The organism is Streptomyces sp. NPDC006643 (genome assembly GCF_042870175.1).
In the GTDB taxonomy this organism is placed as follows: domain Bacteria; phylum Actinomycetota; class Actinomycetes; order Streptomycetales; family Streptomycetaceae; genus Streptomyces.
Genome location: NZ_JBIAHA010000010.1, coordinates 168,683 through 253,400, shown reverse-complemented (window position 1 = coordinate 253,400; position 84,718 = coordinate 168,683). Strand labels below are relative to the sequence as shown.

Below are 84,718 nucleotides of genomic sequence, written 5' to 3'. Positions count from 1 at the left end.
CCGATCCACGAAACCGTGAACCAGGCCGGGGTATCAACATATCTGGCGTTGACTTTTGGCACGCTGTTGAGTTCTCAAGGAACGGACGCTTCCTTCGGTCCCGTTTCCGGGTCCCTCCGGGCTTCCCTTCGGCCTTACGTTTCAAACAGTATCAGGCCTTTTCGCTTTCCCTGACCATCCCTTCCGCAGGCATGCGGAAGCTGTTGTCCGAGAGAGTTTATGACTTGATAGGTGCTGCCGACCGCCGACTGGAAGTCGGGTAAGGGCCAGGCAGGAGTACGACAGTACATGCCGCCCCGGCGGGCAGGCAAATCGTTTTCCGTGCGTCGCGGGGCCGCCAACTGGCAGCTCTCGGGCGGAACCGTCACTTCATATGACTTACGCTTCTGAACGGTACGTCGTTCATGACAGGTAGTGACGACGGCAGACGAATCTCCGCCCCCTGGGAGGCTCCCCATGACCAGCGTGACGTCCCCACTCGCCGGCCGCGTCATCGGACTCGCGGCTGTGCCGGATCCGGTGTTCTCCGGTGCGATGGTGGGTCCCGGTACCGCGATCGACCCCGTCCGTGAGCCGTCCGTGGCCGTTTCGCCGGTCGACGGTGTCGTCGTCTCCCTCCATCCCCACGCCTTTGTCGTCCTCGACTCCGAGGACCACGGTGTGCTGACGCACCTCGGCATCGACACCGTCCAGCTGAACGGCGCCGGGTTCGAGCTGCTTGTCGCCAAGGGCGACACCGTGACGCGCGGTCAGGGCGTCGTGCGCTGGAACCCTGTCGATGTCGAGGCCGCCGGGAAGTCGCCCGTGTGCCCGGTGGTGGCGCTGGACGCGAGTGCCGACGCGCTGTCGGGGCTCGTCCAGGACGGCGAAGTGAAGTCCGGCGACGCGCTCTTCGGCTGGGCGTGACCCCGCGACACAGTCGCCACGGCCGTCGGCCCTCAGCTCCGGCGGTCGGTTCATCAACCGCGGCGATCCGGTCGGTCGCCGCACAACCGGAGACGGGTGCAATGCAGACAACGCTGCGAGGCGTCGGCGTCAGCCACGGGGTGGCTATCGGCGAGGTTCGGCACATGGGTACAGCGGTTCTCGAACCGCCGGCCAAGCAGATCGCGGCCGAGGAGGCCGAGCGCGAACAGGGGCGTGCCCGGCAGGCCGTCGAGGCTGTGGCCGCCGATCTGATCGCTCGGGGCAATCTGGCCGGCGGTGAGGCGCAGGGGGTGCTCGAAGCGCAGGCCATGATGGCGCAGGACCCGGAGTTGATCTCGGACGTGGACCGGCGGATCGCCGTCGGGAGCACGGCAGAGCGGGCCGTGTACGACGCTTTCGCGTCCTACCGGGCGCTGCTCGCCGGTGCCGGTGAGTATCTGGCGGGGCGGGTCGCCGACCTGGACGACGTGCGGAACCGGATCGTGGCGCGGCTGCTCGGGGTGCCGATGCCCGGTGTACCGGACAGCGACGAGCCGTACGTACTGATCGCGCGTGACCTGGCTCCGGCGGACACTGCGCTGCTGGATCCGACGCTGGTGCTCGGCTTCGTGACCGAGGAGGGCGGTCCGACCAGTCACAGCGCGATCCTGGCCCGTCAGCTGGGGGTGCCCGCCGTGGTGGCGCTGCCCGGTGCCGGTGAGCTGGCCGAGGGCACGATGGTCGCTGTCGACGGCAGTACCGGTGAGGTCTTCGTCGAGCCGAGCGCCGAGAAGCGCTCCGCCCTGGAGCAGGCCGCCGCGGAGCGGCGCGCGGCGCTGGCCGCGTCGTCCGGGCCCGGTGCGACGTCCGACGGGCACAAGGTGCCGCTGCTGGCTAATGTCGGTGGTCCCGCCGATGTGCCGGCGGCCGTGGAGGCGGGCGCCGAGGGGGTTGGGCTGTTCCGTACCGAGTTCCTGTTCCTCGACGACAGCAAGCAGGCGCCGTCGGAGGAGAAGCAGGTCGAGGTCTATCGCCAGGTGCTGGAGGCGTTCCCCGAAGGCCGGGTGGTCGTACGGGTGTTGGACGCCGGCGCCGACAAGCCGCTGGACTTCCTGACGCCCGCCGACGAGCCGAATCCGGCGCTCGGTGTGCGGGGGCTGCGGAGTCTGCTGGACCACCCGGAGGTGCTGCGGACGCAGCTCACCGCGCTGTCGAAGGCCGCCGAGGGTCTGCCGGTGTATCTGGAGGTCATGGCGCCGATGGTGGCCGACCGCACCGACGCCAAGGCGTTCGCCGACGCGTGCCGTGAGGCGGGGCTGAACGCCAAGTTCGGCGCGATGGTGGAGATTCCGTCGGCCGCTCTGCGAGCGCGTTCGGTTCTTCAGGAGGTGGAGTTCCTTTCGCTGGGGACCAACGATCTCGCGCAGTACACCTTCGCCGCCGACCGGCAGGTGGGTGCGGTGTCGCGGTGGCAGGATCCTTGGCAGCCCGCGCTGCTCGATCTGGTGGCGATGGCGGCGGACGCGGCCGGTGCCGAGGGCAAGAGCTGTGGTGTGTGTGGTGAGGCGGCCTCCGATCCGCTGCTGGCGTGTGTGCTCACCGGGCTCGGTGTGACGTCGCTGTCGATGGGTGCCGCGTCGATTCCGTACGTACGGGCGACGCTGGCGAAGTACTCCCTGGCGCAGTGCGAGCGTGCCGCTGCCGCCGCGCGCGCGGCGGACACCGCCGAGGGGGCGAGGTCGGCCGCCCAGGCGGTGCTGTCCGGCGAGTGACTCGTCATCGCCACTTGCTGTAGAAGACCTGGCGTAGGAGCTTCCCGTCGTGGCGCGGCGGGAAGCTCCTCGCGTTCAGCGGTGGATGTCCGCGTCCTCGATGCCGAGGTCGAATCCCGCTCGGTACTCCACCCCCGGCTCCGGTGAGAGCGGTTCGCCGGTGTCGGCGTCCGTGCAGTAGGCGCTGAAGACCTGTGCCTCGCTGAGCGGTGCGAGGCCGCTGTCCCTGAGCCGCCAGCCGTGGAGCCGGTCCGGGGCGTCGGGCCCTGTCGTACGCAGGACGACTCCTCCGCGGCTGTCGAGTGCGATGCCTGCCGCGAGGACGGTCACGAACTCCGCGCTCTCGGAGGCGTCGAGCCGGGCGGGGCCGGTCGGGGGCCGTTCCACATGGAGGGCCGCGAGGAGTTGTTCGTCCGGGGTCGGGACGCTGCACACGATGTGGTGCGTGCCCGGTCCGGCGCGCTCGATCAGATGGGTCAGGAGTCGTGAGGCGCGGTCGAACGAGGCGCGTCCGATGTCGACGCCGCAGTCGGCGCAGTCGCCGAGATCGGCCAGGACCATGGTCGCGTACTCCCAAGTGGCCCTGCGGACCGCGGTGTTGATGAGCTGTGGGACGAGGTGGGCGAGGGGCTGGCCGGTGTAGGGCACGACGGCTCCGCCGGTCGACGCGACGCGTGCGGTGAAGCGGGCCCGGCTGCCGGCGGTGTCGGGGGCGAGCCCGGCCTCCGTGCAGTACTCCGCGAATTCCTCCGGGTCGAAGAGGGCGACGGCGGTGTGTGCTCCCTCGGTGGCGAGGGAGCGGAGCAGTCCGTCGATCTGCCGGAGATACTTCGGGTGGTCGTCGAAGGTGAAGCTGCGGTAGCGCCGCATGGCGGCGAAGTCCTGCTCGTCGGCGAGCAGCCCGACGGTGCACGGCACTTCGCGGCGCAGCGTGCGCCGCTCGCTCCGTACGCGCCCCGAAGCCGCCGCCGGGCCGGTCCGTCCGGTGTTCCCGCGGTTGTTCTTGCGATTGTTGTTCTTGCGGTTGGTGTGCGCCATGTCTCCCCCTGAGCACTGTCGATCACTGCTCACTCAGAGTAATCAGGGGGTCTGACAACGGCCCTCGGACACCCTCTAGGCTCCGGCGCGGGCCTCGCGGCGTTCCCGGGCCAGGGACTCGTAGAAGTGGAGCAGTTCGAGGTTGTCGACCGAGCCGGGGTTGACCGCCTTGGCCAGTTCGGTGCCTTGGAGCAGGCGCTTCACGGGGACCTCGATGCGCTTGCCGGTGAGGGTGTGGGGGACGGCGGGGACTTCGATGATCGTGTCCGGGACATGGCGCGGGGAGAGTTCCCGGCGGATGGTTGTCTTGATCCGGGCGCGCAGGGTGTCGTCGAGTACGGCGCCTTCGGCGAGGTGGACGAAGAGGGGCATCCAGTAGCCCCCGTCGGGCTCTTCGAGGCCGATGACGAGGGATTCGCGGATCTCGGGGAGGCGTTCCACGGCTTCGTAGATGTCGGCCGAACCCATGCGTACGCCTTGGCGGTTGAGGGTCGAGTCGGACCGGCCGTGGATGACGACGGAGCCCCGGTCGGTGAGGGTGATCCAGTCGCCGTGCCGCCAGACGCCGGGGTACATGTCGAAGTAGCTGTCGTGGTAGCGGCTGCCGTCGGGGTCGTTCCAGAACCGGACGGGCATCGACGGCATGGGGTTGGTGACGACGAGTTCGCCGACCTCGTCGATGACCGGCCGGCCCTGTGGGTCCCAGGCCTGGAGGTCGGTGCCGAGGCAGGCGGCCTGGAGTTCGCCGATGTGGACGGGGAGCGTGGGGACCGCTCCGGCGAAGCAGGTGCAGACGTCGGTGCCGCCGCTGACGGAGGCGATCCACAGGTCGTCGGCCACCTCGTGGTGGAGCCAGCGGAATCCGTCGGGCGGCAGGGGTGAGCCGGTGGTGGCGACGCAGGCGATCTTGGAGAGGTCGTGGTCGCGGGCGGGGTGCACGTCCGCCTTGCGGCAGGCCATGACGTACGCGGCGGAGGTGCCGAAGAGGGTGGCTCCGGTGCGTTCGGCGATGCCCCACTGCGCTCCGGTGTCGGGGTAGCCGGGGCTGCCGTCGTACAGGACGATCGTCGTTCCCGTGAGCAGGCCGGAGACGAGGAAGTTCCACATCATCCAGCCGGTGGAGGTGTACCAGAAGAAGCGGTCGCCTGGGCCGAGGTCGCAGTGGAGGCCGATCTGCTTGAAGTGTTCGAGCAGGATGCCGCCCTGGGACTGGACGATGGCCTTGGGGAGGCCGGTGGTGCCGGAGGAGTACAGGACCCAGAGGGGGTGGGCGAACGGGACCTGTTCGAAGACCGGTTCGGTGTCGGCGGAGGTGAGGGCGGACCAGTCGAGGGCGCCTTCGGGGGCCGGGGTGCCGAGGAGCGGGATGTGGACGACGGCGCGCAGGGTGGGCAGTTCGGCGCGGAGTTCGGCGACGGTGGCGGTGCGGTCGTGTTCCTTGCCGCCGTAGCGGTAGCCGTCGACGGCGAACAGGACGACGGGCTCGATCTGCTGGAAGCGGTCGAGGACGCTGCGGGCGCCGAAGTCCGGTGCGCAGGACGTCCAGACGGCTCCGACGGCGGCGCTGGCGAGGAAGGCGACGACGGCCTGTGGGACGTTCGGGACGTAGCCGCTGACGCGGTCGCCGGGGCGTACGCCGAGGGCGCGCAGCTCGGCGGCGAGCGAGCCCACCTGGCGGCGCAGTTCCGCCCAGCTGACGGGCGTGGGGCCCTGGGTCTCGTCCACGTGCAGCAGTGCGGGTTCGTCGGCGCGGGCCGGGTCCTCGGCGGTGCGCAGCGCGTGCTCGGCGTAGCTGAGGGTGGCGCCGGGGAACCACTCGGCGCCGGGCATGGCGCGTGAGCCGAGTACGCGTTCGTACGGGGTGGAGAACCGGACGTCGAACCAGTCGGTGACGGCCGTCCAGAACGTTTCCAGCTCGGTGACCGACCAGCGGTGCAGCGCCGCGTAGCCGCCGTCGGCGGGGGCCCCGTACCGTTCGGCCGCCCAGGTCTGGAACCTGGTCACGTGCGCCGCCGCGATCCGGTCGGCGTCCGGCTGCCACAGGGGCGCCGGGCTGGCTGCTGAGGTCATGCGGTGGCTCCCGAGTGGCTCGACGCGTGGCGTGCGTGGGGCGCGCGTACGCGTACGGAGGTGCGCCCCGGCTCCCAGGGACGATGCCATGTGATCGTCTTTCGCACCAGACAGGCCCCGCTGACGGCTTCTGAGGTGCCCGGACGGGGGGTGGGCGACATATGGCCGGACCACGGGTGAACGGGAGTTGAACGCGACCGGTTCGGTCTCCGCCGGATGGCAGGCTGAGCAGCATGGACGGTCGTGAACTGCTGCGCTCGATGAAAGATGCCGGTTCGGTACGGGGGATGCGGACGGTGCGGTCGGCCTGGCGCCGCCGCCGTACGGACGAGCGGGATCTGCCGGCGCGCGGCGCGGAGCGGGCCAGGGTGCCCGGACCGGTCAGGGGCGCGGAGCCGTTGGCGGGTGGCGGGATCGTCCGGTTCGCGCGGGCCGAGCTGCGGGTGTGGGTGGCGGTGGGCGGCGGGGTGTTCTGGGGGTGGGACGGGGCCGACCCCGTGCCGTCGTACGCGCTGGCGGGCGATCCGCCGGAGCCCGATCCGCGGGCGCTGCTGGAGCCCGACAAGGACGGCGGCTGGCGGGTGGTGTCCGAGCGCGTGACGGTGGCGGTCTCCCGGCACGGTGGTGTGGAGGTCGCGACACCGGGGGGTGTCGTGCTGCGGCGTGAGCTGCCGCCGCGTTGGTGGGAGCCGGTGGACGGCGGCGGTCCCGCGCGCTGGGCGCAGCGGGCCGAGGTGGCCGCCGACGCGCGCTTCTTCGGGCTCGGCGGGCGGGCGTCGGGGCCGCGGCTGCGCGACGGCGTGTACCGGCTGTGGAACACCGACCCGGGGGGCGGTTTCGGACCCGGCGACGATCCGCTCTCGATCACGATGCCGGTGCAGCTGGTGGTGGCGGACGCGGGGACACATCTCGCCTTCTACGACAACTCGTGGGTCGGGCGCGTCACTCTTAAAGAGGGCGAGGAGGGCGCGGGCTCCGGTCACGACCGGCCGGGTACGTCCGAGGTACGGATGGACGGCGGGCCGCTGCGCTGCTGGGTGCTGCTCGGCACGCCCGCGCGGGTACTGCACGGATGGACAGCTCTGACCGGTCCCCCGGCGCTGCCTCCTTCGTGGGCGCTGGGGCCGCAGCACGCGCGGTGGGGTTTCGGCGGCGCCGAGGGTGTACGGCGGATCGTGACCGGCTACCGCGAGCGCGGGATGCCGTTGTCGGCGCTGCATCTGGACATCGATCACCACGACGGCCACCGGGTGTTCACCGTGGACCGGGGGCGTTTCCCCGATCTGCCCGCTCTGGCCAAGGAGTTGCGGGCGGAGGGGGTACGGCTGGTCTCGATCGTCGATCCGGCGGTGAAGGCGGAGCCGGGGAACGAGACCTACGACAGCGGTTCGGCGGCGGGCGCGTTCGTCCGGGACGCGCGCGGCGACGACGTACGGGGCGAGGTCTGGCCCGGTGAGTGCGTCTACCCGGACTTCACCGATCCGGCGGTGCGTGAGTGGTGGGGCTCTCTTTACGAGGAGCGGCTCGCGCAGGGCTTCTCGGGTGTCTGGCACGACATGAACGAGCCGGTGTCGTTCGCCCCCTTCGGGGACATGACGCTGCCTCTGTCGGCCAGGCACGCCCTCGACGGGCGCGGTGGCGATCACCGGGAGGCCCACAACGTGTACGGGCTGACGATGGGAATGGCCGGGTACGAGGGGCTGCGGCGGCTGCGGCCCGACGAGCGGCCGTTTCTCTTCTCCCGCTCCGGGTGGGCGGGGATGCAGCGGTACGGCGGGACCTGGTCGGGGGATGTGGCGACCGGCTGGCCGGGGCTGCGCGCCTCGCTGTCCCTGGTGCTGGGGCTGGGGCTGTGCGGGGTGCCGTACTCGGGGCCGGACGTGGGCGGCTTCACCGGGAGTCCGTCGCCGGAGCTGTTTCTGCGCTGGTACCAACTGGGCGCGTATATGCCGCTGTTCCGTACCCACTCGGCGATCGACGCGGGGCGCAGGGAGCCGTGGGAGTTCGGCGACGAGGTGCTCGGCCACGCGCGTACGGCGCTCCTGGAGCGGGAGCGGCTGGCGCCGTACTTCATGACGCTGGCCCAGCTGGCACGGCTGACGGGCGCGCCGTACGCCCGTCCCGTGTGGTGGGGCGCGCCGGAGGACCGGGCGCTGCGCGACTGCGAGGACGCGTTCCTGCTCGGGGACTCGCTGCTGGTGGCGCCGGTGCTGGAGGCGGGGACGGAGCGGCGCGCGGTACGGCTGCCGCGCGGGCGCTGGTACGACACGGCGACCGGGGCCGCGTACGAGGGGCCGGGGCAGGTCCTGCTGGACGCGCCGAAGTCCCGGATTCCGGTGCTGGCGCGGGCGGGTTCGGTGATTCCGGTCCGGGGCGCGGACGGCCCCGACGGCGCGGCCGGGGGCGTGGAGTTGGAGGTGTGGCCGCCGGCGCCGGGGCGTACGGGGGGCGGACTGGTGGTGCGGGACGCCGGGGACGGGTGGGCGTATCCGGAAGTGGAGCGGTACACGTCGCGGCTGGTCGGCGACGAAGTGGTGGTGGAGCGTGTGACGGACGACGGGGTGGTGCCGCCGGAACTGCCGGTGCGCGTGCGGCGGTAGCACCTGTCGACGGATCAGGCGGGGTGCACGGGAGCGGGCGGAGCGGTGCCGTCGTACCGGCCCGCGAACCAGGCGCGTACCGCCGCCGTGTGCAGCGGGAACCCCAGCTCGGCCGGGGCCCGCAGCAGCTGCCAGCCCTCGGTCTCGTCCGTGGCCATGGACGGGGGCAGCTCGGCGACGGGGCGTTTCGGCAGCAGCGCGAAGAGCAGCAGATGGGCGCCGTCGGGCGTGCTCATCGCGTCGGCCGGTCGGACGTCGCGTGCGTCGGCCTCGATGCCCGTCTCCTCGCGCAACTCCCGTACGGCGGCGTGCCGCCAGTCCTCGGCGTGGTCGACGAAGCCGCCGGGGAGCGCCAGGTGGCCGAGCCGGGGTTCGATCGTGCGGGTGATGACGACGAGCGAGGTGCCCCGGTCGTCGGTCACGGGCAGCAGGGTCACCGCGACCGGCAGCGGATTGCGGTAGGCGGTGTCGCCGCAGACGCGGCAGGTGCGTGGCCAGCCGACGCCGGCGGGGTAGGGCGAGCCGCAGCTGCCGCAGTGGGAGTTCCTCACATAGTGGTACTCGGAGGCGTTGTCGGAGATCCGCTCGGGGGTCTTCTCGGAGATCTGCTCGGAGGTCTGCTCGGGGGTCTTCTCGGCGTCGGGCACGCGCGGACTGTAGCCGATCACTCTTTCCCGCGGGCCGAGGAACTGATAGATGGTGTGCCCATGACACGACTCGCTTCCGCGCTCCGCGCGCTGGCCGCCACCGCGGCCACTCTGCTCGCCGTGACCGCCGCGGCCCCGGGGGCCTCCGGGGCGACCGGGACACCCGGTCCGCGTACCGGCTCCCCGGCGTCCGAACCCTCGGCACCCGACGAGTTCGTGGCACTGCGCACCGTGGCTCCGACGATCATCCAGGAGATCCGCTACGTCACCCCGCACAACTTCGTGGGTGAGCCGGTCGCCGGCTACGAGCAGCCGCTCTGCATCCTCACGCGCCCCGCCGCCCGGGCGCTTCAGCGGGCGCAGGGGAAGCTGCTGCGGCAGGGTTACTCGCTCAAGGTGTACGACTGCTACCGGCCTCAGCGGGCGGTCGACCACTTCGTCCGCTGGGCGAAGGACCTGGAGGACGAGCGGATGAAGCCGGAGTTCTATCCACAGGTCGACAAGTCGAGACTGTTCGCCGACGGTTATATCGCCGAGCAGTCCGGGCACAGCCGGGGCAGCACGGTGGACCTGACGATCGTGAAGCTGCCGGCCGCACCGACCCGGCCGTATGTGCCCGGCGAGAAGCTGGTTCCCTGTTACGCGCCGCAGGGTGAGCGGTTCCGGGACAACTCCGTGGACATGGGGACCGGTTACGACTGCTTCGACACGCTGTCGCACACCGACGACCCCCGGATCCAGGGTGAGCAACGCGCGAACCGGCAGCTCCTGAAGAGCACGCTGGCCGACGTCGGATTCACCAACCTCCCCGAGGAGTGGTGGCACTTCACCCACAAGCCGGAGCTGTTCCCCGACACCTACTTCGACTTCCCGGTCTCCTGGCGCTCGGTCATCGGTCGTCGCTGACGACGCGCGCACGCCCAACGGGCCTCAGGACCGGCGGGAACAGCAGGTGAGCGGTCGGCCGGGACCACCCCCGTGGGCTCCGGCCGGCCGCTCACTACTGTCGGACGCACGCCGCCCGTTTTCGGTTCTCCTCCTGCCCGTTTCCCCTTCCGGGCGGAGCCGTTACGGTGCCCGTATGGCATCGGAGACAACGGCGACATACGAGTCGTACGAGGAATTCTGGCCCTACTACGTGGCGATGCACTCCCGCGCGGCCACCCGCTGGGTCCATCTGACGGGGACGCTCACCGGCCTCGCCGTCAGCGTCTACGGCCTGGCGCGTGGCCGGAAGCGGTACGCGGCGGCGCTGCCGTTGATCGGCTACGGAACGGCCTGGCCCGCGCACTTCTTCATCGAGAAGAACAATCCCGCGAGTTTCGGCCACCCCGCGTGGTCGCTGCGCGGCGATGTACAGATGATCCGGATGATGCTGGCGGGGCGGGACGCCGAGCTGGCCGAGATCGCCGCGAAGTGGCTCGCCGAGAACCGCTGAACACCGGAGCGTCTGGGCAACTGGGCAACTCGGCAACTGACCGAACCAGTGGGGCGCCGGGGCGCCGAGAGCCGCCGCGCTGTGGAGGCCACGGATGCCGGACGGGACCGGCGGTACTCGGAGCCGTACGCCTGGATCCGTCGTACGAGCACGGCGGCGCGCGAGACGCGCGGCCCGTACCCCTGTCGGTGGGGGTACGGGCCGTGTGACGGGCGGTCGGTCAGCCGGTGGTGACCGCGGAGGCGTGCTCGCGCTGCCGCCGCGCGCGGTTCATCGCGTGCTCCACGACCGCCACCAGGACGTCCTTGACGGACTCGCGGCGGCGCGCGTCGCACATCAGCAACGGCACCTCGGAGTCGAGGTCGAGCGCCGTCCGGACCGTCTCGGCGGGGAAACGGGCCGCGTCCTCGAAGCAGTTGACGGCGACGGCGAAGGGGATCTCCCGGCGCTCGAAGTAGTCGACCGCCGCGAAGGAGTCCTCCAGCCGCCGGGTGTCGGCCAGGACGACCGCGCCGAGCGCGCCCTGGGCCAACTCGTCCCAGAGGAACCAGAAGCGGTCCTGGCCCGGCGTGCCGAAGAGATACAGCACCAGGTCGTCGCGGAGCGTGATGCGCCCGAAGTCCATCGCGACCGTGGTCGTGGTCTTGCCCTCGATGCCCGCGATGTCGTCCACCGGACGGCCCGCCTCGGTGAGCAGTTCCTCGGTACGCAGCGGCTTGATCTCGCTCACCGCGCCCACGAGGGTGGTTTTGCCCACCCCGAAGCCGCCTGCCACCAGGATCTTCAGAGTCACCGGCTCGATCGGCCGCTGTCCACGGCTAGAGCGCCCGAAGACCATTGATCACCTCGCGGAGAATGTTCACGTCCGGCAGCTCGGCCGGCGGAACGGGACGGGTTACGTGCACCAGTTCGTTCTCGACCAGGTCTCCGACGAAGACCCGGACCACCCCTACGGGGAGGTCCAGGCCCGCGGCGAGTTCCGCGATCGACTGAGGACTTGCTCTGCACAGTTCGACTATCTCCACATGCTCGGGAGACAGTGTCCGGTCACCGGACGGGTCGTCGGCGGCGGGTGCCGGGATGACGATGGCGATCAGGTCGAGCCGGTGCCGGGTCGCGCTGCTGGTCCGGCCGCGTGTCATGGCGTACGGGCGCACCACCGGTCCGGCGTCTCCGTCGAACCACTGCTTCGGATCCTCGCCTGCTCCACTCATGACATTCAACTCACCCGGTGGCGGGCTGTCCGGCGCGAGGCGCGGCACCGAGGTGGACGCCGACGCGCTTGACCATGAGCGTCATCTCGTAGGCCACCTGGCCGACGTCGGAGTCGGAGTCGGAGAGTACGGCGAGGCAGCTGCCGTCACCCGCCGCCGTCACGAAGAGGAAGGCGTCGTCGAGTTCGACGACGGTCTGCCGGACCTTGCCCGCCTCGAAGTGCCTGCCGACGCCCTTGGCGAGGCTGTGGAAGCCGGAGGCGACGGCGGCGAGATGTTCGCCGTCCTCGCGGGTCAGGTCCTTGGACGTGCCGGTGGCGAGGCCGTCCCCGGAGAGGACGATCGCCTTACGTATGCTGCCGACCCGTTCCACCAGCTCGTCCAGGAGCCAGTTGAGATCGCCCGGAACGGAGCTCCGGCGTGTGGAATCGGATGCTGCGGCTTTCGGTGCGGTCATCGACCGTCCCCCTCCGGTGTCGTTCGTGCTGTGTCGCCGGGGCCGTTGATGCCTTCGGGGCCAACTGTGCCATCGGTGTCTTCGGCGCTGTTCTGCTGGCGGCCACGCTGCCAGCCCCGTTGAAGGGACGCCATACGGTTGCGTACTTGGTCCGCGTCCCGCTCGTAGTCGCGTTCCGCCGCGTCGGGGGGCGGGGCTTCGGCCTCTTCCCGTACCGCGTCCTTCAGTTGAGGCGCGAGGCTGGCCTGCCGGACGCGGCGGGGAAGGCCGCCGAGCGGGGTGGGAGACCCGTTCTCGTCGGGAGTCACGGCGGCTCCGTCCGTCGGTGAAGGCGTGTTCGGCACGGACGCGTTCGGCAAGGACGTTCTCGGTACTGAGGCGCTCGGTACGGAGGTGCTCGGTACGGAGGCCCTCGGATCGGTTGTGCCCGGCGCGGGCGCGTTCGGCGTGGACGGCGCGGGGGTGCCCGGCGACGGGTCCGACGCCGGGTGGGCGCCGCCCCGCTCGTCCAGACGCCTTCCGTGGTCGGCGACCAGCTTCGGGGTCTTACGGCTGCGGCGGGGCAGCTGCGCCGGGAATCCGAGCGGATCGGCGTCGTCGCGTCCGCCAAGGCCATGCGGACCCTGGGGCCCGAGCCCGTGGGAGCCGTCCTGGTCCGCGGCCTGGCGGTGCTGCCCTGCCTCGCGTCCGCGCGTGTCCCGCAGGTGTTCACGGGCGCGGAAGATTCCGCCGCGCTCGCTCTCGGTGTCCTCCAGGTCGCCGCTGCCGAGATCGCCCGCGTCCACGGAGTCTCCGCGGGCGGGCAGGTCGTCGAACTCCCGCCCGGTGAGCGGCGGTTCGAGTTCGATGGGCCCGTCGAGCACGGAGCGGCTGCCGCTGAGCCCGGTGGGAACCTGCGAGAGCGACGCCAGTCGGCCGTCGGCGCGGCCACGTCCGTTGTCGGTCGAGAGGTTCTGCCGGTCGAGCCGGAATCCGGTGCCCTGCGTCTCGGGCGCCTCGGTAAGGAGGGCCGCCGGCAGGAACACGACCGCGGTGGTGCCTCCGTACGGAGACGGCTGGAGGGAGACGCGTACGTTCTGTCGCTGGGCGAGCCGGCTGACGACGAAGAGGCCGAGGCGGTCGGTGTCGGAGAGCTCGAACTCCGGTGTCTCCGCGAGCCGTAGATTCGCGTCCAGCAGCGCGTCGGAACTCATACCGAGGCCGCGGTCGTGGATCTCCAGGGTGAACCCGTTGGCGACGCGTTCTCCGTGCACCTGGACCGCCGTGTGCGGGGGCGAGAACACCGTGGCGTTCTCCAGGAGTTCGGCGACGAGGTGCGTGAGGTCGGCGACGGCGGGGCCGCCCACCCCGATCCTCGGCAGTCTGCGGACCTCGACGCGCTCGTAGTCCTCCACCTCGGCGACCGCGGCCCGTACGACGTCCATCAGCTGCACCGGCTTGCGCCACTGGCGGGACGGCGCGGCTCCGGAGAGGATCACCAGGCCCTCGGCGTGGCGCCGCATACGGGTGGTCAGATGGTCGAGGCGGAACAGGTCGGCGAGTTCGTCGGTGTCCTCGGTTCGGCGCTCCATGGTGTCCAGGAGCGTCAGCTGGCGGTGCAGCAGAACCTGGTTACGACGGGCGAGGTTGACGAACACCTCGGAGACCCCGTGCCTCAACTCGGCCTGCTTCACGGCCGCTTCGACAGCCGCGCGCTGGAGGGTGTTCAGCGCCTGGCCGACCTGGCCCAACTCGTCGCGCTCGTAGTCCAGTCGGGGCGCCTCCGTCTCGACGTCGACCTGCTCGCCCGCCGCGAGGCGTCGCATGACGCTCGGCAGCCGGACACCGGACACCTCATGGGCCTCCTTACGGAGGCCGGACAGGTCGCGGACGAGGCTGCGGCCGACACGTACGGAGACGATCAGGGAGACGAGCAGCGCGAGGAAGCCGAGCACACCGGCCACGCCGGCCAGTATGAGGACGTTGAACCCGGCCGGCTCCACCCGGTCCTGGTAGCGCTCGTCGGCCGCCTCGCCCTCGCGCTCCAGGTTTTCGAGGACCGGGTTGGACGTCTCCTGCCAGCGTGCGGCGTCCACCGAGCCCGGGTCCTTGCCCGGACCCGCGGTGATGAGCTGTTCCTCCGCCTCACGGAGCGGCTGGGTGCCGGGGCCGCCCCAGTACTGCTCGAAGATCTCGCGCTCGGAGGCGGGCAGGACGTCGAGGTTGGTCTCGTAGAGCAGGGTGCGGTTGGCGACGAGATCGGATATCAGCCGGATCTCGTCCGAGGTGGTGCGGCGGGTGATCAGCGCGGAGACGACCAGCGCGTCCTCACGGGAGAGCATCTCCTGGGCGCGGTCGATGCCGACCAGGGCGCGCGCCTGCTTGTCCAGCTCCACGTCCTCCAGGGCGTGCAGCGCCGACAGGAAGCTGTGGCAGGGATCGACGAGCCTGTTGTAGAAGTCGAGCGCCTGGCCCCGGGTGACGGTGCTCTTCTCGACGGAGCGGCGCAGCGCGCCGAGGCCGTCGAGGGCGTCGGTGAGGGAGGTCAGGCGTGCGGAGGTGGCACCGCTCATCTGGTCGCGCACCGAGGGGTTCTCGGCGTTCGCCTTGATCTTCGTGACGGCCCGGTCGGTGGCCGCGCGCTGGCGGCGCAGCTCGGCGAGGGAGTCGGAGTTACGGGGGTCGGCCAGGTAGATCAAGGTCTGGCGGCGTTCCCGCTGGACCACTCGCACCGTGTCCTCGACGGGGTCGGCGACCTTGTCGATGATGTAGGCGACATCCAGGAGTTGGTTGGCCTCGCGGCCGGTGAGTGTGGTGGCGAATGCCCACAGGGCCGTGAGGGAGACGAGCGGCACAAGGAGCAACGCCACGATCTTCCGGCGGATGGACTTCCCGCGAAAGCGCATGGCCTCCCCCAGCTCGACCTTCCACCCGACGTGGAAGGCGTCTTCATCAGAATGGACATCCTCGTCAACAAACGGCGTGAGCCTACTACTGCCACACCTCCAACTCGAAGACACGTCCGGGCGATTTTCGGCCCCGCCCAGGCGGGTTGATCACGAGTTGTCCAGGTATTCACGGAGATGACTTTCGCCGCTGTGGCGCACAGTACCTGGCGGCGCGTCACTTTTCGCAATCGATCGGATGGCCTGAACTGTAGGTGCGCGGGAATCTTCCTGATCTGTCGCTCGTCTATATGTATGGGTACTGACGTACGGAAGTACCGACTCGGGGTGGGGAATTCGGGGCGAGGGACGGGGCGGGTGGGCGGCGCGGGTGCGCGGCCCACCGCACATTCGGTGCCATGGTTCGCGTGAAGCGGCCTGGGCCGGGCAATCACCCTGATGTCGGACGGTGGTGGGGAGTTGCGGTCCATGAATACGAAGTCGGACACGAGAACAGCTTCGAAGGCGGCCGGGAGGGCGCCTTCGGAAGCCGAGCGCGAGGCCGGGACGAAAGGCAGGGCGGAGGGCAGGGCCAAGGACAGGGCGGGGGGCAAGGCCGAGGTCGAGGTCGAGCTGCCCGCTCCGCGCGGTACGGGCCTCTCGCGGCGGCTCTGGGTCGAGGAGCCCGCGATACGGCGCCGGATGCCGGACCCGGTGCGGACGGCGGCGGTACGGGCGGTGATCATCGCGTCGGTGACGCTGATGCAGGCGATGGTGGCGTTCTTCTGCACTCTCGCGGGGTCGTGGCTGGCCTTCCCCATGGTGCTGAGCAGCGTGGGCAGCACGGTGGTGGCGACGTGGGGCGTGCTGGACGTCTGGGTGACGCGCCAGGTGTGGAATCAGCGCAACGGTGTGGTGTCGGTGCCGAGCAGCACGGCGCGGCAGCTGCGCCGGGAGCGCCGCCGGGCCAGGCGTACGGCGCGCGCGGCGGAGCGCGACGGCTCGGCCGGGATACGACGCCGGGGCGCCGGCAGGCTCTCCGAAGCCTGAACGCCCGCGCCCCGGCGGCTCGTCGGTCGTTCTATCGCGCGTCTGCCGGTGCCGGGTCGGCCGGCACCACGGGGGTCTCGTCGGCCGGGCCGGTGACGTCGGACGGGTCGGTCGCGGTCGTCTCGCCGGCCGTGTCAGTCTCCTCGGCCGCGTTCGGCTCGTCGGCCGTCGTGGCGGCGGGCTGGGAGCGTTTGAACATACGCGTGGCCGTGATCTCGCCGTGCACCGTCTCGGCGTCCGGGTCCTGCTGGGGAAGGCCGGGGCGCAGATGCTCCTCGACGCTGATGTATTTGAGGCCCGCCCGCAGGTCCGCGTCGTTGCGCAGCCGGATCACCAAGGGGAATTCGGCCAGTGCGGTCGTGTCGAAGAGGCCGGTCGTGTAGAGGAGTTGGACGCCGAGGGCGTCCGAGACGGCGCGCTGGAGCTCCAGCAGGTACGTCGCGTTGGCGCGGCCGATCGGGTTGTCGAGGAAGAGGGTGCCGGCGTGCCGGTGCTTGTCGCGTCCCCGGTCGTTGCTGCGCAGCGCTGCCATCGTGCAGTACAGGGCGATGGCGGCGGTGAGCAGTTGGCCGCCGGAGAAGACGTCGCCCATCTGACCGACCGGCACCCGCTCGGCGCGCAGCACGGCGTCGGGCTTGAGGATCTCCACGGCGATGCCCTTGGGCTGGAGAGCCGCCTGGACACCGCGCAGCAGCAGGGACATGCCGTCCCTGCGGAGGTCGGAGTTCTTCTTGAGGGCGGCGCGGGTCGCCTCGTCGATGACCTCGCCGAGCCGTTCGGTGAGGGTCGCCTGATCCGGTTCCTCGAAGCGGATGCGGAGGAATTCCTGGCCGGACCACTCCCCCAGTCCTTCGGGCAGCCGGGAGAGCCGTTGCGCCGAGCGCAGGGTCGTGAGCGCGGATTCCACCAGCCCACGCAGCCGGTCGACGATCGAGTCGCGGTTGCGTTCGAGTTGCTCCAACTCGTCGGTGAGCACCCGAAGCCGGGGGGCGAAGGCGCTTGCCCACTTCGCGGCGTGGTCGGGCAGCGCCGCCGCCGGCAGTTCGCGGATCTGCTGGCGGGCGGGTGTGCGTACCTGCTCGTAGCGGGTGGCGTTGGCGTGCCGTACGAGAATGTCGCTCGCTTCCCGGACGGCGGCGTCGGCGGCCGACAGATCCGTGGCACAGGCGCGCAGCGAGCGGCGCGTCTCGGCAGCCGCCGTCCGGGCCTCTTCGATGCTCCCGGGGTAGGGCTCCGGCGCTTCCGCCGCCTCGTCGGCGTCCTCGTAGGCCGAGCCCCGCAGCAGATCGGCGAGGAGGGCCGCCGTCTCCTCGAAGCCGCCGGTGGCGTCCTCGGCGGTGCGATGTGCGTGCAGCAGTTCGCCGTGTGCGGAGCGGGCGGTGTCCAACGCGTCCGTGCGGGTGGCGAGTTCGTTCGTGGCGGTACGGAGCAGGGCCTGGGCCTCGGCCACATCGGCGGGAACCTGGCTCTCGGGCAGGTCCGTGTGGGCGTCGCCCTCGGCGGGCGCGAGCCGTTCGGCCTCGCCGCGCAGGCGGCCCAGTTGCTCACTGGCGGCCGAGGCGCGTGACTCCAGCATCTGGACGAGCGATTCGGCGCGGGCGGCGGCGGCCTGCCGGGACGGGCCGTCGGCGCCGTCCGTGCTCTCCAGGAGTTGGGCGGCGCGGGTGCGGACCTTGTTGCTGAGCCGGTCGAGTTCGGCGAGGGCCGCGCCTTCGTCGCTCTCGGCGTGGGCCTGTTCGGCGCGGAGATCGGCGCCGACGCCGACCTTCTCGTACAGCTGCGAGGCCGCCCGGTAGGCCTCGCGCAGCGCGGGCAGCGCGGTGCGGGGCGCGTCGCCGTCGGGCTCGGGCACGTTCTCGGGGGCGCCGGCGATCTCGGCCCGCTCGGCCCGCAGGGCGCGGGCCGTGCGGCGGGCGTCGTCGGCGGCGCGCTGGGCGGCGCGGCGGTCCTCGTCGGCGGCGCGGGCTCGTTCCAGACAGGCGGTGGCGCGGGCCTCGGACTCGGCGGCGTCGTCGGCCAGTTCGCGGAGCTTGACCTGCCAGCCCGCCCGTTCGCGCAGCCGGTAGGCGAGGCCCGAGAGGGCGTCGGCGACACGCCGGGCCCGCTGGGCGGCCTCCTGCCGTTCGTCGCGGACGCGGGCGGTGTCGGCGGCGGCCTCGTCCGCCTCGGTCCGGGCCGAACGGGCTTCGGCGAGTTCGGCCCCGGCGGCGCGTGCCAGCTCGTCCGCGGCGCGCGCGGTCTCCGCGAGTTCCGTGAGCCGTCCGGGGGCGCAGGTGGCCCGCCAGGAGCCGAGGCGCGCGGCGATGGCCCGGTCGGCGGAGAGCCGGGCGGACAGGGTGCGGATCTCCTCGTCGCGGGCGGTCGACTTGGCACGCAGGGACTGCCGTTCGGCGTCGGCGGCGTGCTCGTCGTGCATGGCCGGATTGGGCGGGACGAGGAAGACGCCGGTGTCCTCGCCGCCTGACGCGTCACCGTGCGGGCCGGGGCCGGGCACCGGGGCGAGCAGGGCCGCGGCCGTACCGACGGCGACGGTGGAGCGCGGCAGGAGCGCGGCGCCGGAGAGGACTTCGCGGGCCCTGGCGTGCGAGGCGGGTTCGGTGACGACGACGCCGTCGACCAGCTCGGGGCGGGCGGCGAGGACGGCGGCGTGGTCGGCGGGGTCGACGGCCTGGGCGAGATAGCGCCAGCCGGGGAGGGCCGGGATGCCGTGTTCGCCGAGGTATTCGACGGTGGCCAGTACGTCGGGGCCCGGTGGCAGCAGTCCGCCGTCGCCGAGTGCCCCGAGGATGCGGGAGTCGTCGGCGGCGGCCGTACGGAGGTCGAACAGCTGGCGCTCGGCGGCGGCGACGCCCTGGTCGAGGAGTCCGCGCAGGTCGTCGGCGTACCGGTCGAGTTCTTCGGCGGTGAGCGGGCCCTGACCGGTGCGGGTCGCCGTGGCGTCGGCCTCCCTGGACGGCCGGCCGGCCGCGGAGCCGGCGGCGTCGCGGCGCTTCGTACCGCCGGGGCCCGCCATGGGATCGGCAGGCTTTTCGGGGCCGCCCGGGGCGGCACTGCGTGGTGCGGGGACGCCTGCGCGGGGCGGGGCGCCGGGCAGGCCGAGGAGCTCGGTGAGGCGTTCCTCCTCGGCGATGGACTCGGCGGTACGGCGCTCCGCGTCGTACTCGTGCTCGGCGGCGCGGGCTGCGTCGACGGCGCGGGCCTCGGCCAGCTCGGCGCGGGATTCGGTGGCGGCGGCCTCCCTGGCCCGGTCCGCCGCCGCGCGCGCCGCCTCCCTGGCCGTGTCCCAGACGGCGACCGCGGACTTCTCCGCGTCGCTGGCGGCGAGCGCGGCCCGTGCCGGGTCGGCGTCGGGGGCCGCGTCGTCGAGCCAGCCGGCCCGGACCGCCTCGGCGGTCTCCTGCTCGACCTCGGACAGCCGCTGGCGCAGATGGCCGGTCTCGCTGCGGGCGCGCTGCGCCTCGGTGGCCGCCGCTGTCGCGTCGCGGTGCGCGGCCTCGCCGACTTCCTGGAGCGCTGCGGAACGCTCCTCCTCCTCGTTGGCCAGGCTCTCGCCGTCGGCCGCCGCCGCGTGCAGCGCGCGGACGAGGTCGGCGGCGGCGGTCGCGCGGGCGGCCAGGGCGGGTGCCGCGTCGCGCTCGGCCTCGCGGATCGCGACGGCCACGCGCGCGGAGCGGTCGGCGGCGGCACGGTGGCGCAGCACGTTCTCGGCGGCCTGCCAGGCGGAGTGGAGTGTGCGGGCGTCGCTCAGCTCGCGCCGCTGGGCCGCCGCGGCCTTCTCGGCGACGGTGAGGGCCAGAGAGGCGTGCCGGTAGGCCAGTTCGGCGGCGATGAGCGCGCTGCGGCCACGGGCCCGGTCGGCCTCGGTGACGGTGTGGGCCGCGGCGGTGACCTGCTGGGCGAGATCGCCCACCCGCCCCCGTTCCTCGGTGGCGCGGGCGCTGAGCCTGCGTGCGAGGGTGCGGGTGCGGCGCTCGGCCCCGGCGTGGATCTCGCGGGCGCGGGCGCGGGAGTCGGCGGCGTCGACGATCCGGCCGAGCAGATCGACGGAGCCCGCTGTGAAGTCGCGCTCGGCGGTCAGCTCGTCGCGGCGGCCGAGCTTGTTGCCGAAGCCCCCGACGAGGTCGGCGAGCCCGTCCGTGTCGCGGGTGTCGGTGACGGCACGCAGCAGCAGATCGGTGAAGTCGGAGTCCTTCTTGACGGCGAAGAGGCCGGCGGCCTCGCCCTCGTCGGCGTTCATCTCCCGCTGGTAGCGGAACAGTTCGGGGTCGAGGCCGAGATCGCCGAGATGCTCGATCCAGCGGTCGTGGATCTCCTCCCAGTGCACGTCGAGATGGGGGTACGCCTTGCCCGCCTCGGTGAGGGCGTCCCGGAATCCCTTCATCGTGCGGCGCCGGCCGCGCGCGCCGGAGACGCCCTCCACGGGGCGCCGGACTGCGGTGGACTCGGCGACCGGCAGCGAGTCGAGGCTCAGCCCGGGGCCCGGCCGGAAGGAGTACCAGGCCTCGGCGAACTTGCGCGGGTCGTTGGAGACCTGACGGCCGCGCCATTCACTGGCCTTGCCGACCACGACCAGCTCGCCGGTGAGGGTGTGCTGCCATTCGAGGGCGACGTGCCCGCAGTCGTCGGCGAGCAGGAACTTGCGCAGCACGCCGGAGCTGGCGCCGCCGAGGGTGTTGCGGTGGCCGGGCAGCATCACCGAGAAGATCAGTTTGAGCAGGACGGACTTGCCGCCGCCGTTCTCCAGGAAGAGCACACCGGCCGGGGCCGGGCGGCGTGGCGGGCCGACCGGCTCGTCCTCGAAGAACTCCGCCTGGGTGGGGGCGGGGTGGGGCACCGGCTCGCCGACTCCGCGCAGGTCGAGCACGGTGTCGGCGTAGCGCGCACCGGCAGGCCCGATGGAGTAGAGGCGGACCCGGGACAGCTCGTACATGGCGGCGGACTCTCGTCGTGATCAGGACCGGGGCCGGCTGGGGACCGGTGCGGTGGGGGGCGGGGGGCTGGGCCGGTGGACCGCCCGGCTCAGGAGTGGAACGGCAGTCCGGCGTCGGCGACCAGATCGAGGTCGTCCGGGTCGGGTGGGGGGAGCAGCGTCGCCGATCCGTCGCTGACCGGTACGACGCCCAGCGCGAGCAGTTCGGCCAGGGCGGCGCTGCCGGCCATGTCACGGACCTGGAGCTGGTAGCGGGCGGTGGTGCGGTACGCGCCTCCGGCGTCGTCGCCGGTGCGGTGCAGGAAGCCGGAGTCGGTGAGGAAGGCCATGGCCTTGCCGATGATGCCGGTGGTGGAGCCGGCGAGGCGGCGCGCGTCCTTGGTGGCGCCGGTCGCGCTGCGGCGCGCGTAGATGCGCCAGGCCGATTCGAGGCCGGGCGCGTCGGTCTCCGGGTCGGTGTTCTCGCCCTGCTCCTCGGCCTGTTCCTCCAGCCTGCGGCAGGCCTGTCGTACGAAGGCGTCGACGCCGTTGACGGTGATCCGGCCGATGTACCCGTCGTCGGCGAGGTCCTCGGGGCGGGGGAACGCCATGGCGGCGACGGCGAGATGGGCCAGCCCGTGCAGGAAGCGGTCCGCCGAGTCGGTCGAGGCGCGCCGGGCGTAGTCGCCCATGCGGACGGCGAACACGGAGTCCTCACCGGCCGTCACGGCCATGCCCGTGCGGGCGGAGACTTCCAGGACGACGAGGCCGAGGCCGGTGGCCACCGCGTCGGCGAGGCGCGCGAAGGCCGTGTCCTCGCGGTAGCGGCGCAGCAGGTCGGCGTATTCGGCGTCGCGCGCGGGCAGCGCTTTGGGCTGGAGTCCGAAGGAGACGAGGCGGGCGGCGTCGGCCGCGTCGGCGGGGGTGACGGCAGGGGTGAGGGCTGGGGTGAGGGCGCCGCCGGGCGGCGCGGGGGTGGAGGCGCGGGCCGTCTCGGCGCCGCCCGGCTCGCCCCACGCGGCGGCGTGCTCTGCCTGGTGGTCGCTCACGGGCGTGGCTCCTTGCTGGGGGTGGTCGTGTCGCGGGTGCGCGGGAGGGCGCCGGTACGGGCCGCCGACCGGGCGAGGGGCGTCATGCGGCGTCCGTACGGTCGGCGGTCATCCCCGCGGCGTCCAGCAGAGCGGTGCCCACTATGAGGTCCGCGCCGCCGAACTCCTCGTCGTCGAGGGGCGTTCCGTCGTCCACGGCGAACAACAGCCGCTCCTCGCCCTGCCGGTAGGCCGTACCGACCGGCGGGCTCGCGGCATGGATCGCCAGCAGCGCGACCAGGTAGGGCAGGTCCGGATCGCGGCGGCGGGCCTCGGCGAGCAGCCCGGAGAGTCTGCGTGGCGCGTCGTGCTCCAGGTCGAGCAGTTCGCGCGCGTTCGCCAGTTGTTCCTCGCTGAAGCGGCTGTCGTCGGGGGTGGCGATCAGATCGGGCTCGGGCATCTCCGCGCCGAGGTGCTGCCGCTCCACGGGAGGCGTGAGCAGCAGGTCCACGAGGTCGCCGACCCGGACGGAGGCGGGCGTGCGCAGCCCGGTGCCTCGGGCGAAGAAGGCGTCGGTGACGCGGCTCGCCCGATCGACCGACAACGGCAGCAGCGGGGCGAGGAGTTGGCCGTACAGGTCGAGCCCGGTCCGGGTCGTGGGCTCGGCGAACGCCTGCCGGTCCTGCTCGGCGCGGAACAGCGGTCCCGCTTCCAGCAGCCGGGACTGGAGCTGGGTGTGCCGACGGATGCAGTCCTTGACGATGTCGACCAGTTCGGCGGCGCGCCGTTTGTGCTCGGCCGTCTTGGGGTCGGCGCCGGTCTCCGCCTCGTCACGGGATTTGCGGATGTTGTTGAGGATCGCGTTCTCGTGGCGGTAGCGGTCGGCGACATGGTCGAGCGCTTCGGCGATCATGTCCGGCACCGCGTTGAGCCAGTCGACCGCGCGGACATTGCGCCGGGTCGCCTCCAGGGTCCTGCGGAGCGTTTCCGCGTACTGCACGGTGCGGTACCGGGCCTGTTCGGCGGCGAGTTGGGCGTCGGCGAGCCGGCCCCGGTTGATCAGCACCTCCAGCTTGACCTCGGCGGCGATCTGCGCGCTGGTGACATCCGTGTCCAACGCGCCCACCAGCACGTTGACCGCCTCGTCGGTGGTGCGCAGATAGACGCTGCCGCCGTGGCCGGGGACTTCCTCGATCAGTTTGAAGTCGTAGTCGCGGCGGGTGTAGACGCCGTCGGCGCCGAATGTGCCGTACACGGCGCGGAAACCGCGGTCGACGCTGCCGACGTTGATCAGATTCTCCAGCACCCAGCGGGCCACCCGCTCGTGCTCGGTGGCGGGGCGGTGCGGCGCCTGGGCCGCGACGCGCGGCAGGAGTCTGGCCACTATCTGCTCGTGGTCCGCGCCGGTGTCGAAGTCCATGTTGAGCGTCACGAGGTCGATCGCGGCGAGCGCGACCTCCGCCATCGCGTAGACCGAGTACTCCCCCGCCAGATTGGCCTTGCGGGTGTCCAGGTCGTGCAGCGGCGCGGTGCACGCGAGCGCGCGCAGCCGCCGCGCCAGCCCTTCGTCGGCGGCCGGGCCCTGGGCGAGCCGCGGCCCCGCGCTGAGCTGGGGCGGAACAGGGTCCGTCGAGGCAGGCGAAGTCACGCTGAACAGATTAGGTCCTCGGACTGACAACGGTCGAAACGACGCAGAAGCCCCAGCGACTTCCACGGTCCGGCCGCGGGGCGACAAGTCGGCGCGGCGGCGCGCGGGACGGAGCGGCGGGCCGGCCACCGGCCCGCCGTCCCACGCGAGTTCACTCCGGTGTGCCGTATCCCCCGCCGCCGGGGGTGCGCAGCACGAGGACGTCGTCCTCGGCCACGTCCACCGAGTCGACCCCCTTCAGCGGGGTACGGGTCCCGTCGGCCCGGTCCACCTCGTTGGCGCCGAGTTCGCCCGGCTCGCCGCCCGCCATGCCGTACGGGGCCACCGTGCGGTGCCCGCTGAGCAGGGTGATCGTCATGGGCTCCAGGAAGCGGATGCGCCGTACGACTCCGTTCCCGCCGGTCCAGCGGCCACGGCCGCCGCTGCCGTCCCGGACGGCGAATCCGTCGACCCGCACCGGGTAGCGCCATTCGAGCACTTCGGGGTCGGTGAGACGGGAGTTGGTCATATGGGTCTGGACGGCGTCGGCGCCGTCGAAGCCGTCCCCGGCGCCCGATCCGCTGGCCACCGTCTCGTAGTACTGGACCCGTTCGTTGCCGAAGGTGAGGTTGTTCATGGTGCCCGAGCCCTCGGCCTGGACGCCGAGCGCCGCGTACAGGGCTCCCGTCACGGCCTGCGAGGTCTCGACGTTGCCCGCCACCGTCGCCGCCGGGTAGGTCGGCGACAGCATCGATCCTTCCGGCACCCGTACGTCGAGCGGCGCCAGACAGCCGCTGTTGAGCGGGATGTCGTCGGCGACCAGCGTCCGGAAGACGTACAGGACGGCGGCCATCACCACGGACCTGGGCGCGTTGAAGTTGCCCTCCTGTTGCGGTGAGGTCCCGGTGAAGTCGATGACGGCGGCGCGCGCCTCGCGGTCGACGCGTACGGAGACCTCGATGACGGCGCCGTTGTCGGTCTCGTAGCGGTAGGCGCCGTCGCTGAGCCCGGCGATGATGCGGCGTACGGACTCCTCCGCGTTGCGCCGTACGTGGCCCATGTAGGCGGCCACGACGTCGTAACCGAACTGCTCGGTCATACGGCGCAGTTCGGCGATGCCCTTCTCGTTGGCGGCGATCTGGGCGCGCAGGTCGGCGAGGTTGGTGTCCGGATCGCGTGAGGGGTGCGGCGCGTCGGCGAGCAGGGCGCGGGTCTCGGTCTCGCGGAGCCTGCCGTCCCGTACGAGGAGCCAGTTGTCGAAGAGCACGCCCTCCTCGTGGATGGTCCTGCTGAAGGCGGGCATCGAGCCGGGGGTGATGCCGCCGATCTCGGCGTGGTGGCCGCGCGAGGCGACCAGGAAGCGGAGCTGCTCGCCCTGTTCGTCGAAGACGGGCGTCACGACCGTCACATCGGGCAGATGGGTGCCTCCGTGGTAGGGGTCGTTGACGGCGTACACATCGCCCGGTCGCAGCGAGCCCTCGTCGCGCTTCAGCACCTCCTTGATGGATTCGCCCATGGATCCGAGGTGGACGGGGATGTGCGGCGCGTTGGCGATGAGATTGCCGTCGGCGTCGAAGAGGGCGCAGGAGAAGTCCAGCCGTTCCTTGATGTTGACGGAGTGGGCGGTGTTCTCCAGGCGTACGCCCATCTGCTCGGCGATGGCCATGAAGAGGTTGTTGAAGACTTCGAGCAGCACCGGGTCCACGTCCGTGCCCGCCGCGACGCGGGTGGGACGGGGCGTCACGCGGGTGAGGAGCAGATGCCCGAGGTCGCCGACCGCCGCCTGCCAGCCCGCGTCCACGACCGTCGTCGCGTCGGCCTCGGCGATCATCGCGGGGCCTTCGACGGTGTCGGAGGGCCGCAGATCGGCGCGCCGGTGGAGCGGGCAGTCGCGCGCGGTGCCGTCGACGAACATCCGTACCGTCGCGGGCGGTACGGTCCCGCCGTCGCCCTCCAAAGAGGGCTCGCCCGCCGAATACGCGCCGTGCGACGCGGCCTTCCCGACGGCTTCGACGGAGACGGCCTCGACCACCAGGGGTTTGTCCATGGTGAAGGCGTAGCGCGAGCGGTGTTCCCGCTCGAAGGCCGCCGTCATGTCGGCGACGTCGCCGAGCGGCACCGCCAGACTCGAGTCCGTTCCGGCGTACCGGAGCAGCACGCGCGCGTGGGTGGTGATCGCGGCGTCCGGGACGGCGTCGGCGCGCAGTTCGGCGCGGGTGCGTCCGGCGAGGTCGGCGCAGAGTTCACGGACCCGGCCCAGTGTGTCCCCGGCGCCGTCCCCCGCGCCGTCCCCGGCTCCGAGTTCGGCTCCGAGTTCGGCCTCCACCGACTGCTCCCGCATGGCGGTGGCGTCGGCGAGCCCGATGCCGTACGCGGAGAGGACCCCGGCGAGCGGCGGCACGATCACCGTGTCGACGCCGAGCGCGTCCGCGACGGCGCACGCGTGCTGGCCGCCCGCGCCGCCGAAGCTGGTGAGGGCGTAGCGGGTGATGTCGTGTCCGCGCTGCACGGAGATCTTCTTGACGGCGTTCGCCATGTTGAGCACGGCGATCTCCAGGAAACCGGCGGCGACTTCGGCCGGCGCGCGCCGTACGCCGGTGGCCGCCTCGATCTCGTCGGCGAGCGCGGTGAAGCGCGTCCGCACCACGTCGGCGTCCAGCGGCTGGTCGCCGTCCGGCCCGAACACGGCGGGGAAGTGGTCGGGTTGGACCCGGCCGAGCATCACGTTGGCATCGGTGACGGTGAGCGGGCCGCCCCGGCGATAGCAGGCGGGGCCGGGCACGGCACCCGCCGAGTCGGGGCCGACACGGTAGCGCTGGCCGTCGAAGTGGAGCACGGAGCCACCGCCGGCGGCGACGGTGTGGATGTTCATCATCGGCGCCCGCATCCGGACCCCGGCGACCTGGGTGCCCAGCTCGCGCTCGAACTCCCCGGCGTAGTGCGAGACATCGGTCGACGTGCCGCCCATGTCGAAGCCGACGACCCGGTCGAAGCTCGCCTGTCCGGCGGTACGGGCCATGCCGACGACACCGCCCGCCGGCCCGGACAGCACGGCGTCCTTCCCACGGAAGTGGGCGGCCTCCCGCAGCCCTCCGTTGGACTGCATGAACATCAGCCGGATGCCCCGGAGTTCGGCGGCGATCTCGTCCACGTAACGCCGCAGGATCGGGGAGAGGTAGGCGTCCACGACGGTGGTGTCGCCGCGTGGCACCAGTTTGATCAGCGGGCTGACCTCGTGGGAGCTGCTGACCTGGGTGAAGCCGGCGGCGCGGGCCGCTTCGGCGACGGCGCGCTCGTGGTCGGGGTGGCGGTAGCCGTGCATGAGGACGACGGCGGCGCTGCGGAAGCCGTCGTCGTACGCCTCACGGAGCCGCGCGGCGACGGTCTCCGTGTCCAGCGGCCGGACGGTGACGCCGTGCGCGTCGACACGCTCGGGGACCTCGATGACGCGCTCGTGGACGGCCTCCGGCAGCACGATGTGCCGGTCGAAGAGGCGGGGGCGGTTCTGGTACGCGATCCTCAGCGCGTCGCCGAAGCCCTCGGTGACGAGCAGGACGGTCGGCTCGCCACGGCGCTCCAGCAGCGCGTTGGTGGCGACGGTGGTGCCCATCTTGACGACGTCGATCCGGTCGGCGGGCACCGGGTCGTCCGGTGCCACGCCGAGCAGCAGCCGGATGCCCGCCACCGCCGCGTCCTTGTACTGCTCCGGGTTGTGAGAGAGCAGCTTTCTGGTGACAAGGCGCCCGTCGGGCCGCCGTCCCACCACATCGGTGAAGGTACCGCCACGGTCGATCCAGAATTCCCAGCGCCCAGTCATTCCCCCATTCTGGCAAGCGGAGCGGCCGGCGGCAGTGCTGTCAGCGCGTGCGTGAGGGCGAGATCGGCGCGCAGATCGAGGCGGGCGGCGGTGCCGCGCACCAGATGACGGACCTCGGCGCCCGCCAGCCAGAGCAGTTCGGGGAGCAGATCGGTGCTCCTGCGCACCATCCAGCCGGCGCCGGCCGTGGCCAGCCAGAGCAGTGCCTCCGTCCGGCCGGGCGGCGGCCGTTCGGGCTCCCGGGGCGGTGGCGGGCCCAGTGTCAGACCGCGCGCGGTGAGCATCGCGTGGAACCGCGCGGCGATCATCCGGTGGCCGCGTTCGCCGGGGTGCAGCCGGTCGGCGCTCCACAGGGAGCGGTCGGCGACCCACGCCGGGTCTGCGGCGTGCAGATGGACGGCGCCGTACCGCGCGGAGAGCGTGTGCACGAGGGTGTTGACCGCGCGCTGTCTGCGCGCGAGCGGTCTCGCGAGCGGCGCGGGCAGGCCCAGCATGATGCCGGGGTCGGGCAGACAGGCGGTGAGCAGGACCGTGCCGCGGGCCGTGAGGGCGGCGCAGACCTCGTCGAGGGCGCGGGCGATGGAGGCGATGTCGAAGGAGCGGCGCAGGGTGTCGTTGACGCCGACGACGACGGAGGCGATATCGGGCGCGAAGGCGAGGGCGGCGGGGGTCTGTACGGCACGGACGTCGCGGGTCAGGGCGCCGCTGGTGGCGAAGTTGCGGAAGGCCGGGGCGGATTCGGCCGGGTCGGATTCGACGGGGGCGGCGGGGGCGGCCCGGCCGGGCGGATGAGGTCTCGACGTGGCCGGAGGGCCGGAGGCGTGGCCGGCACCGGGCACGGCCCCCGGGCATCGGGCGGGGAGCGCCGCACGGTCGCCCCGTCCGTCAGACGCCGACCCGCCGAGCACCGCCGTTCCGTCGCCCACCCGACCGGCCGTCTCGTGGCGCGCCCGGTCGCCGTCCCCCTCGGCCGGGGTGAGCGCTTCGGCCAGCAGTACCGCCCAACCGCGCCAGCCACCGTCCACCCGGTCCCCCACGCCCGCCGTGAGCGAGTCGCCGAGCGCGGCGAACCGCAGCGGCCTCGGCCTCGGTACGGAGGGCGTCACAGGAGCCGTGGCCTCCTGTGGCGCCTCGGAGTTCATGTACACGGTCATCGCGCACCTCCGTCATGAGCCCGCGCCACCGCCGGGGCGGGGGACACCTCTGGCACTCCGGGCGGCACCCCGCGGTTCGCGTACACGGTCACGGAGCGCCTCCGTTCCGGCGCCGTACCGATGCCGCCACGACAGACGGCGCGGCGGGCACGGACGGCGTCGACGGCGCCCCGACGGACGCCCCCGGCGCCGTGGGCGGCAGGACGGCGCCCCGGGCCGGCTCTCCGCCGCCTGCGGGCCGGACGACCGCCCGTACCCCCGTCAGGGGGGCCTGAGCCGTACTCACCGGCGCTTCGTGCGCCGTCAGGAAGGCCGCCACCGCGCGGTCCCACGAGAACAGCTCGGCCCGCGCCCGCGCCGCCGCGCGCCGCACGGCCTCCGGCCGGTCGAGGAGCCCCTGTACGGCGTCGGCGAACGTCTCGGGCGTGTCCGCCGCCGTACCGCCCGCCGCGCCCAGGATCTCGGGGAGGGCCGACGAGGCGCTCGCGACGACCGGTGTGCCGCAGGCGAGTGCTTCGAGCGCGGACAGGCCGAACGTCTCGGCCGGTCCCGGTGCCAGGCAGATGTCGGCGGCGGCCTGGAGGTCGGCCAACTCCTCCCGGTCGCCCACGTGCCCGAGGAACACCACGGGCAGTCGGCGCTCACGCGCCCGGCGGGCCAGTGCACCCGCCAGCGGGCCGTCCCCGGCGATCACCAGCGTCGCCCGCACGCCCCGGTCACGGAGCGCGGCGAGGGCGTCCAGCGCGGCGCCCGGCCGCTTCTCGACGGACAGCCGCGAGCACATCAGTAGAAGGACGTCCGCCCCCCGCGCGTACCGGGCACGCAGCTCGGCGCGCCGCCGCTCCGGCCGGCAGCGCACCAGATCGACACCCAGCGGCGCGCGCACCACGTTGCGCGCGCCGATCCTGACGAACTCGCGCTCGGCCCACTCGGTGGTGCAGACGATGCGCGAATAGGACCACGCGCTGCGCCGGTTGAGCCGGTCGGCGGCCCGTCCGGCCGCCACGGCCGGTACGCCCCAGGTGCGCAGCACCCCGTCCGCGGTCTCGTGGGACACCATGACGGACGGGATCCGGCGGCGGCGCGCCCACTCCCCCGTCCACCGCAGGGTGGTGCGGTCGGAGACCTCAAGCCGGTCGGGGGCGACGGAGTCGAGCAGGGCGCTCAGCCGTCGGCGGTCGGTCAGCACCCGGTAGCCGCCCGTGCCGGGCAGTACGACTCCGGGCAGGGTGATCACCCGCCCCTGTGCCGTGCGTTCGTCGCTCGCTCGCTCGCCGGGCACGATCAGGACGGGTTCGTGCCCGGCGGCCAGATAGCCCGCCCCGAGCTGCTGGAGGGCGGTGCGCAGGCCGCCCGACGCCGGGGTCACGAAGTTGGCCAGCCGGACGATCCGTATGCCGCCCGGGGCGGCACCCACGTCGCTCATGCGACCACGGCCGTGCGCTCGCCGAGGACCTCGGCGTAGTGGTCGAGCAGTTGGTCGCCGACCGCGGCCCACGTCCGGCCCTCGACCGTGGCGCGTGCCGTGCGTCCGTAGGAGGCGCGCAGTTCCGGGGCCGCCTGGAGGTCCCGTACGGCGCCGGTGACGGCCCGCGCGTCGTGGGGCGGCACCAGCAGCCCGGTGCGGCCGTGGTCGACGAGGTCGATCGGTCCGCCGGCGGCCGGGGCGACCACCGGGACGCCGCTGGCCATGGCCTCCTGGACGGTCTGGCAGAACGTCTCGTAGGGCCCGGTGTGCGCGAAGACGTCGAACGAGGCGAAGATCCGCGCCAGTTCGTCGCCGGTCCGGCGCCCGAGGAACACGGCGCCGGGGAGGGTGGTGCGCAGGGACGGCTCGCTGGGCCCGTCACCGACGATCACGACGCGGACGCCGGGCAGTCCGCAGACGCCCGACAGGAGTTCGACGTGCTTCTCGGCCGCGAGCCTGCCGACGTATCCGACGATCAACTCGCCGTTGGGGGCGAGCCGGCGGCGCAGCGCGTCGTCGCGCAGCGCGGGCCGGAACCTGACGGTGTCGACCCCGCGCGGCCAGAGCCGCACGCGCGGTACGCGGTGCTCCTCCAGGTCCCTGACGGCGGCGCTGGACGGGGCGAGCGTGCGGTCCGCCGCGCTGTGCACGGCGCGCAGCCGCCGCCAGGCAGCCGCCTCGCCCGCGCCCATGTAGGTACGCGCGTAGCCGGCGAGATCGGTCTGGTAGACGGCGACGGCGGGGATCCCCAGCCGTGCGGCGGCTGCCATGCCGCGTACGCCGAGGACGAACGGCCCGGCCAGGTGTACGAGGTCGGCCCGGTGCGCGGCGAGGGTCGCGGCGACGCGGCGGCTGGGGAGGGCGACGCGCACCTGGGGGTAGCCGGGCAGGGGCAGGGAGGGGACGCGCACCACGGGGCATGGTGCGTCGGAGTCGGCTGTGCGGGGAGAGGCCGTGCGGGGGGACGGGGAGAAGGTGGCGGAGGAGGACGGGGAGGCGGCGGAGGATGGGGAGGGGGACGGGGTCTCGGCGCCCGCGAATGCCGCGGACGACGAGGCCGGTGCGATGACGAGCGGGTCATGGCCGCGTGCGACGAGGTGCCGGGCGGTCTGGAGGGCGCAGTGCGCCACGCCGTTCACATCGGGCGGGAAGGATTCTGTGACGATGACGACACGCATACCCGTGTTCTCGCCGTACCGAGGGTGGTCCCGACAACGTGGATCTTTCCGCGTGGGAAACGTCCCGTGAGCATTGGTGTTTCGGCCGTCCCGGCGGAACTTCGGCCACCGCGAAACCGTTCAGGCCCCTGATCGAAACCGGCGTGCGCCGGGCGGTTCATCTGTTGGAGTCCGTACGGCCACACCTGCCCGGTAGAACCCGCCGGCCGCCGGCGAAGCGCCGCCGTTCCCCACCCGCCGACGAAGCCCGGCCGTTCCCCCGCCCGGCACCACCGGGCGGGGGCCAGGGTCAGACGGCGGGCGCGTCCGGCCCGATCCGGCTCCGTACGGCGGTCTGTACCTCGGCCTCCTCGGCCGGATCCGCCGCGAGCCGCCGCAGCCGGTCGGCCACCCGCACATCACCGGTCTCGGCGTGCAGCGCGGCGACCTCTCTGGTGGTCTCCTCGCAGTCCCACAGACACTCGACGGCGAATCCTGTCGCGTACGAGGGGTCGGTGGCCGCCAGCGCCCTGGCCGTACGGCCGCGCAGTTGTGAGGAGGCGGTCTCCCGGTACACGTGCCGCAGCACGGGTGCGGCGCAGCCGATGCCGAGCCGGCCGGTGCCGTCGACGAGGGTCCACAGGCGGGGCGCGTCGGGTCCGTCGGACCGTACGGCCTCACGGAGGGCGCCGAGCACCAGCTGGGTGTCCTGCCGGCCGCCGCGTGAGGCGAGTACGCCCGCCGCCGAGGCGCCGAGGGCGTCGGGCCGGTGCACCCAGCCGCGTGCCCGGTCCACCGCGGCGTCGCCGCACATGCGCTCGAAGGCGGCGACGGCGGCTTCGGCGAGGCTCTCCGACGGGTCGGTGGCCGCTGACTCGATCAGGTCGAGCACGGCGGGATCGCGGGCCTCGGCGAGGTAGTGCAGCGCGGCCGAGCGTGCCCCGTCCGGACCGCTGCGGCCGGCTTCGACGATGGCGGCGCGGTCGTCGGGTCCGGCGACCGCGGTCAGACATCGGGCGGCGGGCACATGCAGGGTGGTGCCGCGTTCGAGACCGTCCTGGGCCCATGCGAAGACGGCCGCCACGCTCCAGCCGGGCCGGGGTCCGCTGGGCCGCAGTTGCTGCTGCCATCGGTCGAAGGAGCCCTGTTCCCGTGCCGCCCTGACGCGGGTAGCGACCGTCTCGCGCGGGTCGTCGGCCCAGAGCCGCCAGGGCCGGGGTTCGAAGGCGCCCTGGAGGGCGGTGGCCAGCTCGGCGTCGCCCTCGGCGGTGGTGGGGAATCTGGCGAGGATCGTCGGCGCGAGAGCCCGCAGTCCGGCGTCGTCGTCGCGCAGCGCCAGTTCGTCGAGCGCCCATGTCCAGTTGGAGCCGGACGCGGCGTACCGGCGCAGCAGCGCCAGCGCGTCGTCCCGTCCGTAGGAGGCGAGGTGGCCCAGTACGGCGAGGGCGAGTCCGGTGCGCGACTCGTCGGTGTCGAAGTGGTCCTCGGCACGGAAGAGGTGGTGTTCGAGCGGTTCGAGATCGCCGTGGAGGTCCAGATACAGACGCGCGTAGTAGAGGGAGCGGTTCTCGACCTGCCAGTCGTGGCGCGGGTCGTTGGTCACGCAGTGGTTGAGGGCGTTGAGCGCCTCGGCGCGGGGTGCGGCCAGCGCGTGCAGAGTGCCGTCGCCGCGCCCCCTTTGCAGCAGGCCGAGCAGTGTGCCGCTCGGCGCTATGACTGGATCGAACATGGGGAGAGCCTCACATCAAGCTGTCGACGCAACCGGGGGGTGGGGATGCCTAGGCTGCCTAGGCCGCGCGCCAACATCGCTCGACCGTCGTCTCCTGCTTGGTGTAGACCATCTTTCGCTGCCTCTCGTCGGTGGCCCCTTCCGGGCCCGACGTCATGATGACCCACCCATTTCGCCACCGCGACCACATTTACGACGCCTCCCTTCACCGTGCTCCGAAGAGCTCCAAGAGGTCCGCCTTCCCGAACATCCGCGCCGTATCCACGGCGGAGGGTGTTCCGGCCGTCGGGTCGGCCCCGCCGGTGAGCAGCGCGCGGATCACGGCGTCCTCGCCCTTGAAGACCGCACCGGCCAGTGGTGTCTGTCCGCGGTCGTTGGCCCGGTCCGCCTCGGCGCCACGCGCGAGCAGCGTCTCGACCGCGGGCGCGTGCCCGTGGTAGGCGGCGAGCATGACCAGGGAGTCGCCGCGGTCGTTGGTGAGATTCACGGGGACGCCGGCGTCGACGTAGGCGGCGAGCAGTTCGCTCTCGCCGCGGCGTGCGAGGTCGAAGACCTTGGTGGCCAGTTCGACGACGTCACTGTCGGGACCATCGCCGTCCGGGGCCGGGCCCTCGGGGACCTCGCTCATCGGTGAACCGCCTCTCGCGCCGCTGACCTGGGGCGTACGGCTGCGCAGCCGTACGGGTGAATCGACAGATTACTGCCCTGCGGGCCGCTCCGGGGGACAGAGGCCGTAGCAAGCGGTACACGAGGTTCCGCTGTCCGCCGGTCCAGTGAGATTCCGGGAATTTCACCCACTTGCACCTTTTATCACATAGATACTTACTGTGAGCATGGAACAACTCATGGTGACTGTCCCCCTCAACCAGGAGATCCCCTCATGATCCTGTCCATGTCAGGCGTCGTGCTGCTCGGAATCATCGTCTTCCTCTTCTTCAGGAAGGACGGACTCAAGGCGTCCCACGCGCTCGTCTGCGCGCTCTTCGGCTTCTATCTCGCGGGCACGGCCATCGCCCCGAGCATCACGGCCGGAGGCGCCAGCCTCGCCAGTCTGCTCGGCGGGATCAAGTTCTGACCGCCTGCCGTCCCTTCAGCACATCCCGCATCTTCCGCACCTTCAGGAGACAGACGTGGCCCGGCGACCACTCCCCCGCATTCTGAGCAGCGGCAGCGCTCACATCGCTCGCAGCCGAGTGATGGCCCGCTCGGCCGCCGACAGTGCCACCGACGTCCTCCATCCGCTGATCACGATCACCCGTGGTCTGCGTCTGCTGGCCGGCACGGGACGCCAGAAATGGGCGGCCACCCCCAAGGACCGGCGTGGTCCCGCGCTGTTCCTGGTCGCGGCCGTCGTCCTGGTGGTCGCGCTCGTCCCGTACGGACCGCTCCTCGCCCTCATCTCGGTGATGGCGGTGGCCGGCTGGAAGGGCCGTGACCGCACGCCGGTGCGGACCGGGCCCGACGACGCGGAGTTGCAGCGCCTGCGGTCCCTCTACGAGGCGCTGGTGCCGTACTTCTCCCTGCCGGAGGACCCGAACCCGCTCTTCGCCCACGGCGGGGAGTGGGACAAGGCGTTCGACGAGTACGAGTTCGACGCCGACGGGCGTCTCACCCGGCTGCGGGTGTCGTACCCGCCGTACTTCACCGACGGTGAGTACTCCTCGCGCGTCCGGATCGAGCAGCTGATGCACGCGAAGTCCGGGCGCGGCCGGGAGTATCTGTTCGACTGGGACGAGGAGGGCAACGTGCTCGTCATGAGTGTGCTGCCCCCGCTTCCCACCGGTATCGCCGCCCAGCGGTTCGTCACCGCCCCCGGCGAGACGGTGCTCGGCTTCACCGACGCCGACGCGGTCCGGCGCACCGTGCCGGTCCTGGAGGGCGACGCGACCCGTGACGCCCCTCCGGTCGTCTGGCGTACGGGCGCCCGCTCGACCGAGCCTCATCTGCTCGCCGTCGGGCACCCCGGAAGCGGCACCACGAGTCTGCTGCGCTCGATCGCCCTCCAGGCGCTCGCGCACGGCGACGTGGTGATCGTGGACGGCAACGGGACCGGTGAGTACGCCAGCCTCGACGGGCGTACGGGCGTCCTCGCCGTGGAATCCGGGCTCTCGGGCGCGCTGTCCGGTCTCGAATGGGCTTCCAACGAGACCGAACGGCGGCTGATCGCCGCCAACCGCGCCCGGCAGTCCGGTCACGCGGTGCCCGAGGACACCAGGCGCCCGCTCTGGCTGCTGCTGGACCGGCCGAGCGCCTTCGCCCATCTCGCGACCGCCGACGGGCGGCCCGATCCGCAGGACATGCTCAACGTGCCGTTGCGGCACGGCAGGGCGGCGAACGTGACGGTCGTCGTGGCGGAGCAGTTCGAGACCCTGGACGCGCTCGGCGAGACCGTACGGACGCACACCCGCGCCCGGGTCGTGCTGGGCGCCGCCACCCGCGAGGAGCTGGAAGCCGTCCTCGGGGCGCCGCCGCACACCATCCCCGCCCCGGACATCCCCACCGGGCGGGGTTACGCGCGGCTCGGCACCGGACCGGTGCTCAGGCTCCAAGTCCCCGCGACGCCCGATCCGTACGACGACGACACGAGCGACGCGCACCGGCGGGCGGTGCTGGATCTGCTCCCGGACCGGCACACTCCGCCGGACGGATCGACGGCCGCCGCCCGCACCTCCGAAGCCGATACGGACCGGCCGGCGTCCCCGCGGCCCGGTCCCGACCCGGAGCCGGACCAGCCGGCCGCGCAGGTACGGCAGCGGCAACCGCGCCAGAGCGCCGCGCCGGTGCCCACCGCCGTACCGGCCGAGGGCTGAGCCCCCAGGCCCCCAGGCCCCGGACCTCCGTTCCGTACGCGCCGCGCACCCGTCAGGCGACGAACGTGCGCGGTGCGTCCGTGCCGGCGCGCGCACCGCTCTCCACCAGGCGGGCCGCCGCCGCCAGCCGGACGGCCGCCTCGTCGGCGACGGGGCCGCCGACGGTGAACGGCAGCCGTACGTATCCCTCGAAGGCGCCGTCGACGCCGAAGCGCGGCCCGCCCGGCACCCGTACGCCGACCCGCTCGCCCACCTCGGCGATCCGCGAGCCGGACAGCCCTCCGGTGCGCACCCACAGCGTCAGCCCGCCGCGCGGCACGTCGAACTCCCAGCTCGGCAGCTCCCGGCGGACGGCGGCCACCAGCGCGTCGCGGTTCGCCCTGCCCTGCGCGCGCCGGACGTCGACCGCCTGTTCCCAGCCGCCGCCGCCCATCAGCCAGTTGATCGCGAGCTGTTCGAGCACCGGGGTGCCGAGGTCGGCGTAGGCGCGGGCGGAGACGAGCGAGCGGATGACCTCGGGCGCCGCCCGGACCCAGCCGATGCGCATGCCCGCCCAGAACGCCTTGCTGGCGGACCCGACGGTGAGGACCGTGCTGCCGGCGGGGTCGAACGTACAGACCGGCGGCGGCAGTTCGTCGCCCGGCCGGTCCCCGTCCAGATACAGCTCGGACATCGTCTCGTCGGCGACGAGGACGGTCCCCGCCGAACGCGCGGCCTCCACGAGCTGTCTGCGCTGGTCCTCGGTGGCGAGCGCGCCGGTGGGGTTGTGGAAGTCGGCCACGACGTACGCGAGACGGGGCGCGGCGTCCCTCAGTACCTGGCGCCAGCGCGACAGGTCCCAGCCGGCCAGCCCCTCGGCCATGGCGACGGGGACGAGGCGGGCGCCCGCCTCGCGCATCAGTTGGAGGATGTTCGCGTAGCTGGGCGATTCGACGGCGACGCGCTCGCCGCGCCCGGCGAAGAGATGGCAGATCGCGTCGATCGCGCCCATCGCCCCGGTGGTGACCATGATCTGCTCGGGCATGGTCGGGATCCCGCGCGCGGTGTACCGGTCGGCGAGGGTCTGCCGCAGCGCGGGCAGCCCCGCCGGGTAGTCGCCGTGGGTGTGCGCGTACGGCGGCAACTCCTCCAGCGCGCCCTGTACGGCACGGGTGAGCCAGGGCTCGGGCGCCGTCAGCGCGGCGCAGCCGAGGTCGATCATCGAGCCGAGGGAGTCCGGCGGCAGTGGTTCGAGGCCGCGGGCGGGCAGCGGATTCCCGGCCGGTACGGCGGTCCAGCTGCCGGCGCCCCTGCGTGATTCCAGGAACCCTTCGGCGCGCAGCGCCTCGTAGGCGGCGGCGACCGTCGTACGGCTGACGGAGAGCGCGAGGGCCAGCTCACGTTCGGCGGGGAGCCGGGCGGCGACCGGCACACGGCCTTCGAGGACGAGCAGCCGGACACCGTCGGCGAGGGCGCGGTAGGCGGGCGGCCTACGGGTGCCGGGGCCGGCGGGCCGGGGCTGCTGGGCGTTGAGCTGGCGCGCGAGCGGTGCCGCTCCGACCGCCGAAGTCCAACGCGTCATGGAAATCAGTCCACCTTCCCCGAATTGGCCATGGTTGGCCGATGCCACCCAGCCACAGAGTGACACAGGCCAGTCCACTCGTTCCACCTCCGGAGGACAGCACCGTGCCCACCACACCCGACCTCCGTGGGAGGCGGCTCCCCCGCCGGCTCGTCCAGCTCTACGCCGGTCTGACGCTGTACGGCGTGAGCGCGGCCCTGCTGGTCAGGGGTGGTCTCGGACTGGAGCCCTGGGGCGTGCTGCACCAGGGCCTGTCAGAGCTGACCGGGCTGACGATGGGCGTCGTCTCGATCGTCGTCGGCGCGGTCGTGCTGCTGCTGTGGATCCCGATCCGGCAGCGTCCCGGGCTCGGCACGGTCTCCAACGTCTTCGTGGTCGGCATCGCGATGGACGCCGCGCTGGCCCTCGTCCCGGACGGCCGCGGTCTCGCCGTACAGATCCCGCTGCTCGTCGCCGGCATCGTCCTCAACGGGGTGGCCACGGGTCTCTACATCGCCGCCCGGTTCGGCCCCGGCCCGCGCGACGGCCTGATGACGGGGCTGCACCGGCTCACCGGCCGGTCGGTGCGCCTGGTCCGTACCGGGATCGAGGTGGCCGTCGTCGCCACCGGCTTCGCCCTCGGCGGCTCCGTCGGGGTCGGCACGATCGCCTACGCGCTGGCGATCGGACCACTCGCGCAGCTGTTCCTGCGCGTCTTCGTCGTCCCCTCGTCGGACGACGGCGGCACCGCCGTCGCCGGAGGTTCCCCGGAGGGCGCCATACTTCGGCCGTGACTCCCGTACTCCACCCCTATCTGGACCATCCGTCGCCCATCCCGTTCGCCCACCGGGGCGGCGCGGCCGACGGGATCGAGAACACGGCGGCGGCGTTCCGGCGCGCCGCCGCGCTCGGTTTCCGCTACTTCGAGACCGACGTGCACACCACGGCCGACGGCCGGCTCGTCGCGTTCCACGACACGACCCTCGACCGGGTCACCGATCTGCGCGGCCGGATCTCCGAGCTGCCGTGGAGCGAGGTGAGCCGGGCCAGGGTCGGCGGCGGTGAACCGCTCCCGCTGTTCGAGGATCTGCTGGCGGAGTTCCCGGAGGCCCGCTGGAATGTCGACATGAAGGCGGAACCGGCCCTGCGCCCGCTGATCGAGCTGATCCGGCGGACGGACAGCTGGGACCGGGTGTGCGTGGGCTCGTTCTCGGAGGCGCGGGTGGCGCGCGCGTACCGTCTCGCGGGCCCCCGGCTGGCCACGTCGTACGGCGTGCGCGGGGTGCTCGGCCTGCGGCTGCGCTCGTACGGGGCACCCGCGCCCGTACGCCGGGGCGCCGTCTGCGCGCAGGTCCCGCCGGACCAGAGCGGTGTGCGGGTGGTCGACGAACGCTTCGTGAGGACGGCGCACGACCGGGGTCTTCAGGTACATGTCTGGACGATCAATGACGCGGATCGGATGCGCGCGCTCCTGGACCTCGGTGTGGATGGCATCATGACCGATCAACTGGAGACGCTGCGCTCGGTGTTCGCCGAGCGCGGGGTCTGGCACTGACGGTTACGGCTGTCCCCCACGGGGACGAATGAGGGGGCGCGGGTTGACCGCCGACACCGCGGACCTGACCGGTGACGAGACGGGCCGCATACGTGAGCAACGCGGCTGGTACTTCTACGACTTCGCGTGCTCCGTCTACTCGACGAGCGTCGTCACCGTCTTCCTCGGGCCGTATCTGACGTCCGTGGCGAAGGCCGCCGCCGACGCCGACGGCTTCGTCCATCCGCTGGGCATCCCGGTGCGGGCCGGTTCGGTCTTCGCGTACTCGGTGTCCGTCTCGATCGTGGTGGCCGTGCTGCTGATGCCGCTGGCCGGCGCGGTGGCGGACCGTACGGGGCGCAAGAAGCCGCTGCTCGCCGTCGCGGCGTACGTCGGCGCGGGCGCCACGGCGGGGATGTTCTTCCTCGACGGCGACCGCTACGCGCTGGGCGTCGTGCTGCTGATCGTGGCGAACGCCTCGCTGTCGGTGTCCATGGCGCTCTACAACGCCTATCTGCCCCAGATAGCCACGCCCGAGGAGCGTGACGCCGTCTCCTCACGGGGCTGGGCGTTCGGCTACACCTCGGGCGCCTTCGTCCTCGTACTGAACCTGATTCTGTACACCGGTCACGAGTCGTTCGGTGTCTCGGAGTCGACGGCCGTGCGGATCTGTCTGGCCTCCGCCGGTGTGTGGTGGGGCGCCTTCACGCTGATACCGCTGAGCCGGCTGCGCGACCGGCGGGTGGTGAAGGACGGCGGCCACGCGGGCGAGGGCTCGGTCGGTACGGGCTGGCGCCAGCTGATGGCCACGTTGCGCGACATGCGCCGCCATCCGCTGACGCTCTCCTTCCTGCTCGCCTATCTGATCTACAACGACGGCGTGCAGACGGTGATCTCGCAGGCGTCGATCTACGGCTCCGAGGAGCTGGGGCTCGACCAGACGACGCTGATCACGGCCGTACTGCTGGTGCAGATCCTGGCGGTGGCGGGCGCGCTCGGCATGGGCCGGCTGGCGCGGACGCACGGGGCCAAACGGACGATTCTCGCCTCGCTCGCCGTCTGGACGGTGATCCTGGGGGCCGGGTACTTCCTGCCGGCCGGGGCCCCGGTCTGGTTCTTCGCTCTCGCCGCGGCGATCGGCATGGTGCTCGGCGGGAGCCAGGCGCTGTCGCGTTCGCTGTTCTCGCATCTGGTGCCGCGCGGCAAGGAGGCCGAGTACTTCGCCGCGTACGAGATGAGTGACCGCGGGCTGAGCTGGCTGGGGCCGCTGGTGTTCGGCCTCGCCTATCAGGTCACCGGCAGCTACCGGGACGCGATTCTCTCCCTGGTGATCTTCTTCGTGATCGGCTTCGTGCTCCTCGCGAGGGTGCCCGTCCGCAGGGCCGTGGCCGAGGCGGGAAACCCCGTGCCGGACCGGATTTAGACGTTGAAGTGAAAGCGCGGTAGTGTACGCCGTTGGCCTGTCAGCCGGACCGTTACTGCGTGTCACAGAAACGAAAACGTCGGCTGACATCCAACACCAGATGTGACAAAACGGGCACTGGTGGGTACAACAAGGGGCGGCACGACGGCGACGTATGACCCGCAACGGGAATCTTTACCGCCGACCGGACGTTGACCGGAAGACGACGACAGCGACACCTGTCCTGTGGGCGACAAGCCCGGGAGGCACGATTCATGAGTGAGCGAGCTCTCCGCGGCACGCGACTTGTGGTTACCAGCTACGAGACGGACCGCGGCATCGATCTGGCCCCGCGCCAGGCGGTGGAGTACGCATGCCAGAACGGCCATCGATTTGAGATGCCGTTCTCGGTAGAGGCGGAAATTCCGCCGGAGTGGGAGTGCAAGGCGTGTGGCGCCCAGGCACTCCTGGTGGACGGGGATGGTCCCGAGGAGAAGAAGGGCAAGCCTGCGCGTACGCACTGGGACATGCTCATGGAGCGGCGCACACGCGAGGAGTTGGAGGAGGTGCTGGCCGAACGGCTGGCCGTCCTGCGCTCCGGCGCCATGAATATCGCGGTGCATCCGAGGGACAGCCGGAAGTCGGCCTGACCTGGTAGCACCGCCACAACAGCACATGCGAGAAGCCGTGGGCCGCGACACACACAGTGTCGCGGCCCACGGCTTTCGGCTTCCCGGTCGTCAGCCGATCCCCGGCCGGCGGCGCCGTACGGTGCCGGGGCGCCTCACGATGTCAGGACGCCTCACGGTGTCAGGGGCGGGCGCGGTCCACCCTGGTCCGGATTGTCGCGGGGCGGCGCCGGCTCGTCGTTCTTGATGACCTCGCCCTGGACGACCTTGCCGTCCGGGCGCGACATCCTGGCCTGCTGAGCCTGCTGGAAGGCGTCGCCGAGACCTCCAGGGGGTGCGGCGCGCATACGGCGCTCCAGCGACCGCTCGACCCGCCGGCTCAGCAGCGAGCGCACCGGCGGGATCAGAAGGACCAGGCCGAAGACGTCGGAGATCAGCCCCGGCAGCATGATCAGCAGGCCGCCCAGCATCAGGAAGCCGTTGCCCGAGCTGGTGCTCGGGCTCTCGTCCGCGCTCTCGGCGTCGGGGTTCTGCTGCTGCCGCTGGGCCTGCTGAAGGGTCTCGCTGAGATTCCGGAAGGCCCGCCGGCCCGCCCGCTTCACGACCACCGAGCCGAGGACGCCGGCGCCGATCAGCAGCGCCAGCACCGTCAGCGCGTTCGTCGCCTCGCCGACGACAGTCAGCAGCCAGATTTCGAGCACCAGCCAGAGAGCGATGCCCAGGGGGACAATTTTGCGCGCGCGTGAGCGCTGCGGAGCCGCGGGAGGCGGTGCGCCGGTCGTCATGATTCCAGTGTGCCTGGGAGCGGAGCGCGGTGTCGTACGGGTGTCGTACGGATCAGAGGGACTTGCGGCCCAGCATGCGGTTCGCGCGGGTCCCGACGCCCCACGCGGTGACCCGCCAGAGCGCCTCCACAAGAATGTCCCGGCTCATCTTGGAGTCGCCCAGTTCGCGGTCGACGAAGGTGATGGGCACCTCCACGACATGGCAGCCGGCCTCGACGGCGCGGCGCGCGAGGTCGACCTGGAAGCAGTAGCCCTGCGAGGCGACCTCGTCCAGGCCGAGGCGGTCGAGCGTCTCCGTACGGAAGGCGCGGAATCCGCCGGTGATGTCGCGCAGCGGCAGGCCGAGCAGCGCGCGGGAGTACGTGCTGCCGCCGCGCGAGATCATCTCGCGGGTCCGCGGCCAGTTGACCACGCGGCCACCGGGCACCCAGCGCGAACCGAGCACCAGGTCCGCGCTCTTGAGGGCGGTCAGCAGCCGGGGCAGCTCCTCGGGCTGGTGGGAGCCGTCGGCGTCCATCTCGACCAGGACGCCGTAGCCGTGCTCCATGCCCCAGTGGAAGCCCGCCAGATAGGCCGCGCCCAGTCCTTCCTTGCCCTTGCGGTGCAGGACGTGGACCTGGCTGTCGTCGGCGGCGAGTTCGTCGGCGATCTTTCCGGTGCCGTCGGGGCTGTTGTCGTCGGCCACCAGAATGTCGGCCTCCGGGACCGCCGCGCGCACACGGCTGATGGTCCGTTTGATGTTCTCCGCCTCGTTGAAGGTCGGGATGATCACCAAGGCTGCGCCGAGCGGGCCGTACTGCCTCTGACCACCGTCGTTCACAACTGCCCCTTAATCGCCGTACGCAGAAGTACCACCTTAGCGAGCACGCGAGGGGTCGCCGTCCACACGGTGAGTGGTGTCGTACGGGAAAGGGGGCGGGCGGCCGGAATCCGGCGGTCCGGCGGCCGGGCGTCCGGATCCGGGGCTCTGCGGATCGGGTCCCGGCGTCCTTCGGGCCGACCTGGGACCCGCCGGCTGCGGGTCGACCGAAAGCCGTTGTCTACTGAACGCCGGGGCCCTACCCGGGTCGCACCCGCCAACCGGCAGAAACCTTCCCTCGCCCCCGAGGCGCGGGCGCTGAGCCTGGCTCCCAGTGGTGGTGCGCCGGTGCGGCACACCGCCCCATGACCCAGCGGCGTTCGACGACTGCGTGGGAGTTGCCGGTCGGACGTCCTTTGGTGGACCCGGCCGAACCTACCGGCCGGTGACTGCTTGCTGTCAATACTCCTCCGACCTGCGGCATTTATCCGTTTCAGCAGGTCAGCGGGGAAGATCCGCTGGTCGCGACAGTGGCCGGTAAGCATCGGTCGGCCGTACGGAAACGCGGGTACATCACTCGTTCGGTCGCACGAACACCGCCTCTCCGCCCACCACGGTCCGCAGACAGACCGGCAGGGCCGTGCCGGGGGTGAGATCGGGCAGGCCGGGCGTGCCCGAACGCGGGTCGGTGGACCAGCGGGAGACCCGGTCGTCGGGGGCCTGGACGATCAGTTCCTCGGTGCGCCAGACCGCGTAGTCGGCGGGCGCGCCGGGCACGAGCACCCCCGTGTCGTCGCGGCCCGCGGCGCGGCCCCCACCGCGTGTGTGGGCGGTGAAGGCGGCGCGTACGGAGACGCGGTGAGCGGGTGTGCGGTGGAAGGCGGCGGCCCTGATGGTGCCCCAGGGGTCGAGCGCGGTCACCGGGCTGTCCGAGCCGAAGGCGAGCGGGACGCCGGCGCGCAGCAGGGCGGCGTACGGGTTCAGCGTGCCGGCGCGCGCCTCGCCGAGCCGGTCGGCGTACATGCCCTCCGTACCGCCCCACGCCGCGTCGAACGCGGGCTGGACGGAGGCGGTGAGGCCGAGTTCGGCGAAGGCGGCGACGGTCTCGGGGGTGAGCATCTCGGCGTGCTCGACGCGGTGGCGGGCGGCCCGGATCCGGGCGAGGCCGAGCGTCTCGGCGGCGGTACGGATCCCGGCGACGACCGCGCCGATCGCGGCGTCCCCGATGGCGTGGAAACCGGCCTGAAGGCCGGCCTCGGTACAGGCCGTGACATGGGCGGCGATGTCGGCGGCGTCGAGATGCGCGACGCCGGTGTGGGGCGCGTCCGCGTACGGCTCGCTCAGCCAGGCGGTGTGCGAACCGAGGGAGCCGTCCACGAAGAGATCGCCCGCCGCGCCGGCGGCGCCCAGTTCGCGGACGCGCGCCGCGCCCCTGTCGTCGCTGACGTGCTCGGCCCAGTACCCGAGGACGCGCGGGCCCGCCTCGTCATCGGCCAGCCTGAGCAGCCCGGTGAAGTCGTCCTCGGCGGAGATGTCGGGGCCGGCGCACTCGTGGAGCGTGCCGATGCCGAGCGAGGCCGCGCGGGCGCGGGCGGCGCGCTGCGCCTCGGTGCGCTGCGCGGGGGTCACGGCGGCGTGCGCGGCGGCGCGTACGGCGTGGTGGGCGTCGCCGGTCAGCGGGGCGTCCTGATGAAATCCGGCCAGTCCGTTGACGCCGGGCACCAGCGCGAGCAGCGCGGTGCTCACCACGGCGGAGTGGACGTCGACGCGGGTCAGATAGAGCGGCCGTCCGCCGGCCGCCTCGTCGAGCTCCCGGCGGGTTGGCGCCCGGCGCTCGGGCCAGCGCGCGGCGTCCCAGCCGTGCCCGAGGAGCACCCGTTCGCCGGGGTGCGCGACATGGTGGGCGCGTACGAGCGCGAGCGCGTCGCCCAGGGTCCGCGCGCCGGACAGGTCGAGTCCGGTGAGGGCCAGGCCGGTCGCGGTGGTGTGGACGTGCGCGTCGGTGAACGCGGGGGTGACGAGGGCGCCTTCGAGGTCGACGGTCTCGTCGACACCGGAGGCGAACGAGTCGGCGGCGCCTTCGGAGCCGACCCAGGCGACATGGCCGCGTTCGACGACCATCGCGGTGGCGAAGGGGTCGGCGGGGCTGTGGACGTCTCCACCGCGCAGCAGCACGGTGCGGGGTTCGCTCTGGGGGGCGGCGCGATCGTTCATGCCGCCCAGTCTCCCGCCTCACGGGCGGCCGGCGGCACGCAGGGGTGGACCGCGCCGGACGAGCCGAGCGACGTCCAGCCCGACGGCGCCCCCGGCCCCCCCCCCGGCGAGTGAGCCGAAGGGGCGCGTCGGTGTCGAAAGGGAGAGCGCGCGGAGGCCCCGAGGAACGAGGGGCCGAGCACGGTCGACCGTCGACAGCGACTAAAAGCGCCCCGGAGGCGAACCGAGCCCTCAAAAAGAGGGAGCCGAGCACGGTCGACCGTCGACAGCGACTTGAAGCGCCCCGGAGGCGACCGAAGCCCCCTAGAAGTACGGCGGCCGGGCCTCGTACGGGGTGGAGAGGACCACCGTCGTACGTGTGGAGACGCCCGCGAGGGTGCGGATGCGGGTCAGCAGGTGTTCCAGGTCCAGTGGTGTGGCCACCCGGACCTTGAGGATGTAGTTCTCCTCCCCGGCCACGCTGTGGCACGCCTCGATCTCGGGGATCGGGGCCAGCCGTTCCGCGATGTCGTCGGGCGCGCTGGGGTCGAACGGTTTGACCGAGATGAACGCGGTCAGCGGCAGTCCGACGGCTTCCGGGTCCACCACGGCGGCGTAGCCGCGTACGACTCCGCGCTGTTCCAGTCTGCGGACGCGCTGATGCACCGCCGAGGTGGACAGACCTGTGGCCTTGCCCAGGTCGGTGTAGCTCATCCGCCCGTCCTTGACGAGCAATTCCACGATCTGACGATCCAGCTCCTCCATGCGGTTCAACCTATTGCCCGGGATCGCTTCCGGCACAGCTGACGGCCTACCGGATCGTCACTTGCGCCAGGCATGTGACGAAGACCACAGGTATGTCGCGGGCTCCGTCGAGACCTTACGGTTACCTGCCTCGCGCGACGGGAATTGCTTGCTGTGGTCGAGGCCGCACGTGGCTGTCGGCCCACCCGAGGGGGAGTGCCTGAATGCAGAGCCTGAAGCGCGCCGGCCGTATCGAACCGGAGCCCGTTGATTCCGTCGAGGCCGATGAGCTCGACCTGTACGACACCTTCGAGATGTTCCGGGTCGTGTGCCCGGACTGCTCCCAGCCGATCGCGCTGCTGGCGGACGAGGACGTCCTGCCGGAGCACGCGCTGTGCCCCAGCCCGTGGAACCCGTTCGTGCTCACCGTGTGCGCGGGTACGGGCCGTTCGGCCACGGAGGCCGGGGCGGCCGACGAGTCGCTCGACGCGCAGGAGCAGGACACCGCTCTGCTGCTGACGCTTCCCCAGGGCCTGGACTGGCGCACCCAGCCGTTCTCCCACGCGGGCGGCCCGACGTCACGGCCCGTCAAGTTCCCGCTGCCGCACCTGCGTCGGCACGCCGCCTGACGCACGGTTCGTCAATCCGCCTGACCCGTCCGCCGGTTGGTGACAGCTGACGGACGGGACCGGTACGGCGGACGGGGGTCAGCGGGTCTCGGGGCCCGCGAGATGACGGGCGATCACCATGCGCTGGATCTGGTTGGTGCCTTCGACGATCTGGAGCACCTTCGCCTCGCGCATGTAGCGCTCCACGGGGAAGTCGGCGGTGTAGCCGTAGCCGCCGAGTACCTGTACGGCGTCCGTGGTCACCTGCATCGCCGCGTCCGTGCAGAACAGCTTCGCCATGGCGGCCTGCCGGGAGAACGGCAGGCCGGCGTCCCGCAGTCGCGCCGCCGCGAGATACAGGGCGCGCCCCGCCTCGACCCGGGTGGCCATGTCGGCGAGCATGAAGCGCAGCCCTTGGAAGTCGGCGATGGGGCGGCCGAACTGCCGGCGTCCCGTCGCGTACTCCACGGCCCCGTCGAGGGCGGCCTGGGCGACACCCACGGCGCAGGCCGCGATCCCGAGCCGGCCCGAGTCGAGCGCGGAGAGGGCGATCGCGAAGCCCTGGCCCTCGTCGCCGATCCGCCGGTCGTCGCCGACCCGGACGCCGTCGAAGTGGAGTTGGGCGGTGGGCGAGCCCTTCATGCCCATCTTCTTCTCAGGCGCTGCGGCGACCAGCCCGTCGGCGCCGCCGGGCACGAGGAACGCCGAGATGCCGCCGGCGCCCTCGCCGCCGGTGCGCGCGAGCACGGTGTAGAAGTCGGCGACGCCGCCGTGGGTGATCCAGGCCTTGGTGCCGGTGATCAGCCAGTCGTCGCCGTCCCTGACGGCCTTGGTGCGCAGTGAGGCGGCGTCGGAGCCGGACGCGGGCTCGGAGAGGCAGTACGCGCCGAGCAGACCGCCGCCCAGCATGGCGGGGAGGTGGGCGGCCTGCTGTTCGGGGGTGCCGTACGAGGCGAGGGCGTGGCAGGCCAGGGAGTGGACGCTGACGCCGAGGCCGACGGTGAGCCGGGCCGCGGCCAGTTCTTCGAGGACCTGGAGGTAGACCTCGTACGGCTGGTCGCCGCCGCCGAGTTCGGAGTCGTACGGCAGTCCGAGCAGTCCCGATTCGGAGAGGAGGGAGAAGGTCTGCCGGGGGAAGTGCCCCGTCTCCTCCTCTTCGGCCGCGCTCGGGACGATCTCCCGCTCGATGATGTCGCGTACGAGTGTGAGCAGGTCCTTGGACTCCTCGGTGGGCAGTTGACGTTCCACCGTTCGCGGGGCGCGGTCGGACATGGCGGCGCTCTCCTCCCTGTCGGGACGCTACGACGGGTGCGCACGCTGGGTGTGGCGGCGACCGCCGGTCGGGTCGAGGCCCGGGGGTGCCCCCGGACAGGAATACTGCCCAGCCGATGGTGCCCTCCCGGATCACGGGAGGGGCTGACCTGCGGCTGTGGCGCGTTGAGTATGCCTGATCGGCGGGGGTGCAGTCACGGGACGTCAGCCGGGAAGTTGGTCCGCACCATTGACCCACTGGTCTAGTCCTTCTACCGTCCCCGTGAACACATTTCGCGTCCATGCCAAGTCGACGTCATGGATCTCGATCTCCCTCCCCACGAGGAGACCTCATGCTCGGACCGCACCGTCCCCGCGCCCGTTTCCGGGCGCTCGTCGCAGCGGCCTGTACGGCCGTTCTCGGCGTATCCCTGCTCGCCGGCGCCGGTACCGCCGCCGCGGATCAGGAGAAGGCTCCGGCGGCCCCCACAGCCGCCGGCGAGAAGGTCATCGGATACTTCGCCAACTGGGGTGTCTACGACCGGAATTACCACGTCAAGAACATTCAGACCTCCGGGTCGGCGGACAAGCTGACACACATCAACTACGCGTTCGGCAACGTCCAGGGCGGCAAGTGCACCATCGGTGACGCCTTCGCCGACTACGAGAAGGCCTACACCGCCGACCAGAGCGTCGACGGGGCCGCCGACACCTGGGACCAGCCGCTGCGCGGCAACTTCAACCAGCTCCGCAAGCTCAAGGCGCTGCACCCCGGCCTCAAGGTGATCTGGTCGTTCGGCGGCTGGTCCTGGTCGGGCGGGTTCGGTGAGGCGGCGAAGAACCCGGCGGCCTTCGCCAAGTCCTGCCACGACCTGGTCGAGGACCCGCGCTGGGCCGATGTCTTCGACGGCATCGACATCGACTGGGAGTATCCGAACGCCTGCGGTCTGACCTGTGACACCAGCGGGCCCGACGCGTTCACGAACATGGTGTCGGCGCTCCGTACCGAATTCGGCGGCGACAGTCTCGTCACGGCGGCGATCACGGCCGACGCGTCCGAGGGCGGCAAGATCGACGCCACGGACTACGGCGCGGCGGCCCAGTACCTCGACTGGTACCTGCCGATGACGTACGACTTCTTCGGCGCGTTCGCGGCGCAGGGCCCGACGGCCCCGCACTCGCCGCTGACGTCGTACCCGGGCATCCCGCAGGAGGGCTTCAACTCCGACGCGGCGATCACCAAGCTGAAGGCCAAGGGCGTTCCGGCGGAGAAGCTGCTGCTCGGCATCGGCTTCTACGGTCGTGGCTGGACCGGCGTCACCCAGGCGGAGCCGGGCGGCAGCGCGACGGGGGCGGCCCCCGGCACGTACGAGGCGGGTATCGAGGACTACAAGGTCCTGAAGAACACCTGCCCGGCCAACGGCACCGTGGCCGGTACGGCGTACGCGCACTGCGGCAGCAACTGGTGGAGCTACGACACCCCGGCGACCATCGGCACCAAGATGGACTACAAGAACGAGCAGGGCCTGGGAGGCACCTTCTTCTGGGAGCTGAGCGGCGACACGACCGACGGTGAGCTGATCAAGGCGATCAACTAGCAGGTCAGGTCTCGCGGCGCCAGGTCTCGCGGCGCCGGACCTCGCGGTGTCAGGCCTCGCGGCCGGTGTACGGGCGGAAGTCCGGGTCCGGCGGCGGGGCCGGGCACTCCGGCGCGAACTCCTCGATCGTGTCGAACGTGTGACGCAGCATCCGCACCAGCAGATCGCGCGGGATCTCCCGCGTCAGCTCCTCGCGGTGATCCAGCCATTCGAGGGTCAGCCACTCGACGCTGCTGAGCCAGCCCAGCAGGGCGAGTCTGGCGATCGGCGGGATGTCCGCGCGGCCGTAGGCGCCCTCGGCGACGGTGGAGACCAGTCCCGTACGCACCGCGTCGCGGATCGCCTGCACCTGGGTGTCGAAGCCGACGCCGCCCGTGATGATCGTGCGGTAGGCGGCCTCGTTGAACTCGGCGAACCGGAGATACGCCTCGACGGTGCGCTGGACCCGCTGGGTGTTCGGCAGGTCGACCCCGCCCGACGCGAGCGAGACCAGCTCCATCACCGAGTCCTCGATGATGGCGAGGTAGTAGCCACGTTTGTTCTTGAAGTAGTAGTAGATAAGCCCCTTGGCGACACCGGCGTGCTGGGCGATGTCATCCATCGACAGGGCGTCGTACGACGTGTCGGCGAACAACTTCCGGCCGGTGGCGATGAGTTCGGAGCGGCGCAACTGCGCCCGCTCACTCTCGCCACGCTGCTGCCTGGTGTTCAAGTCCGCGCTTCCCAGTCTCGGCTGTCACAGGAGATCCGCAGTATTGCAGACCGCCTGTCAGGGGCCGGGCCCGGCCGTCGCGGTGATCGACTCACCCCGCGCACGCGGGCGGCGCCGGGGATCGTGTCTCATGTCCCCGGCGCCGCCCGTGCCCGTCCGACGGCTCAGCGCACGCCGACGGCCGCCAGCGCGTTCCGCTGGGCGGCGGTGGGCTCCACCGGCCAGTAGAGGTAGCAGACGCCGCCGGTGCCCGAGGTCACCGCGCCGGAGGCGTTGTAGCGCTTCGTCCGGAGCCAGATGTTCTCCCACTCGCGGCGCTTGTAGATCCGCCGTACGGCCGTGTTGCTCGGCGAGGCCGGGTCGTTCGCGATCACGTCGCCGTCCGCCGTGAAGCCGATCACGGTCATCAGATGGCCGGAGGTGCCGTAGCCCGCGCCGGTCAGCTCCTTCTCCAGGAACGACTGTGACGTTATGACCGGGATGCCCGCGCGGATGAGCCGCTCGACGTCGGTGAGCGAGCCGAGCCGGGTGACGACGGCGTTCATCTCCCGGTAGCTCGACGCGTACGCCGCGTTGAACGGCCAGTTGCCGCAGCCGTCGTACTGGTAGTCGAAGGTGAACCGCGCCGCGTGGCAGACCTGGGGATCGGCGAAGGCCGGATTCACCCACGCGAGGTCGGCGGCGCTGGGCTTCCGGCCCCAGTACTCGATGATCATCTGCGAGGAGGTGGGGCTGCACCAGGCCTCGCCGCCGTTGTCGTACTCGGGGTACTGGCCGACGTGGGTGTTCTGCGAGTAGCGCGGCACGGTCAGCTCGCGCGCCACGACGTGCTCGGCCGCCGGGACGGTGAACCGGTCCGGGACGTCCGACGCCATCGCGCCGACCCGGTGGACCGTGGGCGTGAGCGTCGTGCCCGGCTTGCGGTGGAGCGTGAGGCGCAGCTGGTACGACGCCAGCCGCAGACCGCTCGCCGGGTCGTCGATGGCGAAGGTGTCGGTCCAGACGCTGCTGCGGTCGTCCGTCTGGTCGTCGACGGACGTGCGGTGGATGTCACCGTCGCCGGCCGCCCAACGGCCCATCACATACCAGGGCGTCGCCTTGCCGTCGGAGTAGGTGCCGCGCAGCTCGGTCTGGATCCAGGTGCCCGCGGGGGTGTCGGCGTTCCAGGAGGCGATCGCCTCGGTGGCCGGGACCGTGGAGCGGTGGACGGGCGAGGTCCAGGTCGCGTACTCCCAGGTGCTGGTCCGCCCCGTGTGCGGGTCGGCGTAGTCGGTGCGGCCGGCGGGGGTGGCGATCACCAGTCCCGGCCGGCTGCCCGTCAGGACCTTGGTGCCGTTGCCCGTACCGCCGCGCCAGTCGGTGGCCGAGGTCCAGAACCGGTTGTCCACCTGGGTGCTCGCACGGCGGTGGGCGGCCGACGGGCCGGTGCGGGCGGCCGGTGCGGAGGGAGTGGTCGCGAGGGCGGGCGCGGCGGCGGAGAGCGCGCCCGCGCCGGCCGCGGCGAGGGCGGTGGCGAGCACCGTACGGCGCGACGCCGGGCTGTTCCGGGACGGAGCTGGGTTGTTCATGGGACCCCCGGGTCAGTGGTCGGGTGCACAACAGTTCGTCAACTATCGCGGGTCCCGAACGCCTTCGGCCAGAGATTCGTATCGCGTCGCCGGACCAATATTGGTCTCCACCAGTGACATCCCCCGGCGCCGGAGGTGCCCCGCTCCCCCCGCGCATAGGCTGGCCGGGTGGACGACCTCACGGAAGCCGCCATGACCCTGCGCGCGCTGCCGCCCTCCTGCGGCCCGGTACGGCTGGTCGCGATCGACGGCCACGCCGGTTCCGGCAAGAGCACCTTCGCGTCACGGCTCGCCGCCGCGCTCGGCGGGGCGCCCGTGCTGCGGCTGGACGACCTGGCCACGCATGACGCGTTCTTCGACTGGACGGACCGGCTCGCCGACGATGTGCTCGGACCGCTCTCGCGCGGCGCGACCGCGCGGTACGCGCCGTACGACTGGACCTCGCGGTGCTTCCGTGCGCCCCGCCCGCTGCCTCCCGCGCCGGTTGTCCTGATCGAGGGGGTGGGCGCGGGCCGGGCGGCGGTGCGGCCGTGGCTCGCCCGCCTGTTGTGGATGGACCGCGGCGCCGAGGAGTCCTGGCAACGGGGCCGCGTGCGCGACGGATCGAGTCTTTCGGCCTTCTGGGACGGCTGGACGCGGGCGGAGACGCGCCATTTCCCGGCTGATCCGTCGCGTCCGTTCGCCGATGCGCTGGTGCGTGAGTGGCAGGAGGGATACAAGTGGCTGCCCGGAACTCCTGCGACCGCGCCACAGGATGGACCCATCACCCACGGTGACGGGTCGTTGCCTCCGTACTGAGCAGTCGGAAATCAGCCTCGAAGGTGCCTCAACTCGGCTTGACCAAGGGGCGGGACAGGTCTTACGTTCTCAATGTGCGGCTTTTCGGAGCCGCCGCAGACGCGGAGCCCCCGGTTGTTCCCCCGTGATCGGGGGCTTCGTTCTGCCCTCTCGGCCGTCTCTCCGGCGCCGCCGCTCACTCAGCGATCACCCTGGGTCACCGGTGTGTGCGGGCCGACTGCGCCCTTAGTCGCGCACCCTCTACGCAGGTACGATGCTTCCTGGTGGGGTCAATTCCCGTGCACGACAAGGTGGTTCAGCACGCTCTGCCGACGGGCGCCTGCCCGGCGGGACATCACGGGGTCATGGTTTGTGGGGGGCCTGATGGACATCGGCACGCAGGGCGCTGGGGCCCCGGCCGATCTCGCGTGGGTGCGTGGTGTGGACGCCTACACGATGGGGGCGTATCCACAGGCGGAGGAGGAGTTCCGGGAGGCCGTACGGCTCGATCCCGGAATGGCCGACGGCTGGCTCGGGTTGCACGCGCTGCGCGTCGACACCACGACCGCACTGCTGCACATGTACCGCCACCGTGACCGCTTCGGCGAGCAGCGCTCCCGCCACCGCCGCACCCTCAACTCCTGGTACTGGCTGGGCTGGTGGGTGCAGCCCGTGCTGGAGAGCCGGCGCGATCTGCTGCTCGCGCACGCCTCGCACTGGCTCGACGGCCGGCACGTGCCCGAACTGGACCGGGCGCTCGCCGGGCTGCCGCCCGTGGACGCCGATCCGCACGTGCGCTTCCTGCACGCCTGCCGCGCCTATCTGGTCAAGGACTGGGACCAGTTGGTGCGCCACACCGAATCCCTCGTCAACGACCCGCTGTTGGGCATCGAGGCGGGTCTCTTCGGCGGGATGGCACGCGTCCGGCTGGAGATGTACGGCCAGGCCGAGCCGCTGCTCTCGACCTCGCTGATGCGATGTCGCAGCGAGCAGCCGCAGCGCAAGGAGCTGCGCTACTGGCTGGCCCGCGCGCACGAGGGCACCGGGCGCAGCGCCGCCGCGCTGCCCCTGTACCGGGCCGTGCACCGTATCGACCCCACCTTCATGGACACCGCCGCCCGGCTCGCGGCGATCACCGATTCCGACGGGTACGACGGGGCGGACGAGTCGGCCGGACTGGCCTCCGTGGCGCTGGCCGGCTTCGGCCAGGACGTGGCGGACGCGGTGGCCGACGGCGACTATCCGCAGGGCACCGATCCACGGCCGGGCGTCGACGCGCAGCCGCCGTACGGGGTGGGTGGTCCCGTGAACCCGGTGGACGCGGCCGATCCGGCGGACGGGATACGGGAGAAGGCCGGCGTACCGGCGCAGCCCGTTCCTCCGCAGTTCCCGGACCGCCCCACGGATCCGGTCCTGCTCGCCGAGGCACTGGCGGAGCTGGAGCGGATGGTCGGTCTGGAGCCGGTCAAGCGGCAGGTCAAGGCGTTGTCCGCGCAGCTCAACATGGCGCGGTTACGCGCGGGCCAGGGGCTGCCCGTACAACCCCCCAAGCGTCATTTCGTCTTCTCCGGCCCCTCGGGCACGGGCAAGACGACCGTCGCGCGCATCCTCGGCCGGGTCTTCTACGCGCTGGGACTGCTCGGCGGAGACCATCTGGTCGAGGCCCAACGGGCCGATCTGGTGGGCGAGTTCCTGGGTCAGACGGCGGTGAAGGCGAACGAACTGATCGACTCGGCGATCGGCGGTGTGCTGTTCGTCGACGAGGCGTACAGCCTCGCCAACTCCGGTTACAGCAAGGGCGACGCCTACGGCGACGAGGCCCTTCAGGTGCTGCTCAAGCGCGCCGAGGACAACCGCAACCATCTCGTGGTGATACTCGCCGGCTATCCGGAGGGCATGGACCGGCTGCTCGCCACCAACCCCGGTCTCTCCTCCCGCTTCACGACGCGCGTCGACTTTCCCAGCTACCGGCCCCTGGAGCTGACCGCGATCGGTGAGGTGCTGGCCGCCGAGAACGACGACGTGTGGGACGAGGAGGCCCTGGACGAACTGCGCAGTATCAGCGGGCATGTGGTCGACCAGGGGTGGATCGACGAGCTGGGCAACGGCCGCTTCCTGCGGACGCTGTACGAGAAGAGCTGCGCGTACCGAGACCTGCGGCTCTCCGGCTATCCGACCACCCCGGGACGGGACGATCTGGCCACGCTGCGGCTGCCGGATCTGATGCAGGCGTACGGCGAGGTGCTGTCCGGCCGGGGCCCGGTGGACCGGGGGCGCGGGCCGGTGGATCCCCCGGCGCTCTGATCGGTCCGGCCCATCCGGTGGGATGCCGAACGGGACGGTCCGGCCGGTTCCCGGACGGCGGACGCCCGGGAACCGGCGCGCTCAGTGTGCGAGGACCTGGTCCGACGGATCGGGCGGACCCCCCGTACCGCCGGTGCGCAGCGGCACCGGCCGCGTCGCCTCCCGGTGGGACGGGTCCCGTACCTCACCGACGAGCATTTCCAGTACGTCCTCCAGCGCGACGAGCCCCAGCACCCGGCCGGACGCGTCGGCGACCTGCGCGAGGTGTGTGGCGGCGCGGCGCATGACGGTGAGGGCGTCGTCCAGCGGCAGTTCGGCGCGCAGCGTCGTCATCGGCCGCCAGACGTGCTGCGGTACGGCGCGCTCCCGCTCCTCCAGATCGAGTACGTCCTTGACGTGCACGTACCCCATGAAGACCCCGGTGTTGTCGGCGCAGACCGGGAAGCGGGAGAAACCGGTGCGCACGGTCAGCTCCTCGATCTCGCGTGGCGTGACGGCGGGCGTCACCGTCACCAGTCCGGCCCGGGTGAGCAGGACGTCGGTGACCGGCCGGGAGCCCAGCTCCAGGGCGTCCTCCAGGCGCTCCTGCTCCGCCGGTTCGAGGAGGCCGGCCTGGCCGGAGTCCTCCACGAGACGGTTGAGCTGTTCACTGGTGAAGACGGCCTCCACCTCGTCCTTCGGTTCGACACCGAAGGCGCGCAGGACGAGCGTGGCGCAGGCACCGAGGGCGGCGGTGACGGGGCGGCAGAGCCGGGCGAAGCCGACGAGGCCGGGGCTGAGCCAGATCGCGGTCTTCTCCGGTGCCGCCATGGCGAGATTCTTCGGGACCATCTCGCCGATGACGAGGTGCAGGAAGACGACCAGGGCGAGGGCGATGAAGAAGCCCAGCGGGTGAATGAGACCTTCGGGCACATGGGCGGCGTGGAAGATCGGTTCCAGGAGGTGCGCCACGGTGGGCTCGGCGACCGCGCCGAGCGTCAGGGAGCAGATGGTGATGCCGAACTGCGCGGCGGCCATCATCTGCGGAAGATTCTCCAGACCGTGCAGCACCTGTCTGGCGCGTGCCGATCCCTGGGCGGCCAGCGGCTCGATCTGGCTGCGCCGTACGGAGACGAGCGCGAACTCGGCGCCGACGAAGAATCCGTTGGCGAGGACGAGCAGGACGGCGAAGAGAAGCTGGAGGACGCTCACCGGGCCGCCTCCGCCTGCGCCGGGGCGGCTGCCGTCGTGGCCGGAGCGGCAGGAGCCGGGGCCGGAGCGGCTGCCGGAGTGGCCGGGACCTGGACCTCGACCGTGGCGGGCTGCCGGGACGGTACGGGGGCCCGTACGCCGGTGGCCGGGACATCGCCCGTGCGCACCAGCCGGACCCGCTCGGCCCGGTAGCGCCCGACCTGCCGGACGGAGAGCCGCCAGCCGGGCAGCTCCGCGCGGTCGCCCGGTGCGGGGATCCGGCCCAGCAGATCGGCGATCAGGCCCGCCACCGTCTCGTACGGCCCGTCCGGGACTTCGAGTCCTATCCGGTGGAGGCTGAGCACCCGGCAGCTGCCCTCGGCGTCCCAGGTCGGACGCCCGTCGTCGGTGGGCACGGAGACCAGTTCCGGCCGCCCGTCGCCCGCGCTGTCGTGCTCGTCGAGGACCTCGCCGACCAGTTCCTCGACGATGTCCTCAAGGGTGACGACCCCGGCCGTACCGCCGTACTCGTCCACGACCACGGCGATGGGCTGCTCGTTGCGCAGCCGCTCCAGGAGCTGCTGCACGGGCACCGTCTCGGGTACGAGCTGGGCCGGTACGGAGATCCGGCCGACCGGTACACGCCGACGCTCGTGCGCGGGGACGGCGAGCGCGTCCTTGAGATGGGCCATGCCGACGATCTCGTCGATGCGCTCCCGGTAGACGGGGAAGCGGGACAGACCGGTGGCCCGGGTCAGGTTGAGCACGTCGGCCGCGGTGGCGTCCGACTGGAGGGCTATGACCTTCACGCGGGGGGTCATGACGTGCTGCGCGGTGAGATGGCCGAGGGACAGGGTCCGTACAAACAGGTCCGCCGTGTCCTGTTCGAGCGCGCCGGCCAGCGCGGAGTGCCTGGCCAGCGAGACCAGCTCACCGGGGGTACGGGCCGAGGCCAGCTCGTCGGTCGGTTCGACGCCGAACAGCCGCACCAGCCGGTTGGCCACCGTGTTGAGCAGGGTGATGACGGGCCGGAAGACGGTGGCGAACAGATGCTGCGGTCCCGCGACGAAGCGCGCGACCTGCAACGGCCGGGACACCGCCCAGTTCTTCGGCACGAGTTCGCCGATGACCATCTGGACGGCGGAGGCGAGCAGCACGCCGATCACCACGGCGACGCCGGACACGGCGCCCTCGGGGAGGCCGGTGGCCGTGAGCGGGCCGTCGAGCAGCTGGGCGAGCGCGGGCTCGGCCAGCATGCCGACGACGAGGGAGGTGATGGTGATGCCGAGCTGGGTGCCGGAGAGCTGGAAGGACAGCTCCCGCAGGGCCCGGACGACGGCGCGGGCGCGGCGGTCGCCCGCCGCGGCGGCGCGCTCGGCGTCCGGCCGGTCCACGGTCACGAGACCGAACTCGGCCGCCACGAAGAATCCGTTGGCGAGGATGAGAAGGAATGCCGCGGCGAGCAGCAGAAGGGGGATGGTCATGCCGCCGCCTCTTCGAAGGCGGCGGCGCGGGTACTACCGGATGATCCGTCCATTGCTGGAGGGAGTCACTCCTCGGGTCGCAGGGTGCCCCGCGGGCCGGTACTCACGGCCGTCGGATGCGGGGCGGGGCGCACTTGGCGTCACCGACCCCCAGGGTAGCCACTGGGACGACGACCGCAATGTTCACGCGGGTCCGTTGTCCGTGGCGCGGTCGGTGGCGCTGTCCGTCGCCGGGTCGGCCGCCGCCTCCGTCGGGGTCGTCGCGGTGTCCTTGCCGACGCCGCGCGACTCCACGAGGGCGCGCAGGGCCCGCGCGTCGCGTACGGCCTTCTGCTTGGCGATCCCGGGCTGGATGCCGAGCACGGGCAGGCTGGTGCCGTCGCTGAGATCGAGGAAGACCCATGGGTCGCCGGCCCGCAGATTGACGCGCAGGATCTCCGGCCACTCCAGCCGCCGGACGCGGGTGAGATTGACGACGGTGACGCCCGTGTCGTCGGCGACAACCTTGGGGCGGCTCAGCAGGCAGAGCACACCGAAGAAGAGCAGCGCGACAAAGATGAAGCTGACCCGCTCCCCCGCGTTCAGCTTCTCCAGCGTCACGGACATGGCCGTGATGACGACGAGCATGAGCGTCCCGACGGAGAGCAGGACGGCCCGGGTGCCGTTCGGCCGGAACGTCACCGGCAGGGCGGGCGGATCGGGGAGCGCGGGGCGGGCGGCCGGCACGGTCATCAGGGGTGAGTCCTTCACAGGCGGCAGGCGTGGATGGCCGTGGTGAGGATGGCGCGGGCACCCAGCTCGTACAGATCGTCCATGATTCGCTGCGCCTCCCTGGCGGGGACCATCGCGCGGACGGCGACCCAGCCCTCGTTGTGCAGCGGGGAGACGGTCGGCGACTCAAGGCCGGGTGTCAGCGCGACGGCTCGCTCCAGGTGCTCGGCGCGGCAGTCGTAATCCATCATCACGTAGGTGCGCGCGACCAGGACGCCCTGGAGGCGGCGCAGGAACTGCTGGACCTTCGGTTCGTCGGTCTCCGCCCCGTTGCGGCGGATGACGATCGCCTCGGACTTCATGATCGGCTCGCCGATGACTTCCAGTCCGGCGTTGCGCATCGAGGTGCCGGTCTCCACCACGTCCGCGATGAGCTGCGCGACGCCCAGTTCGATGGCGGTCTCGACGGCGCCGTCCAGGTGGACGACGGAGGCGTCCACGCCCTTGTCGGCGAGGTACTTGACGACGACGCCTTCGTAGGAGGTGGCGATCGTCAGCCCGGCGAAGTCGGCGACGGAGTTGGCCGTGCCGGGCTTCGCCGCGAAGCGGAAGGTGGAGCGGGCGAAGCCGAGGGGCAGGATCTCCTCGGCGTCCGCGCCCGAGTCGAGCAGCAGGTCCCGTCCGGTGATGCCGATGTCGAGCCGGCCCGAACTCACATAGATCGCGATGTCGCGCGGGCGGAGGTAGAAGAACTCGACCTCGTTCTCGGGGTCGACCAGGACGAGTTCCTTGGACTCCTTGCGCTGCTGGTAGCCGGCCTCATGCAGCATCGCCGACGCTGCCCCGGAGAGTGAACCCTTGTTGGGGACGGCGATACGCAGCATGGGAGTCGCTTCCTTACCTATGCGTGACAGCGGGGAACCGTGGGCGGGCGGCGTCCGGACGCGCCGCTGCGCCCGGGGCCGTGAAGCCGTGGAGTCGTGTGGTGAAGTCGTGGAGCGGGTCGTGGGGTTGATACGTCGCCGAGGGCCGTGCTCACAGATGGGCGTAGACGTCGTCGAGCGAGATCCCGCGCGCGACCATCATCACCTGGACGTGGTACAGCAGCTGGGAGATCTCCTCGGCGGTGGCTTCGGGGCCCTCGTACTCGGCCGCCATCCACACCTCGGCGGCCTCTTCGACGACCTTCTTACCGATGGCATGCACTCCCTTGTCCACCAGTTCGGCGGTGCGGGAGGTGCTGGGGTCGCCCGTGGCGGCCTTCTGCTGAAGCTCGGCGAAGAGCTCCTCGAACGTCTTCTTCGGCATGGTGAGGCCTAGGGGGTGTCTTGTGGATCTTGCCGGGCTCGCGGCCCCTGGCACCGTGCCTCGCCGCGTTGTCGTCGGTCGGCATGGCTCCGCCATGCCTCCCTCCTCCGCCTTGCGATCCAGCACCAGACCCCGCTCGCTGATCCGGCCTGATCCACAAGACGCCCCCAGCCTACGCGGTCCGGCGCGGCCGTCAGCGCCAGGGTTCGGCGACGGTGCGCAAGGTGGCCGCCGTGGCGACGGCGGCGGTGACGGCCTCGTGGCCCTTGTCCTCGCGGGAGGTCGCGAGTCCCGCCCGGTCCAGCGCCTGTTCCTCGGTGTCGCAGGTCAGAACGCCGAAGCCGATCGGTACGCCGGTGTCGATCGAAACCTTCGTCAGACCCTGGGTGACGCCCTGGCACACGTAGTCGAAGTGGGGCGTCCCGCCCCGGATGACGACGCCGAGGGCGACGACGGCGTCGTAGCCGCGGTCGGCGAGGACCTTGGCGACGACGGGCAGTTCGAAGCTGCCGGGGACCCTGAGCAGGGTCGGCTCGTCGATGCCCAGTTCGCGCAGGGCGCGCAGGGCGCCGTCGACGAGCCCGTCCATCACCTGCTCGTGCCAGAGGGCCGCGATGACCGCCACCCGCAGGTCGCCGCAGTTGCGGACGGACAGTTCGGGTGCACCCTTGCCGCTCATGTCTCTCCTGTTGTTCCGGTGTGCCGATGGGTAGCGCGTGTCGTGTGTGGTGGTTACTGGTTGCCGCAGGCCGATGTGGCCGCCGGGTCGAGCCAGGGCAGTTCGTGCCCCATCCGGTCCCGCTTGGTGCGCAGGTACCGCAGGTTGTGCTCCCCCGCCTGGACGGGCATGGGCTCGCGCGCGGTCACCTCAAGGCCGTGCCGCCTCAACGCGTCGACCTTGTCGGGGTTGTTGGTCATCAGCCGCAGGCTGCGCACCCCGAGGTCGTCGAGGATCCGCGCCCCGGCCGCGTAGTCCCGCGCGTCGGCGGGCAGGCCGAGTTCGAGGTTGGCGTCGAGGGTGTCGCGCCCGCGCTCCTGGAGTTCGTACGCGCGCAGCTTGGACAGCAGTCCGATGCCGCGCCCCTCATGGCCGCGCAGATAGACGACGACGCCCCGGCCGGCCTCGGTGACGCGCCGCATGGAGGCCTGGAGCTGCGGGCCGCAGTCGCAGCGCTGCGAGGAGAAGATGTCGCCGGTCAGGCATTCGGAGTGGACCCGGACGAGCACGTCGGTGCCGTCGCCGATGTCGCCGTGGACGAGGGCGACATGCTCGACGCCGTCGACGGTGGAGCGATAGCCGTACGCGGTGAACTCGCCGTACGCCGTGGGCAGATGGACCTCGGCCTCGCGGCGGACGGTGGGCTCCGCCGTACGCCGGTAGGCGATCAGGTCCTCGATGGAGATGATCGTCAGTCCGTGCTTGCGCGCGAACGGGATCAGCTCCGGCAGCCGCAGCATCACCCCGTCCTCGCCCGCGATCTCGACGATCGCCCCGGCGGGACGCAGCCCCGCCAGCCGCGCCAGATCGACCGCAGCCTCGGTGTGGCCGTTGCGTACGAGCACCCCGCCCGGCTTGGCGCGCAGCGGGAAGACATGGCCGGGCCGGACGAAGTCGCCGGGTCCGGCCACGTCGCCGGCGGCGAGCAGCCGCAGCGTGGTGGCGCGGTCGGCGGCCGAGATGCCGGTGGTGACGCCGTGGGCCGGTCCCGCGTCGACGGAGACGGTGAACGCGGTCCGCATCGACTCGGTGTTGTGGTCGACCATCTGCGGCAGTTCCAGCCGGTCCAGCTCCGCGCCCTCCATGGGGGCGCAGATCAGTCCGCGGCACTCGCTCATCATGAAGGCGACGATCTCGGGCGTCGCCTTCTCGGCGGCGATGACGAGGTCGCCCTCGTTCTCACGGTCCTCGTCGTCGACGACCACGACGGGGCGGCCCGCCGCGATGTCCATGATCGCCCGCTCCACGGGGTCGAGGGCGAAGTCCTCGATGTTGTCGGTGGAGTACCAGGTGGGTTGTGCGGTCATGCTGCTGCTCCTTCCAGAGCCGGGGCGGCGGGCCGGGTGCGCAGCCACCAGTCGCGCAGCCCCCACAGGACGAGGCCGAGGTAGACGACGTACACGAATCCGGAGAAGGCGAGTCCGCTGCTGAACGCGAGCGGTACGCCGACGAGGTCGACCAGGAGCCAGGCGAACCAGAACTCGACCAGACCGCGTGCCTGGGCGACCATCGCGGCGAGGGTGCCGACGAAGATGTACGCGTCGGGCCAGGGGTTCCAGGACAGTTCGGGCACGGCGGTGAAGATGCCGCCGACGGCGAGGGTGCCGACGGCGGTGCCGCCGAGGAGCAGCCAGCGTTCGGGCCAGGTGGCGAACCGTACGGCGATCGTGCCGTCCTGCGCCTGCTGACGGCCGCGCTGCCACATCCGCCAGCCCCACAACGCCACGCCGATGACGAGGAGTTGCTTGCCGACGCCGCCGCTGAGCTGCGCCGAGGCATAGGCCGTGACGAGGATGACGCCGGACAGGAACTGCGCGGGCCAGGTCAGGATCGAGCGTCGCCAGCCGAGCGCGAGGGCGATCAGGCCGATGGTGTTGCCGATCATGTCGGACCACATGATGTGCTGGCCGAAGGCGGTGAACGCCTCCGCGTTCAGCCACGGCATGTCCAGCCACGAGGGCAGCGCGCTCACCGGACCGGCCCCTGCGTGTCGTGGGCGCCGGAAGTCATCAGCCGCTCCACGTACTTGGCGATGACGTCGACCTCCAGGTTGACCGGGTCGCCGGGCTGCTTGATGCCGAGTGTGGTCAGCGCGAGGGTGGTGGGGATGAGGCTGATGGTGAAGTGGTCGGGTGCGGCGTCGACCACCGTGAGGCTCACACCGTCGACGGTGATGGAGCCCTTCTCGACCACGTAGCGGGTGAGGCCGGCGGGCAGCGAGACGGTGACGATCTCCCAGTGCTCGGACGCCTCGCGCTCCACGACCGTGCCGGTGCCGTCGACATGGCCCTGCACGATATGGCCGCCGAGCCGGCCGCCGACGGCCATGGGCCGCTCCAGATTGACGCGTGAGCCCGGCACGAGCGCGCCGAGGCTGGAGCGGTTCAGCGTCTCGGCCATCACATCGGCGGTGAACTCGCCCTCGGCGAGGTCGACCACGGTGAGGCAGACGCCGTTGACGGCGATCGAGTCACCGTGTTTCGCGCCCTCGGTGACGACGGGGCCGCGCAGCCGGAAGCGGGAGGAGTCGCCGAGGTTCTCGACGGCGGTGACCTCACCCAGTTCTTCGACGATTCCGGTGAACACTCAACGCTCCTTGTGGGAAGTGGGAACAGCGGTGGTGGTGCTGTCGGCCGGGCCCTGTTCGGGTGTCGCGGTGACGCGGAGGTCGGGGCCGACCCGTACGGTCTCGGTCATCCGCAGACGCAACGCCCGCGCGATGGTGGTGATTCCGGCGTCGCCCAGGGCGGCGGGGCCGGCGCCCAGCAGGACCGGCGCGAGATAGCCGACGACCTTGTCGACGGCCCCGGCGGCGACGAAGGCACCGGCCAGCGTCGGGCCGCCTTCGAGGAGTACGGAGCGGACGCCGCGGGTGTGCAGTTCGGCGAGCAGGGCGGGGACGGACAGTCCACGCTCGGCGCGCGGCAGTCGTACGACGTCCACCGGCTCGTCGCCGGGCCCGGCGGCCTTGAGGTGCGTGGTGTCCGCGTCGTCGGCGACGGCGATCAGCGTGGGCGCGGCGCCGTCCAGGACGCGCGCCCCGGGCCGTACGGCGGTGGCTTCGCTGTCCACGACGACCCGCAGCGGCTGGACGGCGCCGTCGACGCCGCGGACCGCGAGGTGCGGGTCGTCGGCGCGCGCGGTGCCCGAGCCGACGACGACGGCGTCGGCCTCGGCGCGCAGCCGGTGGACGTCGGCGCGGGACTCGGCGGAGGTGATCCAGCGGCTGGTGGCGTCGGCCGCCGCGATCCGGCCGTCGAGCGTGGCGGCGTACTTCCACAGGACGTAGGGGCGGCCGAGGCGTACGGAGGTGAGCCAGGCGGCGTTGCCGGCCTCGGCCTCCTCGGCGAGCAGTCCCGACTCGACCTGGACGCCGGCCGCCCGCAGGGTGTCGGCGCCCCCGGTGGCCTGCGGATTCGGGTCGCCGACCGCGTACACGACCCGGGCGATCCCGGCCTCGATCAGCGCCTGTGCGCAGGGGCCGGTACGGCCGGTGTGGTCGCACGGTTCGAGGGTGACGTAGGCGGTGCCGCCGCGGGCCCGGTCGCCGGCCGCGCGCAGGGCGTGGATCTCGGCGTGCGGACCGCCGGCCCGCCAGTGGAAACCCTCACCGGCGTCCCGGCCCGAGGCGTCGAGGATCACGCATCCGACGACCGGGTTGGGGCTGGTGGCGCCGAGCGCGCGGGCGGCGAGCGCGATGGCTCGACGCATGGCGTCGATGTCGGCCGTGGTGGTGGCCACCGGGTCCTCCTGCCTCTGGGGCACGGACTCCGGGGCCTGTCGATGACGACAGAGAAACGGGACACGCACAGGGGAACGCCGAGGCCGAGGGAACGAATCGTCCAAGGACGATCCGCCGACGACGGCGTACCGATGACGGCCCGCCGCGCACTGCCTCCCATCCGGACTTTCACCGTCGGTCCAGGAGTTTCACCTGGTCAACCGGCCGCTGGAAGCGGTCGGGTCGCGGACTGTAACCGCCGGTTCGGAATTGCACCGACCCCGGAGTGCGCTGCTGCTGGTACGGAACCAGTGTGCCACGCCTGATCGCCGGCCATCAGGGCCAGGTGTGTGCGCTGACTCACAGACGGTGGCCGGGCGGCGACGCCACGAGCGGTGGGCCGGCCGTACGGCTTCGACACGGGCTCGTACCCTGTCGTCTCCCGGTGCGTCACACGCTGGCAGGCTTGGGCCATGGCAACAATCCTCGTGACCGGCGGTACGGGAACACTCGGCAGACAGGTCGTGGACCGGCTGCGCACGGACGGGCACACCGTCCGCGCGCTGAGCCGCAGTTCAGAGCCGTACGCCGTCGATCTGCGCGACGACGACAGCAGGGGTCTCGACGCGGCCTTAAGAGGTGTGGAGGTGGTCGTCCACTGCGCCTCGTCGCCGCGCGGCGGTGACGACCGGGCGGCGGCGCATCTGGTCGAGTCGGCCGTACGCGCGAAGATTCCGCATCTCCTCTATGTCTCGATCGTCGGGGTCGATCGCTTGCCGCTCGGTTACCACCGGACCAAGCGGATCGTGGAGCGGATGATCGAGGACTCGGGGCTCGGCTGGACCATTCTGCGCACGACCCAGTTCCACGATCTTGTGCTGCGGATGCTGGAGGGCGCGACAAAACTGCCGGTCGCGGCGCTGCTGCCCGCGGAGGTGCGGCTTCAGCCGGTCGGCTCGGCGGAGGTCGCGTCCCGGCTGGCGGACCTGGCCACGCGCCCGCCGTCGGGGCGGGTTCCCGATGTCGGCGGTCCCGAGATCCGGACCGTGCGGGAGTTGGCCGACTCCTATCTGCGGGCGACGGGTCACAAGCGTCGGGTGCTGCCGATGCCGCTGTTCGGGAAGGCGTACGCGAGCTATCGCCGGGGTGATCAGCTGGCGCCCGAACGGGCCGTGGGCAAGGAGACGTTCGACGATTTCCTGGCGACGCGGAAGATGTGAGGAGCCCGGAGGGAGCACGGGGGACGTCAGTGAATTCATGAACATGTGACATTCCGGCCGGCCGATGCCTCCCCTCGGCGCCCGTCACACGACCGGACCGCACCGGACGGACGGACCGCACCGATTGCACCGAGGGCACCGAGGGCACCGAGGGCGCCGGCCGGACCGGCCGGGGTGATCGGAGCGCCCGACCCGATCAGACGGGTGGCGCGAAGAGGTCGTCCTGGGCCGCGTCGCGCGCCGTCAGCAGCGCTCCCCGCAGCACGGCCGCGCCGCCCAGCGGGCTCGCCACCACCTCCGTACGGAGGGGGGACATCTCCGCCAGCCGGGCCTCGACGCGGGAGGCCAGGTCCCTGCCGCCCGCGTGCCCGACCTCGCCGCCCAGGACCACCCGGCCCGGGTCGAGTACGGCGCTGATGGCGGCGGCGCCGACCGCGAGGCGACCGGCGAGGGCGTCGAGGAAGGCATTGCCCGCCGCACCGGCCGTGCGGGCGGCGCGTACGACGGCCGCCGCCGGGGGCTCCTGCGGGCCGGCGGCTGCGAACAGGCCGTGCCGTTCGGCGAGTTCGCAGATGGCCGCCGAGCCGGCGAGCGTGTGGAATCCGCCGTCGCAGGCGGTGGCCGAGGGCAGCTGCGAGGTGCCGGGCACCGGCAGGAAGCCGATCTCACCGGCGCCGCCCGAGGCGCCGCGCCGGACCTTGCCGTCCAGTACGAGGGCGGCGCCCACACCGAGCCCGAGCCACAGCAGGACGAAGGTGCCCGCGCCCTGGTCGCGGGCGGCGCCGACGCGCTGTTCGGCGACGGCGGCGAGATTGGTCTCGTTCTCCACGAGGACGGTGGCGGGCAGGCGTTCCTGGAGCGCGGCGACAAGTCTTCGGTGCCAGGCGGGAATTCCGCTGGTCTCGCGCAGCTCGCCGGTCACCGGGTCGATCAGGCCGGGCGCGCCGATGCCGACGCTGTGCAGCCGTACGGCGCCCGCCTCGTGGGCCGTGCGCTCCAGCAGGGCCGCCGCGCCCTCGACGGCCGGTTCGATGCCGGTGTCGCTGCCGATGGGCAGCACCGCTTCGGCGAGGGTCGCGCCGAGGAGATCGCTGACGACGACGGCGACGCTCTGGGTCCGTACGTCGAGCGCCGCGAGATGCGCCCGGTCGGCGACCAGCCCGTACAGCCGCGCGTTGGGGCCGCGGCGTGCGCCGCCCGTCTCGCCGACGATCCTGACCAGCCCGGAGCCTTGCAGCCGCTCCACGAGGTCGGCGACGGTGGGCCGGGAGAGTCCGGTGAGTGTCTTGAGCTGTCCCGCCGTCAACGGGCCCTCTTCCTGGAGGAGTTCCAGGGCGAGACGGTCGTTGATGGCGCGAGCCGTACTCGGGGATGCGGCCATGCCTGGATCCTTCCAGATGTCCGCGATCTCTCGCGGGCAGCGCCATCTATTTATCATGCAGGGTTCCTGATAGTTTACTGCCCGACCGCCACAGGGCCGGACCGGCGTCACCGCGCCGCACGGGGAGGACGAGACGCAATGCCGACTGGACCACCGGTCTTCGACAAACAACGACTGCGCCAGGCACGGTTCGCCGTGGCGGCCGTCTTCTGTGTGCACGGCTCCGTCACCGGCAGTTTCGCGACGCGTATCCCCTGGATCCAGGACCACGCGGGGCTCAGCGCCGGGCAGTTGGGCCTCGCGCTGGCCTTCCCCGCCATCGGCGCCTCCGTCGCGATGCCGCTGGCCGGCGCGATCAGCCACCGCTTCGGCGCGCGTACGGCGCTGCGCGGACTGCTCGCGCTGTGGACACTCTCGCTGACACTGCCCGCGCTCGCGCCCAATCTGCTGACGCTCTGCCTGGCACTGTTCGTGTACGGCGCCACCTCGGGCATGTCGGACGTGGCCATGAACGCGCTCGGCGTGGAGATCGAGAACCGGCTCGACAAGTCGATCATGTCCAGCCTGCACGGCATGTGGAGCACGGGCGCGCTGCTCGGCTCCGCCGGCGGCACGCTCGCCGCCCATATGGACAGCGACGCGCGCGTGCACCATCTGATCGCGGCCGTCGTGCTCACGGTCGCGGGCATGGTCGCCTGCCGGTGGGTGCTGGATCTGCGCAGCACGCCGGACGACGAGCCGCCGCCGCGCTTCGCGCTGCCGCCGAGGTCCGCGCTGCTCATCGGTGCCATCGGCTTCTGCGCGGTCTTCGCCGAAGGCGCGAGTCTCGACTGGTCGGCGGTGTATCTGGAGGACGTGCTGGACACGTCCCCGGGTCTGGCCGCCGCGTCCACCACGGCGTTCGCGCTCACCATGGCGATCGCGCGGCTGCTCGGCGACCGGGTGGTCGACCGCTTCGGCGCCGTGCGGTGCGTCAGGGTGGGCGGCTTCTCCGCCACACTCGGCGGCGCGCTGGTGGTCTTCGCGCCCAACCCGGTCGTCGCGATGGGCGGGTTCGGCCTCGTCGGACTGGGGGTGGCGGTGGTCGTACCGCTGGCCTTCGCCGCCGCCGGGCGCAGCGGACCCAACCCGAGCCAGGCCATCGCGGGCGTCGCGACCATCACGTACACCTCGGGGCTGATCGCCCCCTCGGCGATCGGGGCGGTGGCCGACGCGACGTCACTGGTGGTCTCCTTCGGTCTGGTGACGGTGCTGGCCTTCGGGCTGGTGCTGGGGGCGAGCGTGCTGAGGACCGGGGACCGGCGGACTGCTCCGGCGGACGGGGCGGCGGAGGCGGGGACCGGGGTGTCGAAGCCCACACCCTCCATACAGAACGACTGACGAGCGGGGGCGGCGGAAGGGCGGACGGAGCATTCCGTCCGCCCTTCCGTTCTTCCGTTCGTCTGCCTGATCCTCCGCTCGCTCAGGGCGCGATCGAGTCGAGCTGTTCGGCGGCCGGCCGCAGCGCCCAGAGGTCGCCGAGGGGCGGCTCCTCCAGCCGGGGCACTGCCGCCTTCGCCTTCCTGCTTCCGGCGTCGGCCGCCGCGTGGACGATGTCACTCGCCGCGTACCGGTCGAACTTCAGCTCCGGATGCGGCCACGGGGCACTCGCGGTCGCCGCCGGCAGCAGATACTCGACGGCCTTGAACAGGCTCTGGCCGTCCGGCCCGCGGTGGTCCCAGAGATTCACGCCGACGTGCCCGCCGATGTCGGCGAGCCGGGTGTAGGCGACCAGCGCGAACGTCGAGTAGTGATAACTGCGGGTGCGGGCCAGCTCCTGCGGCTGAGTGCCGTCACCCTTGATCTGGGTGTCGATCCGCTTCGCCCGCGCGTCCTTGACGACCTTGCGGGCGAGGGCCTTGTCCCCGGTGGCGAGCGCGAGACCGGCGACCTGCATGTCCATGAAGGTGCCGTGGTTGTTCTGGGCGGCCGACTCCTCCTTGCCGAAAGGAGAGTTGACGAGCCAGTCGAGGAAGTCCTCGTTCCAGGCCCGCATCGCGGCGCGGTCGGCCTTGGTCCAGCCCGGGGCGCCGGTCTCCAGGATCGCGAGCGCGTCGAGCACGCTCGTGTACTGCTGGGAGAAATCAATGATCCCGATGGCCCGGCCGTCGTACTTGCACGGGATGAACTGCCCGTGGTTCAGATTCGGGTTCATCCGCGTCGCCGGGTCGACGAACCAGGTGCGCAGGATGTCGGCGGCGTGCTCGGCGTACTTCTTCTTCCCCGTGTAGTACCAGGCGAGACTCAGGCTGGTGGTGGAGTTGAAGACCTTGCCGATGTCGGGGCGGTCGGTGCCCGTGTCGACCTCGGGATTGCGCTCGCCGTCGCGCTGGACATACGGGCAACCCCAGGGATTCTCCTCGGTCTTGGGCTGCGACGGCCACCAGTACGGGGCCTGGCTGAGGTAGTCGTGCGGATCGCCGCTCGGGGCCGGCTTCGGCTTGTCGGTGACGGTCCAGGGGCCTTGGTTCAGATACGTGTCGGCGGTGGCGGTGAGCCGGCGCAGCGTGCCGCGCAGTGCGGGGTCGCCCCGGTCGAGACGGGCCTTGGCCGCCTGCATGCGCTTCCCGTCGATGACGACCGTCGCGGGCGCCTTTCGGACGTTGTCGTGCCGGGCCTCACCGGCGGACGAGGACGTCGCGGGTACGAGGACGGCGGCCAGGACCGCCGAGGACGCGAGCAGGGCGCCGAGACGCCGTCGGGTTCTGCTCCTCATCGAGCACTCCCATCATGTATGTGAATGATGTTCACGAACAAGACCGTGCGAGCTGTGAGCGTAGAGGCACCCGACTCCAACGGACAATGCCTCGGACCGGATTCAGGTAGCAGAACCTCCAGAGGAGGCGGGACCGAGACCGCCCGGCCGGGGGCCATACCATGACCTGATCTTTTCGACCGGTATCTTTTCGGCCCCGTATCTCGGAAGTGGAGCCATCCTCATGAACCTCGGTGTGCGCTGGACCCTGCACGGTGACGGGCGCACGCCCGCGCCCGGCGCCGTCGTACGCCCCGATGAACGGCTCTCCTGGCCCCGTACGGCCGGACTCGGCGCGCAGCACGTCGTGGCGATGTTCGGCGCGTCGTTCGTCGCACCCGTCCTGATGGGGCTCGACCCCAACCTCGCGATCATGATGTCCGGTGTCGCGACCGTGATCTTCCTGCTGGCCACGCGTGGCCAGGTGCCGAGCTATCTCGGCTGCTCGCTCTCCTTCGTCGGGGTCGCCGCCACCATCCGGGCGTCGGGCGGCGACAGCGCCACCGTGACCGGCGCGGTCCTCGTCGTCGCCGTCGCGCTGTTCCTCTCGGGGCTGGCGGTACGGCGGTTCGGCGCCCGGATCATCCACGCCGCGATGCCGCCGGTCGTGACGGGCGCGGTCGTGATGCTCATCGGCTTCAATCTGGCGCCGGTCTCCGCCAAGACGTACTGGCCGCAGGACCAGTGGACCGCGCTGCTGGTGATGGTGGTCACCGCGCTGGCCGTGGTCTGTCTGCGCGGCTTCTGGTCCCGTATCGCGATCTTCCTCGGGCTGCTCTTCGGCTACGGCGTCTCCTGGCTCTTCGACCGGGTCTTCGGCAGGATCCACTCACCGGCGGGCGGCGCGGAGGCGGTCGACCACTGGCGCCTGGACCTGTCCCTGGTCGGAAAGGCCGACTGGATAGGTCTGCCGGACTTCCACGGGCCGAGCTTCGAGTGGTCGGCGATCCTGGTCGCGCTGCCGGTCGTCATCGCGCTGATCGCCGAGAACGCCGGGCATGTGAAGGCCGTCGGCGAGATGACCGGCACCTCGCTCGACGGCAAGCTGGGCACGGCGATCGCCGCCGACGGCGCCGCCTCGATGCTCTCCACCGCGGTCGGCGGGCCGCCCAACACCACGTACTCCGAGAACATCGGTGTGATGGCCGCGACCCGCGTCTACTCCACGGCGGCGTACTGGGCCGCCGCCGGATTCGCCCTGCTCTTCGGACTCTGCCCGAAGTTCGGCGCCGTCGTGGCCGCGATCCCCGGTGGTGTGCTGGGCGGGATCACCGTCATCCTCTACGGCATGATCGGCCTGCTCGGCGCGCAGATCTGGATCAACGCCGGGGTGGATCTGCGCAATCCGCTGAATCTGGTGCCGGCCGCCGCGGGCATCATCATCGGGGTCGGCGGGGTCAGCCTGAAGTTCACCGACAGCTTCGAACTCGGTGGCATCGCGCTCGGCACCCTCGTGGTCATCGTCGGCTACCACGTACTGCGCGCGTTCGCCCCGCCGCATCTGAAGGGCGACGGACCGCTGCTGGACTCTGGCACGTCGACGTACGACAGCAAGGACTGAGCGGGCTGCGGCTCAGCGGTCAGTCCTCGGGCAGCTCCACCGGCGCGATCTCGTCGTACATGTCGCCCGGCCCCGGATTCGTCGGGTCCGTGGCGCCCCCGAAGTGGGTCAGCACACCCCACACGGCGTTGAGCGCGGTCTGTACGGCGCCCTCCGCCCACCCCGCCGTCCATGAGATGTCGTCGCCCGCCAGAAAGATCCCACGCTTGTCCGCGGGCAGCCGGTCCTGCATGAAGTGGGTGAACAGGCGGCGCTGGTAGCGGTAGTGCCCCGGCAGGTTCGCCTTGAACGCGCCCATGAAGTACGGCTCGTTCTCCCATGACACCGTCACCGGGCTGCCGATGACGTGCTTGCGGATGTCCACCTTCGGATAGATCTCGCCGAGCGATTTCAGCATGACCTCCATCCGCTCGTTCGCCGACAGCGGCAGCCACTTCAGACTGTCGTCGCACCAGGTGTACGAGAGACAGATGACGGCCGGCCTGTCGGGTCCGTTGTCCAGGAGGTAGGTGCCGCGCGTCATCCGGTCGGTGAGCGTCATCGACATCGTGTCGCGGCCCGTCGGGTTGCCCTGGTCGTCGACGGCCTCGTCCAGCCAGAACGGCCGGTCCACCGGCACGAACAGCTTGGACGACTCCATGTAGTGGGTGCGCTCCATCGCCGTCCAGTGGTCGATCGGGAAGAGCGAGTCGTCGCAGTCGATCTTCGAGAGCAGCAGCCAGGACTGCGCGGTGAAGACGGCGGCGCGGTAGGTACGGATGTCCCCCGAGGCATCGGTGACGGTGATCCGGTTGCCCGCCGTGCGGTGCAGCCGGGTCACGGCGCCGCGCGGCTCGCCGCCGTGCAGGGAGGAGAGCGAGGTGCCGAGCGGCCAGTGGATGATCTTGGCGGGCTCGCGTTCCCAGAGGCGCAGCGGGAGTTGCTGGCTGCCGCCGACGATGCCGCGGTGGTGGTCGTCGGCCTCGGAGTAGACGACGCGCAGGATCTCCAGGATGGAGTTGGGGAAGTCGGTGTCCCAGCCACCCGTACCGAAGCCCACCTGGCCGAAGATCTCGCGCTGCCGGAAGGACTTGAAGGCGTCGGAGTCGCAGAGGAAGCCGTAGAAGGTCTGGTTGTCGAGCTTCTCCACCAGCCTCGCCCAGATCTCCCGGATCCGCGGCACGTCGCGCTCGCGCATGGCGTGGTTCATGTCGGAGAAGTCGGCGCCCTCCTCCAGACAGGTGTTCCAGGCGGCCATGACATCGCGGTAGACCTGCGGCAGATCGTCGATCGTCCGGGCGTAGTGCGACTCGCCCTTGAGGTCCACGACGGTCGAAGGGGTGCCGGGGGCAAGGGGGTTGGGGAACGGCTCGGTGACCAGGCCGACCAGGTCGATGTAGTGCTGGAGCGCGGTGGACGACGGCGGGAAGCGCATCGCGCCCATCTCGGCGGTCAGGGACGGGTCGCAGCCGTCGAAGCCGACGGTGCGCAGCCGGCCGCCGATCCGGTCCGCCTCGTAGACGACCGGCCGCAGGCCCATCTTCATCAGCTCGTACGCGGTGACGATGCCGGAGAGACCGCCGCCGATGACCGCGACCTCGGCGCCGTGCTCGGTCGCCGGGATCTGGCCGAGGCCGGCGGGGTGGGCGAGGTGGTCGTCGTACGCGTACGGGAAGTCCGGGCCGAACATCGTGATCGGCGGCAGGCCGGGCGGCGGCTGGGCCTCGGGGTGCTGGACGGAGGTGGGCACCGTGGACGTCATGGGGTACGGACTCCTTGCGGGCAGGCGTGTGCGGCGGGGACGCGGACAGCCGCGGCGGACCACGGCGAAGGCGCGGAGGGGTTTCTCGGGCGCGCGGGACGGCGGGTGTGATCAGTGGGGCGAGCCGTACAGTCCGGGGCGGCGGTCGCGCAGATACGGATTGGCGGCGCGGGAGGCGCGGAGCAGATCCGGGTCGACGTCGCCGAACAGCAACTCCTCGCCGCGTCCCGCCCGCGCGCGGGTGGCGCCGTCGGGTCCGGCCAGACAGCTCAGCCCGACGAATTCGAGGGCGGCCGGGCCCTCGCCCTCGTGCCCGGTCCGGTTCACGTACGCCACGTACAGCTGGCTCTCGAAGGCGCGTACCGGCACGAGCGATTCGGCGACGAACTGGAACGGGTGCATCTGGGCGGTCGGCACCAGCAGCAGATCGGTGCCGGCGAGGGCGTGGGCGCGTACGTTCTCCGGGAACTCGACGTCGTAGCAGATCAGGATCCCGACCCGCAGACCGTCGAGTTCGGCCTGGACGACCGGGGTCTCGCCCGGCGTGAACCACTCCTGCTCGAAGCCGCCGAAGAGATGGGTCTTGCGGTAGTTGGCGAGGGGCGAGCCGTCCGGGCCGATGAGCCGCGCGGAGTTGTGGAGGGTCGTGCCGTCGGCGGCCCGCTCCGGGTAGCCGTAGAGGACCGCGATGCCGTGCTCGACCGCGATACGGGCCACGGCCTCGGCCGCCGGACCGTCGGCGCTCTCCGCCAGCCGGGACACGTCCGCGCCGATCGCGTAGCCGGTCAGGAACAGCTCGGGACAGACCAGCAGACCGGCCCCGCCGGCCGCCGCGTCACGGGCCGCGCCGGCGACGGCCTCAAGATTCTTCACGGTGTCACCGGGCCGGCCGGAGCTCTGGAGCAGGGCGATGCGCGACGACGGCATGGCAGACCTCGGGACGTCGTGGTGTTCGGGGGGACACATTGACGGTACGGCTCCGACTTCCGCCGCGACAAGGCGCCTCTGTTGCGTGTGGGCAGAGCAATCGTTGCGTGTTCGGGCCCGGAAACGGCGATTCGTTGCGCCCGTGGTCGTAGCCGGTTCTCCGCCGTGCGACGGAGTGAATGGCACCGTGGTGGGACGCCCACGGTCGGTCTCGCGCGGGAAGGTGATCAGGCCCGGTAAGCACCGGGCGCCGACGCCGGTACCGGGGAACCGGTACTCCCGAGAAGGGGATTCCCATGAGACTTGCCGCACCGTCAAGGACCCGCCGCCGCACCGGCCGCGCCCGCGCCGTGGTGGTGGCCGCGGCGCTGCTGGTCACCGGCGCCGTGGCCACCACCGGCGGCTCGGCGGTCGCCTCCCCCGGCGCCGGGACGGGCGAGCGGAGCGGACCGCGGGAGGCGGCGGCCCTCACCGGGACCGCCAAGCTGTACCGCTCCCTCGGTGACGACATCACCTTCACCTTCGATGCCCATCTGGCCGCCGAGGACACCGACGACCCGTCCAAGGCCACCGGCACCTTCAGCTTCCGCCACTACCTGAACGGTGAGGGCGCCTCGGCGGACGTCAAGGTCGACTGCCTGCTCACCGGCGGGAAGGTGGCCGTCGTCAGCGGCGTCATCACCGAGTCGGACCTGCCGGGAGCCGAGGGCGAGCGGGTCGGCGTGACGGTGCACGACCTCGGCCGGAAGGACCGGCTCGGCTACAGCTGGGCGTCCACCGGGAGCCCCGCCGACCAGGGGCCGCTGCCGAAGTGCGTGAGTTCCGCGCCGTTCGAGAAGGTCAAGGCGGGCACCGGCGACTTCAGGGTGCTGCCCTGGGAGCCGAAGCTCTGAATCGCGGCCCTCGCGAGCGTCCGTGAACTTCGCGAGCGTTCGTGAACTCGCGGGCGTCCGAGCGGCGCGCCAGGACAGCCGGGGCTCCCGCACAGGGGACGGGAGCCCCGGCACCCGCGGCTCAGCCGGGCGCGCCGGACGAGAAGCGCCTGAGCAGCGGTGAGAGCACCAGGACCGACTTCGTACGCTCCACGTACGGCTCCCCCGCGATCAGTTCGAGCACCCGCTCGAAGTGGCGCATGTCGGAGGCGAAGACCTGGACCAGGGCGTCGGCGTCGCCCGTGACGGTCGACGCGGACACCACTTCGGGGTAGCGCGACAGACCACGCCGGATGTCCTCGGGCGAGGTCTTGTGGCGGCAGTAGATCTCGACGAACCCCTCGGTCTCCCAGCCGAGCGCCGCCGGGTCCACCCGTACGGTGAAGCCGGTGATGGCGCCCTCGGCGCGCAGCCGGTCCACGCGCCGCTTCACGGCGGGGGCCGAGAGGCCGACCTCGGAGCCGATGTCCGCGAAGGAGCGGCGGGCGTCCTCGGCAAGGGCGTGCACGATGCGTTCGTCGAGCTTGTTCAGTCGCACTGCGGGCGGATCACTTCTCTGCGGTGGTGGTGGCGGTGCCGTGGGCGGCGGAGGGGCGGCGCGCGCCCCGTATCCGAAGTAGACCACGGGGCGGACGCCGTCCCGCACCCCGCGAAGGGGACGGCGTACCCCCATTGGTGGCAGCTGCCGGGTAGCGTGTCTCTGTCCGGGTTCGGGCAGCTCCGGGGTGGGGCTTCATGGATGCCCGAAATCGGGGTAAGCGAGCGATTGAGATGAGTGAGAACCCGCAGAACGTAACCGTGGAATCGCCGCACCGGGACACCGCGTCCGCCCGGGAGGCGGCGGCCGACTTCCTGGCGCGGCACTGCCCTTGGGCCGACCTGGACGCGGTGCTCCTCGTCGTCTCCGAACTCGTCTCGAACGCGATTCGGCACGCCCCGGACTGGTGGCGGCTCCATCTGACGGCCGCGCAGGAGTCGTTGATCGTGGAGCTCGACGATCCGAACCCTCAGATGCCCGTTCCGCGCGACCCCGACTTCGGCGGCGGTGGCGGTTTCGGCTGGCACATGGTGCGGAAGCTGGCGAACCGGGTGGAGATCCGGCCGCTGCCCGAGGGCAAGCGGGTACAGGCGGTCTGGGACCGTCCGGTGACTCCGACCCATATCTGACCCGACGGACCTGTTCGCCGTCCGACTTGCCTGTCCGCCGTCCGACGGGTCCGTCCGCCGACGGTGTGGAGTACCGAAGTGGAGGGGACGACCCGATGTTCCGGGTCGTCCCCTCCACACGTACGTGTAAGGACATATGCGGTGTAGGACGCGTGCGCGTAAGGACATACGCGCCGGGCCGGTCACTCCACGGCGAGCAGGCCCTCCCGCAGCCGCCCGGTGATCCGGGACAGCAGTCGCGACACATGCATCTGGGAGACGCCCAGCTCCTGTCCGATCTCCGACTGCGTCATCTCCGCGCCGAAGCGCATCTGGAGGATCCACTTCTCGCGGTCGTCCAGTTCGTCGATCAGCGGCTTGAGCGCCTGCACGTTCTCGGCCGCCTCCAACTGCGCGTCGGGCGCGCCGAGTCGGTCGGAGAGCGGGGACGAGGACTCGGCGGTGTCGTCCGACGGCATGTCGATCGAGCCGGCGGTGTAGCCGTTGCTCGCGACGACGCCCTCGATGATCTCGTTCTCGTCCAGGTTCAGATACTCGGCGAGTTCGGACGTCGTCGGCGCGCGGTCCAGCTGCTGCGACAGTTCGTCCGTCGCCTTGGCCAGGTCGATCCGCAGCTCCTGGAGCCGGCGCGGTACGTGCACCGCCCAGCTGGTGTCACGGAAGAAACGCTTGATCTCACCGACGATGTAGGGGACGGCGAACGTCGCGAACTCGACCTCGCGGCTCAGCTCGAAGCGGTCGATCGCCTTGATCAGGCCGATGGTGCCGACCTGGACGATGTCCTCCATCTGGTCGGAGCGGTTCCGGAAGCGGGTCGCCGCGTACCGCACCAGGGCCAGGTTGAGCTCGATCAGGGTGTTGCGGACGTAACTGTGCTCGTGCGTGCCCTCTTCCAGTTCCGCCAGCCGGACGAAGAAGATCCGTGAGATCTCCCGTGCGTCCTTGGGTGCCACGTCCCCCGGGCACTCCACATACGGAAGGCCAAGCTCCGCCAAGTCGGCCTGGTGAGTTCCGTACCGAGTGCTGTCGGTCGGGACTGTGCTCGCCGTGGACACTGTGTCCTCCCCTGCTCCGTGGACAGTGCACTGCCCGTGTACCCAGACCGAACCCAGTCATGTCCCCCGATTCGCGAACGGGTTGTGCCAAGTCCCGGTCGACATGGCCGCGTCGACCGGGACGGCGTACTGCGGACGAGGGAAAGCGCCTGGTCACAGGCGTATGGGCGGCCCAACCGGAACTGCCGTCGGACACTTCGAAGGCGCCGAAAAAACGTGCGGATCGAGCGGGAAGATCCGAAGGAGGACCGGATCCTGTCCGCCGGACAGGGCCTAACCCCAGCTCACATGGAGGGGCTTGCCCTCCGCGTAACCGGCCGCGCTCTGGACGCCGACGATCGACTTCTCCGCGAACTCCTCCAGCGAGTTCGCTCCGGCGTAGGTGCACGCGGAGCGGACCCCGGCGATGATCGAGTCGATCAGGTCCTCGACACCCGGCCGCGACGGATCGAGGAACATCCGCGAGGTGGAGATGCCCTCCTCGAAGAGCGCCTTGCGGGCGCGGTCGTACGCCGACTCCTCGCTCGTACGGTTGCGTACGGCGCGTGCCGACGCCATGCCGAAGGACTCCTTGTAGAGCCGTCCGTCGGCGGCCTGCTGGAGGTCGCCGGGCGATTCGTACGTACCGGCGAACCAGGAACCGATCATCACGTTCGACGCGCCGGCGGCCAGCGCCATGGCGACATCGCGCGGGTGACGGACACCGCCGTCCGCCCAGACGTGCTTGCCGTACTTCTTCGCCTCGGCCGCGCACTCCAGCACGGCGGAGAACTGCGGCCGGCCCACACCGGTCATCATGCGGGTGGTGCACATGGCGCCGGGGCCCACACCGACCTTGATGATGTCGGCGCCGGCCTCGATGAGATCGCGTACGCCCTCGGCGGCCACGATGTTGCCCGCCACGATCGGCACCTTCGGGTCGAGCGCCCGGACGGCCCTGATCGCCGTGAGCATCGACTCCTGGTGGCCGTGCGCGGTGTCGACGACGAGCGTGTCGACGCCCGCGTCGAGGAGTTGCTTGGCCTTGCCCGCGACGTCGCCGTTGATGCCGACGGCCGCGGCGATACGCAGCCGGCCGTCCGCGTCGGTGGCGGGGGTGTAGAGCGTCGCGCGCAGCGCGGCCTTGCGGGTCAGGATGCCGACCAGCTTGCCGCCGGCGTCGACGGCCGGTGCCAGCTTGCGGTTGGCCCCGTCGAGCCGGTCGAACGCCTCGCTCGGGTCGATGTCGGCGTCGATGAGCAGCAGGTCCTTCGACATGACCTCGGACAGCTGGGTGAAGCGGTCGACCCCGGTCAGGTCGTGGTCGGTGACGACCCCCAGAGGTCGCAGATCCTCGTCGACCACGATCCCGGCACCGTGCGCCCGCTTGGGCAGCAGGGACAGGGCGTCGCCGACGGTCTGCGTCGGGGCCAGGATGATCGGGGTGTCGAGCACGAGATGGCGTGTCTTGACCCAGCCGACGACCTCGGTGACGACCTCGATCGGGATGTCCTGGGGGATGACGACCAGGCCACCGCGCCGGGCGACGGTCTCCGCCATGCGGCGGCCCGCGATCGCCGTCATGTTGGCGACGACAAGGGGGATGGTGGTGCCGGTGCCGTCGGGTGCGGCGAGGTCGACGCCCTGCCGGGAGCCGACGGCCGACCGGCTCGGCACCATGAACACATCGTCGTACGTCAGGTCGTACGGCGGCTTCAGATCGTTGAGGAAACGCATACCGACTCTCTCACCTGCGGTTCTACGGAAAGGGCGGGTGGGGAGTCAGCTCCGACCGGTGACGGTCCCGGCTGCGGCTCCTACGTCATCATCGCCGATGGCACGCGTTTCTGGCGAACCGGCGGAGTGCTTTCCGTACCATCGGCCGACCGGGGCCGGGAGCCTTCGTAGCTTCGCCCGAGGGCGCCGGAGCCCTCCGGACTCACTCGGCGTCCGGGTCCGCGCGGTCCAGGGCCGGGCGCGGGCCGGGCTCGAAGTCGTGCAGCAGGAAGTCGGCCGCCGCGGTGTCGGTGACCAGGCTGGTGACGAGTCCGGAGCGCAGGACGGCTCCGATGGCCGCGCCCTTGCGCTGACCGCCCGCGATGGCGACGACCTCGGGGATACGGCGCAGCCGGTCCGCCTCGACGGTGATGCACCGCTCGCCCAGGTCACGGCCGACCCGCCGGCCCTCCGCGTCGAAGAGGTGCGCGGACATCTCGGCCTCCACGCCGAGGGACGCGTAGTGCGAGCGCTCCTCGTCGGAGAGCATGTCGTGGACCGTGGAGATGCCGGCCTCCCAGGAGCCGATGGAGACGGCGGCGACGGTGACCTTGTCGAAGTACTCGAAGGCGCGGGCGATCCCGGGCTGGGCGCGGAGCGCGGCGGCCGTCGCCGGGTCGGGCAGCAGCATCGGAGCGTAGATCGGATGCGCCTCGCCGCCGGAGACCTGGGCGGCGCGCCGTACGGCCTCGACGGAGCCGCGCTCGGCGGTGCCCGCGTCGTACACACCGGTCAGCTGGACGACGGTGCAGGGCGGCAGCCGGTCGAGGGCCGCGGCCATGTGGATGGTGGAGCGGCCCCAGGCCAGGCCGAGGACGTCGCCCTCGACGACCAGCTCGCCGAGGAGGTCGGCCGCGACCTCGCCGAGGTTCTCGGGGTCGGGCGACTCGTCGGCGGCCTCGGCGGGCGACTCCACGACCACGGCGTTCCGCAGGCCGTAGCGGGCGCGCAGGGCGTCGGAACGCATCGCGTCCAGCTCGGCGGGGACCCGGATCTCGATCCTCACCAGGTCGCGTTCGAGCGCGGTCTCCAGGACCCGGGCCACCTTGAAGCGGCTGACGCCGAACTCCTCGGCGATCTGGATCTTGGACTTGCCCTCCAGGTAGAAGCGCCGGGCCATGGCCGCCGCCTGCACCAATTCCGCGGGTCCCATGCGCAGGGCCGGCCGACCCGCCGACATACCAGACACCGCGATCTCCTCACTGCTGTTCACACTCTGGACGCGCTCTCATCCTGTCAGATTCGGCGGTCCTTGATCAGCCCGGTTGGGCGGCGTTCATGAAGCCGTGGCCCGTCGGCCGCGTGGTGTTGTGGATCAGTGGGCACAGGCCCAGCCGGCCGAGGCCGTCGCCTCGTCGGCCTGGTTGCGCAGCATCCGTACGGCGGCGGCCGGGTCGTCCGTCCCGTACACGGCCGAACCCGCCACGAAGACGTCGGCGCCCGCCTCGGCGCACCGCTCGATCGTCTCGGCGGAGACTCCGCCGTCGACCTGGAGCCACAGCTCCAGTCCGTGCTTGGAGATCAGCTCCCTGGTACGGCGGATCTTCGGCAGCATGATGTCCAGGAACGCCTGTCCGCCGAAGCCCGGTTCGACGGTCATGATCAGCAGCATGTCCAGCTCGGGAAGAAGGTCCTCGTAGGGCTCGACGGGCGTCGCCGGCTTCAGCGCCATCGAGGCGCGCGCGCCCTTGGCGCGGATCTCGCGCGCCAGCCGGACGGGGGCCGCCGCCGCCTCCGCGTGGAAGGTGACCGAACCGGCGCCCGCCTCGACGAACGCCGGCGCCCAGCGGTCGGGCGACTCGATCATCAGATGGCAGTCCAGCGGGGTGTTCGTCGCGCGGGCGAGCGCTTCGACGACCGGGACACCGAGGGTCAGGTTGGGCACGAAGTGGTTGTCCATCACATCGACATGGAGCCAGTCGGCGCCGTCGACGGCTTTCGCCTCTTCGGCCAGACGGGCGAAATCGGCGGACAGGATGCTGGGGTTGATCTGAGCCATGTGCCAAGCCTGCCATGCTCCGGGCGACTTCCCGGCCTCGTTCGCCGGTCATCGGGCCCGGAGACGGGCACAGTCCGCGCAATCCTCGCGATTCAGCGGGTGCGTGTGCGATTCACCGTTCTGTGGGCGGGGTCGGGGCGCACGGTCCCGTGGACGGGAGCGCCCCGGCGCGCGGACCGTACGGCACGCGGACCCCGCCGCTGCGACCCCGATCCGGCCCCGCTCGGACCCTCAGGCCGTACGCCGCAGGAGCGCCAGATACATCGCGTCCGTGCCGTGCACATGCGGCCACAGCTGGACGTCGGGTCCGTCCCCGAGCGCGGGGACACCGGGCATCAGCGGCCGGGCGTCGATCCACTCGGCCTCGGCGGCGGGGCCGCCCCTGCCCTTGAGCACGTCGTCCACGACGGTGCGTGTCTCGGCGAGATGCGGGGAGCACGTCGCGTAGCCGACGACTCCGCCCACGCGTACGGCTCTCAGCGCCTCGCGCAGCAGTGACCGCTGGAGCGGCGCGAAGCCCTCCAGGTCCTCGGGCCGCCGCCGCCAGCGGGCCTCCGGGCGCCGGCGCAGGGCGCCGAGTCCGGTGCACGGGACGTCGACGAGGACGCGGTCGAAGACGCCGGGGCGCCACGGCGGGCGGGTGCCGTCGGCGGTGATGACCTGGTACGGGCCGGGGTTGCCCGCGAGCGCCCGCTCGACGAGGCGCGCCCGGTGCGGCTGCTTCTCGGCGGCGAGCAGGTGCGCGCCGCGTCCGGCGGCCAGCGCGGCGAGCAGCGCGGCCTTGCCGCCGGGGCCGGCGCAGGCGTCGAGCCACCGTTCGTCGGTCCCGTCCAGCGGCGCGTCGGCGAGTGCCACGGCGACGAGCTGGCTGCCCTCGTCCTGGACTCCGGCCCGCCCCTCGCGTACCGCCTCGATGGCACCCGGCTCACCGCCCTCGGTGAGCCGTACCGCGTAGGGGGACCAGCGTCCCGGCAGGCCCGACTCCTCGCCGAGTGCGTCGAGGAGGTCGTCGGCGGAGATCCGGCCGGGGCGCGCGACGAGCGTCACCTCGGGGCGTTCGTTGTCCGCTTCGAGCAGGTCCTCGATGCCGCCCCTGCCGCCGCCGAGCGCGTCCCAGAGCGCGGAGACGACCCAGCGGGGGTGCGAGTGGACGACGGCGAGATGGTCCTCGGCGTCCTCGTCGTACGGCGGTGCGACGCGCTCCACCCAGGTGTCGAGGTCGTCCTTGGAGATCTTCCGCAGAACGGCGTTGACGAATTTGGCGCGCCCGTCGCCGAGGACGACACGCGCCAGCTCCACGCTCGCCGACACGGCGGCGTGGGTGGGGATGCGGGTGCCGAGCAACTGATGGGCGCCGAGGGCGAGTACGTCCAGCACGGGCGGGTCGACCTGGCGCAGCGGGCGGTCGATGCAGGCGGAGATGATCGCGTCGTACGTGCCCTGGCGGCGCAGCGTCCCGTAGACCAGCTCGGTGGCGAGGGCCGCGTCACGGGTGTCGAAGTCGCCGGCCTCGCGCGCCTTCTTGAGGAGGGGCGGGAGGACGAGGTTGGCGTAGGCGGCGCGTTCGTCGACGGCCCGCAGTGCCTCGAAGGCGAGGATCCGCACGGGATCCTTCTTGGGACGGCGGTAGGTCTTGCCGGGACGGCGACGGGCCTGCTCGTTCAAAGGTGCTCCGCAAAGGTTCTACGCGTGAGGGGGGTGCTTGTGGAAGGTCGAACGCTTTCAGCGTACGTCCGCGGCGCCGTCGGCCGCGCCGAGCCGTTCACCGGCCGCGATCCGCACGCCGCGGGCCCAGTCGGCGGCCCGCATCGGCTTCTTGCCCTGCGGCTGGACCCAGAGCAGTTCGACGGCGTACGAGCCGGTGCCGACGTGCACGGAGTTCTTGCCGACGGCGGGCTCGCCCGGCGCCAGGTCGGTGCGGTCGGTCGCCGGCGCGACCTGGATCAGCTTGAGGCGCTCGCCGCGGAAGAGGGTCCAGGCACCGGGCGCGGGGGTGCAGCCGCGTACGACGCGGTCGACGCGCAGCGCGGGCGCCGTCCAGTCGACCCGCGCGTCCTCGACGGTGAGCTTGGGCGCGAGGGTGACGCCTTCGGCGGGCTGCGGTACGGCCTTGAGCGTGCCGTCCTCGATGCCGTCCATGGTCGCGGCGAGCAGCCCGGCGCCGGCGAAGGCGAGCCGGGTCAGCAGGTCGCCGCTGGTGTCGGTGGGCCGTACGTTCTCGGTGATCACGCCGTACACCGGACCGGAGTCGAGCCCTTCCTCGATGAGGAAGGTGGCGGCGCCGGTCGTCTCGTCACCGGCCATCACCGCGTGCTGCACGGGGGCGGCGCCGCGCCAGGCGGGCAGCAGCGAGAAGTGCAGATTCACCCAGCCGTGGGCCGGGACGTCGAGGGCGACGCGCGGCAGCAGCGCGCCGTAGGCGACGACGGGGCAGCAGTCGGGGGCGATCTCGCGCAGCCGGGCCAGGAACGCCTCGTCACGGGGTTTGGCCGGCCGGAGGATCTCGATGCCCGCCTCTTCGGCGCGCTCCGCGACCGGACTGGCGACAAGCCTGCGGCCCCGGCCGGAGGGCGCGTCGGGGCGGGTGACGACGGCGGCGACCTCGTGCCGGTCGGAGGCGATCAGTGCGTCCAGGGCGGGTACGGCGACCTCGGGGGTGCCTGCGAAGACGAGCTTCACTGCGGGACTTCCTCGCTCTCTCGTGCGGCTTGCGGTCCGTCGGGCGTCGGGCACCGGCGCGGTCGGGGACGGACAGCGCACCAGTCTATGGGCCCGGGCAGCGGCCGGCGGACCGGGCGGGGCAGGGGGCGTACGGGAGCCCGTACGCCCCGCGCATATGCGCATACGCCCCCGCAGCGTGACCACAACGGCCGGTGGCGCGTTGTCAAGAGAGATTGACCACAAACGGGCCGCCCGGTGCGGCCCGATCCGTTTCAACGCCGGTTCGAGAGGCTTGTTCATGGCCGACCACGCAACCCACGACGCACAAGCCCGGGCAAATCTGCACCTGTTGGTGCGGGACATCGAGCGCGTCCGCCGGCAGGTGGACGCATTGCGCACTCTCACAGCCCAGTTGGGCAACGTCTACCGCCCGCGCCGCTCAGGCCCGTCGACGGGCTTCGTCGTCTACGGCCGGGCGCCAGCCCCGACCGTCCGTCTCGCCCAGGAACTGCGGGACAGTGTCGAGAGCCTGGTGACGGCGGCCGTGGACTTCGATCGCTCGCTGGGCTTCTCGTGGGACGCGGTCGGCTCGGCGCTGGGTGTCACCAAGCAGGCGGTGCACCGCCGTTACGGTACGCGGCGGGCCGCCCAGCAGGCGGCCGTCACCGAGGGGGACCGTCCGCAGGACCCCGCGCAGGGCGTCGTCCCGGCCGTGCCCGCGGCCCGGTCGATGCCACCGCAGCCGGCGGTGGCGGCGCAGCCGCTCCGCGAGGAGGCACGCCCGGGGGCGTTCCCCGGCCCGCGCAACGGCTGATCCCGCGACCGCCGGACCCGCCCCGCGCAGGTGGCGGGTCCGGCACCCGGGACCAGGCCGCCATCGGTGCCGGCACCGGCACCGGGTCCATCGCCGTCCGGACCGGCCCGCCGGGCACATCAGCCGATGTCGGGAGGGTCGATCCGGATCCGCACCGGGTCACCGCCGCCCCGGGCCAGCCGGCTGGCCTGCGCCGACTTCAGGGCCGCCGCCAGCGCCGCGCCGCTGCCCTGCGGCACCCGCAGCAGCGCGCGCTCCCACACCTCGCCCGGGGGCGGGTCACCCGTCCTGCGGGGCCGCGCCGGATCCGTGACCGGCAGCGGGACGGGCCCCAGCACCTCGGCGTCGGGCGGCAGTTCGGCGGCGGTCAGGAACGCGGCCACCGCCTCTGGCCCGCCGGTCACCGCCGCCATCCGGGAGACCGGCGGAAAGCCCAGCTCCGCCCGCTCGGCCAGCTCGCGCTGGGCGTGGCCCACCGGATCCCACCGTACGAGCGCCTGCACGGGCCGCAGCGTCGGCTCGGCGACGACCACGACCGTCCCGCCGTCGTCCTGCCCCCGGACCAGCGACGCGGCGTGCAGCCAGCGCCGTAGCGCCTCCTCCCCCGCCCTCAGGTCCGGCCGGCCCAGCATCGCCCAGCCGTCGAGGAGCAGCGCCGCCGCGTAGCCGCCGTCGGCGACCGGTTCGGCGCCGGGCGTGCTCACCACCAGCGCGGGGCGGCCGGGCACGGTGTCGAGGACATGGTCCCGGCCCGACGTGCGCACCGGGACGGCGGGGAACGCCCGGCCCAGCTCCTCGGCCGTCCGCCGCGCCCCCACGACGCTGGCACGCAGCCGCGTACCGCCGCACTCCGCGCAGCGCCAGTCCGGCTCGCCGCGCCCGCACCAGGCGCAGTGCAACTCCCGCTGCTCGGGCGCCTCCAGGGGGCCCGCGCAGTGGCGGCACCGGGCGGGCGCCCGGCAGCGCTCGCAGCCGAGCCGGGGCACATAGCCGCGCCGTGGGACCTGTACGAGGACCGGGCCGCTCTTGAGCCCGTCCCTGACGGCCTGCCAGGCGAGACTCGGCAGCCGGGCGGCGCGCGCGGCCTCGTCCCGGGCCAGTTCGGCGTCGCCGACGGTCCGCACCAGCGGCGCGGCGCCGCGCAGCCGCTCCCGGTCGGCGGTCATGGGCAACGCCCAGCCCGTCTCGACCAGTTGGGCCGCCTCCACCGTGCAGCCCGTGCTGCCCAGCAGGAAGGCGCACCTGTCGTGCGCGGCGCGCAGCAGCAGGACCTCCCGGGCGTGGGGCAGCGGCGCGTGCTGTTCGCTGTGGCTGGAGTCGCCGTCGTCCCAGATGGCGACGAGCCCCAGATCCCGTACGGGGGCGAACATGGCGGCCCGGGTCCCCACGACGGCCCGCAC

General features: G+C 71.9%; 67 protein-coding genes, 1 pseudogene and 1 riboswitch (1 of these 69 only partly in view). Of the genes and pseudogenes, 22 read left to right on the top strand and 46 right to left on the bottom strand.

Annotation, left to right across the window (positions count from 1 at the left end; genetic code table 11):
- Positions 1–456 precede the first annotated feature (456 nt).
- Both ACFYNU_RS16315 and ptsP read left to right on the top strand, forming a co-directional pair.
- Entirely contained in the window at positions 457–906 is a 450-nt protein-coding gene (locus ACFYNU_RS16315) for a PTS glucose transporter subunit IIA (protein ID WP_356594936.1), read from the top strand.
- 101 nt (positions 907–1,007) lie between these two features.
- Positions 1,008–2,678 (top strand): phosphoenolpyruvate--protein phosphotransferase, encoded by a 1,671-nt coding sequence (ptsP, locus tag ACFYNU_RS16310; RefSeq protein ID WP_356594938.1) that lies wholly within the window; start codon positions 1,008–1,010, stop codon positions 2,676–2,678.
- Positions 2,679–2,753: 75 nt separating this feature from the next.
- Here ptsP and ACFYNU_RS16305 read toward each other — a convergent pair whose 3' ends face one another.
- On the bottom strand, positions 2,754–3,716 hold the full coding sequence (locus ACFYNU_RS16305) for a hypothetical protein (protein WP_356594940.1): 963 nt from the start codon (positions 3,714–3,716) through the stop codon (positions 2,754–2,756).
- A gap of 75 nt (positions 3,717–3,791) precedes the next feature.
- Complete coding sequence (locus ACFYNU_RS16300; RefSeq protein WP_356594942.1) at positions 3,792–5,786, bottom strand: acetoacetate--CoA ligase; 1,995 nt, start codon at positions 5,784–5,786, stop codon at positions 3,792–3,794.
- 233 nt (positions 5,787–6,019) lie between these two features.
- Here ACFYNU_RS16300 and ACFYNU_RS16295 point away from each other — a divergent pair, with 233 nt between their 5' ends.
- Complete coding sequence (locus tag ACFYNU_RS16295; RefSeq protein WP_356594944.1) at positions 6,020–8,386, top strand: glycoside hydrolase family 31 protein; 2,367 nt, start codon at positions 6,020–6,022, stop codon at positions 8,384–8,386.
- Positions 8,387–8,400: 14 nt separating this feature from the next.
- Here the strand turns inward: ACFYNU_RS16295 and ACFYNU_RS16290 are convergent, their stop codons facing one another.
- Positions 8,401–8,937 carry an NUDIX domain-containing protein gene (locus ACFYNU_RS16290; protein WP_356595060.1) on the bottom strand — a complete coding sequence of 179 codons (537 nt, stop codon included), beginning with the start codon at positions 8,935–8,937 and terminating at the stop codon, positions 8,401–8,403.
- A gap of 156 nt (positions 8,938–9,093) precedes the next feature.
- Between ACFYNU_RS16290 and ACFYNU_RS16285 the strand changes: the two genes are divergently transcribed.
- Both ACFYNU_RS16285 and ACFYNU_RS16280 read left to right on the top strand, forming a co-directional pair.
- Positions 9,094–9,939 (top strand): M15 family metallopeptidase, encoded by an 846-nt coding sequence (locus ACFYNU_RS16285; RefSeq protein WP_356594946.1) that lies wholly within the window; start codon positions 9,094–9,096, stop codon positions 9,937–9,939.
- Between the two features lie 175 nt (positions 9,940–10,114).
- A complete protein-coding gene (locus ACFYNU_RS16280; RefSeq protein ID WP_356594948.1) occupies positions 10,115–10,471 on the top strand; it encodes a DUF962 domain-containing protein in 357 nt (118 codons plus the stop codon).
- 220 nt (positions 10,472–10,691) lie between these two features.
- Here the strand turns inward: ACFYNU_RS16280 and ACFYNU_RS16275 are convergent, their stop codons facing one another.
- The 4 genes from ACFYNU_RS16275 to ACFYNU_RS16260 are packed head-to-tail and all read right to left on the bottom strand — an operon-like array spanning position 10,692 to position 15,027.
- The gene (locus ACFYNU_RS16275) at positions 10,692–11,309 is read right to left on the bottom strand and encodes an ATP/GTP-binding protein (RefSeq protein WP_356594950.1); all 618 of its coding nucleotides are present in this window, start codon (positions 11,307–11,309) and stop codon (positions 10,692–10,694) included.
- Positions 11,290–11,685, bottom strand: coding sequence for a DUF742 domain-containing protein (locus ACFYNU_RS16270; RefSeq protein ID WP_023543049.1), 396 nt, complete (start codon positions 11,683–11,685; stop codon positions 11,290–11,292). Before ACFYNU_RS16270 ends, ACFYNU_RS16275 begins: the two co-directional genes overlap by 20 nt.
- A gap of 10 nt (positions 11,686–11,695) precedes the next feature.
- Positions 11,696–12,142, bottom strand: coding sequence for a roadblock/LC7 domain-containing protein (locus ACFYNU_RS16265; protein ID WP_356594953.1), 447 nt, complete (start codon positions 12,140–12,142; stop codon positions 11,696–11,698).
- Complete coding sequence (locus ACFYNU_RS16260; RefSeq protein WP_356594955.1) at positions 12,139–15,027, bottom strand: nitrate- and nitrite sensing domain-containing protein; 2,889 nt, start codon at positions 15,025–15,027, stop codon at positions 12,139–12,141. Before ACFYNU_RS16260 ends, ACFYNU_RS16265 begins: the two co-directional genes overlap by 4 nt.
- A gap of 468 nt (positions 15,028–15,495) precedes the next feature.
- Between ACFYNU_RS16260 and ACFYNU_RS16255 the strand changes: the two genes are divergently transcribed.
- On the top strand, positions 15,496–16,056 hold the full coding sequence (locus tag ACFYNU_RS16255) for a hypothetical protein (RefSeq protein ID WP_356594957.1): 561 nt from the start codon (positions 15,496–15,498) through the stop codon (positions 16,054–16,056).
- A gap of 31 nt (positions 16,057–16,087) precedes the next feature.
- On the opposite strand, the gene ACFYNU_RS16250 is transcribed toward ACFYNU_RS16255, so the two are convergent.
- The 9 genes from ACFYNU_RS16250 to ACFYNU_RS16210 all read right to left on the bottom strand — a co-directional run bounded on the left by ACFYNU_RS16250 (position 16,088) and on the right by ACFYNU_RS16210 (position 33,573).
- Complete coding sequence (locus tag ACFYNU_RS16250; protein WP_356594959.1) at positions 16,088–20,986, bottom strand: hypothetical protein; 4,899 nt, start codon at positions 20,984–20,986, stop codon at positions 16,088–16,090.
- Positions 20,987–21,075: 89 nt separating this feature from the next.
- Positions 21,076–22,014, bottom strand: coding sequence for a hypothetical protein (locus ACFYNU_RS16245; protein WP_356594961.1), 939 nt, complete (start codon positions 22,012–22,014; stop codon positions 21,076–21,078).
- Positions 22,015–22,096: 82 nt separating this feature from the next.
- Positions 22,097–23,641, bottom strand: a complete 1,545-nt coding sequence (locus ACFYNU_RS16240) for a hypothetical protein (RefSeq protein ID WP_356594963.1) — start codon at positions 23,639–23,641, stop codon at positions 22,097–22,099.
- Between the two features lie 151 nt (positions 23,642–23,792).
- Complete coding sequence (locus ACFYNU_RS16235) at positions 23,793–27,437, bottom strand: hydantoinase B/oxoprolinase family protein (protein ID WP_356594965.1); 3,645 nt, start codon at positions 27,435–27,437, stop codon at positions 23,793–23,795.
- Positions 27,434–28,579, bottom strand: a complete 1,146-nt coding sequence (locus ACFYNU_RS16230; protein ID WP_356595062.1) for an SGNH/GDSL hydrolase family protein — start codon at positions 28,577–28,579, stop codon at positions 27,434–27,436. Before ACFYNU_RS16230 ends, ACFYNU_RS16235 begins: the two co-directional genes overlap by 4 nt.
- A gap of 100 nt (positions 28,580–28,679) precedes the next feature.
- On the bottom strand, positions 28,680–30,017 hold the full coding sequence (locus ACFYNU_RS16225) for a glycosyltransferase (protein WP_356594967.1): 1,338 nt from the start codon (positions 30,015–30,017) through the stop codon (positions 28,680–28,682).
- Positions 30,014–31,237 (bottom strand): glycosyltransferase family 1 protein, encoded by a 1,224-nt coding sequence (locus ACFYNU_RS16220; protein WP_356594969.1) that lies wholly within the window; start codon positions 31,235–31,237, stop codon positions 30,014–30,016. The genes ACFYNU_RS16225 and ACFYNU_RS16220 overlap by 4 nt, the downstream gene beginning before the upstream one ends.
- A gap of 289 nt (positions 31,238–31,526) precedes the next feature.
- Positions 31,527–32,945, bottom strand: coding sequence for a HEAT repeat domain-containing protein (locus ACFYNU_RS16215; RefSeq protein ID WP_356594971.1), 1,419 nt, complete (start codon positions 32,943–32,945; stop codon positions 31,527–31,529).
- A gap of 205 nt (positions 32,946–33,150) precedes the next feature.
- The gene (locus ACFYNU_RS16210) at positions 33,151–33,573 is read right to left on the bottom strand and encodes an ankyrin repeat domain-containing protein (protein ID WP_356594973.1); all 423 of its coding nucleotides are present in this window, start codon (positions 33,571–33,573) and stop codon (positions 33,151–33,153) included.
- A 252-nt stretch (positions 33,574–33,825) separates the two neighbouring features.
- Here ACFYNU_RS16210 and ACFYNU_RS16205 point away from each other — a divergent pair, with 252 nt between their 5' ends.
- Positions 33,826–34,020: a hypothetical protein gene (locus ACFYNU_RS16205; RefSeq protein ID WP_023543035.1), complete on the top strand. Its 195-nt coding sequence runs from the start codon at positions 33,826–33,828 to the stop codon at positions 34,018–34,020.
- 55 nt (positions 34,021–34,075) lie between these two features.
- On the top strand, positions 34,076–35,755 hold the full coding sequence (locus ACFYNU_RS16200; RefSeq protein ID WP_356594975.1) for a hypothetical protein: 1,680 nt from the start codon (positions 34,076–34,078) through the stop codon (positions 35,753–35,755).
- Between the two features lie 52 nt (positions 35,756–35,807).
- Here ACFYNU_RS16200 and ACFYNU_RS16195 read toward each other — a convergent pair whose 3' ends face one another.
- The gene (locus ACFYNU_RS16195) at positions 35,808–37,316 is read right to left on the bottom strand and encodes a PLP-dependent aminotransferase family protein (RefSeq protein ID WP_356594977.1); all 1,509 of its coding nucleotides are present in this window, start codon (positions 37,314–37,316) and stop codon (positions 35,808–35,810) included.
- Between the two features lie 104 nt (positions 37,317–37,420).
- Between ACFYNU_RS16195 and ACFYNU_RS16190 the strand changes: the two genes are divergently transcribed.
- The 4 genes from ACFYNU_RS16190 to ACFYNU_RS16175 all read left to right on the top strand — a co-directional run bounded on the left by ACFYNU_RS16190 (position 37,421) and on the right by ACFYNU_RS16175 (position 40,881).
- Positions 37,421–38,089: a hypothetical protein gene (locus tag ACFYNU_RS16190; protein WP_356594979.1), complete on the top strand. Its 669-nt coding sequence runs from the start codon at positions 37,421–37,423 to the stop codon at positions 38,087–38,089.
- Positions 38,086–38,850: a glycerophosphodiester phosphodiesterase gene (locus ACFYNU_RS16185; RefSeq protein WP_356594981.1), complete on the top strand. Its 765-nt coding sequence runs from the start codon at positions 38,086–38,088 to the stop codon at positions 38,848–38,850. Before ACFYNU_RS16190 ends, ACFYNU_RS16185 begins: the two co-directional genes overlap by 4 nt.
- 28 nt (positions 38,851–38,878) lie before the next feature.
- Positions 38,879–40,252, top strand: a complete 1,374-nt coding sequence (locus ACFYNU_RS16180; RefSeq protein WP_388766435.1) for an MFS transporter — start codon at positions 38,879–38,881, stop codon at positions 40,250–40,252.
- Positions 40,253–40,506: 254 nt separating this feature from the next.
- Positions 40,507–40,881, top strand: coding sequence for an RNA polymerase-binding protein RbpA (locus ACFYNU_RS16175; protein WP_003959706.1), 375 nt, complete (start codon positions 40,507–40,509; stop codon positions 40,879–40,881).
- Positions 40,882–41,033: 152 nt separating this feature from the next.
- Here ACFYNU_RS16175 and fxsA read toward each other — a convergent pair whose 3' ends face one another.
- From fxsA to ACFYNU_RS16155, 4 genes are all read right to left on the bottom strand, one after another.
- Entirely contained in the window at positions 41,034–41,645 is a 612-nt protein-coding gene (fxsA, locus tag ACFYNU_RS16170) for an FxsA family membrane protein (RefSeq protein WP_356594985.1), read from the bottom strand.
- A gap of 52 nt (positions 41,646–41,697) precedes the next feature.
- Positions 41,698–42,465, bottom strand: coding sequence for a polyprenol monophosphomannose synthase (locus ACFYNU_RS16165; protein WP_356594987.1), 768 nt, complete (start codon positions 42,463–42,465; stop codon positions 41,698–41,700).
- 552 nt (positions 42,466–43,017) lie between these two features.
- The gene (locus ACFYNU_RS16160; protein ID WP_356594989.1) at positions 43,018–44,658 is read right to left on the bottom strand and encodes an amidohydrolase; all 1,641 of its coding nucleotides are present in this window, start codon (positions 44,656–44,658) and stop codon (positions 43,018–43,020) included.
- Between the two features lie 303 nt (positions 44,659–44,961).
- Positions 44,962–45,402 carry an Lrp/AsnC family transcriptional regulator gene (locus tag ACFYNU_RS16155; RefSeq protein WP_354607003.1) on the bottom strand — a complete coding sequence of 147 codons (441 nt, stop codon included), beginning with the start codon at positions 45,400–45,402 and terminating at the stop codon, positions 44,962–44,964.
- Positions 45,403–45,605: 203 nt separating this feature from the next.
- Here ACFYNU_RS16155 and ACFYNU_RS16150 point away from each other — a divergent pair, with 203 nt between their 5' ends.
- Positions 45,606–46,010 carry a hypothetical protein gene (locus tag ACFYNU_RS16150; RefSeq protein ID WP_356594991.1) on the top strand — a complete coding sequence of 135 codons (405 nt, stop codon included), beginning with the start codon at positions 45,606–45,608 and terminating at the stop codon, positions 46,008–46,010.
- 78 nt (positions 46,011–46,088) lie between these two features.
- Here the strand turns inward: ACFYNU_RS16150 and ACFYNU_RS16145 are convergent, their stop codons facing one another.
- Positions 46,089–47,261, bottom strand: coding sequence for an acyl-CoA dehydrogenase family protein (locus ACFYNU_RS16145; RefSeq protein ID WP_356594993.1), 1,173 nt, complete (start codon positions 47,259–47,261; stop codon positions 46,089–46,091).
- A 332-nt stretch (positions 47,262–47,593) separates the two neighbouring features.
- On the opposite strand from ACFYNU_RS16145, the gene ACFYNU_RS16140 reads away from it, so the two are divergent.
- Positions 47,594–48,838: a glycoside hydrolase family 18 protein gene (locus tag ACFYNU_RS16140; protein ID WP_356594995.1), complete on the top strand. Its 1,245-nt coding sequence runs from the start codon at positions 47,594–47,596 to the stop codon at positions 48,836–48,838.
- 49 nt (positions 48,839–48,887) lie between these two features.
- On the opposite strand, the gene ACFYNU_RS16135 is transcribed toward ACFYNU_RS16140, so the two are convergent.
- A complete protein-coding gene (locus tag ACFYNU_RS16135; RefSeq protein ID WP_356594997.1) occupies positions 48,888–49,550 on the bottom strand; it encodes a TetR/AcrR family transcriptional regulator in 663 nt (220 codons plus the stop codon).
- Positions 49,551–49,714: 164 nt separating this feature from the next.
- Entirely contained in the window at positions 49,715–51,118 is a 1,404-nt protein-coding gene (locus ACFYNU_RS16130; protein ID WP_356594999.1) for a peptidase C39 family protein, read from the bottom strand.
- Between the two features lie 168 nt (positions 51,119–51,286).
- Here ACFYNU_RS16130 and ACFYNU_RS16125 point away from each other — a divergent pair, with 168 nt between their 5' ends.
- Both ACFYNU_RS16125 and ACFYNU_RS16120 read left to right on the top strand, forming a co-directional pair.
- The gene (locus ACFYNU_RS16125) at positions 51,287–51,916 is read left to right on the top strand and encodes a hypothetical protein (protein WP_356595001.1); all 630 of its coding nucleotides are present in this window, start codon (positions 51,287–51,289) and stop codon (positions 51,914–51,916) included.
- Positions 51,917–52,279: 363 nt separating this feature from the next.
- Complete coding sequence (locus ACFYNU_RS16120) at positions 52,280–54,199, top strand: AAA family ATPase (RefSeq protein WP_356595003.1); 1,920 nt, start codon at positions 52,280–52,282, stop codon at positions 54,197–54,199.
- A gap of 81 nt (positions 54,200–54,280) precedes the next feature.
- On the opposite strand, the gene ACFYNU_RS16115 is transcribed toward ACFYNU_RS16120, so the two are convergent.
- The 10 genes and pseudogenes from ACFYNU_RS16115 to ribD form a co-directional block, all read right to left on the bottom strand.
- Positions 54,281–55,390 carry a hemolysin family protein gene (locus tag ACFYNU_RS16115; protein WP_356595005.1) on the bottom strand — a complete coding sequence of 370 codons (1,110 nt, stop codon included), beginning with the start codon at positions 55,388–55,390 and terminating at the stop codon, positions 54,281–54,283.
- The gene (locus ACFYNU_RS16110; protein ID WP_356595007.1) at positions 55,387–56,853 is read right to left on the bottom strand and encodes a hemolysin family protein; all 1,467 of its coding nucleotides are present in this window, start codon (positions 56,851–56,853) and stop codon (positions 55,387–55,389) included. Before ACFYNU_RS16110 ends, ACFYNU_RS16115 begins: the two co-directional genes overlap by 4 nt.
- A gap of 261 nt (positions 56,854–57,114) precedes the next feature.
- A pseudogene (locus tag ACFYNU_RS16105) lies at positions 57,115–57,585 on the bottom strand (PH domain-containing protein); the annotation flags it as partial.
- A 14-nt stretch (positions 57,586–57,599) separates the two neighbouring features.
- Positions 57,600–58,448, bottom strand: coding sequence for an ATP phosphoribosyltransferase (hisG, locus tag ACFYNU_RS16100; protein ID WP_356595011.1), 849 nt, complete (start codon positions 58,446–58,448; stop codon positions 57,600–57,602).
- Between the two features lie 151 nt (positions 58,449–58,599).
- Positions 58,600–58,872 carry a phosphoribosyl-ATP diphosphatase gene (locus tag ACFYNU_RS16095; RefSeq protein ID WP_023543014.1) on the bottom strand — a complete coding sequence of 91 codons (273 nt, stop codon included), beginning with the start codon at positions 58,870–58,872 and terminating at the stop codon, positions 58,600–58,602.
- A 193-nt stretch (positions 58,873–59,065) separates the two neighbouring features.
- Positions 59,066–59,551, bottom strand: coding sequence for a 6,7-dimethyl-8-ribityllumazine synthase (gene ribH / locus ACFYNU_RS16090; RefSeq protein ID WP_356595014.1), 486 nt, complete (start codon positions 59,549–59,551; stop codon positions 59,066–59,068).
- Positions 59,552–59,604: 53 nt separating this feature from the next.
- Positions 59,605–60,897 carry a bifunctional 3,4-dihydroxy-2-butanone-4-phosphate synthase/GTP cyclohydrolase II gene (locus tag ACFYNU_RS16085; RefSeq protein ID WP_356595016.1) on the bottom strand — a complete coding sequence of 431 codons (1,293 nt, stop codon included), beginning with the start codon at positions 60,895–60,897 and terminating at the stop codon, positions 59,605–59,607.
- A complete protein-coding gene (locus ACFYNU_RS16080) occupies positions 60,894–61,535 on the bottom strand; it encodes a nicotinamide mononucleotide transporter family protein (protein ID WP_356595064.1) in 642 nt (213 codons plus the stop codon). Before ACFYNU_RS16080 ends, ACFYNU_RS16085 begins: the two co-directional genes overlap by 4 nt.
- Before the next feature lie 23 nt (positions 61,536–61,558).
- Positions 61,559–62,176 carry a riboflavin synthase gene (locus ACFYNU_RS16075; RefSeq protein ID WP_356595018.1) on the bottom strand — a complete coding sequence of 206 codons (618 nt, stop codon included), beginning with the start codon at positions 62,174–62,176 and terminating at the stop codon, positions 61,559–61,561.
- Complete coding sequence (gene ribD / locus ACFYNU_RS16070; RefSeq protein WP_356595066.1) at positions 62,177–63,301, bottom strand: bifunctional diaminohydroxyphosphoribosylaminopyrimidine deaminase/5-amino-6-(5-phosphoribosylamino)uracil reductase RibD; 1,125 nt, start codon at positions 63,299–63,301, stop codon at positions 62,177–62,179.
- 173 nt (positions 63,302–63,474) lie between these two features.
- A riboswitch (FMN riboswitch) is annotated at positions 63,475–63,605 on the bottom strand.
- Between the two features lie 179 nt (positions 63,606–63,784).
- Here ribD and ACFYNU_RS16065 point away from each other — a divergent pair.
- Complete coding sequence (locus ACFYNU_RS16065) at positions 63,785–64,531, top strand: SDR family oxidoreductase (protein WP_356595020.1); 747 nt, start codon at positions 63,785–63,787, stop codon at positions 64,529–64,531.
- 196 nt (positions 64,532–64,727) lie between these two features.
- Here ACFYNU_RS16065 and ACFYNU_RS16060 read toward each other — a convergent pair whose 3' ends face one another.
- A complete protein-coding gene (locus ACFYNU_RS16060) occupies positions 64,728–65,912 on the bottom strand; it encodes an ROK family transcriptional regulator (RefSeq protein WP_356595022.1) in 1,185 nt (394 codons plus the stop codon).
- A gap of 138 nt (positions 65,913–66,050) precedes the next feature.
- On the opposite strand from ACFYNU_RS16060, the gene ACFYNU_RS16055 reads away from it, so the two are divergent.
- Positions 66,051–67,292 carry an MFS transporter gene (locus ACFYNU_RS16055; RefSeq protein WP_356595024.1) on the top strand — a complete coding sequence of 414 codons (1,242 nt, stop codon included), beginning with the start codon at positions 66,051–66,053 and terminating at the stop codon, positions 67,290–67,292.
- Between the two features lie 82 nt (positions 67,293–67,374).
- Here the strand turns inward: ACFYNU_RS16055 and ACFYNU_RS16050 are convergent, their stop codons facing one another.
- Complete coding sequence (locus ACFYNU_RS16050) at positions 67,375–68,667, bottom strand: alginate lyase family protein (protein ID WP_356595026.1); 1,293 nt, start codon at positions 68,665–68,667, stop codon at positions 67,375–67,377.
- Between the two features lie 223 nt (positions 68,668–68,890).
- Between ACFYNU_RS16050 and ACFYNU_RS16045 the strand changes: the two genes are divergently transcribed.
- Entirely contained in the window at positions 68,891–70,267 is a 1,377-nt protein-coding gene (locus ACFYNU_RS16045; RefSeq protein WP_356595028.1) for a solute carrier family 23 protein, read from the top strand.
- Between the two features lie 19 nt (positions 70,268–70,286).
- Here ACFYNU_RS16045 and ACFYNU_RS16040 read toward each other — a convergent pair whose 3' ends face one another.
- Together ACFYNU_RS16040 and ACFYNU_RS16035 are read right to left on the bottom strand one after the other, a co-directional pair.
- Positions 70,287–72,008 carry an NAD(P)/FAD-dependent oxidoreductase gene (locus tag ACFYNU_RS16040; protein WP_356595030.1) on the bottom strand — a complete coding sequence of 574 codons (1,722 nt, stop codon included), beginning with the start codon at positions 72,006–72,008 and terminating at the stop codon, positions 70,287–70,289.
- A gap of 111 nt (positions 72,009–72,119) precedes the next feature.
- Positions 72,120–72,935, bottom strand: a complete 816-nt coding sequence (locus ACFYNU_RS16035) for a carbon-nitrogen hydrolase family protein (protein WP_356595032.1) — start codon at positions 72,933–72,935, stop codon at positions 72,120–72,122.
- Between the two features lie 296 nt (positions 72,936–73,231).
- Here ACFYNU_RS16035 and ACFYNU_RS16030 point away from each other — a divergent pair, with 296 nt between their 5' ends.
- A complete protein-coding gene (locus tag ACFYNU_RS16030) occupies positions 73,232–73,828 on the top strand; it encodes a Repetin (protein WP_356595034.1) in 597 nt (198 codons plus the stop codon).
- A gap of 121 nt (positions 73,829–73,949) precedes the next feature.
- On the opposite strand, the gene ACFYNU_RS16025 is transcribed toward ACFYNU_RS16030, so the two are convergent.
- The gene (locus tag ACFYNU_RS16025; RefSeq protein WP_023543000.1) at positions 73,950–74,405 is read right to left on the bottom strand and encodes an Lrp/AsnC family transcriptional regulator; all 456 of its coding nucleotides are present in this window, start codon (positions 74,403–74,405) and stop codon (positions 73,950–73,952) included.
- A 233-nt stretch (positions 74,406–74,638) separates the two neighbouring features.
- Here ACFYNU_RS16025 and ACFYNU_RS16020 point away from each other — a divergent pair, with 233 nt between their 5' ends.
- Entirely contained in the window at positions 74,639–75,034 is a 396-nt protein-coding gene (locus ACFYNU_RS16020) for an ATP-binding protein (RefSeq protein ID WP_356595037.1), read from the top strand.
- A 182-nt stretch (positions 75,035–75,216) separates the two neighbouring features.
- Here ACFYNU_RS16020 and ACFYNU_RS16015 read toward each other — a convergent pair whose 3' ends face one another.
- The 6 genes from ACFYNU_RS16015 to fmt form a co-directional block, all read right to left on the bottom strand.
- The gene (locus tag ACFYNU_RS16015) at positions 75,217–76,089 is read right to left on the bottom strand and encodes an RNA polymerase sigma factor SigF (RefSeq protein ID WP_388766419.1); all 873 of its coding nucleotides are present in this window, start codon (positions 76,087–76,089) and stop codon (positions 75,217–75,219) included.
- A 273-nt stretch (positions 76,090–76,362) separates the two neighbouring features.
- A complete protein-coding gene (locus tag ACFYNU_RS16010; RefSeq protein ID WP_356595041.1) occupies positions 76,363–77,805 on the bottom strand; it encodes a GuaB1 family IMP dehydrogenase-related protein in 1,443 nt (480 codons plus the stop codon).
- Between the two features lie 202 nt (positions 77,806–78,007).
- The gene (locus ACFYNU_RS16005; protein ID WP_356595042.1) at positions 78,008–79,057 is read right to left on the bottom strand and encodes a sugar-binding domain-containing protein; all 1,050 of its coding nucleotides are present in this window, start codon (positions 79,055–79,057) and stop codon (positions 78,008–78,010) included.
- A gap of 102 nt (positions 79,058–79,159) precedes the next feature.
- Positions 79,160–79,843, bottom strand: coding sequence for a ribulose-phosphate 3-epimerase (rpe, locus tag ACFYNU_RS16000; protein ID WP_356595044.1), 684 nt, complete (start codon positions 79,841–79,843; stop codon positions 79,160–79,162).
- 231 nt (positions 79,844–80,074) lie between these two features.
- Entirely contained in the window at positions 80,075–81,508 is a 1,434-nt protein-coding gene (locus ACFYNU_RS15995; protein WP_356595046.1) for a transcription antitermination factor NusB, read from the bottom strand.
- A gap of 57 nt (positions 81,509–81,565) precedes the next feature.
- Positions 81,566–82,522, bottom strand: a complete 957-nt coding sequence (gene fmt, locus ACFYNU_RS15990; RefSeq protein WP_356595048.1) for a methionyl-tRNA formyltransferase — start codon at positions 82,520–82,522, stop codon at positions 81,566–81,568.
- Positions 82,523–82,802: 280 nt separating this feature from the next.
- Between fmt and ACFYNU_RS15985 the strand changes: the two genes are divergently transcribed.
- On the top strand, positions 82,803–83,318 hold the full coding sequence (locus tag ACFYNU_RS15985) for a hypothetical protein (RefSeq protein WP_356595050.1): 516 nt from the start codon (positions 82,803–82,805) through the stop codon (positions 83,316–83,318).
- A 119-nt stretch (positions 83,319–83,437) separates the two neighbouring features.
- Here ACFYNU_RS15985 and ACFYNU_RS15980 read toward each other — a convergent pair whose 3' ends face one another.
- Positions 83,438–84,718, bottom strand: the 3' portion of a protein-coding gene (locus tag ACFYNU_RS15980; RefSeq protein ID WP_356595052.1) for a primosomal protein N'. 867 nt of this gene lie beyond the right edge of the window; 1,281 of the gene's 2,148 nt are visible here — the last part of the coding sequence; its start codon lies beyond the right edge, outside the window — the gene reads right to left on this strand; it ends in the stop codon at positions 83,438–83,440.

Coding starts and splice junctions, on each gene's coding strand:
- ACFYNU_RS16210 (WP_356594973.1), bottom strand. CDS start 33,573: ATGAGCGAGGTCCCCGAGGGCCCGGCCCCGGACGGCGATGGTCCCGAC.
- ACFYNU_RS16265 (WP_356594953.1), bottom strand. CDS start 12,142: ATGACCGCACCGAAAGCCGCAGCATCCGATTCCACACGCCGGAGCTCC.
- ACFYNU_RS16080 (WP_356595064.1), bottom strand. CDS start 61,535: ATGCCGTGGCTGAACGCGGAGGCGTTCACCGCCTTCGGCCAGCACATC.
- ACFYNU_RS16300 (WP_356594942.1), bottom strand. CDS start 5,786: ATGACCTCAGCAGCCAGCCCGGCGCCCCTGTGGCAGCCGGACGCCGAC.
- ACFYNU_RS16230 (WP_356595062.1), bottom strand. CDS start 28,579: ATGAACTCCGAGGCGCCACAGGAGGCCACGGCTCCTGTGACGCCCTCC.
- ACFYNU_RS16140 (WP_356594995.1), top strand. CDS start 47,594: ATGCTCGGACCGCACCGTCCCCGCGCCCGTTTCCGGGCGCTCGTCGCA.
- ACFYNU_RS16130 (WP_356594999.1), bottom strand. CDS start 51,118: ATGAACAACCCAGCTCCGTCCCGGAACAGCCCGGCGTCGCGCCGTACG.
- ACFYNU_RS16160 (WP_356594989.1), bottom strand. CDS start 44,658: ATGAACGATCGCGCCGCCCCCCAGAGCGAACCCCGCACCGTGCTGCTG.
- ACFYNU_RS16285 (WP_356594946.1), top strand. CDS start 9,094: ATGACACGACTCGCTTCCGCGCTCCGCGCGCTGGCCGCCACCGCGGCC.
- ACFYNU_RS16060 (WP_356595022.1), bottom strand. CDS start 65,912: ATGGCCGCATCCCCGAGTACGGCTCGCGCCATCAACGACCGTCTCGCC.
- ACFYNU_RS16250 (WP_356594959.1), bottom strand. CDS start 20,986: ATGTACGAGCTGTCCCGGGTCCGCCTCTACTCCATCGGGCCTGCCGGT.
- ribH (WP_356595014.1), bottom strand. CDS start 59,551: ATGAGCGGCAAGGGTGCACCCGAACTGTCCGTCCGCAACTGCGGCGAC.
- ACFYNU_RS16195 (WP_356594977.1), bottom strand. CDS start 37,316: ATGACGCGTTGGACTTCGGCGGTCGGAGCGGCACCGCTCGCGCGCCAG.
- ACFYNU_RS15985 (WP_356595050.1), top strand. CDS start 82,803: ATGGCCGACCACGCAACCCACGACGCACAAGCCCGGGCAAATCTGCAC.
- ACFYNU_RS16180 (WP_388766435.1), top strand. CDS start 38,879: ATGAGGGGGCGCGGGTTGACCGCCGACACCGCGGACCTGACCGGTGAC.
- ACFYNU_RS16020 (WP_356595037.1), top strand. CDS start 74,639: ATGAGTGAGAACCCGCAGAACGTAACCGTGGAATCGCCGCACCGGGAC.
- ACFYNU_RS16120 (WP_356595003.1), top strand. CDS start 52,280: ATGGACATCGGCACGCAGGGCGCTGGGGCCCCGGCCGATCTCGCGTGG.
- ACFYNU_RS16150 (WP_356594991.1), top strand. CDS start 45,606: ATGCAGAGCCTGAAGCGCGCCGGCCGTATCGAACCGGAGCCCGTTGAT.
- ACFYNU_RS16275 (WP_356594950.1), bottom strand. CDS start 11,309: ATGGTCTTCGGGCGCTCTAGCCGTGGACAGCGGCCGATCGAGCCGGTG.
- ACFYNU_RS16235 (WP_356594965.1), bottom strand. CDS start 27,437: ATGACTGGGCGCTGGGAATTCTGGATCGACCGTGGCGGTACCTTCACC.
- ACFYNU_RS16110 (WP_356595007.1), bottom strand. CDS start 56,853: ATGACCATCCCCCTTCTGCTGCTCGCCGCGGCATTCCTTCTCATCCTC.
- rpe (WP_356595044.1), bottom strand. CDS start 79,843: ATGGCTCAGATCAACCCCAGCATCCTGTCCGCCGATTTCGCCCGTCTG.
- ACFYNU_RS16010 (WP_356595041.1), bottom strand. CDS start 77,805: ATGCGTTTCCTCAACGATCTGAAGCCGCCGTACGACCTGACGTACGAC.
- ACFYNU_RS16305 (WP_356594940.1), bottom strand. CDS start 3,716: ATGGCGCACACCAACCGCAAGAACAACAATCGCAAGAACAACCGCGGG.
- ACFYNU_RS16035 (WP_356595032.1), bottom strand. CDS start 72,935: ATGCCGTCGTCGCGCATCGCCCTGCTCCAGAGCTCCGGCCGGCCCGGT.
- ACFYNU_RS16155 (WP_354607003.1), bottom strand. CDS start 45,402: ATGGAGGAGCTGGATCGTCAGATCGTGGAATTGCTCGTCAAGGACGGG.
- ACFYNU_RS16085 (WP_356595016.1), bottom strand. CDS start 60,897: ATGACCGCACAACCCACCTGGTACTCCACCGACAACATCGAGGACTTC.
- hisG (WP_356595011.1), bottom strand. CDS start 58,448: ATGCTGCGTATCGCCGTCCCCAACAAGGGTTCACTCTCCGGGGCAGCG.
- ribD (WP_356595066.1), bottom strand. CDS start 63,301: ATGCGTCGAGCCATCGCGCTCGCCGCCCGCGCGCTCGGCGCCACCAGC.
- ACFYNU_RS16215 (WP_356594971.1), bottom strand. CDS start 32,945: ATGTTCGATCCAGTCATAGCGCCGAGCGGCACACTGCTCGGCCTGCTG.
- ACFYNU_RS16045 (WP_356595028.1), top strand. CDS start 68,891: ATGAACCTCGGTGTGCGCTGGACCCTGCACGGTGACGGGCGCACGCCC.
- ptsP (WP_356594938.1), top strand. CDS start 1,008: ATGCAGACAACGCTGCGAGGCGTCGGCGTCAGCCACGGGGTGGCTATC.
- ACFYNU_RS16255 (WP_356594957.1), top strand. CDS start 15,496: ATGAATACGAAGTCGGACACGAGAACAGCTTCGAAGGCGGCCGGGAGG.
- ACFYNU_RS16050 (WP_356595026.1), bottom strand. CDS start 68,667: ATGAGGAGCAGAACCCGACGGCGTCTCGGCGCCCTGCTCGCGTCCTCG.
- ACFYNU_RS16225 (WP_356594967.1), bottom strand. CDS start 30,017: ATGAGCGACGTGGGTGCCGCCCCGGGCGGCATACGGATCGTCCGGCTG.
- ACFYNU_RS16055 (WP_356595024.1), top strand. CDS start 66,051: ATGCCGACTGGACCACCGGTCTTCGACAAACAACGACTGCGCCAGGCA.
- ACFYNU_RS16205 (WP_023543035.1), top strand. CDS start 33,826: ATGATCCTGTCCATGTCAGGCGTCGTGCTGCTCGGAATCATCGTCTTC.
- ACFYNU_RS16220 (WP_356594969.1), bottom strand. CDS start 31,237: ATGCGTGTCGTCATCGTCACAGAATCCTTCCCGCCCGATGTGAACGGC.
- ACFYNU_RS16260 (WP_356594955.1), bottom strand. CDS start 15,027: ATGCGCTTTCGCGGGAAGTCCATCCGCCGGAAGATCGTGGCGTTGCTC.
- ACFYNU_RS16270 (WP_023543049.1), bottom strand. CDS start 11,685: ATGAGTGGAGCAGGCGAGGATCCGAAGCAGTGGTTCGACGGAGACGCC.
- fxsA (WP_356594985.1), bottom strand. CDS start 41,645: ATGACGACCGGCGCACCGCCTCCCGCGGCTCCGCAGCGCTCACGCGCG.
- ACFYNU_RS16280 (WP_356594948.1), top strand. CDS start 10,115: ATGGCATCGGAGACAACGGCGACATACGAGTCGTACGAGGAATTCTGG.
- ACFYNU_RS16175 (WP_003959706.1), top strand. CDS start 40,507: ATGAGTGAGCGAGCTCTCCGCGGCACGCGACTTGTGGTTACCAGCTAC.
- ACFYNU_RS16315 (WP_356594936.1), top strand. CDS start 457: ATGACCAGCGTGACGTCCCCACTCGCCGGCCGCGTCATCGGACTCGCG.
- ACFYNU_RS16095 (WP_023543014.1), bottom strand. CDS start 58,872: ATGCCGAAGAAGACGTTCGAGGAGCTCTTCGCCGAGCTTCAGCAGAAG.
- ACFYNU_RS16040 (WP_356595030.1), bottom strand. CDS start 72,008: ATGACGTCCACGGTGCCCACCTCCGTCCAGCACCCCGAGGCCCAGCCG.
- ACFYNU_RS16145 (WP_356594993.1), bottom strand. CDS start 47,261: ATGTCCGACCGCGCCCCGCGAACGGTGGAACGTCAACTGCCCACCGAG.
- ACFYNU_RS16295 (WP_356594944.1), top strand. CDS start 6,020: ATGGACGGTCGTGAACTGCTGCGCTCGATGAAAGATGCCGGTTCGGTA.
- ACFYNU_RS16030 (WP_356595034.1), top strand. CDS start 73,232: ATGAGACTTGCCGCACCGTCAAGGACCCGCCGCCGCACCGGCCGCGCC.
- ACFYNU_RS16065 (WP_356595020.1), top strand. CDS start 63,785: ATGGCAACAATCCTCGTGACCGGCGGTACGGGAACACTCGGCAGACAG.